The organism is Halobacterium wangiae (assembly GCF_021249345.1).
Lineage (GTDB): Archaea > Halobacteriota > Halobacteria > Halobacteriales > Halobacteriaceae > Halobacterium > Halobacterium wangiae.
In genome coordinates, this window is the sequence record NZ_CP089588.1 from 1138656 (window position 1) to 1250355 (window position 111700).

At 66.0% G+C, this 111700-nt stretch carries 118 protein-coding genes and 2 pseudogenes (2 of these 120 only partly in view); 62 read left to right on the plus strand and 58 right to left on the minus strand.

Annotated elements, in window-relative coordinates; translation table 11 throughout:
- A protein-coding gene (locus LT965_RS06285; RefSeq protein ID WP_232703165.1) for a hypothetical protein crosses the window boundary here: on the plus strand, positions 1-540 show its end. 663 nt of this gene lie to the left of the window's left edge; 540 of the gene's 1203 nt are visible here — the last part of the coding sequence; the start codon falls outside the window, past its left edge; it ends in the stop codon at positions 538-540.
- Here LT965_RS06285 and LT965_RS06290 read toward each other — a convergent pair.
- Together LT965_RS06290 and LT965_RS06295 are read right to left on the minus strand one after the other, a co-directional pair.
- The gene (locus LT965_RS06290) at positions 537-1286 is read right to left on the minus strand and encodes a hypothetical protein (protein ID WP_232703166.1); all 750 of its coding nucleotides are present in this window, start codon (positions 1284-1286) and stop codon (positions 537-539) included. The two genes, LT965_RS06285 and LT965_RS06290, sit on opposite strands and share 4 nt — an antisense overlap.
- A 3-nt stretch (positions 1287-1289) precedes the next feature.
- A complete protein-coding gene (locus LT965_RS06295; protein WP_232703167.1) occupies positions 1290-1613 on the minus strand; it encodes a DUF8156 family protein in 324 nt (107 codons plus the stop codon).
- A gap of 135 nt (positions 1614-1748) precedes the next feature.
- On the opposite strand from LT965_RS06295, the gene LT965_RS06300 reads away from it, so the two are divergent.
- Positions 1749-2864 carry a DUF6338 family protein gene (locus tag LT965_RS06300; protein ID WP_232703168.1) on the plus strand — a complete coding sequence of 372 codons (1116 nt, stop codon included), beginning with the start codon at positions 1749-1751 and terminating at the stop codon, positions 2862-2864.
- Between the two features lie 3 nt (positions 2865-2867).
- Here the strand turns inward: LT965_RS06300 and LT965_RS06305 are convergent, their stop codons facing one another.
- From LT965_RS06305 to LT965_RS16750, 3 genes are all read right to left on the minus strand, one after another.
- On the minus strand, positions 2868-3326 hold the full coding sequence (locus LT965_RS06305; protein ID WP_232703169.1) for a hypothetical protein: 459 nt from the start codon (positions 3324-3326) through the stop codon (positions 2868-2870).
- Positions 3327-3406: 80 nt separating this feature from the next.
- Positions 3407-3703, minus strand: a complete 297-nt coding sequence (locus tag LT965_RS06310) for a hypothetical protein (RefSeq protein ID WP_232703170.1) — start codon at positions 3701-3703, stop codon at positions 3407-3409.
- 6 nt (positions 3704-3709) lie between these two features.
- Positions 3710-3997: an ArsR family transcriptional regulator gene (locus LT965_RS16750; protein WP_489886066.1), complete on the minus strand. Its 288-nt coding sequence runs from the start codon at positions 3995-3997 to the stop codon at positions 3710-3712.
- 401 nt (positions 3998-4398) lie between these two features.
- Between LT965_RS16750 and LT965_RS06315 the strand changes: the two genes are divergently transcribed.
- From LT965_RS06315 to LT965_RS06325, 3 genes are all read left to right on the plus strand, one after another.
- On the plus strand, positions 4399-5253 hold the full coding sequence (locus LT965_RS06315) for a beta clamp domain-containing protein (RefSeq protein WP_232703171.1): 855 nt from the start codon (positions 4399-4401) through the stop codon (positions 5251-5253).
- 3 nt (positions 5254-5256) lie between these two features.
- Complete coding sequence (locus tag LT965_RS06320; protein WP_232703172.1) at positions 5257-5466, plus strand: hypothetical protein; 210 nt, start codon at positions 5257-5259, stop codon at positions 5464-5466.
- Between the two features lie 114 nt (positions 5467-5580).
- A complete protein-coding gene (locus LT965_RS06325; RefSeq protein ID WP_232703173.1) occupies positions 5581-6603 on the plus strand; it encodes a tyrosine-type recombinase/integrase in 1023 nt (340 codons plus the stop codon).
- 492 nt (positions 6604-7095) lie between these two features.
- On the opposite strand, the gene LT965_RS06330 is transcribed toward LT965_RS06325, so the two are convergent.
- Positions 7096-7413, minus strand: a complete 318-nt coding sequence (locus LT965_RS06330; RefSeq protein ID WP_232703174.1) for an RPA12/RPB9/RPC11 RNA polymerase family protein — start codon at positions 7411-7413, stop codon at positions 7096-7098.
- 255 nt (positions 7414-7668) lie between these two features.
- Here LT965_RS06330 and LT965_RS06335 point away from each other — a divergent pair, with 255 nt between their 5' ends.
- The 14 genes from LT965_RS06335 (at position 7669) to LT965_RS06400 (ending at position 18173) form a co-directional block, all read left to right on the plus strand.
- Positions 7669-8139, plus strand: a complete 471-nt coding sequence (locus LT965_RS06335; RefSeq protein ID WP_232703175.1) for a hypothetical protein — start codon at positions 7669-7671, stop codon at positions 8137-8139.
- Between the two features lie 254 nt (positions 8140-8393).
- Positions 8394-8810: a DUF7979 domain-containing protein gene (locus LT965_RS06340; RefSeq protein WP_232703176.1), complete on the plus strand. Its 417-nt coding sequence runs from the start codon at positions 8394-8396 to the stop codon at positions 8808-8810.
- A gap of 198 nt (positions 8811-9008) precedes the next feature.
- On the plus strand, positions 9009-9410 hold the full coding sequence (locus tag LT965_RS06345) for a (R)-mandelonitrile lyase (RefSeq protein ID WP_232703177.1): 402 nt from the start codon (positions 9009-9011) through the stop codon (positions 9408-9410).
- 224 nt (positions 9411-9634) lie between these two features.
- Positions 9635-10024, plus strand: coding sequence for a DUF7522 family protein (locus tag LT965_RS06350; RefSeq protein WP_232703178.1), 390 nt, complete (start codon positions 9635-9637; stop codon positions 10022-10024).
- 97 nt (positions 10025-10121) lie between these two features.
- Positions 10122-10268 (plus strand): hypothetical protein, encoded by a 147-nt coding sequence (locus LT965_RS06355; protein WP_232703179.1) that lies wholly within the window; start codon positions 10122-10124, stop codon positions 10266-10268.
- 144 nt (positions 10269-10412) lie between these two features.
- Complete coding sequence (locus tag LT965_RS06360; RefSeq protein WP_232703180.1) at positions 10413-10664, plus strand: DUF8599 family protein; 252 nt, start codon at positions 10413-10415, stop codon at positions 10662-10664.
- Between the two features lie 73 nt (positions 10665-10737).
- On the plus strand, positions 10738-12285 hold the full coding sequence (locus LT965_RS06365; protein ID WP_232703181.1) for an SLC13 family permease: 1548 nt from the start codon (positions 10738-10740) through the stop codon (positions 12283-12285).
- 137 nt (positions 12286-12422) lie between these two features.
- Complete coding sequence (locus LT965_RS06370) at positions 12423-13745, plus strand: ABC transporter substrate-binding protein (RefSeq protein WP_232703182.1); 1323 nt, start codon at positions 12423-12425, stop codon at positions 13743-13745.
- Between the two features lie 5 nt (positions 13746-13750).
- Entirely contained in the window at positions 13751-14638 is an 888-nt protein-coding gene (locus tag LT965_RS06375; protein ID WP_232703183.1) for a branched-chain amino acid ABC transporter permease, read from the plus strand.
- The gene (locus tag LT965_RS06380; protein ID WP_232703184.1) at positions 14635-15702 is read left to right on the plus strand and encodes a branched-chain amino acid ABC transporter permease; all 1068 of its coding nucleotides are present in this window, start codon (positions 14635-14637) and stop codon (positions 15700-15702) included. Before LT965_RS06375 ends, LT965_RS06380 begins: the two co-directional genes overlap by 4 nt.
- Positions 15695-16480 carry an ABC transporter ATP-binding protein gene (locus tag LT965_RS06385; RefSeq protein WP_232703185.1) on the plus strand — a complete coding sequence of 262 codons (786 nt, stop codon included), beginning with the start codon at positions 15695-15697 and terminating at the stop codon, positions 16478-16480. The genes LT965_RS06380 and LT965_RS06385 overlap by 8 nt, the downstream gene beginning before the upstream one ends.
- 56 nt (positions 16481-16536) lie before the next feature.
- Complete coding sequence (locus tag LT965_RS06390) at positions 16537-17232, plus strand: ABC transporter ATP-binding protein (protein WP_349292086.1); 696 nt, start codon at positions 16537-16539, stop codon at positions 17230-17232.
- 2 nt (positions 17233-17234) lie between these two features.
- Positions 17235-17648, plus strand: coding sequence for a universal stress protein (locus LT965_RS06395; RefSeq protein WP_232703187.1), 414 nt, complete (start codon positions 17235-17237; stop codon positions 17646-17648).
- 150 nt (positions 17649-17798) lie between these two features.
- A complete protein-coding gene (locus LT965_RS06400; RefSeq protein ID WP_232703188.1) occupies positions 17799-18173 on the plus strand; it encodes a hypothetical protein in 375 nt (124 codons plus the stop codon).
- A gap of 10 nt (positions 18174-18183) precedes the next feature.
- Here the strand turns inward: LT965_RS06400 and LT965_RS06405 are convergent, their stop codons facing one another.
- On the minus strand, positions 18184-18474 hold the full coding sequence (locus LT965_RS06405; RefSeq protein ID WP_232703189.1) for a DUF7526 family protein: 291 nt from the start codon (positions 18472-18474) through the stop codon (positions 18184-18186).
- Between the two features lie 124 nt (positions 18475-18598).
- On the opposite strand from LT965_RS06405, the gene LT965_RS06410 reads away from it, so the two are divergent.
- A complete protein-coding gene (locus LT965_RS06410) occupies positions 18599-20692 on the plus strand; it encodes a minichromosome maintenance protein MCM (RefSeq protein ID WP_232703190.1) in 2094 nt (697 codons plus the stop codon).
- Positions 20692-20898 carry a DUF7854 family protein gene (locus LT965_RS16755; protein WP_489886067.1) on the plus strand — a complete coding sequence of 69 codons (207 nt, stop codon included), beginning with the start codon at positions 20692-20694 and terminating at the stop codon, positions 20896-20898. Before LT965_RS06410 ends, LT965_RS16755 begins: the two co-directional genes overlap by 1 nt.
- On the opposite strand, the gene LT965_RS06420 is transcribed toward LT965_RS16755, so the two are convergent.
- The 6 genes from LT965_RS06420 to LT965_RS06445 are packed head-to-tail and all read right to left on the minus strand — an operon-like array spanning position 20895 to position 24719.
- Entirely contained in the window at positions 20895-22547 is a 1653-nt protein-coding gene (locus LT965_RS06420) for a sensor histidine kinase (RefSeq protein WP_232703192.1), read from the minus strand. The genes LT965_RS16755 and LT965_RS06420 overlap by 4 nt on opposite strands.
- A gap of 41 nt (positions 22548-22588) precedes the next feature.
- The gene (locus tag LT965_RS06425; RefSeq protein ID WP_232703193.1) at positions 22589-23017 is read right to left on the minus strand and encodes an HIT family protein; all 429 of its coding nucleotides are present in this window, start codon (positions 23015-23017) and stop codon (positions 22589-22591) included.
- Positions 23018-23047: 30 nt separating this feature from the next.
- On the minus strand, positions 23048-23503 hold the full coding sequence (locus LT965_RS06430; RefSeq protein ID WP_232703194.1) for a thioesterase family protein: 456 nt from the start codon (positions 23501-23503) through the stop codon (positions 23048-23050).
- Between the two features lie 31 nt (positions 23504-23534).
- Positions 23535-24167, minus strand: a complete 633-nt coding sequence (locus tag LT965_RS06435) for a uracil-DNA glycosylase (RefSeq protein WP_232703195.1) — start codon at positions 24165-24167, stop codon at positions 23535-23537.
- Between the two features lie 23 nt (positions 24168-24190).
- Positions 24191-24493 carry a hypothetical protein gene (locus tag LT965_RS06440; RefSeq protein ID WP_232703196.1) on the minus strand — a complete coding sequence of 101 codons (303 nt, stop codon included), beginning with the start codon at positions 24491-24493 and terminating at the stop codon, positions 24191-24193.
- A 7-nt stretch (positions 24494-24500) separates the two neighbouring features.
- Positions 24501-24719 (minus strand): DUF7860 family protein, encoded by a 219-nt coding sequence (locus tag LT965_RS06445; RefSeq protein WP_232703197.1) that lies wholly within the window; start codon positions 24717-24719, stop codon positions 24501-24503.
- A gap of 90 nt (positions 24720-24809) precedes the next feature.
- Here LT965_RS06445 and LT965_RS06450 point away from each other — a divergent pair, with 90 nt between their 5' ends.
- Both LT965_RS06450 and ileS read left to right on the plus strand, forming a co-directional pair.
- Positions 24810-25040: a DUF8151 family protein gene (locus LT965_RS06450; RefSeq protein WP_232703198.1), complete on the plus strand. Its 231-nt coding sequence runs from the start codon at positions 24810-24812 to the stop codon at positions 25038-25040.
- 47 nt (positions 25041-25087) lie between these two features.
- Positions 25088-28282: an isoleucine--tRNA ligase gene (gene ileS, locus LT965_RS06455; protein ID WP_232703199.1), complete on the plus strand. Its 3195-nt coding sequence runs from the start codon at positions 25088-25090 to the stop codon at positions 28280-28282.
- A gap of 27 nt (positions 28283-28309) precedes the next feature.
- Here the strand turns inward: ileS and LT965_RS06460 are convergent, their stop codons facing one another.
- From LT965_RS06460 to LT965_RS06470, 3 genes are read right to left on the minus strand one after another with little or no spacing between them, the layout of a single operon-like run.
- Positions 28310-28723, minus strand: a complete 414-nt coding sequence (locus LT965_RS06460; RefSeq protein ID WP_232703200.1) for a GNAT family N-acetyltransferase — start codon at positions 28721-28723, stop codon at positions 28310-28312.
- Positions 28724-28763: 40 nt separating this feature from the next.
- The gene (prs, locus tag LT965_RS06465; protein ID WP_232703201.1) at positions 28764-29606 is read right to left on the minus strand and encodes a ribose-phosphate diphosphokinase; all 843 of its coding nucleotides are present in this window, start codon (positions 29604-29606) and stop codon (positions 28764-28766) included.
- A gap of 25 nt (positions 29607-29631) precedes the next feature.
- Positions 29632-30453, minus strand: coding sequence for an HVO_0234 family beta-propeller protein (locus LT965_RS06470; RefSeq protein ID WP_232703202.1), 822 nt, complete (start codon positions 30451-30453; stop codon positions 29632-29634).
- 80 nt (positions 30454-30533) lie between these two features.
- On the opposite strand from LT965_RS06470, the gene LT965_RS06475 reads away from it, so the two are divergent.
- Positions 30534-30962, plus strand: coding sequence for a hypothetical protein (locus LT965_RS06475; RefSeq protein ID WP_232703203.1), 429 nt, complete (start codon positions 30534-30536; stop codon positions 30960-30962).
- Positions 30959-32323 carry a phosphoglucosamine mutase gene (glmM, locus tag LT965_RS06480; protein WP_232703204.1) on the plus strand — a complete coding sequence of 455 codons (1365 nt, stop codon included), beginning with the start codon at positions 30959-30961 and terminating at the stop codon, positions 32321-32323. Before LT965_RS06475 ends, glmM begins: the two co-directional genes overlap by 4 nt.
- A 16-nt stretch (positions 32324-32339) precedes the next feature.
- Here the strand turns inward: glmM and LT965_RS06485 are convergent, their stop codons facing one another.
- The 5 genes from LT965_RS06485 to fer all read right to left on the minus strand — a co-directional run bounded on the left by LT965_RS06485 (position 32340) and on the right by fer (position 36377).
- On the minus strand, positions 32340-33461 hold the full coding sequence (locus tag LT965_RS06485) for a DUF7118 family protein (protein ID WP_232703205.1): 1122 nt from the start codon (positions 33459-33461) through the stop codon (positions 32340-32342).
- Positions 33462-33716: 255 nt separating this feature from the next.
- Entirely contained in the window at positions 33717-34079 is a 363-nt protein-coding gene (hisI, locus tag LT965_RS06490; RefSeq protein ID WP_232703206.1) for a phosphoribosyl-AMP cyclohydrolase, read from the minus strand.
- A gap of 45 nt (positions 34080-34124) precedes the next feature.
- Entirely contained in the window at positions 34125-35057 is a 933-nt protein-coding gene (locus tag LT965_RS06495) for an A24 family peptidase (RefSeq protein WP_232703207.1), read from the minus strand.
- Between the two features lie 116 nt (positions 35058-35173).
- Positions 35174-35809 carry a phosphoribosyltransferase gene (locus tag LT965_RS06500; protein WP_232703208.1) on the minus strand — a complete coding sequence of 212 codons (636 nt, stop codon included), beginning with the start codon at positions 35807-35809 and terminating at the stop codon, positions 35174-35176.
- A 178-nt stretch (positions 35810-35987) separates the two neighbouring features.
- Positions 35988-36377 carry a ferredoxin Fer gene (fer, locus tag LT965_RS06505; protein WP_232703209.1) on the minus strand — a complete coding sequence of 130 codons (390 nt, stop codon included), beginning with the start codon at positions 36375-36377 and terminating at the stop codon, positions 35988-35990.
- Positions 36378-36520: 143 nt separating this feature from the next.
- Between fer and hisA the strand changes: the two genes are divergently transcribed.
- The gene (gene hisA, locus LT965_RS06510) at positions 36521-37246 is read left to right on the plus strand and encodes a 1-(5-phosphoribosyl)-5-[(5-phosphoribosylamino)methylideneamino]imidazole-4-carboxamide isomerase (RefSeq protein ID WP_232703210.1); all 726 of its coding nucleotides are present in this window, start codon (positions 36521-36523) and stop codon (positions 37244-37246) included.
- 10 nt (positions 37247-37256) lie between these two features.
- Here hisA and LT965_RS06515 read toward each other — a convergent pair whose 3' ends face one another.
- The gene (locus LT965_RS06515) at positions 37257-37571 is read right to left on the minus strand and encodes a DUF7344 domain-containing protein (protein ID WP_232703211.1); all 315 of its coding nucleotides are present in this window, start codon (positions 37569-37571) and stop codon (positions 37257-37259) included.
- 238 nt (positions 37572-37809) lie between these two features.
- Between LT965_RS06515 and hisB the strand changes: the two genes are divergently transcribed.
- Entirely contained in the window at positions 37810-38397 is a 588-nt protein-coding gene (gene hisB, locus LT965_RS06520; protein WP_232703212.1) for an imidazoleglycerol-phosphate dehydratase HisB, read from the plus strand.
- Here the strand turns inward: hisB and LT965_RS06525 are convergent.
- Positions 38394-38975, minus strand: coding sequence for a DUF8528 domain-containing protein (locus LT965_RS06525; RefSeq protein WP_232703213.1), 582 nt, complete (start codon positions 38973-38975; stop codon positions 38394-38396). The two genes, hisB and LT965_RS06525, sit on opposite strands and share 4 nt — an antisense overlap.
- 79 nt (positions 38976-39054) lie before the next feature.
- Here LT965_RS06525 and trpY point away from each other — a divergent pair, with 79 nt between their 5' ends.
- Positions 39055-39558: a TrpY family transcription regulator gene (gene trpY / locus LT965_RS06530; protein ID WP_232703214.1), complete on the plus strand. Its 504-nt coding sequence runs from the start codon at positions 39055-39057 to the stop codon at positions 39556-39558.
- Positions 39559-39574: 16 nt separating this feature from the next.
- Here the strand turns inward: trpY and LT965_RS06535 are convergent, their stop codons facing one another.
- On the minus strand, positions 39575-39865 hold the full coding sequence (locus LT965_RS06535; protein WP_232703215.1) for a hypothetical protein: 291 nt from the start codon (positions 39863-39865) through the stop codon (positions 39575-39577).
- 85 nt (positions 39866-39950) lie between these two features.
- Between LT965_RS06535 and LT965_RS06540 the strand changes: the two genes are divergently transcribed.
- The 3 genes from LT965_RS06540 (at position 39951) to LT965_RS06550 (ending at position 43673) form a co-directional block, all read left to right on the plus strand.
- The gene (locus tag LT965_RS06540; protein ID WP_232703216.1) at positions 39951-40571 is read left to right on the plus strand and encodes an IMPACT family protein; all 621 of its coding nucleotides are present in this window, start codon (positions 39951-39953) and stop codon (positions 40569-40571) included.
- Between the two features lie 68 nt (positions 40572-40639).
- Complete coding sequence (locus LT965_RS06545; protein ID WP_232703217.1) at positions 40640-41608, plus strand: phosphotransferase family protein; 969 nt, start codon at positions 40640-40642, stop codon at positions 41606-41608.
- A gap of 37 nt (positions 41609-41645) precedes the next feature.
- A complete protein-coding gene (locus tag LT965_RS06550; protein ID WP_232703218.1) occupies positions 41646-43673 on the plus strand; it encodes a S9 family peptidase in 2028 nt (675 codons plus the stop codon).
- 160 nt (positions 43674-43833) lie between these two features.
- On the opposite strand, the gene LT965_RS06555 is transcribed toward LT965_RS06550, so the two are convergent.
- Positions 43834-44070 (minus strand): DUF7569 family protein, encoded by a 237-nt coding sequence (locus tag LT965_RS06555; protein WP_232703219.1) that lies wholly within the window; start codon positions 44068-44070, stop codon positions 43834-43836.
- 107 nt (positions 44071-44177) lie between these two features.
- A complete protein-coding gene (gene upp / locus LT965_RS06560) occupies positions 44178-44858 on the minus strand; it encodes a uracil phosphoribosyltransferase (RefSeq protein ID WP_232703220.1) in 681 nt (226 codons plus the stop codon).
- A 117-nt stretch (positions 44859-44975) separates the two neighbouring features.
- On the opposite strand from upp, the gene LT965_RS06565 reads away from it, so the two are divergent.
- Both LT965_RS06565 and LT965_RS06570 read left to right on the plus strand, forming a co-directional pair.
- Positions 44976-45659 (plus strand): DUF5828 family protein, encoded by a 684-nt coding sequence (locus tag LT965_RS06565; protein WP_232703221.1) that lies wholly within the window; start codon positions 44976-44978, stop codon positions 45657-45659.
- Positions 45660-45744: 85 nt separating this feature from the next.
- On the plus strand, positions 45745-46920 hold the full coding sequence (locus LT965_RS06570; RefSeq protein ID WP_232703222.1) for an inorganic phosphate transporter: 1176 nt from the start codon (positions 45745-45747) through the stop codon (positions 46918-46920).
- 1 nt (position 46921) lies between these two features.
- Here the strand turns inward: LT965_RS06570 and LT965_RS06575 are convergent, their stop codons facing one another.
- The gene (locus LT965_RS06575; protein WP_232703223.1) at positions 46922-47515 is read right to left on the minus strand and encodes a sensor domain-containing protein; all 594 of its coding nucleotides are present in this window, start codon (positions 47513-47515) and stop codon (positions 46922-46924) included.
- A gap of 96 nt (positions 47516-47611) precedes the next feature.
- Positions 47612-48976, minus strand: a complete 1365-nt coding sequence (locus LT965_RS06580; protein ID WP_232703224.1) for a hemolysin family protein — start codon at positions 48974-48976, stop codon at positions 47612-47614.
- A gap of 107 nt (positions 48977-49083) precedes the next feature.
- Between LT965_RS06580 and LT965_RS06585 the strand changes: the two genes are divergently transcribed.
- From LT965_RS06585 to LT965_RS06595, 3 genes are read left to right on the plus strand one after another with little or no spacing between them, the layout of a single operon-like run.
- Positions 49084-49374 (plus strand): glutaredoxin family protein, encoded by a 291-nt coding sequence (locus LT965_RS06585; protein ID WP_232703225.1) that lies wholly within the window; start codon positions 49084-49086, stop codon positions 49372-49374.
- The gene (locus LT965_RS06590; RefSeq protein ID WP_232703226.1) at positions 49374-49892 is read left to right on the plus strand and encodes a redoxin domain-containing protein; all 519 of its coding nucleotides are present in this window, start codon (positions 49374-49376) and stop codon (positions 49890-49892) included. Before LT965_RS06585 ends, LT965_RS06590 begins: the two co-directional genes overlap by 1 nt.
- A gap of 30 nt (positions 49893-49922) precedes the next feature.
- Positions 49923-50519: an L-threonylcarbamoyladenylate synthase gene (locus tag LT965_RS06595; protein WP_232703227.1), complete on the plus strand. Its 597-nt coding sequence runs from the start codon at positions 49923-49925 to the stop codon at positions 50517-50519.
- On the opposite strand, the gene LT965_RS06600 is transcribed toward LT965_RS06595, so the two are convergent.
- From LT965_RS06600 to LT965_RS06615, 4 genes are all read right to left on the minus strand, one after another.
- A complete protein-coding gene (locus LT965_RS06600) occupies positions 50502-50966 on the minus strand; it encodes a hypothetical protein (protein WP_432419309.1) in 465 nt (154 codons plus the stop codon). The two genes, LT965_RS06595 and LT965_RS06600, sit on opposite strands and share 18 nt — an antisense overlap.
- A gap of 227 nt (positions 50967-51193) precedes the next feature.
- A complete protein-coding gene (locus LT965_RS06605) occupies positions 51194-51826 on the minus strand; it encodes a DUF2238 domain-containing protein (protein ID WP_232703228.1) in 633 nt (210 codons plus the stop codon).
- Positions 51826-52491 carry a hypothetical protein gene (locus tag LT965_RS06610; protein ID WP_232703229.1) on the minus strand — a complete coding sequence of 222 codons (666 nt, stop codon included), beginning with the start codon at positions 52489-52491 and terminating at the stop codon, positions 51826-51828. The genes LT965_RS06605 and LT965_RS06610 overlap by 1 nt, the downstream gene beginning before the upstream one ends.
- A gap of 78 nt (positions 52492-52569) precedes the next feature.
- Complete coding sequence (locus LT965_RS06615; protein ID WP_232703230.1) at positions 52570-53169, minus strand: conditioned medium-induced protein 4; 600 nt, start codon at positions 53167-53169, stop codon at positions 52570-52572.
- 106 nt (positions 53170-53275) lie between these two features.
- On the opposite strand from LT965_RS06615, the gene LT965_RS06620 reads away from it, so the two are divergent.
- The 4 genes from LT965_RS06620 to LT965_RS06635 all read left to right on the plus strand — a co-directional run bounded on the left by LT965_RS06620 (position 53276) and on the right by LT965_RS06635 (position 57521).
- The gene (locus LT965_RS06620; RefSeq protein ID WP_232703231.1) at positions 53276-53857 is read left to right on the plus strand and encodes a biotin transporter BioY; all 582 of its coding nucleotides are present in this window, start codon (positions 53276-53278) and stop codon (positions 53855-53857) included.
- Positions 53857-54612 carry an energy-coupling factor ABC transporter ATP-binding protein gene (locus LT965_RS06625; protein ID WP_232703232.1) on the plus strand — a complete coding sequence of 252 codons (756 nt, stop codon included), beginning with the start codon at positions 53857-53859 and terminating at the stop codon, positions 54610-54612. Before LT965_RS06620 ends, LT965_RS06625 begins: the two co-directional genes overlap by 1 nt.
- A complete protein-coding gene (locus LT965_RS06630; protein WP_232703233.1) occupies positions 54609-55316 on the plus strand; it encodes an energy-coupling factor transporter transmembrane component T family protein in 708 nt (235 codons plus the stop codon). The genes LT965_RS06625 and LT965_RS06630 overlap by 4 nt, the downstream gene beginning before the upstream one ends.
- A gap of 72 nt (positions 55317-55388) precedes the next feature.
- Positions 55389-57521, plus strand: coding sequence for a (Fe-S)-binding protein (locus tag LT965_RS06635; protein WP_232703234.1), 2133 nt, complete (start codon positions 55389-55391; stop codon positions 57519-57521).
- On the opposite strand, the gene LT965_RS06640 is transcribed toward LT965_RS06635, so the two are convergent.
- From LT965_RS06640 to LT965_RS06665, 6 genes are all read right to left on the minus strand, one after another.
- The gene (locus LT965_RS06640; protein WP_232703235.1) at positions 57518-57886 is read right to left on the minus strand and encodes a GerW family sporulation protein; all 369 of its coding nucleotides are present in this window, start codon (positions 57884-57886) and stop codon (positions 57518-57520) included. The genes LT965_RS06635 and LT965_RS06640 overlap by 4 nt on opposite strands.
- A gap of 58 nt (positions 57887-57944) precedes the next feature.
- Positions 57945-58496 carry a GNAT family N-acetyltransferase gene (locus LT965_RS06645; protein WP_232703236.1) on the minus strand — a complete coding sequence of 184 codons (552 nt, stop codon included), beginning with the start codon at positions 58494-58496 and terminating at the stop codon, positions 57945-57947.
- A gap of 67 nt (positions 58497-58563) precedes the next feature.
- Entirely contained in the window at positions 58564-59094 is a 531-nt protein-coding gene (locus tag LT965_RS06650; RefSeq protein WP_232703237.1) for a GNAT family N-acetyltransferase, read from the minus strand.
- A 62-nt stretch (positions 59095-59156) separates the two neighbouring features.
- Positions 59157-59699 (minus strand): GNAT family N-acetyltransferase, encoded by a 543-nt coding sequence (locus LT965_RS06655; protein WP_232703238.1) that lies wholly within the window; start codon positions 59697-59699, stop codon positions 59157-59159.
- Positions 59700-60233 (minus strand): GNAT family N-acetyltransferase, encoded by a 534-nt coding sequence (locus LT965_RS06660; protein ID WP_232703239.1) that lies wholly within the window; start codon positions 60231-60233, stop codon positions 59700-59702.
- 74 nt (positions 60234-60307) lie between these two features.
- A complete protein-coding gene (locus LT965_RS06665) occupies positions 60308-61552 on the minus strand; it encodes an MFS transporter (RefSeq protein ID WP_232703240.1) in 1245 nt (414 codons plus the stop codon).
- Positions 61553-61927: 375 nt separating this feature from the next.
- Here LT965_RS06665 and hemB point away from each other — a divergent pair, with 375 nt between their 5' ends.
- The 10 genes from hemB (at position 61928) to LT965_RS06715 (ending at position 72645) form a co-directional block, all read left to right on the plus strand.
- On the plus strand, positions 61928-62908 hold the full coding sequence (hemB, locus tag LT965_RS06670; RefSeq protein WP_232703241.1) for a porphobilinogen synthase: 981 nt from the start codon (positions 61928-61930) through the stop codon (positions 62906-62908).
- A 314-nt stretch (positions 62909-63222) separates the two neighbouring features.
- Positions 63223-65037: an ammonium transporter gene (locus LT965_RS06675; RefSeq protein ID WP_232703242.1), complete on the plus strand. Its 1815-nt coding sequence runs from the start codon at positions 63223-63225 to the stop codon at positions 65035-65037.
- A gap of 150 nt (positions 65038-65187) precedes the next feature.
- On the plus strand, positions 65188-66525 hold the full coding sequence (gene hemL, locus LT965_RS06680) for a glutamate-1-semialdehyde 2,1-aminomutase (RefSeq protein WP_232703243.1): 1338 nt from the start codon (positions 65188-65190) through the stop codon (positions 66523-66525).
- 55 nt (positions 66526-66580) lie between these two features.
- Positions 66581-67099 carry a hypothetical protein gene (locus LT965_RS06685; protein ID WP_232703244.1) on the plus strand — a complete coding sequence of 173 codons (519 nt, stop codon included), beginning with the start codon at positions 66581-66583 and terminating at the stop codon, positions 67097-67099.
- A 106-nt stretch (positions 67100-67205) separates the two neighbouring features.
- Positions 67206-68375 (plus strand): hydroxymethylbilane synthase, encoded by a 1170-nt coding sequence (gene hemC / locus LT965_RS06690; RefSeq protein WP_232703245.1) that lies wholly within the window; start codon positions 67206-67208, stop codon positions 68373-68375.
- A gap of 1 nt (position 68376) precedes the next feature.
- Entirely contained in the window at positions 68377-69117 is a 741-nt protein-coding gene (gene cobA / locus LT965_RS06695; protein WP_232703246.1) for a uroporphyrinogen-III C-methyltransferase, read from the plus strand.
- On the plus strand, positions 69114-69830 hold the full coding sequence (locus LT965_RS06700; RefSeq protein WP_232703247.1) for a uroporphyrinogen-III synthase: 717 nt from the start codon (positions 69114-69116) through the stop codon (positions 69828-69830). Before cobA ends, LT965_RS06700 begins: the two co-directional genes overlap by 4 nt.
- A 375-nt stretch (positions 69831-70205) precedes the next feature.
- Positions 70206-71612 (plus strand): RecJ family nuclease, encoded by a 1407-nt coding sequence (gene recJ, locus LT965_RS06705; RefSeq protein ID WP_232703616.1) that lies wholly within the window; start codon positions 70206-70208, stop codon positions 71610-71612.
- Positions 71613-71649: 37 nt separating this feature from the next.
- The gene (locus tag LT965_RS06710) at positions 71650-72111 is read left to right on the plus strand and encodes a DUF4442 domain-containing protein (RefSeq protein WP_232703248.1); all 462 of its coding nucleotides are present in this window, start codon (positions 71650-71652) and stop codon (positions 72109-72111) included.
- Between the two features lie 327 nt (positions 72112-72438).
- Positions 72439-72645 carry a hypothetical protein gene (locus tag LT965_RS06715; protein WP_232703249.1) on the plus strand — a complete coding sequence of 69 codons (207 nt, stop codon included), beginning with the start codon at positions 72439-72441 and terminating at the stop codon, positions 72643-72645.
- Between the two features lie 587 nt (positions 72646-73232).
- Here LT965_RS06715 and LT965_RS06720 read toward each other — a convergent pair.
- Positions 73233-74267: an iron transporter gene (locus LT965_RS06720; protein WP_232703250.1), complete on the minus strand. Its 1035-nt coding sequence runs from the start codon at positions 74265-74267 to the stop codon at positions 73233-73235.
- 161 nt (positions 74268-74428) lie between these two features.
- On the opposite strand from LT965_RS06720, the gene LT965_RS06725 reads away from it, so the two are divergent.
- Positions 74429-74776 carry a DUF5783 family protein gene (locus tag LT965_RS06725; RefSeq protein ID WP_232703251.1) on the plus strand — a complete coding sequence of 116 codons (348 nt, stop codon included), beginning with the start codon at positions 74429-74431 and terminating at the stop codon, positions 74774-74776.
- A 25-nt stretch (positions 74777-74801) separates the two neighbouring features.
- Complete coding sequence (locus LT965_RS06730) at positions 74802-75152, plus strand: NifU family protein (RefSeq protein ID WP_232703252.1); 351 nt, start codon at positions 74802-74804, stop codon at positions 75150-75152.
- Positions 75153-75156: 4 nt separating this feature from the next.
- Here LT965_RS06730 and LT965_RS06735 read toward each other — a convergent pair whose 3' ends face one another.
- Positions 75157-75450 carry a DUF7130 family rubredoxin-like protein gene (locus LT965_RS06735; protein WP_232703253.1) on the minus strand — a complete coding sequence of 98 codons (294 nt, stop codon included), beginning with the start codon at positions 75448-75450 and terminating at the stop codon, positions 75157-75159.
- A gap of 187 nt (positions 75451-75637) precedes the next feature.
- Between LT965_RS06735 and LT965_RS06740 the strand changes: the two genes are divergently transcribed.
- Entirely contained in the window at positions 75638-76750 is a 1113-nt protein-coding gene (locus LT965_RS06740) for a GNAT family N-acetyltransferase (RefSeq protein ID WP_232703617.1), read from the plus strand.
- A gap of 303 nt (positions 76751-77053) precedes the next feature.
- Here LT965_RS06740 and LT965_RS06745 read toward each other — a convergent pair whose 3' ends face one another.
- Positions 77054-77332: a DUF7344 domain-containing protein gene (locus tag LT965_RS06745; protein ID WP_232703254.1), complete on the minus strand. Its 279-nt coding sequence runs from the start codon at positions 77330-77332 to the stop codon at positions 77054-77056.
- A gap of 168 nt (positions 77333-77500) precedes the next feature.
- On the opposite strand from LT965_RS06745, the gene LT965_RS06750 reads away from it, so the two are divergent.
- A complete protein-coding gene (locus LT965_RS06750; RefSeq protein WP_232703255.1) occupies positions 77501-78151 on the plus strand; it encodes a helix-turn-helix domain-containing protein in 651 nt (216 codons plus the stop codon).
- A gap of 120 nt (positions 78152-78271) precedes the next feature.
- On the opposite strand, the gene LT965_RS06755 is transcribed toward LT965_RS06750, so the two are convergent.
- Genes LT965_RS06755 through LT965_RS06765 form a run of 3 tightly spaced genes read right to left on the minus strand, consistent with a single transcriptional unit; the run spans position 78272 to position 83897 of the window.
- Positions 78272-83266 (minus strand): DNA polymerase II large subunit, encoded by a 4995-nt coding sequence (locus tag LT965_RS06755; RefSeq protein WP_232703256.1) that lies wholly within the window; start codon positions 83264-83266, stop codon positions 78272-78274.
- The gene (locus LT965_RS06760) at positions 83267-83686 is read right to left on the minus strand and encodes a PPC domain-containing DNA-binding protein (protein ID WP_232703257.1); all 420 of its coding nucleotides are present in this window, start codon (positions 83684-83686) and stop codon (positions 83267-83269) included.
- 40 nt (positions 83687-83726) lie between these two features.
- Positions 83727-83897, minus strand: coding sequence for a DUF7556 family protein (locus LT965_RS06765; RefSeq protein ID WP_232703258.1), 171 nt, complete (start codon positions 83895-83897; stop codon positions 83727-83729).
- Positions 83898-84043: 146 nt separating this feature from the next.
- On the opposite strand from LT965_RS06765, the gene LT965_RS06770 reads away from it, so the two are divergent.
- Complete coding sequence (locus LT965_RS06770) at positions 84044-84595, plus strand: DUF7529 family protein (RefSeq protein ID WP_232703259.1); 552 nt, start codon at positions 84044-84046, stop codon at positions 84593-84595.
- A 61-nt stretch (positions 84596-84656) separates the two neighbouring features.
- Here the strand turns inward: LT965_RS06770 and LT965_RS06775 are convergent, their stop codons facing one another.
- From LT965_RS06775 to LT965_RS06805, 9 genes and pseudogenes are all read right to left on the minus strand, one after another.
- On the minus strand, positions 84657-84845 hold the full coding sequence (locus LT965_RS06775) for a hypothetical protein (RefSeq protein WP_232703260.1): 189 nt from the start codon (positions 84843-84845) through the stop codon (positions 84657-84659).
- Between the two features lie 59 nt (positions 84846-84904).
- Complete coding sequence (locus tag LT965_RS16685; RefSeq protein WP_432419310.1) at positions 84905-85309, minus strand: DUF7555 family protein; 405 nt, start codon at positions 85307-85309, stop codon at positions 84905-84907.
- 18 nt (positions 85310-85327) lie between these two features.
- Complete coding sequence (locus LT965_RS06780; RefSeq protein ID WP_232703261.1) at positions 85328-86665, minus strand: ABC transporter ATP-binding protein; 1338 nt, start codon at positions 86663-86665, stop codon at positions 85328-85330.
- On the minus strand, positions 86662-87756 hold the full coding sequence (locus LT965_RS06785) for an ABC transporter ATP-binding protein (protein WP_232703262.1): 1095 nt from the start codon (positions 87754-87756) through the stop codon (positions 86662-86664). Before LT965_RS06785 ends, LT965_RS06780 begins: the two co-directional genes overlap by 4 nt.
- The gene (locus tag LT965_RS06790; RefSeq protein WP_232703263.1) at positions 87757-89307 is read right to left on the minus strand and encodes an ABC transporter permease; all 1551 of its coding nucleotides are present in this window, start codon (positions 89305-89307) and stop codon (positions 87757-87759) included. It abuts the gene before it with no gap.
- Between the two features lie 14 nt (positions 89308-89321).
- Entirely contained in the window at positions 89322-90413 is a 1092-nt protein-coding gene (locus LT965_RS06795) for an ABC transporter permease (RefSeq protein ID WP_232703264.1), read from the minus strand.
- Positions 90414-90549: 136 nt separating this feature from the next.
- Entirely contained in the window at positions 90550-92433 is a 1884-nt protein-coding gene (locus LT965_RS06800) for an ABC transporter substrate-binding protein (RefSeq protein WP_232703265.1), read from the minus strand.
- A gap of 758 nt (positions 92434-93191) precedes the next feature.
- Positions 93192-93735, minus strand: a pseudogene (locus tag LT965_RS16630) (zinc ribbon domain-containing protein); the annotation flags it as partial.
- A gap of 1303 nt (positions 93736-95038) precedes the next feature.
- The gene (locus LT965_RS06805) at positions 95039-95500 is read right to left on the minus strand and encodes a DUF4352 domain-containing protein (protein ID WP_232703266.1); all 462 of its coding nucleotides are present in this window, start codon (positions 95498-95500) and stop codon (positions 95039-95041) included.
- A gap of 1063 nt (positions 95501-96563) precedes the next feature.
- On the opposite strand from LT965_RS06805, the gene LT965_RS06810 reads away from it, so the two are divergent.
- The 5 genes from LT965_RS06810 (at position 96564) to LT965_RS06830 (ending at position 103200) form a co-directional block, all read left to right on the plus strand.
- Positions 96564-97091 (plus strand): DUF7529 family protein, encoded by a 528-nt coding sequence (locus LT965_RS06810; RefSeq protein ID WP_232703267.1) that lies wholly within the window; start codon positions 96564-96566, stop codon positions 97089-97091.
- 464 nt (positions 97092-97555) lie between these two features.
- A complete protein-coding gene (locus LT965_RS06815; RefSeq protein WP_232703268.1) occupies positions 97556-98413 on the plus strand; it encodes a CBS domain-containing protein in 858 nt (285 codons plus the stop codon).
- Positions 98406-100133: a glycine--tRNA ligase gene (gene glyS / locus LT965_RS06820; RefSeq protein ID WP_232703269.1), complete on the plus strand. Its 1728-nt coding sequence runs from the start codon at positions 98406-98408 to the stop codon at positions 100131-100133. Before LT965_RS06815 ends, glyS begins: the two co-directional genes overlap by 8 nt.
- The gene (locus tag LT965_RS06825; RefSeq protein WP_232703270.1) at positions 100130-100690 is read left to right on the plus strand and encodes a diacylglycerol/polyprenol kinase family protein; all 561 of its coding nucleotides are present in this window, start codon (positions 100130-100132) and stop codon (positions 100688-100690) included. The genes glyS and LT965_RS06825 overlap by 4 nt, the downstream gene beginning before the upstream one ends.
- A 59-nt stretch (positions 100691-100749) precedes the next feature.
- On the plus strand, positions 100750-103200 hold the full coding sequence (locus tag LT965_RS06830; protein ID WP_232703271.1) for a DEAD/DEAH box helicase: 2451 nt from the start codon (positions 100750-100752) through the stop codon (positions 103198-103200).
- Here the strand turns inward: LT965_RS06830 and LT965_RS06835 are convergent.
- Together LT965_RS06835 and LT965_RS06840 are read right to left on the minus strand one after the other, a co-directional pair.
- Positions 103197-103589 (minus strand): universal stress protein, encoded by a 393-nt coding sequence (locus tag LT965_RS06835; protein WP_232703272.1) that lies wholly within the window; start codon positions 103587-103589, stop codon positions 103197-103199. The genes LT965_RS06830 and LT965_RS06835 overlap by 4 nt on opposite strands.
- Before the next feature lie 41 nt (positions 103590-103630).
- Complete coding sequence (locus LT965_RS06840; protein WP_232703273.1) at positions 103631-104275, minus strand: Sjogren's syndrome/scleroderma autoantigen 1 family protein; 645 nt, start codon at positions 104273-104275, stop codon at positions 103631-103633.
- A 163-nt stretch (positions 104276-104438) separates the two neighbouring features.
- Here LT965_RS06840 and mdh point away from each other — a divergent pair, with 163 nt between their 5' ends.
- Both mdh and LT965_RS06850 read left to right on the plus strand, forming a co-directional pair.
- Positions 104439-105353 carry a malate dehydrogenase gene (gene mdh, locus LT965_RS06845; protein WP_232703274.1) on the plus strand — a complete coding sequence of 305 codons (915 nt, stop codon included), beginning with the start codon at positions 104439-104441 and terminating at the stop codon, positions 105351-105353.
- Between the two features lie 100 nt (positions 105354-105453).
- Positions 105454-105579: pseudogene (locus LT965_RS06850) on the plus strand (RidA family protein); the annotation flags it as partial.
- Positions 105580-105785: 206 nt separating this feature from the next.
- Here the strand turns inward: LT965_RS06850 and LT965_RS06855 are convergent.
- The 3 genes in view from LT965_RS06855 to LT965_RS06865 are tightly spaced (at most 44 nt apart) and all read right to left on the minus strand, a layout consistent with a single transcriptional unit that may run on beyond the window.
- Positions 105786-105995 carry a YgaP family membrane protein gene (locus LT965_RS06855; RefSeq protein ID WP_232703275.1) on the minus strand — a complete coding sequence of 70 codons (210 nt, stop codon included), beginning with the start codon at positions 105993-105995 and terminating at the stop codon, positions 105786-105788.
- A gap of 42 nt (positions 105996-106037) precedes the next feature.
- The gene (locus LT965_RS06860; RefSeq protein ID WP_232703276.1) at positions 106038-106286 is read right to left on the minus strand and encodes a ferredoxin; all 249 of its coding nucleotides are present in this window, start codon (positions 106284-106286) and stop codon (positions 106038-106040) included.
- A 44-nt stretch (positions 106287-106330) separates the two neighbouring features.
- A protein-coding gene (locus LT965_RS06865; protein WP_232703277.1) for a cadherin-like domain-containing protein crosses the window boundary here: on the minus strand, positions 106331-111700 show its 3' portion. The gene runs 2034 nt beyond the window's last position; the window shows 5370 of its 7404 coding nt (coding positions 2035-7404); its start codon lies off the right edge, out of view — the gene reads right to left on this strand; it ends in the stop codon at positions 106331-106333.

Consider the following 111700-nt stretch of genomic DNA (forward strand, 5'->3'; position numbering starts at 1 on the left):
AGGGAGGTTGCTATGGAAGGCCTCCAAGAGGACATCTTCCTCTACAGTTTGAATGCAAACAGCGGTCGGAACTCGTCCGACTCTGATGGCGCTCCAGCAGCTGATTTCTTGACCTTCGGGTTCGGTTTCGATATTCTCGGGAATAAGCACATTGGGGGGAATCTTCCTCCTCATCTCTTTGATGAGATTTCGAACTCAGAGCCGAAGTTCCAGTTGTTCCATCCTTCGGACTATATTTACAAGAAGTACGAGTACGACCGTTTGCCAAGCCACCTACCTTCAAACAGCGGATTAGATTATGACCGGCTTCTAGCTCGAGACCAAGATTCAAGCCGCCTAAGCAAGCTCCTCAATAGCGAACAGCAGAGTTTAGAATCGCAGCGCCTCAGGCCTGCAATCGACGAGTACCGGGTTTTGGATCACATTGAGCACAAGCAGGGAGTTGAGGGTGGGAATCTCGAGAGCATGTTAGATGCGAAGTCCCAGTTTGAAGGGGACAAGCAGCAAACCAGCTTGGACGATTTGGACCACCTCTTCTAAGAATTAGAGGGTAACTCCTCACTTCGTATTGGCCTACCATGCTCCATTACATTAGAGAAACTCACAGATTCGTCGGTAGGAATTCGTCTTCCACGCGGATGGAGTTTCCCTTCCTCTTCTGCTAAATTCTCAAAGGAAATCTCGAATCCGACTTCTAAGCTGTCGACATCGCCATTTAACTCCTTCAACGTATTCTTCAGGGAAATTGGTCCATCACCAGAATCATATTCAAACTCCACTGGTGCCCGGAATTCTTCTGAATGGCCAGACTCGAGGACACCCCCCTTACTAATGCTGGATTTTGCTCCTCCTTCCTTCCTTGGCAGTGGGGATTTCTTCGGACGAATATCGACATCAGTTGCTTGACGGTCGTAATCGGGAATGAACTTGATGAAGATGTTCTGCGCTAGGCCTTCTCCTTTGTTGATTAGCGTAATAGAGTAAGCAGGAATCGTAATCTCGTGTCCCCGTTCGCTGTAGGTATCTGAGCCGCTTGAGTGGACCTCCTCGAGGATAGCAGTGTATCCGGCCTGCATCAAGGTCTCCTGTTGACTGGCAACTTTTACAGACATCAAGTAACCGACCACCAAAGCTGAGGAGAGAAATGCGTTCGCTACAACTCCCATCGCCTGAATTTCGTTTGTGGTGTATGTACTGTTAATTCTCTCAGCAACTGGAACCGTGATTATACTGAGAATGGCGAACACCACAGTACCAATAATCAGGTACTTCGCTGTGGTTCTCATGTCTTATTGGTTGCTCTCTGTGACTGGTTCATAATTCCTCGCTCCTGAAGCTTGGTCAGGCCTTTCTGTGGTCATCCTCGAGTTCTTCTTCACTTCGGCCCGAAGCCGAACGATTTGCTGTTGCTGTTCGACGAGCATCGAGAAGACGATCGGCCACTTCGCGTCGGCCTCGTTCTGGACGTGGCCGGGATACGGGCGTTCCAGAGCGGCGTCGACGAGCGCGTCCCAGTGGGCCTGCTCGGCGGGTTCGAGCAGACCGCGGAACGGCTGCCAGTCTTCGGCGAAGTCGGCGACCTGTTCGTGGTACAGCTGTGGGTCCTGCGCCATATCCGGTCGGAGATAGAGACGGCTGAAGAAGGTGTGGCGGGCAGAGTGGAAGTGGAAGTGGTCTCCAGTTGATGGTGTAACGGCCGAAAGTTGCGAGAATAAACATTTTATATGAGGGTATCGTGCCCAGGAATAGTGAATGCGGACACTCTACTGGGGATCAACCTCCTTTACATCATCCTCTTCATCGTTCCAGGCCTTCTTGGGGTGAAATTCTACCGGCGAGAAGCAGACGTTTTAGATGATGATAATAGGATTGACGCAATTGTTTACAGTATTTTTCTTAGCATTATCGCCTTTTATGCTCTCTATTCTCTCGACTGGCTTAGTTCAGGAACTGCTCTTACTGTAGAGGACTTAATCGGGTTGAAACTGAATGACTTCTATTGGGGATATTTAGCAGTCCTATCTACTGCCGTTCTTCTTGGCGCCTTTTATGGGAGATACAAATACCATCTAGTTAATAACCAATCATTCGGCAGCCGCCGGGAACCATTGACAAAGTCGCTTTCCATCATATTCCCAAACATCGGTGTGGTCAGAGCATGTCGATGGGTTCGGACAAAGCTGGCCGGGGCAAAAAGCCGGTTTATTGGCTTTATTGGGCTAGCGGGTATTGCGACTGAGCTTCGAGAAACGGTGTGGAGGCCTTTTTATGACGGTGACTCCTCAACAAGCACGGCCGTTTGGGACCAAGTTTTCGAGGAAACGGATGCTCACGTCCGAGTTACAACGACAAAGGGGGACGAAATTTCAGGGAAGATCCTAGATTCAGGCTCGTTCGCACAGACCCGGGACCTTCTTCTCTCCATCCATGACTACCCCACCGATGCTTCAGAACCCTGGAGGTGGGAAAACATGGACTACGTGTACATCCATAGCCAGGATATCTCTCACATCGGTCTTCAGGATGTGGATCTCGATCGAAAAGTCATCGAGGAGCTGAAAGCAGAAAGGGATGAAGGTAGTTCCTCAACCTTTAGAAAAACAGAGGTGCCGGACCAAGCAGAAATCTCGACAAATCAGGCAGGATCAGACCAAACGAATGAAGACAGGTCTTCAGAGGGGGACGAGTTGATGACTACACTTCTTGCAGAAATTGTGAAAAGTCATGGTATCAGCTCGGATGAGGTGGATACAGCCGAAATTGGTGACTATGAACTGTACTTCAATCAGCTGAAGGAAGAAATGGCTGTGGATGAGGAAGTCAAAGAACAGTTAGAAGCGGTCGGGGAACTGGAAGAGGACTAGCAGCTAATTGAGATTGAGCTTACTGTTGACTGCCATTTCGGGGTATTCGTCGTAGACTTCCTGGATGAATTCCAACAGTGGCACATCGTTGTACTGTTCCTTGAGCGCCTCAATCTCAGACAATTGTAAGCCCTCTTCGGCTTCTCGTCGGGTGTGAAGGAGAAACTCCAAAAACTGTTTCCCCTTCTCGTTAAGTTCGTACGTTTGTTTCACTCCACCTGATGGAGTCCTCGTAGTTTTACAACTAATGTAATCGTCAGCTGCTAGCTCGTCAATATCATCGTAGAGTTCCTTCGAGAAGGGGCCATAATCGTCTGGCCGGAACTCATAGTCCCCCACTTCCAGATCATCCAGTTTCCGTTGAGCCATGAACACGAGCTTCTGGAAGCGGGTTATACCCTCCACTGCGTCCTCGTCCTCGGCGTACAAGATCGCCAATGGGAGCAGCTTGGGGTTCTTCATACGCGTGTCTTAACAACTCCGGTATTTAGTTCTTGATGGCCAAACTGAAGTTCCATACTTAATATCAATTTACAGGGTTCCTAACCATTGAGTATGCGGCCTGAACGAGGTCGTCGTTGGTTTGCTGCATCAACTTCTCCACGCAGGTAGAGCTGTCCCCATGTCGTTATCTCGAAGAGGTCCTGGTGCTGTAGCGCAACAAGACCAGCGTCTGCGAGCATCTGACACCGCTCCCGAATCTGCCCCTTCGAGACCTCCATCTTCTCGAATCCAGGATGGTTCGCCATTAGTGAGGGCGTCGACCAGCCGCTCTCGTCGAGATGCTCGAGTATCCGTTCATCCAACTGCCGCATCCACGTCGCCGTCTTTCTCATCATTGGGGGCTACGAGTGCGCTTTCTCGCCGTTGTCGTCCGGGTCTTCGATCTCGTCGGCGTCCAGGTCGCCAGCGAGGTAGTCCTCACCGCGCTGGGTGATGACGTAGACACCGTTCCCGAGGTGTTGGAGCATCCCATATTCTGCGAGGCGCCGGAGACGTCGCGAGATTTGGGACTTTGAGACTCGAATGAATCCAGAGTCCTTGAGTTCGGCTGGAGAGCCTGATTCCTCCTCTTTGATGTACTCCAGAATCCGGTCGTCCCAAATCGTCATCCACGAGCCCGACTTTCTCATCAACAGCAGATTTGCAGTGCCACCCCCTAATCATCCGCAAAATAGTACCTCTGCTTTAGTCACCGCATACTTGCTTTCTCATGCGAGCATTTACTACACCGTTGCATTTATGCTACGGGCCTGAATTGAGGGTAGGTGCGAAGACCGCTGGCTGGACGAAGACGAGTCTGTTGGTCGTAGAAGACCGGGACGTGCTGCAACACGTCCCGAGAAGCGGTTTCGCGGACGGAAGATGTTCGCTGAAACCACCGCGGGCACGAACGCCCGCACGGCGATAGAAGCACCGCAACCCCAAGAATCCAGCGCGACTCCCTGCGCGGAGTGTCCACGCTCCGCGGATGGGATGAACGCTGACGGCCGCGCACTCTGCCGCTTCTGCGCGGCGTGGCGGGGTGGTCGCGATGAGTAAAGCGCAGCAGTCGCGCATCTTCGAGACGCCGTCAGAGGACTCGCTGTCCATCGAGACGGACGGGCGGACGATTCGGCCGGCGATGGCGCTGCTGACGCCGCTCGTCGCCGAGGGGAAACTCCACCTCACCGAGCACGGCATCAAGATGCGGTGTATCGACGCTGCGAGCGTCGGCGCCGCCAGCATCACCATCCATCCCGAGGCCTTCGACACCTACGACCTCGACGACGAGCTGGTCGTCGGCGCGAACGTCAGCCGCCTCAAGACGGCGCTGCGGGACGCGCGGATGGGCACGCGGACCAACGACGACGTCACACTCGAGCTCGACGAGAGCCGCACGCTCGTCTCTATCGAGCGCGAGTACGACCAGACCAGCGTCGAGATCACCGACGAACTCCTCGCGCTCGACCCGGACGCGCTTCGAGAAGAGCCGGGGCTGCCCGGTATCGACCAGCACGCCCAGTGGGCAACCACCGTGGACGTCGACGCACTCCACGACGTCGTCGACCACATCGGCGCCGACGATGTAGATATCCGCGAGCGCGACGGTGATCTGCTCCTCGGCGGCCGCGCCACTCTCGAGGAGTCCAACGACTACGAATCGGTCGCCGTCTTCGACAGCGACCTGGAGAAGCTGAACGGAGGGACCGAGGGCGTCAGCTCCCGGCTGTCGATGGCCTACCTGTGGGACGTCGTCAACGCCCTCAAGCAAGCGAAGGTCACGGAACTCACGCTCCGCTGGGGCGACAGTTGGCCCGCCGCGTTCGACTTCAAGCGCATCGAGGACGAGACGACGCTCTACGAGGGCCGGTTCGTCATCGCGCCCCGCATCCAGGAGGGGAACTGACCGATGCACGAACTGTTCCGCTACAGCGACAGCATCGGTCGGCTCGTTCGGGTCGGCTTCACCGACGACGCCGACGCCTGGATTCGCCAGGAACGGCGCCGTGGCAAGTGGTGCACGATGGAGAGCCACCCGATGGAGAGTCTCGAATCCGTGCAGGGCGAGCCACTGCCGGAGGACCACAACACGCCCGTGACGGTGAACACCGGCCCATGAGCGACGTGACCTGCGCCGGCTGCGGGCGGACGGTGACGACGGTCAACTACAACGAGGGCACCGGCCTGTGCGTGTTCTGCGACGGTGAGGCGGCCGCAATCGGGGGTAACTGAGATGCGGCCAGAAGACCTCTCGCCACGCGAAGCGTGGCAGCGATACGTCGACCGGCGCCGGCCGGAATCCACGGACCACACGGCGACGACGCTGCACTACCGACTGAAGCAGTTCGTCGAGTGGGCCGAGAAGCAGAACATCGAGGCGGTCAGCGACCTCACCGGCTGGACGTTCGAGAACTACGAGACGGCGCGCGCCGGCGACGACATCGCGCCCATCACGCTCCGCAACCAGATGAAGACGCTCCGCCAGTTCGTCCGCTACCTCGAGCGCATCGAGGCCGTCGACGACGGACTGAGCGAGAAGATCCACGTCCCGAAGATCGACGCCAGCGAGAAGAGCTCGGACACGAAGCTGGCGACCCCCCAGGCCCGCGCGCTGCTCCAGTACTACCGGGAGTTCGAGCACGGGTCGCGGCGCCACGCCCTGCTCGAAGTGCTTTGGAACGTCGGCTGTCGCCTCGGCGCCATCCGCGGGCTCGACGCCCGCGACTACCACTCCGGCGAGCAGTACCTGGAGTTCCGCCACCGCCCGGGGACGGGCACGCCGCTGAAGAAGAAGCGCAACGGCGAGCGCCCGGTCGCGCTCTCGGACCCGGTCACGGACGCTCTCGACGCCTATCTGACTCGTGGGGAGCGCTGGGACGTCCACGACGACCACGGCCGAAGGCCGCTGTTCGCCAGCCGCCTCGGTCGCCCGAGTCAGAACACGGTGCGCGTCTGGACGTACATGGCGACGCTCCCCTGCATCCACGGGGAGTGCCCGCACGACCGTAACCCGCAGCACTGCGAGTTCACCAAGCGGCAGGAGGCGAGCAAGTGCCCGTCGTCGCGGAGTCCCCATCAGGTCCGCACGGGCTCGATCACCTGGCAGCTCGACTCGGGCGTGCCGCCCGAGGTGGTCGCTGTCCGCGTGAACGCCTCGCCCGACACCATCAGCCAGCACTACGACAAGGCGACGCCCCGCGAGCGCATGGAGCACCGCCGCCGCAGCTACGTCGACCAACTCAGACTCCAACAATGACACTCGAAGAAACCTCGAACAGAAACCACGCGAGAGCCGCGCTAGAGCCGAAGAATTCCGGACCCGTTCATGCTCGGGCGGTCCCACTACGTACATAACGTTTTCCGGGGTTCTCTGATACGTAGCGGCGGTTCTCGGGGGTGGTCCGCGTCAGCCTCCGCGTCACCACGTACTCCCGTGGGCGCCGGTTCAACACGCTCACTCACTGCCCGCTCTGCGGCTACAACTTCAATCCCGAGGAGTCCGAACACCGCCCCGTCTTCGGTTCCGTTTCTGGAGAGAGAGCGGTCCAACGATTACCGCACCGATAATCGGGGGAATGAACATCCCAACGAAGGCGCTCGTGGCAGCGGTTGTTGTAGCCTCAAGAACGTTGTGGGAGTTGGTCTGGAGCCGATGTGTGGCTCCACTTGAGACCGAGTACCCCGGGCGTTGCGAGTCTGATGTGGCGGTCTGTGCGTATGTAAGCGGCGGGGTTCGCGAGATGCGCCGTCAGGACTCGCGCCACTTGTGGCCGCACTCGACGCAGGTGAACAGCCGAACCTCGTAGGAGCCCCCCGGCTTCGGCATCATCTCGTAGTAGGCCCGGTCGCTGTCGCAGTCGTCTGCCGGACAGGGTTCCTGCATCGTCTCGGTGGAGTTCTGAGTCGCGTCGGCCACGGCGGGTGCCCCGTCGTCCCGCTGTCCATCCTGGGTCGTCATCGCCGCTTCTGCTTGCGAGTCCCGTGGCTCCTCGTTCTCACAGGAGCGACACACCCACGTGTCGCCCTCTGTGCGCATCATCGAACCACACCCGTCACAGAATTGCATCGTTAGTCGGAAGACAAGATTGTCGGATATATGCATTAACTTCCGATCCGTCGTGGATTTCGGGCAACTGCTCAGGCCCCAGCAGGCGGAGATCGCTCGGCTCCGTGGGCGCCTCGAAGGACTCGAAGCTGACCTCAGAGAACGCCCGCAATCGCGATCTTAGGCGAACCTCGAAAATCGTATCTCGTGTATTGGCAGCAGCCGAGTACTGTTTTTACCTAGTGATTTAATATACAGCATTATACGGAATTTCGTATGGTCCCCACGACGCGACGACGACTCCTGGCCAGCGCAGCCGCGCTGACTGCCGTACTTGCGGGCTGTATCGAGGGTTCGACAACCGACACCGAATCGATCGAGACGACCACGACGACCAAGGAGGTGGAGACGACGACTATCACCGACGAGACGGTCAGCGTCGCGGCCGGCGAGTACGAGACCTGGGAGTTCTCGGGGCCCGGGAGCGTCGAGTACGAGTTCTCGGTCGCCGACGGACCTGCAGTGGACAGCTACGTGCTGTCCTCCCAAAACTTCGAGTACTTCCAGGACGGAGAAACCTTCCAGACCGAGGCCGAGAGCGAGGATTCATCGGACGGTGACGGGATGGCGGTGCTCGGGAGTGGTGACTTCGTGGTGCTGGTCGACAACACGGACGCGGGCGCCGCGAGCCCACCCGACGACGGCGCCACGGCCCAGGTCGAGGTGGAGGCGACGGTGACACGCTGAGAGACGACGTCCACTGGTCGTGTTCCGGGCAGATCGTTCGACTAGAGGAAAGAGTCGAGTCTGGAACGGAAAACTGCGGAGTCTGCGCTTCGTAGTCCGCCTGCACCTGCCGACACGAGTGCCGGACTGCTGGATCTTCGACAGGGGATTCCCAGAGATAGTTGGTGAGCAGGCGTGCGTAGGTATCGCCGACAACCCGAGCGGTCCATAGACGCAGTAGAAGATACTTACGTCCAGCCGACACGTTCGTCGGTATGCCCCAGTCCCGGCGTGCCATCCTCCGTCGTGGTCTCTTACTCGGGAGTGTCGGCCTCGCAGGGTGCGTGACCGAACAGGACGACGGGACTCCGACCACGACCGACGACGAGATGCCGACCGAAATTCGGTTCTGGCTCGAAGAGGTGACGCGTTCCGAGGCGGAACGGGACGCTACCGAACCGATCGTCTTCAGCGACCTTCCGAACGAGCAGAGAGAAATCGTGCGAACAGCACTCGAGGAGGGTGAATACACGTCGGAGATAGGAGCGGAGTCCGCTGCACTAGAGAATCTGCGACGAAGTGTATCGGCGCGGACTGATGGCGAGTTGGAAGCGTATCTCGAACGAGGTGATACCTGTTATCGTATCGGGTTCGTCTCCGGCGACCACATCATCGCCGATCCCGACTACTGAATCCGCTGTACGTACCGTCAGCGAATGCCAAAGAAGACCGGGATCTCCGACAGCCGCTCTCCGTCGACCCCGCGAATCGACTGTAGGTTGGGCGAGCTTCCAGGCGTTCCGTCGCAGCCCCTTGACGACAGCAGCAGGTAAACACGGTAACAGTTAGCACCGGAGCCAAGTGGTACGGGCTCGAGATGAGAACAGCACATGGAGATTACAGATGGCTGCTCGCGACCGTCCGAGGAAGGGCCTGAAGAGTACTTCACCGGAGACGTGCGAATCGAGCGCTTGTTCGACCCGGAAGACGAGGCCCGTGCGGCCGCGCTGAGCGTGACGTTCGAGCCTGGCGCGCGCACCGCGTGGCACACGCATCCACTGGGACAGCAACTCGTCGTCACGAGCGGCTGTGGGCTCGTCCAGCGCGAAGACGGCCCCATCGAACACGTCCGTGCGGGCGACGTCGTCTGGTTCCCGGCGGGAGAGAAACACTGGCACGGCGCACGACCGGAGAAGGCCATGACGCACATCGCTATCCAGGAGGAACTCGACGGGGAAGCCATCTCCTGGATGGAGCACGTCACCGACGACGAGTACGCGGACAGCGAGTGACTCCGGTGGACTGACGCTCCGTGAGTCGGCGCGAACGACTGGACTCGTGAGGTGTCCCAGGAGAGCGTACGACGTGCCGGGTTCCGCCGGCGGAAACGGGAGTCGCGTGCCGATACCCCAATCGTCACAGTAGGTGAGTCACCCGGGCTTATACCCCACTGCTCGTTTTCACGGCGTAGGGTGTTCGTCCCACTACTATCCATGTGGGTCCCAGTTGTAGGCGCATGGCTGCACAGATGGCGTCCCGGCTCGAAACGTTCTTCGAGCAGCGAACGGACGGCGCGCTCCGGAGCATCGTGAAGTACGATTACGAGGGCGTGGACGTCGTCTACCTCCGAGGCGACGTCGCCGACCAGTACTCCGAGGCGGAACTACTGGACGCAGTCGACGAGTCCCGCATGCAGTCGATTTCCGCCCCGCTGTACGAACGAGCGTTCTCCGAGAACCACGGCGACCTCGAGTGCGTGGTGACGTGCTTCGAGCACGTCGTCGAGATGAACTTCACACTCGAGGACGGCGTCGGCGCCGCAGTCGCCCTCGACGTCGAAGCACTCGACGACGGCCACGGGATCGTCTCCGAGGCCCGCGACATCGTCGTCGAAGAACGCACGTGACTGCGCCGTGACCCCGGCTGTGTCCGTACACCCCCCGGGTAATCGATTAGGCCCGGGGACTATTCTCGTGGACAGTGTATACCCCGTGGGCCGAGAGATGAGCGAACAGACCGACGACGAGGAGGGCGGCGACGAGGAGGGGTACGGGATCACGGACGCGGACAGGGTGCGAATCGAGCGCTACCTGCAGAAGGAGAAACACGAGCGGAGCGTCGACGACCTCCGTCCCGCTTCGAACAAGTAGCGCCCGCGGTGCTGGTTCTTCAGCGAACATCCCACAGATGACGCCGTAGACGCCGTCTCGGACCCGCTGGATCGCTCTCTGCCGTCGACTACCCGGGAGACGAACAGTTATGGTAGTCTGTACGATGCAACCAGTTAGCAACAAATGGAGGAGCGTGCGGTCGACGACGTCGATATCCGCGATATCTCGCCGGCGGCGTGGCGACTGCTCCGCGTCGCGGCCGGGTTCGGACAGCGCGACGTCGAGTCCGAAGTCGACGACATCATGCAGGCCCACGTTTCGATGCTCGAGAGCGACACGCGGATTCTCTCCGAGGACCGACTCGAGGACCTGTACGCACTGTACGAGGCGGAGTTGAACGAGACCCAGATCTGCGCGCTAGTGGAACACTTCTGACAATGACTACACCGACGATGGACCGACCGACACGGACGAACCAGGGGGAGGGACCGACTGGAGGGCAGACACCATGACCGGGGGGAGCGGGCTGGCGAACCCACGGACGGCCGCTGCGGTCGGCGTCGCGCTGGTCGTGACCACGGCCGTCGCCGCCGCGCCGACGCCGCCGGGACTCGACGCCCCCGCACAGTTCGCGCTGGCGACGATGGCCCTGGCGGCGATCCTCTGGGTGACCAAGGCGCTCCCCCTCCCGGTGACGGCGCTGCTGATCCCCGTAATGTTGACCGTCTTCGGCGTCTACGACCGGATGGAGCCGGCGTTGTCGGGCTTCGCCGACCCCCTCATCTTCCTGTTCATCGCGGGGTTCATGCTGGCCAAGACGCTCCAGGCCCACAGCATCGACCGGCGGCTGGCGCTCTACCTCATCAACCGGCTGGGACGGTCGCCGCGGCTGCTTATCCTCGCGATCATGCTCGCGACGGCGTTCCTCTCGATGTGGGTGTCGAACACCGCGACGACGGCGATGATGACGCCGGTCGCGCTCGGCGTGCTCGCGGAGGTCGTCGGCCGCGACACGCCCGAGGGCGAGGTCTCAAACATGCAGGTCGCCACGCTGCTCGGGACGGCCTACGCCGCCAGCGTCGGTGGCGTCGGGACGCTCATCGGGACGCCCCCGAACGTCGTCGCCGTGGCGTTCCTCGACCGCCTCGCCGGCGTCGAGATATCGTTCGCGGAGTGGCTCGTCGTCGGGTTCCCCATCGTCGTCGTGACGCTGCCACTGACGTGGTACGTCCTGACGTTCTGGCTCTACCCGCCCGAGGTCGACGACGTGACCGAGGCGCAGGCACGGGCTGGAGAGTACCTCGACGAGGAGGGGCCGTTCTCGCCGCGTGCCAGGCGAGCGACGTACATCGTCGCGGCGACCGCGATCCTGTGGATCGTGGGTGGCTTCGGCTTCCTCTTCGAGGGCGTCCTCCCGTCGGCGTGGCAGGTGACGCTGTTCGGCGGCGAGGGGACGAACGTGTTCGGCCTGGAGGGCCACCGGGGGATCCTCTACTACGTGGTGGTCGGCCTGCTGGCGATTCCGGCCATCCTGCTCGCCGACGCCGACGACTGGGAGAACCTCGTGGACATCGACTGGGGGACGATCATCCTGTTCGGTGGCGGGATCTCGCTGGCCGACGCGCTCGGCGACACGAACGCGATCGCGTGGCTCGCCGAGTCGCTGTTCGACACCGTCGTCGGTGCGCCGCTCGTGTTGATCGTGCTGGCCGTCGTCGTCTTCGCGGTGCTCGCGACCGAACTGACCTCCAACACGGCGACGACGACCATCCTGGCACCGATACTCATCGGCCTCGGGAGTGTGCTCGCGGGGTCGCTCGGTGTCGAGCCGATCCCCGCAGCCGTCGTCCTCACCGTCACCGGCGCCATCGCCTGTAGTTTCGCGTTCGCGCTGCCCGTGGCGACGCCCCCGAACGCCATCGTCTTCGGGAGCGGTCACCTCGAACAGCGCGACATGATACGGGCTGGCGTCACGCTGAACCTCCTCATGACGGTCGTGCTGACCGTCCTCGTCGTGGTGCTGTTCAGTTTCGTCTGGCCGGGCGTCCTCTGGTAACTGTCCGTCGCCGTCCGCTCGCTCGCCGGCGAGATCGCTTCAGAGCTCGCGAAAGTACCCACCACTAACATTTATTACCGTGTCTGTCAATGACTGTCACAGGACGTGTATCATTGATACGCGTTTGGAGACAACCTATGGCAGACAAACAGAGCCGACGGACGTTTCTGAAAGTGGCGGGGAGTACAGGAGCAGTTGGCCTCACGGGGCTCGCCGGCTGTAGCGACGACGGATCGGGAGACGGCGACGGGGGCAGCGGTGGAGACACCGGCGGTGGAGACACCGGCGGCGGCGCGACCACCGGTGACAGCGGCGGGGGGACCGAGACCATCAAGCTCGGCGGGTCGATGAGCCTCACCGGCGACAACGCCGACCTCGGTCAGCTGTATCAGGACGCCTACGAGCTGACGATCCAGACCATCAACGACAACGGCGGCGTGGAGGCGGGCGACGGCACCACCTACGAACTGGAGTTGATCCTCCGGGACGACGGGACGGACGCGTCCACCTCGCGGAGCATCTACCAGGAGCTCATCGACCAGGAGGGCGTCGACTACCTCCTCGGACCGTACGCGAGTTCGGTGACGCTCCCGGCCAGCGCCGTGGCCGCACAGAACGAGAAGCCGATGGTCGAGGGCGGCGGTGCCAGCCCGGAGATCTTCAACCAGGGCAACGAGTGGATCTTCGGCCTCCTGCCGACGGCCGACAAGTACCCCGGCTCGTTCATCGACATGTGCCTGGCCCAGGACTCCCCACCGGAGTCCATCGCCATCCTCGCCGAGGACGACACGTTCAGTCAGTCCACCGCGTCGGGCGCCCGCGACAAGATCGAGCAGACCGACATGGAACTGGTCGTCGACCAGACGTTCCCCTCGGACACGTCGGACCTCTCGACGAACCTCGGGCGCGTGCGAGACAACGACGCCGACATCCTGCTGCTGTGTGCCCATCAGCAGCACAACATCATCCTGGCCAACCAGATGGAGAGCCAGGACGTCAACGTCGACGCGGCGATGGGGACGGTCGGCAGCCTCAACGACTCGTTCAAAGGCGAGGTCGGCGACAACGGGAACTACATCTACGGTCCGACCTCCTGGGACATCAACGCGGACTTCGAGGACCCCGTGTTCGGCGGCACCCAGAACTTCGTCGACGCGATCAACGAGAACTACGACGCCTCGCCGGACTACCACAGCGCGGCGGGCGAGGCCGTCATCATCACGTTCAAGAACGCCTTCGAGAACGTCGACGAACTCAACCCGACGGCGGTCCGCGACCACATCCGGGAAGCCGAGTTCTCGACGGCCTACGGCACGGTCGCCTTCGACGACAGGGGTGTCATCGACAAGAACATGCTCGTCCGACAGTGGCAGCCCGACCCCGGACTCCAGACCGTCTGGCCGGAGAACGTCCAGCAGACCGCACCCATCTACCCGACCCCCGAGTGGGGTAATCGGTAACCCTGATGGCGATCACGCAGTTCGTCGTCAACGGCCTGCTCATCGGGGCGCTGTTCGCGGGGATAGCCGTCGGCTTCGCGCTCATCTGGGGGGTCGTCGACATCATCAATCTCGCCCACGGCGAGATGGTGATGCTCGGCGGCTACACCTCCTTCTGGCTGCTGAACTTCGCTACCGGGAACACGAACGCGTCGCCGACCGTGTTCCTGGCGACGATTCCGGTGGCTATCGCCGTCCTGTTCGTCGTCGGCTACGTACTCCAGCGGACGCTCGTCCAGCGCGTCATCGGGACGGACATCTTCCTCACGCTGCTGGTCACGTTCGGCATCAGCATCGCCATCCAGCAGCTGGCAATCCAGGCGTGGACGGCGAACCCGCGGTCGATCCAGACCTCGTTCGCCGACCCGTCGCTGTCCGTCTCGGGCATCGCCATCCCGAAGATGAAACTGCTCGCGTTCTTCGGGGCCCTCGTGTTGACCGTCGCGCTCTACGTGTTCCTCCAGCGCACGCGTACCGGACGCGCCATCCGGGGGGTCGCACAGAATCCCGAGGCCGCCGCACTCGTCGGCATCGACGTCGAGCACACCCGCGCGGTGACGTTCGGCATCTCGTCGGGCATCGCGGGCGGGGTCGGCGCGTTCATCGCGACCATCCTCACCATCGACCCGCAGATGGGGCTCATCTACACGCTGAAGAGCTTCGTCATCGTCGTGTTCGGTGGTGTCGGCTCCATCCCGGGGGCGCTCGTCGGCGGACTGATGCTCGGGTCGGTTGAGGAACTGACCGCGGGGCTCGTCTCCTCGCGGTGGACGCTCGCGGTGAGTTTCAGCCTGCTCATCGTCCTGCTCGTCGTCAAACCGAACGGGCTGTTCGGTGAGGGGGCCGACCAGTGAGCACGAGCGAATCCGAGGACGGGAGCGGGCTGTTACGCACCGTCCTCCCCCCGAACCAGGTCGACCGGCTGTTCGACTTCTGTGGCGCCCACGCCTGGAAGCTACTGCTGATCGGCGCGGTGATCGGTGCGCTCCCACCGCTGGTGGGCCTCGAAGGCGGCTACTACATGACCGTCATCTCCGAGATGTACCTGTTCGCGATCCTCGCGCTCTCCTGGGACATCATCGGCGGCCAGACCGGCTACCCGAGTTTCGGGAACATGGCGTTCTTCGGAATCGGCGCCTACACGACGGCGATCCTGGTCAAGGACTTCGCCGTCGGGTTCCCCACGGCGATGGTCGCCGCGGGGCTGCTCGCGGTCGCGTTCGCGACCGTCATCGGCGTCGTCGTGCTCCGACTCCGCGGGCACTACTTCGCCATCGCGACGCTCGGCGTCCTGCTGGCGGCCCAGCAGGTCTCCCGGAACCTCGACATCACCGGCGGTGCGAGCGGGAAGATCCTCTTCGACGTGCCGGAGGCGACGGTGTTCTACTACCTGTTCTTCGGCGTGCTCGTCGCCGAGGTGGCGCTCGTCTACTACCTCTCGAACACGCGGTTCGGCTTCGTCCTGAACGCCATCCGCGACGACGAGGAGAAGGCGACCGCGATGGGGTTCAACACCACCTACTACAAGACGGTCGCGTGGATGCTGTCCGCGCTGTTCACAGGACTCGCGGGCGGTGCGTTCAGCCTGTTCAACACGTTCCTCAACCCGCAGACGGCCTACAACGGCGCGTGGAACGTCGAACTCATCGCGATGGCCCTGCTCGGCGGCTCCGGCACCGTCGCCGGACCGGTCATCGGGGCGTTCGGTCTCCACACCATCATCGAACTCGTCGAGCGGGCGTTCGTCGGCTGGCAGCTCGTCATCCTCGGCGTCGCCATCATCGTGACCGTCGTCTCGTTCCCGGCGGGCGTGGTCGGTACGCTCCGGGAGTACGCCAGCGAGATGGCGTACTACGAGCGCGGCGGGATGGCCGCCACGAACACCGAGGACGACGCGGAGGTGGCCGGCGATGAGTGAGGCCACCGACGCGACCGCCCGCGACACCGACCCCGACCGTGCGGTGCTCCGCACCGACGGCGTCACCAAGCGCTTCGGCGGTCTCACGGCCGTCGACCAGGTCGACGTGGAGGTGCACGAGGGCGAGATCGTCGGCCTCATCGGCCCGAACGGTGCGGGCAAGTCCACCCTGTTCAACTGCATCACCGGGACGCTCCACGCCGACGAGGGGCGCGTCTACCTGCAGGGGGAGGACGTCACCGACTGGCCCGAGTACAAGATCGCGCGGGCCGGCCTCGGACGGATGTTCCAGGAGACGCGGGTCTTCGGCAACATGACCGTCCGCAAGAACCTGCTGCTGGCCGCACAGGAGGGCGGTGCCGACGTCGGCAGTCTCCTGCGGCGGCCCGACGACTCGCTGCTCGAACGGACGAACGAACTGCTGGAGTACGTCGACCTCGCCGGCCTCGCCGACGTGCAGGCCGGCCGGCTGAGCTTCGGCCAGCAGAAGCTCATCGAGTTCTCGATGGCGCTGATGGCCGAACCGGAACTGCTGTTGATGGACGAACCGGCCGGCGGGATCAACCCCGCGATGCTCGAGAACCTCATCGGCTACATCCGGACGGCCAACGAGGACGAGGAGGCGACCATCTTCCTCATCGAACACAACATGGACTTCGTCATGGAAATCGCAGACCGCATCTACGTCCTGGCCCACGGCGAGCGCATCGCCGCAGGGACCCCGGAGGAGATACAGAACGACCAGCGCGTCCTCGACGCGTACCTCGGGAGGGAGTGATCACGGTGAGTACACCTGACAGCGAGACGGTCGGCGTCGGCGACACCATCATCGAGATGGAGAACGTCACCGCCGGCTACGGCAACACGACCGTCCTCCACGACGTCAGTATCGCCGTCGAGGAGGGGGAGATCGCCTGCCTCATCGGTCCGAACGGGTCGGGGAAGTCGACGCTGATGAAGAGCATCTACGGCTTCGCCGACGTGAAACGCGGCACCGTCAGGCTTCGCGGCGAGGAGATCACCGGTCGCTCGCCACAGGAGAACCTCGCCAACGGGGTGAGCTACGTCCTGCAGGACTCGAGTGTGTTCCCGCGGATGAGCGTCCACGAGAACATGCTCATGGGCGGGTACGTCTTCGACGACGACGATCGCGCCGGCCGGCGCGCCGAGGAACTGTACGACGAGTTCCCCATCCTGGGGGACATCCGGGACCAGCGGGCCGGCACGCTCTCCGGCGGTCAGCGCCGCCTGCTCGAACTGGCGCGCGCGCTGATGGTCGAACCGGACGTGATGTTGCTGGACGAGCCCTCCATCGGGCTCGAACCCCGCTTCATCGACGACGTCTTCGAGCGAATCGAACAGCTCAACGACCTCGGGACGACCATCCTGCTGGTCGAGCAGAACGCCCAGAAGGGGCTCTCGGTCGCCGACCGCGGGTTCGTGCTCGCCAGCGGCGAGATCAAGTTCACCGGCACCGGCACCGAACTCCTCGAGGACGAGGAGGTCGGCCGGCTCTACCTGGGGGGCTGACCGTGTACCGGATACTGCTCCCCGTCGACAACGACGCGGACCGCGCACGTGGCCAGGCGGCGTTCGTCGCCGACCTCCCCGCGACGGCCGACGACGTGACGGCAGTCGTGACGCACACGCTGACCAGCGAGGAGGCCGACGCACCCGACGCCCAGCAGCACGTCGAACGGGTCGTCACGGTCAAACTCGTCCGGGACTACCTGGCAGAGCGCGGTATCGGCGTGGAACTCGCGGAAGCGCGACAGCCGCCGGCCGACGGCATCCTCGAGATCGCCGCGGAGTTCGACGTCGACCACATCGCGATGGGGTCGCGCAAGCGTTCTCCCACCGGGAAGGTCGTCTTCGGGAGCGTCGCCCAGCAGGTGTTGCTGGAGGCCGACGTCCCCGTCACCGTGGTCGGTGCCCACGAGGCGTGAGAACGAACCGGAGTCGGGCGGAGCCGACCGCTGCGTAACGGTGGGCTACCGCCGACACGGGCGACTGAAACCAGTCGTTTCCCGTCGGTAACGACCCCGTTCTCCCGTAGGGAGCCTATTACATTGCGATCAGTGAACGAACACGAGCGCATGGCGACGCGAACGACGACAGACAGCGAGGATGCGGAGTCGGTGCTCGTCGAGCGGCGATTCCCGAGAGTCCTCCTGTACACGGTTCTCACGGTAGGAGTCTACGGGTTCTACTGGCTATACTCGGTGAACACGCAGCTCAAACTCGCCTACGACGAAGAGTACAGCCCGCTGTGGCGCACGCTGGGGTTACTCGTTCCGGTGTACGACCTGCTCGTCCTTTGGCGCATCTCCGACACCGCCACCGAGCACGTCGTCGAGGACCAGACCGGCCCGGTCCTCTTCCTGCTGTGGGTCGTGTTCTTCCCCGCGGCGATGTACCTCATCCAGGACGGCATCAACAGGAAGGTGGCGGAGAGCGCAGCCAGCGCCTGACAGCGCCGCCTCACTCGAAGCGCCGAACGTCGTACACGCCGGCCACCTCGGTCTCCTCGACAGTCGCCGTCAGTTCCGCGCCCTCCTCGAACGAACGGTCGGCGACGAGCGTGATGGCCTCGATGGGGCGGCGCAGCAGGAACGACTTCACGCGCTCGAACCACGAGGGGACGCCGCCGTTCCGGCAGACGAGGACGTACCGGGAGGCGGCGAGGTCCTGCATCCGCTGGGTGAGTTCGTGGTCGCCCAGTTCGTCGGGCGGGACGACGTAGACGACCTCGGCGTGGACCGTCTCGGTCATACGGGGTGGAGGGGAGCGACGGAGATGAGTCTTGCCCGCGCTCGGGGCGGCGGGACCCGGCGGGCGTTCACTTCCACCCCGGTTTGCGAACCTTCTTAGGCGAGCGCGCGCTACCTTACCCAGAATGGCCCAGGCCGCAAACCAGGAGCTCGTCGACAGGTTCGAGGAGTTCTACCGCCGCTACTACAGCGACGACGTCGCGGAGCTCGCGCGGCAGTACCCCCGCGAGTCGAAGTCGCTGGACCTGGACTGGCGGGACCTCTACCAGATGGACCCGGACCTGGCCGACGACTACATCAACCACCCCGACCAGCTCGGCGAGGCCGCCGAGGAGGCCCTCCGGCTGTACGACCTCCCGGTCGACGTCAGCCTCGGGCAGGCCCACGTCCGCGTCTTCGGCCTCGAGGAGACCACGGAGATCCGGGACATCCGCGCCGAACACCTGAACACGCTCATCGGCGTCCAGGGGATGGTGCGGAAGGCGACGGACGTGATGCCGAAAATCCAGTCCGCGGTGTTCGTCTGCCAGCGCTGTGGCGCCGAGACGGAGGTCCCCCAGAGCGACGCCGGCTTCCAGGAGCCCTACCAGTGCGAGAGCTGCGAGCGACAGGGACCGTTCAAGCTCGATCCCGAGCGCTCTGAGTTCGTCGACGCCCAGAAGCTCCGCATCCAGGAGTCCCCCGAGGGGCTCTCCGGCGGCGAGACGCCACAGAGCATCGACATCCACATCGAGGACGACATCACGGGCGAGGTCACGCCCGGCGACCACATCACCGCCACCGGCGTCCTCCGCCTCGACCAGGGCGACGAGTCCACCGACTCACCCATCTTCGACCTCTACATGGAGGGCTCCTCGGTCGTCGTCGAGGACGAGGAGTTCGAGGAGATGGACATCACCGAGGAGGACAAACAGCAGATCATCGAGATCAGCGAGCGCGAGGACATCTACGAGCAGATGGTCGACTCGATGGCACCCGCCATCTACGGCCACCGCGAGGCGAAACTCGCGATGATGCTCCAGCTGTTCGCGGGCGTCACGAAGGAGCTCCCTGACGGCTCGCGCATCCGTGGCGACCTCCACATGCTGCTGATAGGGGACCCCGGTACGGGTAAATCGCAGATGATTTCCTACGTCCAGAACATCGCGCCGCGTTCCGTCTACACCTCCGGGAAGGGGTCGTCCGCGGCCGGTCTGACGGCGGCGGCGGTCCGGGACGACTTCGGCGACGGCCAGCAGTGGTCCCTGGAGGCGGGTGCACTCGTGCTCGCCGACCAGGGCGTGGCCGCGGTGGACGAACTGGACAAGATGGCCGACGACGACCGGTCGGCGATGCACGAGGCCCTCGAACAGCAGAAGATCTCCATCTCGAAGGCGGGCATCAACGCGACGCTGAAGGCGCGGTGTTCGCTGCTCGGGGCTGCGAACCCGAAGTACGGGCGCTTCGACCAGTACGAGCCCATCGGCGAGCAGATCGACCTCGAACCCGCGCTCATCTCGCGGTTCGACCTCATCTTCACGGTGACGGACAAACCCGACCCCGAGGAGGACGCGAAGCTCGCCCGGCACATCATCCAGACGAACTACGCGGGCGAGCTGAACACGCAGAACGACAACATCGCGAACGCGAACCACTCCGCCGAGGAGATCGACTCCCAGACGGAGAACGTCGCGCCCGCCATCGAGGCGGACCTCCTGCGGAAGTACATCGCGTACGCCCGCCGGAACTGCTACCCGACGATGACCGACGAGGCCAAGGAGGCCATCGAGGAGTTCTACGTCGACCTGCGCTCGAAGGGCCAGGACGAGGACGCGCCCGTCCCCGTGACCGCCCGCCAGCTCGAGGCGCTCGTCCGGCTCGCGGAGGCCTCCGCGCGGTTGCGGCTCTCCGACCGCGTCGAAGCCGAGGACGCCGACCGCGTCATCTCCATCGTGCGGTCGTGCCTGCAGGACATCGGCGTCGACCCCGAGACCGGCGAGTTCGACGCGGACGTCGTCGAGACGGGGACGTCGAAGACCCAGCGGGACCGCATCAAGAACATCAAGGGCCTCATCAAGGAGATCGAACAGGACTTCGACGAGGGGGCGCCGATCGAGGAGGTGCTCGACCGCGCCGAGGAGATCGGCATGGACGCCGACCGCGCCGAACACGAGATAGAGAAGCTCAAGGAGAAAGGCGAGCTCTACCAGCCGAACAAGGACCACCTGCGCTCGATCTGATGGACCGAATCTCCGCGCTCCGGAACGTCAAGGACGCGCTCGCGGAGTTCGAGGACGGCGACGCCACTCTCGGGGACGTCGCGGGCGAGTACGGCGGCAGTCTCGACGCCGAGGCGTGTCGCGCCCGCGCCGCCGGCGACGGCGGCGAGCGCGGCAGTGCGTGGCTGCATACGGTAGGTTCGGTTCGTTCTGCTACTAAAATTTAGGCGTTCTGCGGTGCTCCGATGGCGGCCTGGACGCCGGTGACCTCGAAGCGGGCGCCGCCGGCCTCGCGCTCGACGGCCGCGACCCGCCAGCCGTGCGCGTCGGCGATCTCCGCGACGATCGCGAGCCCGAAGCCGGTGCCGTGGTCCGTCGTGGTGTGTCCCGGTTCGAACACGGACTCGCGGTCGGCCGCGGGGATGCCGGGGCCGTCGTCCTCGACGTAAAACCCGCGGTCGTCGTCGAGCGCGCCGACCGTCACCGTGACGTCGTCGCCCGCGTGTTCGATCGCGTTGCGGAACAGGTTCTCCAGCAGCTGGACGGTGCGGTCGGGGTCGGCATCGAGACGGAGGTCGGACGCGACGGCGAGCGTGGCGTCGACCGTCTCGACGTTCCGCCAGCTCGTCTCGGCGAGGTCGCGGAGGTCACAGGACTCGGTCTCGCCGATGGTGTCGCCCTGGCGAGCGAGCGCGAGCACGTCCTCGATGAGCGCCTCCATGCGCTCGTGGGCGTTCGCCACGGTGTCGAGGTGCTCGCTGGCGCACTCCTCGCGGGCGAGTTCGACGTGGCCCGCCGCCACGTTCAGCGGGTTGCGGAGGTCGTGGGAGATGATACCCGCGAACTGGCCGAGGCGCTCGTTCTGGCGCTCCAGTTCGCGGCGGTGGCGCTCGCTGCGGGTGACGTCCGAGAACAGCACCATCTCCCCGAAACGCCGGGGGCCGACGGTGAACGGGTTGGCGGCGACGAGGAAGTAGCGGCGTTCGCCGGCCACGTCGAGTTCGAGAACGGCTTCGTCTGTGTCGATGGCGGCCGCCACGCGGGGCAGCACCGCGGACAGCGGCGCGCCGGTCACATCACCCTCCAGTGCCGGGAACAGCTCCTCCGCCTTCCGGTTGTGGTCCTTGACGTGGCCCTCGTCGTCGACGAAGACGACCGGGTCGTCGACGGACCCCGTGAGCCGGATCGTCTGGAACCGTTCGGCGAACACGTAGAGGACGCCGACCGCGAACGCCGCGACGCCGATCGGTTCGTAGGTCATGTCCACGAGCCACGGGGTCGCGTAGCCGACGACGTTGAACCCGACGGGGAGCGCGGTGAGGGCCGCGAGCGCGGTGAGTGGTCGCGTGTCGAGGCTCGTCCGGTCGAACAGCTCCAGGAGCATGAAGTAGCCGACGGCGGCCAGCGAGTACGACAGGCCCATCACGACCCAGTGGGGGGTCTGGCTGTGGACGACGACGTGGGGGAACGGCGTCGTGGCGAACGTGGTGGTGAAGTACGCCTGGTGGAACGGGTTCGTCACCTTCACCAGCGTGACGACGGCGAAGACGGCGACTGCGGCCGCCCGGTACCGGGGGTCGCGGTGCAACGTCCGGCCGCTGTACGCCGAGCAGAAGTACAGCCAGGCGCCGACGGTGCTGAACCCGACGACGAGGCCGACGACGTGGAACGCCTCCTTGAGTTCGGCGCCGGGCGCCAGCAGGAAGCCGACCTGTACGGCCGCCCAGCCGCCGCTCGTGGCGAGCAGCGCGGCGAACCCGCGGCGCGTGTCCGGCGTGTCGATGCGCGAGACGCGGCGCAGACTCACCGCGCAGACGACCGCTGCGGTCGCGAAGACGGCGACGTAGACGGCCAGCTGGGGGTCGACGCTCGCCATCGGTCAGGCGCCCCCCGCCACGACCGGCCGCGGGTTCCCGGTCAATTCGTGGCCGCCGAGATGTCGTCGGCGATGTCGTCGAGTTCGTCCTCGGAGAGGTCGGGGCGGCTGCCCGCCACGGCGTGGATGGGGTTGCCGCCGTCGTCCTCGAAGCGCGGGATGACGTGGCCGTGGACGTGCGGGACCTCCTGGCCGGCGGCCGCGCCGTTGTTGAACGCGACGTTGCTACCGTCGGCGTCCACGCTCTCCTCGACGACCGGCGTGAGGTCGTGGAGCGCCGCGAACACGCGTTCGGCCTGGTCGGTCGGCATGTCGCCGAGCGTCTCGTAGTGGTCCTTCGGGATGACGAGCGTGTGGCCGGGCGCGAGCGGGTTGGCGTCGAGGAACGCCAGGACGTCGTCGTCCTCGTAGACGACCCGCGCGGGGATCTCCCCGTCGACGATGCGACAGAAGATGCAGTCCTCGGTCATGACTGACCCGAGGACCGCCGCCACCAAAAATCACCCGCGTCGAGCCACCGAGTTCCGGAACTGCTCGCGGTCGACGACGCGGAACGTCAGATCGCCGGTGGCGACGGCGGTGCCGTCGGTGCTCTCGGCGCGACAGGCGAAGGATAGGTCCGGGCGGTCGACGGCGACCAGCGTCGTGGCCACCTCGACGTCGCCGCCGACGCCGACGGGCGCGAGGTGGGAGACGGAGGCGCCGCGCTCGACGACCCCGCTGCCGTCCGGGAGGAAGCCCCGCAGCGACTCGCGGGCGACGACCTCGAAGCGCGCGAGCAGGTGAGCGGTGCCGAGCACCTGGGCCGACTCCTCCGGTGTGGCGTCGGTCGCCGCGGGTTCGCCGGGCGGGTCGCGCTGGGAACCGAACACCGGGATGGCGTGGTCGTCGTCGAGCGTGAACGTGGCCTCGCCGTGGACGTCGGCGTCGGCGAGCGCCTCGAACGCGTCGGTCATGGGTGAGCGCACGGCGTAGTGGCTGGTATAGCTATCGGCGCGCCGAGGCGAGTGCGTCCCGGAGGCCGGCGACGTACGCCTCGCGCGTGAGGTCGAGACGAGCGAGCCAGACGTTCTCGTAGGAGGGGTGGAGCGCGGGCACGAGTGCGGCGTCGACGCCCGGCCAGTCCAGTGGCCGGCCCTCACGCACGCAGTCTGCGACGCTGTCGACGAACCTGTCGAGTGAGCGGTCGGCCATCTCTAGTAGGCTCGCGGTGGCGTGGCTCCCGGTGGCAAGGACGGCGTGTGGCTGGATTTCTGCGAGTTCGGTCTCGAGGCGGAGAGAGCAGTTCTCGCGCTCGGTCTCGGTGGGGTCGCGATTCTGCGGCGGGTGGCACTTCACGGCGTTCGTGAAGTAGGCGTCCGGGAAGCCGAGGTCGGCGACGAGTTCGCGGACGCGGCGGCCGGAGTGGCGGGTCGTGTACGCCATCCCCGTGTGGTTGCCGCCGCGCCACGTCTCCGCGTCGGCGTCGCCGGCGCCCGGTGCTTCGCCGACGACGACGAGGTCCGCGTCCGTGTCGCCCTGCCCCCACGAGATGCAGTTCCGGGACTCGACGAGCGCGGGACACTCGCGGCAGTCGGGAACGAGGACGTTCCGCGTGGCGGGGTCCGGAAAGTCGGGCACACGGGAGCGTCCGGGAGGCGTCGTCAATAGCCTTGCGCGCGGGCCGCCGCGACGAACGCGAGCGAAGTCACGACGAGCGCGGTGACGAGCACCGTCCACTCGGGCAGTCGCCAGTAGTACTGCGCGCCGGCGAACCCGACCATGAACGCGCCGGCCAGCGCGACGACGGTCCCGGCGTGGACGGCGGCGTACTCCGGGTCGGCGGTCCCGTCGTAGTTCGCCAGCAGGTCCGCTCGCCGACGGACTCGAATGTACACGCCGAGGGCAGCGACGAGGACGCCGACCCCGGCGAACGTCAGTGCGGCGACGGTGGCGTCGTCGGCCATCGCTCCGTCACTCCGTCAGCGGCATGAAGACGCCGAAGACGAACGGGCAGACCACCATGCCGAGGACGCCCAGGACCTCCACGTCGAAGAGGAGCGCCAGCTCCCAGCCCGGCAGCCGACCGGCACCGAGACTGGTCCCGACGGCACCGAGGAGGACGCAAGCGAGACTGGCGAGCGTACCGAACTTCGTGAGTTTCGGGTAGTCGAGGTTGCCGTAACGGCCCATGGCTGGCGGTTCCCCACCGCCGCTCGTAAATCTTCTGTGTGGTAGTGTGGACAGCAGAAGGACTATGAACGGTGGCGGGCTACGGCGGGTATGCTCGACAACGCGGCTGAACTGTTCGACCTGCTCGTCACCCTCGGCTACGCGGTCCTGGGGGCTGGCCTGGTCGGTACCGGACTGCTCGCCGAACTCAGGAGTCTCTCGACGTTCGGTGGCGGTCAGTTCATCTTCGGCGTGTGGCTCGCCGTTCTGGGCGGCGTCGCCATCGCCGCCGGTGTGATGATGTACACCGACAAGGTGCAGTCGCGACTCGGCGGCGCGTAGGCTGTACAACCGATTACCCTTTTAGGTGCGAGCGAGTCGGCTGGCACATGAACCGATTCGGCGACGCGCCGGACCAGTACGAGCCCGCGGACGTCGAGGACCGGGTGTTCGACTACTGGGCGGACGTCGACGCCTACGAGCAGACGAAGGACCACCGAGCCGACGGCGAGGACTTCTTCTTCGTCGACGGGCCGCCGTACACGTCGGGCGCCGCCCACATGGGCCACGCCTGGAACAAGAGCCTGAAGGACGCCTACATCCGGTACAAGCGGATGCAGGGCTACGACGTGACCGACCGGCCGGGCTACGACATGCACGGCCTCCCCATCGAGACGAAAGTCGAGGAGGAGATGGACTTCGCGAACAAGAAGGACATCGAGGCGTACGGCGTCGAGAACTTCCTCGACACCTGCCGGGAGTTCGCCGAGGACAGCCTCGCGCAGCTCCAGTCGGACTTCCAGAGCTTCGGCGTCTGGATGGACTGGGAGAACCCGTACAAGACGGTCGACCCGTCGTACATGGAGTCGGCGTGGTGGGCGTTCGACCAGGTCCACGAACACGGCCTCGTCGAGCGCGGGAAGCGCTCGATCAGCCAGTGCCCGCGCTGCGAGACCGCCATCGCCAACAACGAGGTGGAGTACGAGGACGTCGAGGACCCCTCCATCTACGTCACCTTCGACCTCGACGACCGCGAGGGGAGTCTCGTCGTCTGGACGACGACGCCGTGGACCATCCCAGCCAACGAGTTCGTCGCCGTCGACGAGGAGACGACCTACCAGAAGGTCCGCGCCACCAGGGACGGCGAGGAGCACGTACTCTACCTCGCCGAGGAGTGCGTCGAGGACGTGCTCTCGGTCGGGCAGTACGACGACTACGAGGTCGAGGCGTCCCTCCAGGGCAGCGAGCTGCTCGGCTGGTCGTACACGCCGCCCCTCGTCGAGGAGGTGCCCGCGAACCCCGCGGACGCGGAGGGCGTCCACGAGGTGTACCACGGCGACTGGGTGGAGGTCGACCGCACCGGCCTCGTCCACTCCGCACCCGGCCACGGTGAGGAGGACTTCGTGCGCGGCGAGGAACTCGGCCTCCCCGTCTTCTGCCCGGTCGGCGAGGACGGCGTCTACACCGACGAGGGCGGGAAGTACGCCGGGCAGTTCGTGCGCGACGCCAACGACGACATCGTCGCGGACCTCGAGGCGAAGGGCGCGATGCTCGCCCACGAGACCGTCTCCCACTCCTACGGCCACTGCTGGCGCTGCGACACCGGTATCGTCCAGATCGTCACCGACCAGTGGTTCATCACCATCACCGACGTGAAGGAGGACCTCCTCGAGAACATGGAGGACGCGGACTGGTACCCGCAGTGGGCCCGCGACAACCGCTTCCGCGACTTCGTGGAGAACGCGCCGGACTGGAACGTCAGCCGGCAGCGCTACTGGGGCATCCCCATCCCCATCTGGACGCCCGAGGACTGGAGCGGCGACATGGACGACGTACTCGTCGTCGGCACCCGCGAGGAACTCGCGGAACTCGCCGACCAGGACGTCGACCCCGCGTCCGTGGACCTCCACAAGGACACCGTCGACGACCTCACTATCACGCAGGACGGGACGACGTACAGCCGCGTCCCGGACGTCTTCGACGTCTGGCTCGACTCCTCGGTGGCGTCGTGGGGGACGCTGAACTTCCCCTCGGAGACGGAGGACTACGAGGAGCTGTGGCCCGCCGACCTCATCATCGAGGCCCACGACCAGACCCGCGGCTGGTTCTGGTCGCAACTCGGCATGGGCACCGCCGCCGTCGGCGAGGTTCCCTACAAGAACGTCGTGATGCACGGCCACGCGCTGATGCCCGACGGCCGCGCGATGTCGAAGTCCCGGGACATCCGCATCGACCCCCAGGAACTCATCGACGAGTACGGCGCTGACCCGATGCGGATGTTCGTGCTCTCGGTCTCCCCGCGAGGCGACGACATGCGGGTGTCCCACGACGAGGTGGGGAACCTGCAGAGCGACCTCAACATCCTCTGGAACGTCTTCCGGTTCCCGCGGCCGTACATGGCACTGGACGACTTCGACGCCAACGTCCCGGCCGGCTTCGGCGGCGACGGCTCCGGCGTCTCCGTCGAGGACGTCGAACTGGAGACGGTCGACGAGTGGCTCCTCTCGACGCTCCAGCGCGTGAAGGCCGACGCCACCGAACACTGGGAGAACTACGAGCAGCACCGCGCGCTCGAGGAAGTGCTCTCGTTCGTCACCGAGGACCTCTCGCGGTACTACGTGCAGGTCGTCCGCGAGCGCATGTGGGAGGCCGATGACTCCCCGTCGAAGACCGCGGCGTACGCGACGATGCAGCGGGTCCTCCTCGAGGTGACCGCGCTGCTCGCGCCGTACGCGCCGCTGGTCACCGAGGAGCTCTACCAGCACCTCTCGGGCGACGAGGGCTACGACACGGTCCACATGTGTGACTGGCCCGCGGTCGACGAGTCCTACCGCCACCCCGACCTGGAGGGCGCCGTCGACGTGCTGCGCGACGTCGAGGAGGCGGGCAGCCACGCCCGCCAGCAGGCCGGTCGGAAGCTCCGCTGGCCCGTCACGCGCATCGTCGTCGACGCGGAGAGCGAGGGCATCGTGGACGCCGTCGAGGCCCACGGCGACCTGCTCCGCGACCGCCTCAACGCCCGCGCCATCGAGGTCGTCGCGCCCGGCGAGAGCTGGGACGAACTCGCGTTCAGCGCGCGCGCCGATATGAGCAAACTCGGCCCCGCGTTCGGCGACGACGCGGGCCGTGTGATGAACGCGCTCAACGACGCCCACGTCGAGAGCGCGGACCTCGACGCACTCTCGGCACAGGTCAGTGAGGCGCTCGGCGAGGACGTCGAACTCGACGACGAGATGGTGGAGTTCGTCGAGGAGACGCCCGAGGGCGTCGCCGGCGCCGACTTCGAGAGCGGGACTGTCTACGTGGACACCGAGTTGACGGAGGACGTCGAGAGCGAGGGGTACGCCCGCGAGGTCATCCGGCGCGTCCAGGAGATGCGCAAGGACCTCGACCTGGAGATGGACGCCAAGATCCGCCTCGACGTCGCGGTGTTCGACGAGCGCGTCGGTCGCCTCGTCGCCGAGCACGAGGCCCTCATCAAGGAGGAGACCCGTGCCCGCGAACTCGGGGAGGTCGAGGACGGCTACCGCGAGGAGTGGGACGTCGAGGGCGTGAAACTCGCACTCGAAGTCGAGGAGCTGTAGGGCGTCTGCCGTTCGCCGGCTGCCCCCTCAGAGGTCCGTCTCGACGACGTACCCCCACTGCTCGTAGTTCTGGTCGTCGTAGAACTCGTGCACTCCGTCCTTGCCGAGTGGCGACGCGAGCGCGACGTACTCGCAGTCACGCTCGCCGGCCCACGACTCCACGAACGCGAGCATTTCGGCGCCGTGGCCCTCGCCGCGTCGGGGGTCGTCCACCACGAGGTCGAGTAGCCACGCGCCCCGGCGGTGGTGGAGCAGGGACTGCACCTGCACGCCCGCGACGGCCACGAGTTCGTCGTCGACGTAGCGGCCGAACAGTCGGTACTCGTCGTCGCCGGTCCACCCGAGGACGTCCTCGGGGTCGCGGTCGGTCCACAGCTGGCGGAGGAGCGGGACGGCGTCGCGGCGGTCGGCCTCGTCGGTTAGTTCGCGCGTCGTCGCCATACAGGGGCCGCGGGCGCCGGCGAGAAGAGTGTAGCGGCGTCTACTCCAGCGCGTCGGCGACGGCGGGCGCTGCGCTCACTCTCGAGACGGCGCGTTCGAGCGTGTCCGTCCCGTAGACGGCCTCCGCGCCGGCGTTCGCGAGTTTGAGTCGTGCGTTGCCGGCGAGCAACGGGTGGACGCAGGCGACGTAGACGCGGTTCGGGTCGTCGAGCGCGGCGATGGCCTCGCTCATCGTGGAGCCGGTGGCGACGATGTCGTCGGTGACGACCACGTCGCGGTCGGAGACGTCGATGTCGCTAGGCGTGACCGTGACGTCGCTGCCGGAGTGGCGGACCTTCTCGAAGTGGTCCGTGTCGCCGCGGCCGTAGCCGTCTCGGACCGACGCCGCGAGGTCGGTCGCGCCGGCGTCCGGGGCGAGGAAGACAGGGTCGACGAGGTCGTCGGGGAGCGGGTCGGCGAGGCGTGGTGCGGCGTCGACCGCTTCGGCCGGGACGTCGAAGAAGTCGAGGACACCCGCCTCGTGGGGGTTGACGGTGAGCACGCGGTCCGCGCCCGTCGAGATGGCGCGCGCGACGGCGCGGGCGGACACCGGCTGCCCGGCCTCGAACGCCTCGTCCTGTCGGGCGTAGCCCATGTACGGGAGGACGGTGACGACCTCGCTGGCGCCGGCCTCGCGGGCGGCGTCCTGCAACTGGAGCAGTTCCACGTGCGCATCGCTCGAGTCCGTCGACGCGACGACGATCGCCCGGTCCTCGACGGGCGGTACGCGGACGATGCGCTCGCCGTCGGGGAACGTCTCGTACTCGACGCGGCCGAGGTCCACGCCGAGTTCCGCGGCGAGCGCGGCCGCGAGTTGCTGGGTCGAGGACCCGCTCAGTATCATGTGCGAGACGAGTCGAGCCGTCGGCTTACGCGTTTCCCTCGGCGACGACGGCGAGCGCGCGGGCGCCCCGGAGTCCGAGGCTGCGGTGGCGGAAGCCCTCGCCGGCGTCGACCGCGAGCGTCCCCGGTTGCGTGAGGACGATGGGCGCCTCGGCGGCGTACGCGACGTCCGCGACCGGCTCCTCGACCGGGAGAGAGACTGCGTCCCAGTCGCCGTCGTCGTGGGCGTAGAGCGTGTCGGCAGTGGCGGCGTGGGCGCGGCCGAGTTCGCCCGCGCTCGCGGTCACGGGGTCGCTCGCGACGACCCGGAAGTCCCCCGCTTCGGCGTCCATCCAGCCGTTCCCGAGGTAGTAGAGGCCGCTCGGTGTCGCGGCGTGCGGGACGCCCGCGGCGGCGACGTCCCGCACGTCGTCGAGGCCAGCGGGCGCGATGCCGTCGTCGGTGAGGCGGTGGACGCCGTCCGCGGCCGCGAGGAGGTCGGCGTCGAGTGCGCGCACGTCCGCGTCCACGCTCCCGATGGTCGACCAGTCGCCGTCGTAGCGGGCGACGCGGCCGTCCTCGCCGGCGGCGAGCACGCCGTCGTCGTAGCTCGAAACCGCGACCGCCGGGCCGAAGCCGGTCGCCTCGAGGCCGTCCGCGTCGCCGACCAGCACGTCCTCGTCGGTGGCGGCGGCGACGCCGCGGGCAGTCGTCGCCACGTCGCGGGCCGCACACTGCTCGACGAGGCTGAACTCGCCGACCTTGTCACCGGAGACGCGAGCGACGACGACGCCGAGGTCGGCGGCGACGTACGCCTCGACGGTGTCGGACTGGGCAACGTAGACGCGTAACTCTCGGACAGTCGCCATAGGTGAAGGCGGTCGGGCGGTCGGCGAAAGCGTTGCGGTTCTCTCGAAAACACTTTGGGGTGGAAGTCGTAGCCCGACGTATGCGACGACGGACGGTGCTCGCTGCTGTGGGTGTGTTCGCCCTCGGCAGCGGCTGTTCGTGGGTCCTCGCCGACGACGCGGTGCGGGTGCGTGTGATGCGTGCCCCCGAGGACCGCGTCGAGGACGCAGACGCACACTGCGGCCTCGGGGAGTCGTTCGTCGTGGACCACCCCGTGCTCGAACGCGTCCTCACCTCCGCGAAGACGGCGCCGGCCGGCGAGTGGGTGACGACCGGCACGAACCGCAAGACTGGCGAGCTCATCGTCTCGGACCTCCGGGAGCACTGCGACGGTGGCGGGGACGTCTACCACTACGACGGCGACACGTTCGTGGTGAGCGTCGAGCGCAACGGCGAGTCGATGTTCCCTGACAGGAGTTCGCCCAGTTCGGAAGCGATTAGGGCAGCGCTCCCCCACAGTTCCCCATGAAGGTGTTCGGGTCGAGTGGGACGCGGGGCGTGGCCAACGAGGAGCTGACACCCGGGTTCGTCCAGCGCGTCGCCAAAGCCGCGGGGTCGGTGTGGCGCGCCGACCGCGTCGCCGTCGCCCGCGACACGCGGACGACCGGCCGGATGCTCGAGAACGCCGCGGCCAGCGGGCTCCAGAGCGTCGGCGCGAACGTCGACCGACTCGGCGTCGTGCCGACGCCGGCCGCACAGGCGTATGGCGAGGCCGAGGCCGTCCCGGTCGTGATGGTGACCGCGAGTCACAACCCCGCGGAGTACAACGGCGTGAAACTCGTCGGTTCGGACGGCGTCGAACTCGCCGTGGCTGACCTCGAACGCATCGAGCGGAAGTTCACCACCGAGCAGTTCGACGACGCGTCCTGGGACGAGGTCGGCGGCGACGTGCGCGTCGAGTCGGCGAAGCGCCGGTACGTCGACCAGCTCCTCGACGCGGTGGACCGCGAGACCATCGCGGCCGCCGACCTGACCGTCGCGCTCGACCCCGGCCACGGCGCGGGCTCGCTCACCAGCCCCGAGTTCTATCGGAAGCTCGGCTGCTCCGTGGTCACCGTCAACGGCCAGCCCGACGGCCACTTCCCCGGCCGGGACCCCGAGCCGGTCCGCGAGAACCTCTCGGACCTCGGGCGCCTCGTCCGGGCGACCGACGCGGATGTCGGCATCGCCCACGACGGCGACGCCGACCGCGCCATCTTCTACGACGAACGCGGCGAGTACGTGGAGGGCGACGCGACGCTCGCCGCGCTCGCGGAGGCCGAACTCGGCGAGGGCGACACCACCGTCTCCGCGGTGAACGTGAGCCAGCGCCTCGTCGACGTCTGCGACCGCACCGGCGCGGACCTCGACCTGACGCCTATCGGCAGCACCCAGATCATGACCCGTATCCAGGAGCTCCAGGCCGAGGGCGAGTCCGTCCCCGTGGCGGGCGAGGGCAACGGCGGCATCATCTTCCCGAACTACCGCCTGACCCGCGACGGCGCGTACACCGGCGCGCGGTTCCTCGAACTGCTCGCCGACCGACCGGCCAGCGAGGTCGTCGCGCCGTACGACGACTACGCCAACGTCCGCATCAACGTCCACTACGAGGACGACGCCCAGCGCGAGGCGCTGCTCGACGCCGCCGAGCAGACCGCCCTGGGCGCCGACGCCGACCGCACCACCATCGACGGCTACCGCCTCGACTACGGCGACTCGTGGGTGCTCGTGCGGCCCTCGGGCACGGAGCCGGTGGTACGCATCTACGCGGAGGCTGGCAGCGAGGAGCGCGCCGACGAACTGGCCAGCGAGTTCGCGACCGCGCTCCGCGCCGCGAAAGCTGGCCTCTGAGCGCCGCTCCGCTCAGTCAGTACGTCTCGAGGGCCTCGCGGAGTTCCCGCTCGGCCTCGCGTGCGGCTTCGAGGTCGTCCTCGACGCCCGCGGCGATCTCCTCCTTCTCGGCTGGCGTGAGTTCGTGTTCGGCGACCGCGGCGGTCCGCAGGCGCTCGTAGTCGTCGTCGCGGACCCGGGCGCGGACCGCGTGGAGCGCGGCGACGACGTCCTCGTCGGCGATCCGCGCGACGACCGACACGAGTTCGTCGAGGCGGTAGCGGAGTTCGTCGGCGGGCGCGGGCGGCCAGCCGACGGTCAGCGGCTCCGCGGAGAGGCGGTCGAGGTACGTCCGGTTGCCGCCGACGACGCGCTTCAGTTCCCGTGGCTGGGCGACGTAGTGGTCGAGTTTCGACGGCGAGTAGTCGGCGTACTCCAGCAACTGCGAGAGCGGTTCGGCGCCCGCCTCGCGGTCCGCGACGAACGCGGCGAGGTCCTCGGGCACCGGCTCGAAGTCGACGAGCGAGTACGAGGCCGCCGTCGCGACGAAGTCGAGGACGTTTCGAGCGGGCGCCTCGGCACGGAGTTCGCGGAACGCCTCGCGGACCGCCTCGTCGTACGTCTCGATCGGGTCCCGGAGCTCCTCGACCGGCGCGTCGAGGTCCGCCGCCCCGAGTCGCTCGAGGCGTTCGAGTCGCTCGACCTCCGTGGCGTGCTCGTCGGCGCGCTCCGCGACCGCCTTGCGGGCCTTCGCGTACCGGTCCCGGGCGTCCGCGAGGTGGTCGAGGCGGCCGACGAGGTCGCGGGCGTCCGCGAGTCGCTCCCGGGCCTCCGCGAAGTCGGCCTCGGAGAGGCGCTTCTTCTTGAACAGTTCGAGGAGTGACTCGAAGACGTCGTACTCCGGGAGGTCCTCGTCCAGTTCCTCGACGTAGTCGACGACGTCCTCCTGGAAGGCGAGGTAGGACTGGAAGTCTCCGGTGCCCGTCGCCGACTCCTCGTACTGGTCGAACAGGCGGTCGAGTTCGTCGAGCGCCGCGCGGAGGGCCTTCAGGCGGGACTCGCGGACGTCCGCGACCGCCTCGGCGGCGTCCTCGCGGGACTGGCGCGCGCGACGGAGGTCGGCGACGAGGCCGTCGGGTGCGGCCTGCGCGTCTGGCATACCTGGAACGTGTGCGCTCTCGCAGATAGGCTTTCTGTCGCCGGGGTTTGGATGGTGGGATGGGTCCGTAACTGGCCCTCACTCCGGGAACACCCAGAAAGCCCCAGTCAGCTACGGGAAGCACGGCGCTGCTAGCACCGCAGGGAGCGGAGCGAGTGCAGCGCGCAGCGAGCCGTGGGAGTGCAGCCACCTGGGGCTTTCTGGGCGTCAGCGAAAGCGGAGACGGATCCCTCTACACCAGGAACAACAGAGAATTCAGTACACGTCGTCGGGGTCGAACACCTTCTCGCCCACGACGTCGCCGTCGAGCGTGCGGTAGAAACACGACTCGTACCCAGTGTGGCAGGCGCCAACGGACTGCTCGACGACGTACAGCAGTGCGTCGCCGTCGCAGTCCACGCGGATCTCCTGGATCTCCTGGGTGTTGCCGCTGGTCGCGCCCTTCTCCCACAGTTCCTCGCGGGAGCGCGAGTAGTAGTGCGCCCGGCCGGTCTCGGCGGTGCGCTCGACGGCCTCGCGGTCGGCGTACGCGAGCATCACCACCTCGCCGTCGGTGTCCTGGGCGACGACGGGGACGAGGCCGTCGTCGCCAAAGTCGAGTTCGACGTCGAAGTCCATACCGGAGGAGCGGGCCGCGAGCGGTTAGTCGTTGCGCGTCGCGGGTCAGACGAAGCCGGTCGCCTCCAGCGCGTACTGGAGGACGTCGCCGCCCGTCAGCGCGACCAGCAGGCCGACGAACAGCGGCACGATGAACGGCACACCCGGGGTGACCCAGACGTCGTCCTGCTCGGTGACGATGTCGAGGCCCTCGCGGAGCTGGGCGGGCGTGGTGCCGTACGCGCTACTGTCGATGTCCTCGAGGAAGGCCGCCGCACCCCAGGGGTCGCCGCTGCCGTCCGTCGCAACGGCGCCGTCCGTCGGGTCGTTGGCCTCCGCGGGGAGCGTGTCGGGGTCACGGAGCGCGGTGTCCGCGCGGAGCTCGTCGAGGGTGACGCCGCGCCACCGGAGGTACATCCGGAGGGCGTCGAGGTCGAGGCCCGAGCGGGTGAACCCGGACTCGCCCTCGAGGAGACTGCCGTGGGTGTCGGTCAGTCGCCCGACGGGGAGGCGGCGACCGACGAACATCACGTAGGAGAACTCGCCGGCGAGCGCGTTCCGAGCACCGAGGAACACCGGGTACGTCAGCCCGATGAGCACCGCGTTCGTGAGCACTGTCATCGAGAACACGCCGAGCACCGTCTGGACGGCCGGGAGTGCGTGGCCCGCCACCTCGTAGTGTGGGTAGGTCGGCATGAGGACGGCCAGCACCATGAGCGCGCGAGCGTCGGCGCCACCGAACCCGCCGACGTACCAGAACGCGTACGCCAGCGGGACGATGAACAGCAGGCTGAACGCGACCTGGACCGCGAACCACCGGAAGCCGTTGGGCGTGCCGAGCGCCACCAGGCCCTCCCAGAGCAGGAGCACGGCGCCGAGCACGACGAACGGGGGCCAGAGGTCGTTCGTGACGCGGCGCGTGTGCCAGTCGCGAATCGCCGCCCAGCCGAGTGCGGGCACGACGAGTAGCCGCAGCAGGTCGGGTATCGAGGCGTCCACTACCGGGTGTCGGGGACGCCGTTCGCTTAGGTGTTACCCTTGAGACTCAGTGCCAGGGGCGCGTCGCGTCGCTCCCGGCGCGTGGGCGCCACCCGGGACGTCTGCGCGGGCCGCCGTTACTCGTCGCCGGACCGCTCGTCGTCGAGGTACGTCATCGCCTCCTCGTCGGAGACCTGTCCGAAGTCCTCGTAGAACTGCCCGACCGCACTGAAGTGGGGCGGGCTCTCGACGGCCACGACCTCGTCTGCGACGACCCAGAGGTCCTCGAGGATGGACGGCGAGCCGACGGGTACAGCCAGCGTCACGCGTTCTGCGCCCATGTCGGCGACCTGCTGGAGGCAGGCTCTGACGGTCGCGCCGGTGGCGATCCCGTCGTCGACGATGACGACTCGCTTCTCCGCGAGGTCCGGTGGTCCCCGGCCGCCCCGGTACTTCTCGACCTTCTCGCGGGCGTTCTCGATCTCGCGCTCGCGGTCGACGTACTCCGACGGGACGCCCAGTCGCTCGATAACGTCCTCGTTCAGCCAGCTACTGCCGTCGCCGGTGGCGGCGCCGATCGCCAGCTCCGGGTTGTCCGGGGCGCCGATCTTCGACGCGACGACGACGTCAAGGCGCGCACCGAGGTAGTCCGCAACTGGGCGTGCGACGGGGAGGCCACCGCGGGGAATCGCGAGGACGACGTCGCCCTCCACGTCCTCCCGGTCGAGGAGGTCGACGAGCTGTCGGCCGGCGTCCGCTCGGTCTCTGAACACGGTGTGAACACCGCCCGAGGGTACGCGTCCCAGTCACTAGGCGTTGGCGCCAAATCGGGGACGACGAAGGAGAGAGCGACAGCCCCGGAACGGCAGCGGGCGTTCGACAGCCCGGTTGACTGCGGGAGTGCAGCCGTCTCGTCGAACCGGGGCGATTCGGTAGCTGGGTGTGCGTCGTTCAGATGACGCGGTTCTGGAGGTAATCGAGGTGCTTGGCGTTGTAGACGATCTTGACCTCGTCGGTCTGCGCCGAGCCGATGCAGGTGAGGCGGACGTTCTTCTCCTCGACCTCCTCGTCGGAGAGGATCTGCTGCATGTCCATGTCGATCTCGCCGTCGAAGACGATGGCCGCGCAGTTCGCACACGCGCCGGCGCGGCACGAGAAGGGCCAGTCGTAGCCCTGCGCCTCGGCGGCCTCGAGGATGTACTCGCCCTCTGCGACGTCGAGGGAGCCGTAGTCCTCGTCGTCGAGGCCCGCGTCGGCAGCCTTCTCGAAGAGGTCGTCGTCGTCCATGTCCCAGCCCTGGTCGTCCAGCGTCTCGTAGTTCAGGTATTCAACCGTCGGCATCGTCCGTGGGTTCGAGGCCCGCAGTCATAGTAGTTTTCGTTCGAAGCGACGGGTTGGTGCGGCGCTACGGCACGTTCGTGGCCGCGAGCGGGGTTCAACGCCGGGCCGCGAGGCTTTTGGTCGGGAAGGCGAAAGCGGGCCCCATGACCTTCGACGCCTTCGAGGTGGTGCCGGCGGTAGACGTCCAGGACGGGGAAGTCGTCCAGCTCGTAGCCGGCGAACGCGGGACCGGCCGGCAGTACGGCGACCCGGTCGAGGCCGCCACGCGGTGGGTCGAGGCGGGCGCCGAGACGCTCCACCTCGTCGACCTCGACGGCGCCTTCGAGGGCGCACGAGCGAACGCCGACGCTATCGGGCGCATCCTCGACGCGACCGACGTCGGCGTGCAGGTCGGCGGCGGCATCCGTACCGTCGAGGACGCCACGGACCTCCTGGAGCGCGGCGTCGACCGCGTCATCCTCGGCACCGCCGCCGTCGAGACCCCCGAGATCGTCGGCGAGATCAGCGCCGAGCACCCGGGCAGCGTGGTGGTGAGTCTCGACGCGAAGGACGGCGAGGTGGTCGTCGAGGGGTGGACGGAGGGCACGGGCCTCGACCCCGTCGAAGCGGCGGGTCGCTACGCCGACCTCGGCGCGGGCGCCATCCTGTTCACGAACGTCGACGTCGAGGGCCAGCAGACGGGCGTCCGGACCGAACCCGTCCGCGAACTCGCAGCGAGCGTCGACATTCCTATCATCGCCAGCGGCGGCGTCGCGGACGTCGAGGACGTCGTCGAACTCAGAGACGCGGGCGCCGCGGCTGTCGTCGTCGGTACCGCGCTGTACGAGGGGAACTTCACGCTCGAAGAAGCGCAGCAGGCAGTGGCGTGAGACCGAGCAGTTAACAGTCCGCGACCGCGTCGATTATCGCCTCGAGTTCCTCGCCGCCCAGGTACTGGACCGTGTTCTCCCGCGCGTCGTAGTCGACCACGCCGGCCGCGTCGAGTCGCGGGAGCGCCGAGTGGTGGAGGTGGACTCGAACGTCGTCCTCGTCGTTCGGGCACTGCTGGCGGACCCGTTTCGAGAGTTCCCGCAGTGACGCCTCGTCGCCGGGCGACGCCCGCAGGTAGGACAGCACCGTGCGCCGGCGGTAGTCGGCGAGGAGTGTGAGCAGTTCGTCTTTCGTCTCGGGGTCGTGGGGGCGTTGTTGTTCCAATGTCGTGATAGAATCGATGGGTTGCTCGTCTTCCCTTGCGTGCCCTGTCCGCACCGGTAACGTATCGTCTGACTGCTGTCAGACACTTAAAAATACTCCCTGATACAACGTGTCGGTGCCCGCCGGCCGGCCGCGACCCATGAGCTATGGCGGCCCGGTGGTCCGAGCGGGCGGCGACGGGCGGCATGGGTTGTACAGCTAGCGGAACGACCTTGTGGGAGCACGAGAACAACGAGTCATGACCGACCGAACGGCGGCCGTGACGCGGGAGACGGCCGAGACGGACATCGAGGTGACCCTCGACGTGGACGGCGACGGCGACAGCACGGTGGAGACGGGAATCGGCTTCTTCGACCACATGCTGACGTCGTTCGCGAAACACGGCCTCTTCGACCTGACCGTGCGCTGTGACGGCGACCTCGAGATCGACGACCACCACACCGTCGAGGACGTCGGCATCGCCGTCGGGCAGGCGTTCGACGAGGCGCTCGGGGACAAGCGCGGCATCGAGCGGTTCGCGGACCGCCGCGTGCCGCTGGACGAAGCGGTGGCGAGCGTCGTCGTCGACGTCTCCGGGCGGCCGCTGTACGAGTTCGACGGCGAGTTCAGCCAGGCGCGCGTCGGCGAGTTCACGAGCGTGATGGCGCGGCACTTCTTCCGGTCGCTGTCGACGCACGCGGGCCTCACGCTCCACTGCGGGGTCGACGGCGAGAACGCACACCACGAGATAGAGGCGCTGTTCAAGGGCGCGGCGCGCGCACTCGACGACGCTACCCGGATCGACGGCCGGCGCTCGGACACGCCCTCGACGAAGGGCGAACTCTAGGCCGTCCGCAGCCCGCCGTTCGTCTCCTCGACGTCGCCGTTCTCGACGGCCGCCTCGACGGCGTCCTCGAACGTGCGTTCGCGGAGGTCGTAGGCGTTCGTCGCGAGCGCTCGCAGGTCGTCTCGGGGCATCGCGCCCTCGCGGTTCTGGAGCAGGCGGATCACCTGCGCGTAGCCGTCCGGTCGCCGCTGTTCGGAACTCGTCGCCGAGCCGCCGGACTGGATAGTGATTCCCTCGCTGTCCGCGTCGCGCTCGCTGGCGCTCTCGCGGGCGGCGTCCGTCTCCGCGGCGGGTTCGGCGTCCGGGACGGCGTCGGCCTCCCTGGCGGAGTCCTGGGTGTCGTTCGCACCGCGTGGGTCCGGGTCCTCGTCTGGCGAGTCGGCCGCGCCCGGGTCGTCGCTGGACGCGGCGGTCCGGTTCGCGTCGTCGAGCAACGGGTCGACAACCGACTGGAGCGTCTCCCGGCAGGCCGAGCAGAGCGCGAGGCGGCGAGCCCCGCCCGCGGCCGACCCGGGGACGACCTCGAAGACGCCCTCTGGCCGCTCGCCACAGAAGTCACAGCTGTCGAGTTGGCGCATACGAGCCACGACGGAGCGGGGGGCCAAAAGTCTGCTCGCCACCCACACCGTTTTCACGGCACGCCGTCTCGGTTCGCGCATGTTCGAGGACATCATGCAGAAGTTCGAGGGGAGCCCCGGCCAGCAGGCCGTCATCCGCCTCCTCCTCGAGCGCGGGTTCTCCGTGAACGACGACGGCCGGGTAGTCTCCGGCGACATCGAGATTCCGTACACGCAGGTCGCCCAGGAGGCGGGCGTCGACCGCCGCGTCGTCGACTCCACGACGGAGGCCATCCTGGCCGACGACGAACTCCGGCGCATCTTCCAGAACATCAGCCAGATCCCGAGCCTGATGGACCTCGCGCCCGTCCTCGACCTCCACGTCGTCACCGTCGAGGTCGCCGACGCCGACGAACCCGGCATCGTCGCGCAGGTCACCGGGTTGCTCGCCGAGCGCGACATCAGTATCCGGCAGACCATCAGCGAGGACCCCGAGTTCACGGACGAACCGCGGCTCTACCTCGTGACCGACGCGGCGCTCCCGGGCGACGTGGTGACCGAACTGATGGCACTGCCGTTCGTGCGGTCTGTCGAACTCTCCTGACGCGGACGCCGGCGTCTCAGTCGCGACGGACGACGCTGGCGATGATGAACAGGTAGCCGACGGTCGTGATGGCGTAGTTGACCGTCAGCAGGAGGACGGCGTCCGCGAAGTCCTGGCGGAACGCGGAGACCGTCGTGGCGATCGCGGCCGCGACGACGATACAGAACCCGATAGAGAGGGTGAGCATCTCGCGGCGCTCCGTCTCCAGGTAGGCGTCGGCGGCGATCGCCACCATCGCCAGCCCCGAGAGCGAGAGCGCGATGCTCGACGCGATGTAGAGGAGGTCCGGCGTCGTCAGCTCGGCCATCTCCCTCCAGATAACGAGAGCGCGGGCATAACCCTTGTGGGCGAAAACCGCAAGCGGCAACTCTCTCGGACCCCGACGCGACAGTGTGACCGACGCGTACCGAACACTCGCGGGCCGCGGCGAGGCCGACTTCGAAGTGCAGGGCTCGGAGTTCCTCGGGTACGCGTCCCCGGCGGCGACCGTCGAGGAGGCCGAGGCGTTCGTCGCCGACGTCGAACAGCGCCACCCGGACGCGACCCACAACGTCCCCTGCTACCGGGTGCGCGTGGAGTCGGGCGGCCCGGGAGGGGGCCACCTCCTGCGGGAGTACCAGTCCGACGACGGCGAGCCGACCGGCTCCTCGGGGAAACCCGCGCTGAACGTCCTCCAGCAGCGCGACGTCGAGAACGCCGTGGTGGTCGTCACCCGGTACTACGGCGGGACGAACCTCGGCGTGGGCGGCCTCGCTCGCGCCTACTCGCGAGCCGTCAAGGAGGCCGTCGACGACGCCGACGTCGTCGAGCAGCGCCCGCAGGAACGCTTCGGCGTCAGCGTAGTGTACGACGACTCTGGAACTGTTCGCGGCATCCTGGAGAGCGCGGACTGCGAGTTCGACGCCGACTACGGCGAGCGCGCGTCCTTCGACGTGACCGTCGCCCGCGACGACGCCGACGCGCTGCGCGAACGCATCCAGGACGCCGTCAGCGGGCGGGCGGACGTGGAGTAGCGTCCGCGAACGAATCACGGACACTGAACGAGGCGTACTTTCTTGCCGCGGCGACCAGTGCTGGGCGTATGAGCGACCCGCTGCAGGCCGCCCTCCACGCCGCGTTCCCGGATAGGCCCGTCGAGTCCGTCGAGGAACGCGACACGCGGCCAGGCAACCGGACGGCGCGCGTCGCGTTCGCGGACGGCGACGTCGTCTACCTGAAGACCGCCACGGACGGCACCCGCCGACTCGTCCGTGAGGCTGCGGCGACCCGGTGTGCCGACGCACGCTGCCCCATCGAGACGCCAGCCGTGGTCGCCGCGGACCCCGACGGCGACCCGCCGTACCTCGCCATGGAGCCGATTCCCGGGATTCCACTTCAGGACCCCTGGTCGAGCGCCGACACCGCGGAACGCGCCAGACTGCTCCGGGAAGTCGGAGAGACGGTCGCGGCGGTTCACGAAGCGGCGTTCGAGCAGCCGGGTCGCATCCTCGGCGGGGACGAGGGTGGCCTTGATCTAGCGGCCGAGAGCTGGTCGGAGACGCTGGCCGCGGACGTCGAGGAGCGGACCGAAGACCTGTTCGCCGCCCGCTTCCGGGAACTCCCGGGTCGGCTCGCGGCCGTCCTCAGGGACGCCGCCCCACTGCTGGACGACGCGCCCGCAGCGCTGCTCCACTGCGACCTCAACCGGTCGAACTGCCGGCTCGACCCGCGCGGGCTGCTCGACTGGGAGCGCGCGCTCGTCGGCGACCCCGGGCTGGACCTGGCGGACGCCGAGAGCCACCTCGTGGAACTTCCGGACGCGGACGAGGCCGAGCGAAGCGTCCTTCGAAACGGCCTCCGCGAGGGGTACCGAGCGTACGCCGACGCCCTCCCAGACGGCTTCGAGCACCGAGAGCCGGTCTACCGTGCCGTCGCGTTCCTGCTGACCCCCCAAACGTTCGAACTGTGGGCGCCGGCGGCAGACCAGCCGACCGAGGAACTCGCCGACTGGGTGCGCGGAGAGTTCGACGAGCGCCTGGACGCCGCCCGCGAGGCCGCGCACTCCGCGTAGCACAAACCATTTCGTCGGGCCGCCCGACCCTCGGGCCATGAACCGCGTCGAGGCCAGCGACTACCACGAGTTCTCGCGGCTCTCCCACCCCGCCGTGTCGCCCGACGGCGACCGTGTCGCCTACGTGCAGCAGACGCCCGACTCCGACACCGACTACGAGGCGACCGTCTACGTCGCGTCCGTCGGCGGCGACGAGTCCCGGCGGTTCACCGTCGCGGAGGGCGTCGACAGCGAACCCACGTGGAGTCCGTCGGGAGACCGCCTGGCGTTCGTCTCGACGCGCGGCGCGGACGACGACCGCCCCCAGATCTGGGTGCTCCCCGTCGACGGCGGCGAGGCCGAGCAGGTCACGGACGTGGTCGGCGGCGTCTCCAGCATCGCGTGGGGGCCCGAGGGCGACCGCATCGCGTTCGTGCAGTCCGTCCGCCCCGAAGAACGCGACGACGACCTCGACCTGGATACCGACGAGGAGTACGAACGGGAGGCGCCCGACCCCCGGGTCATCGACCGCCACGTCTACCGCGCCCACGAGTCGTACGCCGACGGCGCGCGCTCGCACGTCTACCTCGTCGACCTCGGGGACCGAGCGGTCTCCCGCGTCACCGAGGGCGTCGCGGACTGCCTCGGGCCGGCGTGGGGTGCGGACGCGCTCTACTACCCGATCCGTCGCGGGGTGGACGGCGACGGCCGACTGGCGTGGGAGCTGGCGGCGTTCGACCCCGCCTCCGGCGAGGAGACGGTGCTGCGGGACATCGAGGGGTGGGGGCCGACGCTAGCGGTACACGCCGGAGACGGAGGCGATAGTATCGCGTACACGACGACGCCGGCCGACGACCCGACGCTCGCGCAGACCGAGGTCGAGGTGTACGACCGGGCAACAGACCAGGTGGACCAGCTCACCGCTGGCCTCGACCGCACGCTCGAACTGTGGAACGCGAGCCACGCGCCCGAGTGGGGACCCGACGGCGACTACCTCTACGTCTGCACGCCCGACGAGGGTGGCTACGCACTGCGGCGCATCGGCGACGACGGCGTGACGGTCGTGCTGGGCGGCGACCGACACGTCCACGGCTTCTCCGTCGCGCGGGACACCGTCGGGGTCGTCCAGTCGGAGTGGGACCACACGGGCGACGTCGTGGCGGCGACGCCGGGCGGCGCCGAGGAGAACCGTCTCACGCGCGTCAACGCGGCGTACCTCGACGACCGGGCGGTCCGCCAGCCCGAGGAACTGTGGTTCGAGGGGCCGGACGGCGAGGAGGTGCAGGGCTGGGTGCTGACGCCGCCGGATTTCGACCCCGGGGAAACGTACCCGTTGGTCGTGGAGATCCACGGCGGTCCCCACCGGATGTGGTCGACGTCGGGGTCGATGTGGCACGAGTTCCAGACGCTCGCCGCCCGCGGCTACGTCGTCTTCTGGTGCAACCCACGGGGCTCGGCGGGCTACGGAGCGGCGTTCATGCGCGCCATCGAGCGCGACTGGGGCGACGTGACCCTCCAGGACGTGCTGGCGGGCGCACGGCAGGTCGCCGACCGCGACTACGTCGGTGACGACGCGTTCGTCACCGGCGGGAGCTTCGGCGGGTTCATGACCGCGTGGGCGGTCGGCCACACGGACTTCTTCGACGCGGCGGTCGCCCAGCGCGGCGTCTACGACCTCACCGGGTTCTACGGCTCCTCGGACGTCTACAAGCTCGTCGAGGGCGACTTCCGCGCGGTCCCCTGGGCGGACTACGAGTTCCTCGCCGAGCAGTCCCCGGCGACGTACGCCGACCTCGTGGACACGCCGACGCTCGTCGTCCACGCCGAGGACGACTACCGGACGCCCGCGAACACTGCCGAACTGTTCTACCGCGCGCTGCGACAGCAGGGCGTCGACACGCGGCTGGTCCGCTACCCCCGCGAGGGCCACGAACTCTCGCGCTCGGGGGAACCCGGGCACGTCGTGGACCGCATCGAGCGCATCGCGCGCTGGTTCGACGGCTACTCTAGCCACCACGACGCGCCGCGGGCGCTCGACAGGGAGCGCGGCGACGGCCTCTCCGCTGGCGAAGAGGACGAGAAGTGAGGAACACTCGGTAGTTCTCGGGAGCGCTACTGGGGTACGTTTCCACGGGAGTTCTGAGCCGGGAAACCGCGGTACGGGGCGGTGGGGCGGAGGTGAAGCGAAGGGGTTCGAACGGGGCGGCCGGGCGGCGTTTTCTCGACCCGAAATCGTCCTTCGTCGCTCAGTCGACGATGATGTCGGTTCCCTCGCTGGCCGGCTGGGGGCCGGTGTCCGTCTCGGGTTCCTCGGGGCGCATCTTCTCCTCGTAGCGGTCGATCCAGTTCGCGAAACACTCCGGGCAGAGCTGCTGGCTGTCTATCTGGGAGCGGTCGACGGTCACGCGGACGGTCCGCGACAGCGGGTTCGCCACCTCGTCCCCGCACCAGTCACACGGCTCCGTGTCGGTGTCGTCACTCATGGCGTGGACGTGGACGGGTGGCATCTTCAAGTTGCGGGTCACCGGTCGCGGCCCGGAGGCGACCGTGTGCACCGACTGGAGCCACGGCTCTCGCGGAGCGACCGCGGTTACGTCGTGCGGAACGCGCGGTCGCCGGCGTCGCCGAGGCCGGGGACGATGAAGCCGTCGTCGTCGAGGTGGTCGTCGATGGCGACGGTGAGGAGGTCGGCCGCGGGGAACTGCTCGCTGACGCGGAGCAACCCGTCGGGAGCGCTCACGGCCGACAGCACGAACAGGTGTTCGACGTCGTCGGGCGCCTCGTCGGTGACGTAGTCGAGGACGGTGCACATCGTCGACCCCGTGGCGAGCATCGGGTCGGCGACGATGACGGTGTCGTCCGAGGAGATCTCGGGGAGTTTCACGTAGTCGATGGTGATGGGGAACTCGCCGTCCTCGTTCATGCCCGCTTCCTCGTCGCGGCCCGCGCTGATGACGCCCTGCTTCGCGCGCGGAAACGCCTTCAGCAGTCCCTCGACGAACGGCGTGGCGGCCCGCAGTACGTTGATGATGACGACGTCGTCGAGGCCCTTCACGCGCTCGCCGGTGGTCTCGGTCAGCGGCGTCTCGATGGAGACGAACTCCGTGTCCATCGCGCCGTCGATGATCTCGTAGCCGGAGATGCGGCCGAGTTTCACGAGGCCCTTGCGGAAGCCGACCTGCTCGGTCTCGACGTCGCGGAGTCTGGAGAGTGTGTCTTTGGCCAGCGCGTGCGTGATGACGTGGGCGTCGCCGCGGTCTTCGATGGGCATACCTAGTGGCGGACTCCGCGACTGCATAAAACCCGCTATGGCTCGCGAGCAGCGTGCGACGTGCCCACACGAGGCCGACAAGGGATTTAACCCTCGACACACTAGGACCGGACAACCATGGAGGAGAGTGTCGCCGGGTTCAAGCGGCGCGGCGACTGGGGAGACATCGTCGAACACGGTGAACGCGTCACGCACGCGCTCCGGGAGGCCGGCGCCGAGGACGCGTACGCCGAGGCGTTCGACGAGTGGGACGAGTGGCGACCGAAGTCCCACGAGCGCATCGAGGACGAGGTCAACGAGAAGACCGCCGACCAGGCGAGCGTCGACGAGGGCGAGGGCGAGAAGGCCGGGAAGGCGCCCAACGAGGACCTCCAGACCGCGGGCGAACAGCTCACGGAGTCCTACGAGCGACTCGGCGACGGCGAGGAAGAGGAGGCCGTCGACAAGTGGCAGGACTCCCTCGGGCACGTCAAGCGCGCGGCGGACACCGCCGGCCGGAAGGTGCTCCGGAAGGTCGAGAACGCCGTCTACCAGAACGTGATGACGCAGGTCGCGCCGTACTACTTCGACAACGACCTCGTGAGCGCGAACATCCAGCGCGTACGCAGCCAGGAGGAGTTCACCTTCGAGGTGAACGTCAACGACGACGAGCTGAAGGACGCGGTCCGCGAGTACCTCCACTCCTTCGAGGACATCGAGCGCTGGCACGTCGACACCGAACGCGAGACAGACACCGCCGAGGCCGCCGAGGGCGTCGAACCACCCGAACAGAACGGCGACGCGAAGTCGACGACGAACTGAGTTATCCCCTCGCCGTGCCCCGAGAAGCAGCGAGGGACCGCTGTGTCGGTACTCTCTTGGTCGGGGCACCCTGAGGTGGGGGTCAATGAGTGGAACGGCCCTGGCGACGCTCGTCGTCGCAGCGCTCGCGAGTCTGTTCATGGCGTGGGCCATCGGCGCCGGCTCCTCGGGGTCGACGCCGTTCGCCCCGGCGGTCGGCGCGAACGCCATCACTGTGATGCGCGCGGGGTTCGTCGTCGGGATTCTCGGGCTCGCCGGCGCGGTCTTCCAGGGCGCGAACGTCTCCGAGGCCGTCGGACGGGAGCTCATCGTCGGCGTCACCCTCTCACCGGTGGCGGCGACGACGGCGCTGTTGACCGCCGCGGGCCTCGTCGCCATCGGCGTGTTCGCAGGCTACCCGATAGCGACCGCGTTCACCGTCACGGGCGCCGTCGTCGGCACGGGGCTGGCGATGGGCGGTGGCGCGGCGTGGGCGAAGTACCAGCAGATCGCGGCGCTGTGGGTGCTGACGCCGTTCGTCGGCGGCGGTATCGCCTACGGCATGGCGAGCGGACTCCGCTCGCTCGACGTCGACCGCGTCACCGTCCCCGTGCTCGCGGCCGTCGTCGGCGCCATCGTCGCCAACGTCCAGTTCGTCTTCCTCGGCCCGCAGGGCGTGAGCCGGTCGCTCGCGCGGGCGACGGCCGTCGCCGTCGGCGAGTACGAACTCGCCGTCCACCTCGCCACGACGGTCGCGTTCGCGGCGGTCGTCGCCGTCCTGCTGCGCCGCGACATGGACCGGGACGCGGAGCGCGGACAGCGCCACTTCCTGCTCGCGCTCGGCGGCCTCGTGGCGTTCTCCGCGGGGGGCAGCCAGGTCGGTCTCGCGGTCGGCCCGCTGCTCCCGCTGGTCGGCGAGGACGTGTCGCTGACGTACGTCCTCCTCGGAGGTGGCATCGGCCTGCTCGCCGGGTCGTGGACGGGCGCCCCCCGGATGATCAAGGCGCTCGCCCAGGACTACTCCTCGCTGGGCCCGCGGCGCTCGATCGCCGCGCTCATCCCGAGTTTCGCCATCGCCCAGACGGCCGTCTTCTTCGGCATCCCGGTCTCGTTCAACGAGATCATCGTCAGCGCCATCATCGGGTCGGGCTACGCGGCCTCCACCGGCGGCGGCGTCAGCAGCACCAAGATGGCCTACACGGCGCTCGCGTGGGTCGCGTCGCTCGCGCTCGCGCTCGGCGTCAGCTACGGCGCGTTCGTCGCCGTCGACGCGGTCCTCTGAGTCACTCCGCCGACGGGAACTCGAGGACGAAGGCGGTGGTCCGAGCGGCCGTCCGCCCGATGCCGCCGACGACGACCGCCCCGACGACGGCGACGACCACGCCTGCGGCGGCGAAGAGGAGCGCTACACCGAGCGTCTCGACCTCCCCCACGCCGGTGACGCCGACGGTCACGTCCGGGTGGTCGTAGTAGAACGGGGTCCCCAGGAGAGTCCCCGACAGCGTGAGCCACGTGACGACGACGGTGAACCCCGCGACGCCCACGACGAACCGGGCCAGCAAGTAGAACACCGCGCGGTAGCCCGACGGGTGGGTGAGTTCTGCGAGCGCCAGTGCGAGCATGCCGCCGTCGCTGTCGGGGCCGTCGAGGCGCGCCACGGGAGTACCGAACAGTTTCGCGCCGAGCGCCGCGTCCGCGACGGCGACGCGGCGCGCGAGGGGGGCCGCCCCGGCCAGGACGAACACGCCGACGACGAACACCAGCAGTGCGGCGCCCGCGGAGAGGGCCGCGACGACGAACGTGAAGTAGGCGATGCCGAGCGGGAACGACAGGAGGAGGTAGGCTGTCGAGCGGGGGACGTCACCGGGGAGGGCCATCGATAGGACGGACTCCAGGCCGACTCATCAAAGTTCTTACGAGAACGAGTGTGTCGTGGCTGTGTTCGCCCCGTCGACTCGCTGGAGGGCGTTCGCCTAGCGCTCGCCGTCGGCAGCGAGCGACTCGTGGTCGACGTCCTCGGCTTCCTCGGGCGGGAGTCGTGCGACGCGGGCCTTCATGATGCGCGTGTTCTCGACGTGTTCGACGGTGAGTTCGACGTTCTCGAAGCGGAACGACTCGCCCTCCTCGACGAGACGGCCGGCGCGGTTGAAGATGAACCCCGCGATGGTCTCGAACTCCTCGCCCTCCGGCAGTTCGATCTCGAGAGCCTCGTTGACCTCCTCGATGTTCACCTCGCCGCGCACGCGCACGGTTTCCTCGTCGACGAAGTCGAGGGGGAGTTCCTCCTCGCCCTCGAGTATCTCGCCGACGATCTCCTCGGTGATGTCCTCGGTCGTGAGCAGCCCCTCGGTGGTCCCGAACTCGTCGATGACGACGACGAGCTGGACGCGCTCGTCCTGCATCTCCTGGAGCAGTTCGTCGACGTTCTTCGACTCGGGCACGTGGAGCGTCGGCTCGATGAGGTCCTCGAGGTCGACGTTCTCGCTCTCCCCGTAGAGGTACTCGCGGACGAGGTCCTCGAGGCTGACGACGCCGATGACGTTGTCGAGTTCGCCGTCGTAGACGGGGACGCGCTCGTGGCCGGCCTGCGTGCACGTCTGGATGGCCTCCTCGATGGTGGCGTCCTTCGAGACGGCGGTCATGTCGAGACGCGGTGTCATCACCTCCTTGGCGATGGTGTTGTTGAACCGGAAGATGCGCTGGAGCATCTCCCGTTCCTCCTCGTCGATGACGCCCTCGCGCTCCCCCGTCTTGATCATGTCCTGGATCTCCGAGCGCGTGACGTAGGACGTCTCAATGGCGGCCCGGCCGCCGGTCACCTGGTTGACGACCCGGGTCAGGTAGTCGAAGGTGACGACCAGCGGGTAGAGGAAGCGCTCGGACCACTGCAGCGGCCCGGCGATGGTGAGCGCCCACGACTCCGTGTTCTCGACGGCGTATGACTTCGGCGCGCTCTCACCGAAGAGGAGGACGAGCGCGGTGACGCCGAACGTCGCCGCGAGCACCGCCTGCCCCTGGGAGAGATAGTAGCCGAGCAGGCCGGTGGCGATAGAGGACATCGCGATGTTCACGAGGTTGTTGCCGACGAGGATCGTGACGAGCAGCCGGTGGGGATCTTCCTTCAACTCCGCGACCGCCTCCGCACCGGGCCGCGCCTCCTCGCGGAGCACGTCGATGCGGTGGCGGGCCAGCGAGAACATGGCGATCTCCGAGGAGGAGAAGAACCCCGAGAGCACCATCAGGACGATCATCGTGACGATACCGCCGCCGACGATCACGTTCTGCGTGAGTTCGACGCCGAACAGCGCTACCGCCAGCGGAGACAACAGTGAGCCCATTCCGTAGAGGCTGTTTTCTGCCGGGCGAATTAATACTTTGCTCAACGAAGCCGCGGCGACCGCCGCGGGCGAAGCGTTTACCCGGGAATCGGGCGAAGAAGACGGACATGAGCGCGCGAGAGACACCACCACGACCGGCCCACAGCGACGCCCACCTCACGCTGTACAGACTGCAGGCGTGTCCGTTCTGCGAGCGCGTCGTGCGCAAACTCGACGAACTCGAGATCGACTACCACTCGCGGTTCGTGGAGCCGCTGCACTCCGAGCGGAACGCCGTCCAGCGGATCGTCGGCGTGCGCACGGTCCCCGCCATCGTCGACGACGAGACGGGCGTGGCGATGGCCGAGAGCGCGAACATCGTGGAGTACCTCGACCGGACGTACGGAGGGGGTGCGTGATGGACCTGGAGTTCGACGTCGTCGACCTCCCCGAGGCCGACCACGTCGAGGTCGGCGACGAGGCCCCCGAGTTCACTCGCCCGCTCGTGAACGCCGAGTACTGGGAGGACGTGGCGCTGTCGGACCTGCTCCCCGACGGACCGGTGTTGCTCGTGTTCACGACGATGGACGGCGCGTTCCCCGCGACGTACGTCTGGAACGAACTCCGCGACAGGGGCGTCGAGGAGTACGGCGCGCAGGTCGTCGGGGTCTCCGTCTCCTCGCCGTACGAACACAAGACCACCATCGAGGAGCGCGGCATCGAGCAGTTCACGGGCCTGTTCAGCGACCCCCAGAACGGCGTCGCGGAGGCGTTCGGCGTCGAGAACGACCTCGACGGGATGGCGGGCGTCAGCGAACCGCGGCCCGCGGTGTTCCTCGTCGAACCGGACCGCACGGTGTCGTACGCGTGGGTCGCCGAGGAGTGGCCGGAGTTCCCGGACTACGACGCCGTCGAGGCGGCGCTCGCGGACCTGTAACCCTTTTACTGGGCGGCCCGACGCACGACTATGCGCGTGTCCGACGACGAACTGGCGGCCGCCGCCGACGCGATTCGGGAGGGTGGCCTCGTGGTCTACCCGACGGAGACGGTGTACGGGCTGGCAGCGGACGCGCTCGACCCGGAGGCTGTCGCGTCGGTGTTCGACGCGAAGGGGCGGTCCCGGGACGAGCCGCTGTCGTTCGCGTTCCCCGACTGGGAGGACGCACTGGCGTACGTCCGCGTGGGTGAGACCGAGCGGGCGTTCATGGCGGAGTTCCTGCCCGGCCCGGTCACCGTCGTCTGTGCGAAACGCGAGCGCGTCCCCGACGTGCTCACGGGCGGACGGGACAGAGTGGGAGTGCGCGTCCCCGACCACGAGGTGGCGCTGGCGCTGCTGGAGCGGGTCGCCCCCGTCACGGCGACGAGCGCGAACCGCAGCGGCCAGCCGAGCGTCACCGACCCCGCCGACCTCGACCCGGCGTTCCGCGAGCGCGTGGGCGTCGTGCTGGACGGCGGCGAGACGCCGGGCACCGAGAGCACCGTCGTCGACGTCGCACGGGCCGAGATTCTCCGCCGGGGCGCGAACGCCGACGCCGTCGCTGCCTGGCTACAGCAGCGAGCGTAGCGTCCTCGTCTCGACGCCACACTCCTCGCGGTAGTCGCAAGCTCCACACTTCGCGTCGTCGTGGAGTCGCGGCGGCGGCCCGTCGAGAGACTGGGCCGCGCGGAGCGCACGACGGTAGGCGGCCTTCCGCCGGGTCGTCACGTCGAGTTTCCGGACGACGCCGTGTCTGGAGTACTCGACGTAGGCGCACTCGACCGGCATCTCCTCGCGCCAGGACAGCGCCTTCGCGGCGGCGACGGCCCGCACCGACTGGGGTTCCCAGACCCCCTGTTCGGGTGGACGGCCGGGCGTGACCACGGAGACCGCCAGCGGACCCGTGTGGACTTTCGCCGCACGGCCGTGTGCGTCCTTCCCGCGGAGGAACGCGTCGCTTTCCGCGGGCCGGGCGACCCGGGGGTGGCGGTCGAGGCTGGCGCCCAGGTTCGACCGGAACTCGGGGGGTGGCACGGCGAGGTCGAACGTCTCGAGGGCGGCCTCCGAGGCGACCGCGAGTTCGTCGTACCGCCTCGCGGCCTCGCGGGCGCGCTCCTACTCCGCGGGCGGGTCGCTCGCTTCGCGACGAGCGTAGTAGAGCTGGCGCGCGCAGTATGCGGCGCGAGCGATGTCGCCGAACGCGACTGAGTCGGACACGCGCCAGGTTGGTCCCGCCCTCGTACTTGAACGTTCGCGTGCGATTACTGGCTGCGCGCCAGCCACCAGGTCGCGACGCCCTCGGCGACGCCGACGAGGTGCGCCTGCCCGAAGACCGCGACGACGAGCGCTCCCAGCGAGTTGTACATGAGGTCGTTGACGGTGTCGTCGAGACCGTGCTGGGCGAGCGGCATCTGGAGGCCGGTCTGGGTGGCGACGATGTCGAGGCCGAACTCGAAGAGCTCCCAGACGACGCCGAACGAGAGGACGACGACGAAGATGTAGACGAACGCGACCTCCCGGGGGATGTTGATGTCCTCGTGGTGGAGGTCGATCGCCCGGGCGGTCGTGTAGCCAACGCCGGCGACCAGCGACGCCGACAGCGCGTGCGTGACGTGGTCCCACCACTCGATGTGGGAGTACAGCCCCGAGGAGCCCAGCGAGTGGAGCAGCACGGCGGTCGTGACCCAGAGCGCGAGCCACGGGTCCAGCGGGAGGCCGAAGTTGCGCTCCAGCATGGCCGGCACGAACGTGATGAGCAGTGTGACACTGCCGTTCATCACGGCCTTCGGGTTCCCGGTGAGGAACCCGTACGTGATCATCCCCACGAGGACGAGCTGCATCGCCCGCGTGATGCGGCGCTGGTTCGGGACCGACGGACGCGGGAGCAGTGTCATTACGGCATCACCCGTCCGAACGCCCGGCGGAGCCAGCGGTCGCGGCGCCGGAAGTACGCGTCGAAGAGGAGGCCAGCGGCGAACCCGGCGAGTGTCACCCAGACGAACTCCACCATGAGCGCCTCGTTCGTCGAGAGGTACGACGTCCCGAGGTAGTGGTCGGCGTTCCACCGGACGACCGCCCACACCGCCCCGGACGCGAGGGTCGCCATCACGACGAGCACGATGGCGAACCAGTGTGTGACCTCCAGGGACGTGAACAGGTGGAGTTCGACGACCACGACGAGCGCGACCGCCGCGAGCGCGAAGTAGACGGCGAACGTGCCGACCGTCCCGCCGAACAGCCCACGCACCAGTATCGGGAGCAACGCCAGCGCGAGCAGCTCCCACGGTAGCATGGCTCGCCACGACTTGAGCGCCGCGGGCGGGACAAGCACGACGACGGCGGCGGCACCGACGAACACCATCCACTGGCGGTCGAAGTCCAGAACACTCTCCACGAGCACGAGCGCGAGCACGGCCACGAACACCCACGCGATGAGGGCGTTCGCCAGGCTGTCCCGGAACAGTCGTGCGAAGATGTCCTCACCGGACTCGATGGCGAGGAGCTCGTCGACGGACTCGGCGTCGGTGTACTCGTGGTCCGAGCTGCCTCCGTCGTTCATTCGTTCACCCTGTGTCCCGTCGAGGGTATAAATCCGCCGACGGAGGGGTGCGAATCGGTCGCCCGTGACCTCGGAATCCTAGAAGTCGATGTCGGTCTCCTGACCCTCGGTGGCCTCGTCGAGGCCGTCCTCGTGGACGGTACTGGTGAGTCGCTCGGACAGTTCGCGGTCGCGGAGCGCGTTCTCGAACTCCGCGCGGTAGCGGTCGTTGACGCTCCGGATCTCGGCTCTCGTGTCGAGTGCGCGGGCGCAGCGGTGGACCACGTCGCGGCTGGCGCCCAGTTCCTCGGCCAGTTCGCCCGGCGTCGCGTCGGTCTCTCGGAGCTCTCTGAGCCGGTCGACGTCGAAGGGGACGTCGGTGTCCGCCTCCCGGAGGAGGTGGAGGTCGAAGCGGGTGCGAGCGACCGCGTCGGCGTCCAGGTCGTCGAAGCGCTCGGCGATCTCCGCGTCGCTCTCGCCCGCGTAGAACTGCTTGACGACGGCCGCCAGTTCGTCGTCGTCGAGGTCGGTGTCAAACTCGAGGCGGTCGCGCATGTCTGCTACGGCGTCGTGGAGGCGCTCGTCGACCTCGGTCTCCGAGCTGAGGGACCCGTGGGTGTCTGCCTGGGACTCCGTGACCGTCTCGTCGTCGGCGACGTCGATGAAGATGTCCCGGAGTTCCTCTGTCTTCTCGTCCATGCAGTACCTCGTTACTGTGTCCGTCCGCGGCTAAATGCCTGTTGCCTAACTTCCGAGCCTCCCGTAAACCGAGTGATTGAAACAGGTTGACGAGCGTCGTTCGAGCATGAGCGTCGGAACCGAGTCCGTCGACCTCGTCGGCGACAGCGCCGTCGAGAACGTCGCCCGTGCCGCGCTCTTCGCGGCGCTCACGGGCGCGTTCGCCTACGTATCGTTCCCGAACCCCGTCTCCCCGGTCCCGGTGACCCTGCAGGTGCTCGGCGTCTTCCTCGCGGGCATCTACCTCGGGCCGCTGTGGGGCGGCGTCTCCCTCTCGCTGTACCTCGTCGCCGGCGCCGTCGGCGCCCCCGTCTACGCCGGCGGGAGCGCCGGTCTCGGCGTCCTCCTCGGCCCGTACGGTGGCTACGTCTGGTCGTACCCCGTCGCCGCCGCGCTCGTCGGCCTCGTCGCCCACGGCACGGGCGACCTCTCCCTCCCGCGGGACGTCTCGATACCCCGCCTCCTCGCCGGGATGGTCGCGGGCACCGTCGTCGTCTACGCCGGCGGCACGGTCGGCTACGCCGTCGTCGAACAGATCGGACTCTATCGCGCGTTCGTCGTCGCCGCGGCGGCGTTCGTCCCCGCGGAGGCCATCAAGATCGCCGCCGCGGTCGGCGTCACCCGCAGCGAGGAACTCGGCGCGGCCTGATGCTGTCCGTCCGCGACCTCACGCACCGCTACGGCGACCGCGCCGCCCTCGACGGCGTCAGCCTCGACGTCGCCGACGGCGAGTGCGTCGTCCTCGCGGGGGCCAACGGCTCCGGGAAGACGACGCTCGTCCGCCACCTCAACGGCCTCCTGGTTCCCGACGACGGCGACGTGCTCGTCGACGGTACCCCCGTCCAGGACGACCTCGTCGCCGCGCGCACGAGCGTCGGGATGGTGTTTCAGGACCCCCGCGACGGCTTCGTCGGCGCGACGGTCGGCGCAGACGTGGCGTTCGGCCCGGAGAACCTCGGCCTCCCCCGTGAGGACGTCGAGGCCCGCGTGGCCGACGCCCTCGACGCCGTCGGCATGACGGGGCGGGGAGACGAACGCATCGACGAACTCTCCGGCGGCGAGCAGGCTCGGGTCGCCATCGCCGGCGCGCTCGCCATGCGACCCGCCCACCTCGTCCTCGACGAACCGTTCGCCGGCCTCGACTGGCCCGCTCGCCGGACCGTCCTCGAGCGCCTGCGCGCGCTCCACGCCGGGGTTCCCGCGAGTAGAGCGAGCGGGAGCTCGTCGGAGGAGCAACGCGAGTCCGACGGCGGCACCAGCCTCGTCGTCGTCACCCACGACCTGCGCGACGTCTGGGACCTCGCCGACCGCGTCGTCGTGCTGGCCGACGGCGAGGTCGCTGTAGCGGGGGCGCCCGAGGACGTCCGTGACGAACTACCCGACCTCGGGGTGCGGGCGCCGTGACCCTCGCCTACCGCCCGGGCGGGACCGTCCTCCACGGCCTCGACCCGCGAGCGAAGCTGGCGCTCCAGACGGGGTTCGCCGTCGCGGCATTCGCGCACACGACCCCGCTCGGGCTCGCGCTGCTGACGCCGCTGGCGGTGCTCGCTCCCCGGCTGGCGGGCGCGTCGGTGCGCGAGGCGCTCTCCGAGTTCGTCGTCGTACTCCCGTTCCTCCTCCTCGGACCTGTCGTCGCCGGCGTCGCGCTCGGACCGCCGTGGGTTCGTCCGGACGCCGCGTTCCACGCCGCGCTCGCGTCGTACCGCGTGGTGCTCGTGTTGCTGGTCGCCAGCGCGTACGTCTACAGCACGCCCGTCAGGGACTCGCGGGCAGCGGTCCGGTGGCTGCTCCCGGGTCGCGTGGGGCAGGCGGCCGGCGTTGGGGTCGGTCTCGTGTTCCGATTTCTGCCCGTGTTGCAGGCGGACCTCGCGGGCCGCCGGGACGCCGTCGACGCTCGGCTCGGGACCGAGCGACCGCTCCGGGAGCGGGTTCGCCTCGTCGCCGTCGGCGGGCTGAAGCGCGCGTTCGAGCGCGCAGACCGGCTCTCGGTCGCCCTCCGGGCGCGCTGCTTCGCGTGGAACCCGACGCCACCGCCGCTGCGCTTCGGGCGTGCCGACTGGCTCGCGACGGTGGGAGCAGTGGCGCTGGTCGCCGTCGCGGTCGCCTGACCCGTTCGAACTCCGGAAACGTTGGTCCGATTGTTGGCAAGGTTTAAGCGCGTCGTAGCCTGCCGTTCTGGTATGAATTCGTTCGCGCTGGCGCAGGCGGGGGCCGAAACGCGCCCCACGTTCTGGCGCATCGGTCACGTCGGCGAGGCACTGTTCTACTACCTCGCCTTCGTCGCCGTCGCAATCTTCCTGTTCGGCGTCTACCGCCGGTTCGCGACGTACGCGAAGGGGAGCGAGGACCCCGTCGACCGGCTCTCGGAGCTCCCGTCGCGGGTCGTCGCGGCGGCGAAACTCGTCGCCACGAACGAGAAACAGTTCGACCGCGACCTCACCGCGGGCCTCATGCACACGTTCATCATGTGGGGGTTCCTGACGCTGCTCATCGGGACCACCATCCTGATGATCGACATGGACATCTGGACGCTGTTCGCCGGCCAGCCGTCCTTCTTCGTCGGTGACTTCTACCTCGCGTACTCGTTCGTGCTGGACGCCATGGGGTTCCTCTTCGTCGTCGGCGTCGGGATGGCGCTGTACAAGCGCTACTGGACCCGCAACGACCGGCTCTGGGGGAAACACACCAGCCCCGAGGACGGGCTGTTCGTCTGGACGCTGTTCCTGCTCGGCGTCGGCGGCTACGTCACCGAGGGGTTCCGCATCCTCGGGACGAGCGCCACCCGGGACGTCTCCTTCGAGACGGTGAGCTTCGTCGGCTGGTTCGTCGCCGACGTCCTCCAGGTCGTGGGCTTCGGCCCCGAAGCGGCGGCGGCAGCCTACCCCGCGGTCTGGTGGAGTCACTCGCTGCTCGCGCTGGCGTTCGTCGCCACCGTGCCGTACGCCAAGCCGTTCCACATGATTTCGAGTTACGCGAACCTCGTCACCCGCGACGAGGACGCGGGCCGGCGGCTCCCCCGGGTGCCCGCGGACGCCGCCCCAGAGGACATCGGCCCCTCGGAGATCGAGGACTTCTCCTGGAAGCAGCTGCTCGACCACGACGCCTGCACGAAGTGCGGACGCTGCTCGTCGGTCTGCCCGGCGAAGGCCGCGGGCCGCCCGCTGGACCCCCGTGACGTCATCCTTGACCTGAAGAACTACCGCGAGGACCTGCAGGCGGGCCGCACCGACGAGGTGGACATCGTCGCCGACGGGGGCACCTCCGTCATCGACGCGGAGACGATGGACTCCTGTATGTCCTGCATGGCGTGCATGGACGCCTGCCCCGTCGACATCGAGCACGTCACGCAGTTCACGGAGATGAACCGCCGCCTCACGGAGTCGGGCCAGATGAACAAGAACGTCGAGGACGCCGTAATGAACGTCTTTCAGAAGGGGAACACGTTCGGCGACCCCGACCGCAAGCGCCCCGAGTGGACCGAGGAACTCGACTTCGAGGTGCCCGACGCCCGCGAGGAGGCCGTCGAGTACCTCTGGTACGTCGGCGACTACCCCTCCTACGACGGTCGCAACCAGCACGTCGCCCGCTCGCTCGCCCGCGTCTTCGAGGCCGCCGACGTCTCCTACGGCATCCTCTACGAGGACGAGCAGAACGACGGCAACGACATCCGCCGCGTCGGCGAGGAGGGCCTCTTCGAGATGGTCGCCGAGGAGAACATCGAGGCGTTCGAGTCCTGCGACTACGAGAAGGTCGTCTGCACGGACCCCCACTCCTACAACACGTTCACCAACGAGTACGACCAGTTCGGCTTCGAGGACGCCGACTCGGTCTACCACTACACGCAGGTCGTCGAGAACCTCGTGAACGCGGGTGCTCTCGGCCTCTCCGGCACGGAGCTCGACGACACCGTCACGTACCACGACCCCTGCCACCTCGGCCGCTACAACGGCGAGTTCGAGGCGCCCCGCGAGGTCATCCGCGCCACGGGCGTCACCCTCGACGAGATGCCCCGCAACCGCGCGGACTCGTTCTGCTGTGGAGGCGGTGGCGGCGGGCTCTGGATGGACTTCGAAGAGGAGCCCAAGCCAAGCGAGGAGCGCATCCGCGAAGCCCTCGAGGACACGGACGCCGGCCCCGCCGTCGACCGGTTCGTCGTCGCGTGCCCGATGTGCATGACGATGTACGAGGACGGTCGGAAGACCGGCGGCTTCGAGGACGACATCGAGGTCACGGACATCACCGAACTACTCGTCGAGGCCCTGGACGCGAACCGAGGCGGCGAGACGGGCGCCACGTCCGCCGCGGCGGACTAGCGCCGACCGAGCAGGACGCCCACGAAGAACGCCAGCACCGCGAATCCGAGCAGTCGCTTCCTGTCGCCGTAGCGCACGAACCGCGTCCCCTCCTCGCCGATCTCGAGTGCGCCGACCGGCGACGCTCTGACGCCGCCGCCCATCCCGTAACCCTCGTCACCGCCGGCCTCGCCCGCTTCCTCGTCGTCGCCCTCCTCGGCGGCGCTCGTCCCGGCGCCACCACCGAACCCCCACGCGACGCGCGCGACGGGAATCACGGTCCGGTCCTCGCGCTCGACGGGGTCGCCGTAGACGGTGCCGACGTCGCCCGCGTCCGCGAGCCGGTCGACGAGCGGCGCCAACATGCTGTCGATGTCTGTGGACATACGTTCCAGTACGTCGACCAACTGTATGGACCTTCGGCCGTCAGCCGGTCGCGGTGTGTCAGTGCAGCCACTCGTCGGCGAGGACGGCGTAGCGGTACTGGTCCAGCCACTCGCCGTCGCTGAACACCTCGCGCCGCAGCGTACCCTCGCGGACGAACCCCATGGACTCCAGCACCGCCGCCGACGCGTCGTTCGTCTCGTGGACGTACGCGGCGACCTTGTGGAAGCCACACTCCCGGAACACGTAGTCCAGCAGCAGCTCTGTGGCCTCGGTGACGTAGCCGTTGCGCTGGTACTCGGGTGCTATCCAGTACATCAGGAACGCGGATTTCGACTCCTCGAACACCCAGGGGAGGGCGACCACCCCCACGGGCTCCGGGTCGCCTTCCGCGTCTTCGGTGGGGCCGCTGCGCTCGTCCACGCAGACGAGGAACCGGTACTCCTCGTCCTCGACCAACTCCGCGATGTCGGCGCGTGAGCGGATGGTCGTCGACCCCAGCGGCCGTCGTACGTCGGCATGGTTGTGGCCGTACTGGAGGAACTCGTAGTCTTCTTCTGCTATCGGGTGGAGGGAGACGCTGTCGCCGGTTGCGAACGCGGGTCCTGGCATATCTCGACAACCGGGAACCGGTAGAATAGGTCTTCCCCCGGTGTGCGTGAGAGTGATTCGCTCGCCGTCAGTGCAGCCACTCGTCGGCGAGCAGGCCGTACGTGAACATGTCCTCGCGCTCGCCGTCGACGACGCTCTCCTTGCGGCGACGTCCCTCCTGAACGAACCCGAGCGACTCGAGGACCGCCGCAGACGGCTCGTTCGAGACGTTGACGCGGGCGGTCACCTTGTGGAACCCGCACTCCCGGAAGGCGTAGTCGAGGAACAGTTCGGTCGCCTCGGTGACGTAGCCGTTGCCCTGGTGTTCGGGCGCCACCCAGTACATCAGGCTGCCGCGGTCGGCGTGGCCACTGACGTAGCCGAACGCGACGACGCCGACCGGTTCTGGGTCCTCGTCCTCCGAATTCGAGCAGATCACGAAGTGGTACTCCTCGTCCTCGAGCATCTCCTCGACGTCGCTCAGCGTGCGGATCGTCGTGTCGGTGAGGGGAACGCGGACGTCGGGGTCGTTGCGGCCGCGCTGGACGAACTCGTGGTCCTCCGGTTCGATGGGGTGGAGGGAGACAGTGTCACCCGTCGTGAACGCTGGTCCTGGCATACGTGACCGTTGGCCCGCGGGGAGTTATGAGTTCGCTGAAGTGACTTTCACCTCGCCCGCTGTCAGGAGTCGAGCCACTCGTCGGCGAGGATGCCGTAGCGGTAGCTGTCGAGCCGTTCGCCGTCCACGAACGTCTCCTTCCGGTGGACGCCCTCGCGCTGGAAGCCGAGTTTCTCCAGGACGCGCTGGGAGCCGACGTTCGTCTCGACGACGAGCGCGTACACCTTCGCCAGGCGGCGCTCCTCGAACGCGAAGTCCAGGATCAGCTCCGTCGCCTCGGTGACGTAGCCGTTGGCCCAGTGCTCGGGCAGCACCCAGTACATCAGCATCCCCGACCCGTGTTTCGTCCGAATCCAGGGGACGTGGACGGCGCCGACGGGCTCTCCATCCTCGGACCGACAGATGAGGAATCCGAACCCGTCGCCGTCGTCGGAGACGCTGTTCTCGAAGTACTCCCGGATCTGCTCGCCGTTGCGCGGGTCGACGTCCGTCAGCGGGCGGCGGATCTCGGGGTGATTGCGGCCGCGCTGGAGGAACTCCAGATCCTCCTCCTCGATGGTGTGGAGGGCCACGCTGTCGCCCTCGGCGAAGACGGGGCCCGGCACTCAGACCCCCTCCCACTCGTCGGCCAGCAGGCCGAAGCGGTGGACGTCGACGTGCTCGCCGCGGACGAACTTCTCGTCGCGGAGCAGCCCCTCGCGCTGGAAGCCGAGTTTCTCCAGGACGCGCTGGGAGCCGTCGTTGGGTTCGACGACCTCCGCGCGGAGTTTGTGCAGGCGGCGCTCGGCGAACGCGTACTCGACCAGCAGGCCGACCGCCTCGGTGGCGTAGCCGTTCCCCCAGAACTCGGGGTCGAGCCAGTAGGCGATGGTGGCGGTGCCGGTGACGTCGTCCTCGCTGAACAGCGCCACCATCCCCATCGGCTCCTCCTCGCGGCAGACGAGGAGGGCCGCGCCGTCCTCGCTAGAGATGGCGTTTTCGAAGAACGCCTCGATCTGTTCGGCGTTCGCCGGGCGGTTCAGCGTCAGCGGCTGGCGCACCGCGGGGTCGTTGCGGACTCGCTGGACGAACTCGAGGTCCGCCTCCTCGACCGTCCGGAGGGTGACCTCGTTGCCGTCCGCGAACATGGGACCGGGCATGGCTAGGAGGCTACACTACGGGCAGTTAGCTGTTCGCTGAACGGAGTTTCACTAAGCGCCTCGACAGTTCGTCGTCACCACTCGGTGAGCGCGTCGCGGCCGTGGGAGTGAGTCAGCACGCCGAGGAACGTCGCGACGCCCGTGAGCGCGAACGCGCCGCCGACGTAGAACGCCCACTCCATACCGAACTGCGACATGAGCGCGCCGCCGAGCATCGGCGCGAGCACGCTCCCCGGCCGCCAGACGAGTTCCCGGACGCCGAACGAGGAGGCGACGCCGACGCCGTCGCTGCCCTCGTCGGCGAACAGCGCCATGCTCGCCGGCTCCCTGAAGGAGTCCGCGACGCCGAGCAGGCCGTTCACGACGAGCAGCGGGAGGAACGCGGGCGACAGCGACCCGAGCAGGGGGAACGACGTGGGTGCGCCGAGGGCGGCGCCGACGGCGGGCGTGAACGGCACGGTGAGCGCGACGAGGCCGTACGCCGTGCCGCCGACGGCGACGAACAACGAGCGCCCGTAGCGGTCCGAGAGGCTGCCCGTGTACGGCTGGCAGAGCATGTTCGTGAACTTCTCCGCGCCGAGCACGACGGCCACCACGGCGCCGCTGTAGGCCAGGCCACCCTCCGCGACGGTGAGGCCGGCGAAGACGGACACCCACGAGCGCACGAGCGTCACCGCGACGGCGTACTGCGAGCGGAAACTCGTCAGCGTGAGGATGCGGCGGTTCACCGCGAGGTCGCTGAACGGGAACCCACGGATGCGGGTGTCGTCAGCGTCGAGGAACAGCCACACCGCGGCGAACGCGACGACGAACTGCGCGCCGAGGAGGTAGAACACGGGTTCGAAGCCGTAGAGGTCGTAGAGGCCGCCGGCGGCGGCGAACCCGAGCAGGGAGGCCGCGAACCGCCACGAGTTCGCCTTCCCGATGTGGTTCGCGCGCGTCTCCTTCGTCGCGAGTTCGCCGACGAGCGCCAGGCTCAACAGCCCCATGCCGGTAGCGAGGATGCCCTGCCCGCCCCGTACGGCGACGAGTTCCCACGACGAGTCGACGACGACGAACGCCCCGGAGACGACGACGCCGAACCCCAGCAGGCCGAGGAGCACGTCGCGCTTGTCGTAGCGGTCGCCCGCCCACGCCAGCGGCACGACGGCGACGGCCTGCGTCGCCGTGAACCCCGTGAAGAACAACCCGAGCATCAGCCCCGAGGCGCCCAGTTCGTTGGCGTACTTCGGGAGCAGCAACGCGAGCGCGCTGAAGCCGAACCCGCCCGCGAACCGCGTGACGTACAGCGCGTAGAACTGGAGTCGGTCCCGGTTCACAGTCGCGGGTGGCGGAGAGCCGCCAAGACTGTTGTGAAACCGGGTGGCGACGATGGGTTCCTGACGCTGCCACAGCCGGTGGATTCAGCCAGCACGACAACCGGTCGCCTGGCGGATGGAAGGGCGAGGACGGCTGCGGGAACCCCGACGACGGTGAGCCGAGCGAAGCGAGGCGAACGACGGGAGAGCTTGCTCTCCCGGAACAAGCACTGGAGTGAGCGGAGCGAACGAAGCGCGCAGCGAGTCGCGGGGCCGCAGCCGTCCGAGGGCTTTCTGGCGTGAGTGACTCCTTGGTCGATCGTTACTTCTCTCCTGTACTTCGCTCCTGCCGCCGCTTCCGCGAATCCTTTTGTCCCTGGGCCCGGAGTGCCGGCTATGGACCTCACGGACCGACCGCGTCGCCTGCGCCGGGACGGCGTCCGCGACCTCGTCTCGGAGACGACGCTCTCTCCCTCGGACTTCGTGGCGCCGGTGTTCGTCGACGCCACCGCCGACGAGCGCCGCCCCATCGAGTCGATGCCGGGCCAGGAACGCGTCCCCCTCGACGACGCCGTCGAGCGCGTCGAGGAAGTGCTCGCGACGGGCGTCGAGGCCGTCATGCTGTTCGGCATCCCCGAGTCGAAGGACGAGCGCGGCACCCGCGCGTACGCCGCGGACGGCGTCGTCCAGGAGGCCACGCGCCGCGTCACCAGCGAGACGGACGCCTACGTCGTCACGGACGTCTGCCTCTGCGAGTACACGAGTCACGGCCACTGCGGAGTCGTCGAACACGACGCCGCCGAGAATCCGACGCTCACGGTGGAGAACGACGAGACGCTGGAGTTGCTCGCGAAGACGGCCGTCTCCCACGCCGAGGCGGGCGCGGAGATGGTCGCGCCGTCGTCGATGACCGACGGGATGGTCGGCGCCATCCGCGAAGCGCTGGACGACGCGGGGTTCGTGGACGTCCCGATCATGTCCTACGCCGCGAAGTACGAGTCGGCGTTCTACGGGCCGTTCCGGGACGCCGCGGACGGCGCGCCCGCGTTCGGCGACCGGCGGCACTACCAGATGGACCCGGCGAACCGCCGGGAGGCGAGCCGAGAGGTCGCCCTCGACGTCGAGCAGGGCGCGGACGTACTGATGGTCAAGCCCGCGCTCCCGTACCTCGATATCGTCTCGGACGTGCGGGAGCACTTCGACCGGCCGGTCGCGGCGTACAACGTCTCCGGGGAGTACGCGATGCTCCACGCGGCGGGCGAGCAGGGGTGGCTGGACGTCGAGGCGACCGCTCGGGAGAGCCTGCTGTCCATCAAGCGCGCGGGGGCGGACCTGATCGTGACGTACTTCGCCGAGGACGTGGCGGCGACGCTGTGAGCGCGAGCAGCGGCTACCCGAGGCATCCCCCGTAGCCGGAGCGCGCACGCCCGAACCGCCGCGGTTCCGGCAACATTCTCGACAACGTTCGTCCACTCCCGCTGGACGAGCGTCCCGTCTTCTGGACGAAATACAACCTTATATCCACCCAATCCGCTTGTAGTTCGGTCGAACGTCCACATACCATCAGTAGAATTGTGCAATTGTCGAGCAAACCTTTAGGTGGGAAGGCGTTGTGCCACTGTTCTGTTCATGTACGAAACGAACACGCTAGATTCGCCCGATAATCGCAACGAACGTCCAGTGGAGGAGAGATGGTAGACGCCGCAGTCGCGGACAGCATCAACAGCGTCTGGGTGCTGGTCGTCACGTTCCTCATCTTCTTCATGCAGCCCGGGTTCGCGCTGCTAGAGGCCGGACAGGTCCGCGCGAAGAACGTCGGCAACGTGCTGACGAAGAACATGACCGACTGGGCGATGGGCGTGCTGGTGTACTTCGTCGTCGGCGCGGGCGTCGCCGGCGTCGTCGGGATGCTGACCTCCGGCGCCGCGTTCGACCTGGCGGCGGCGTTCTCCTACGTCGGCGCGCCCGGGTCGACCGGCTGGATCGACTGGGTGTTCGGCGCCGTCTTCGCGATGACGGCGGCGACCATCGTCTCCGGCGCGGTCGCCGAGCGGATGGACTTCCGGTCGTACGTGCTGTTCGCGGCCACGCTGACCGGCCTCATCTACCCCGTCGTCCAGGGGCTGACCTGGAGCGGCGGTCTGCTGGCCCTGGCCGACAACCCCGCCAACAACGGGTTCGTCGCCGACCTCCTCGGCGTCGGCTACCTCGACTTCGCGGGCGCGACGGTCGTCCACATGTGCGGCGGTCTCGCGGGGCTCGTCGCCGCGAAGATGGTCGGCCCCCGCCGCGGCCGCTTCGACGCGAACGGCGACAGCCAGCCCATCCCCGGCCACTCGATGCTGCTCGCCGTGCTCGGGACGCTCGTCCTCGCGTTCGGCTGGTACGGCTTCAACGTCGGCACGCAGGCGACGGTGCTCTCGGTCGCCGACGACGGGAGCGTCTCGTTCATGGGTGCCGCGCTCGGTCGCGTCGTCCTCGTGACGACCCTCGGCATGGGCGCCGGCGCCGTCGCCGCCATGCTGGTGTCGACGCTCCGCCAGGGCAAGCCGGACCCGCTCTGGATGGCCAACGGCCTGCTCGCCGGCCTGGTGGCCGTGACGGGCGCGGTCCCGCACGTCACCTGGTGGGGCGGCCTCGTCATCGGCGCCATCGGCGGCACGCTCGTGCTGCCGACGTACCGCTGGGTCGTCGACTCCCTGAAGATCGACGACGTCTGTGGCGTCTTCGCGGTCCACGGCGCCGCGGGCGCGGTGGGGACCGTCCTCATCCCCGTGTTCGCGGCTGACTCGGCCGGGACCGCGGTCCTGGGCGACGCGTGGGCCTTCGGCGGCCTCGACCAGTTGGCGATGCAGGTCGTCGGCGTCGCGGTCATCGCCGGCTGGACTGTCGTGGCGTCCGCAGTGGTGCTCACCGTCGCGGACGTGCTGTTCGGTCTCCGGGTCAGCGACGAGGAGGAGGACCTCGGGCTGGACCGCGGCGAACACGGCGTCACCGTCTACCCCGAGTTCGTCGGCGACTCCGCCTCGGACGGGAGTCCGACCGCCGTCGACGGCGGCGAGGTCCGTACCGACGGCGGTGACGACCTCGACGGCGAGCTCCGTACGGACGGCGGTGAGCGGCACTCCGAATCAAGGTCTTCGTCTGAGCAGAGCTCAGGCGGCGACATCAAGATGGTCGTGGGCGTCGTCCGCCCGGACCGCCTCCGGGAGGTGAAGACCGCGCTCGCGCAGGTCGGCGCGCCGAGCATCACGGTGACGAACGTCTCCGGGCGCGGGAGCCAGCCCGCGAAGACCGGGCAATGGCGCGGCGAGGAGTACACGGTCGACCTCCACCAGAAGGTGAAAGTGGAGTGCGTGGTCGCCGACATCCCCGCCGAGGAGGTGGTCGCGGCCATCCGCGAGGCCGCGGACACCGGCGAACCCGGCGACGGGAAGATATTCGTCCTCCCCGTCGAGAACGCGGTCCAGGTCCGGACCGGCATCGAGGGGCCGGACGCGGTCTGAGTCGGCGACCGCGCGGTCACCGGACCTCCCGATTTCGGCCGCCTGCCGTGCCTCGGGCGGCCGTCGTCTCCGACACGCAGCGCCGCAGTTCACCCGGTGGCGAACACCGGACCCGACACCTATTTTCCGCGACCCTCCCAACCCCCGTCCATGAACCGGGAGAACTCGCGGGAGAGCTACGACCGCGCGCTCGACGTACTCGTCGGTGGCGTGAACTCCGCCGTGCGCGCCGCCCCCCAGCCGTACCCGACGTTCGTGCGGAAGGGCGACGGCGGCCACGTCGTCGACGTCGACGGGAACCGCTACGTGGACTGGGTGATGGGGCTCGGGCCGCTGCTGCTGGGCCACGACCTCCCGGACCCCGTGCAGGCGGCCGTCCAGCGCCGCACGAGCGAGGGGCCGATGTACGGGATGCCGACCGAACTCGAGGTCGACCACGCCGAGTTCGTCGCCCGCCATGTACCGAGCGTGGAGATGGTGCGGTTCGTGAACTCCGGGACGGAAGCGACCACCTCCGCGGTCCGGCTGGCTCGCGGCTACACCGGCCGCGACAAGATCGTCGTGATGCAGAGCGGCTACCACGGCGCCCAGGAGAGCACGTTGGTCGAGGGCGACGCGGACCACCACGCGCCGTCGAGCGCCGGCATCCCGGCGTCGTTCGCCGAACACACCATCCCCGTGCCGTTCAACGACGCCGACGAGGCGACCCGCGTCTTCGAGGAGTACGGCGACGACGTCGCCTGCGTGCTCGTCGAACCGCTGCTCGCGAACAAGGGTATCGTCGAACCAGTCGACGGGTTCCACGAGACACTGCGGGACCTCACGCGGGACCACGGCGCGCTGCTCGTCTGGGACGAGGTCATCACGGGTTTCCGCGTCGGCGGTCTCGGTTGCGCGCAGTCGAAGTACGGCGTCACGCCCGACCTCACGACGTTCGGGAAGATCGTCGGCGGCGGTTTCCCGGTGGGCGCCATCGGCGGCCGCTCGGACCTGATGGAGGAGTTCACGCCGGTCGGCGACGTCTTCCAGGCGGGGACGTTCTCCGGCCACCCGGTGACGATGGCGGCGGGCCACGAGACGCTGCGCTACGCCGCCGAGAACGACGTCTACGAGCACGTCAACGACATCGGCCGACAGCTCCGCGAGGGCCTCCAGGAGATCGTCGCCGAGCAGGCGCCCCAGTACACCGTTGTCGGCACCGACAGCCTGTTCAAGGTCGTGTTCACCCGCGGCGGCGAGGCCCAGTCCGGTCCCTGCGAGGACGGCTGCCGGCAGGACCCCGACTGCGAGCGCTTCGACGCCTGCCCGAAGAACGGCGCGGACGTCGGCCGCGGCGCCGTCGAGCGCTGGAACCGCGTGTTCCGCCCGCAGATGCTCGACCGGGGCATCATGCTCTCGCAGAACCAGTTCGAGTCGCAGTTCGTCGCCTACGGCCACACCGAGGAGGACGTCGAGCGGACACTCGACGCCTACCGCGAGGCACTGTAGGAGCTCCCGCCCGCGGATACTACGTTTTCAAGAGGCGGGAGTTCCAACCACGACTGTGAGCGAACTCCGCGTCGACTCCCGCTGGTGGTACTGGGTCGCGGTCGTCCCGGTGATCACCACGTTCTGGCTGCTGAGCGCCGTCTGGGTCGCCGTCGTCGTACTCGTGGTGCCGGAGGCCTCCACGCCGACGACGAGTTCGGCGGTCGTCTCGATCCCCGCGGTGGCCCTCGGCGTCCCCGCGCTGGTCGCGTTCCTCGTGCTCCCGCTCGCGCTCATCCAGGACTCGCGGGCGGTCGAGGAAGCGGGCGGTCGCTGGTCGGGGCTCGCCGAGTGGGCCGCCCAGCTGGCCGTCGGCGTGGACCTCGCGCTGCTCGCGGGCATCTACCTCTTCTTCGAGGGCGACGCGAGCGTCGTCGACCCGGACCCGCTGGGCACGCTGCTCATCGGCATCGCCGTCCTCGCCGGGACGTGGCTCTGCGTGCGCTACCTCCGCGAGCGCGCCAGCGTCGTCGCGATGCCGACGTCGCTGCGGGAGTGGCGCTCGGAGCTCCGGGGCGACGCGACGCGGCGGTAGCCGCGCCGGGCAGGACCCAGTACTCTGGGAGTCCCGCCGACGAGACTGGTGTGGCTCCCGCGCCGCGAACGCAGGGGGTTTCAATGGCGCGTGCCGAGGAGTGAATATGAGCAACGAACCGATACGCCTCGCGTCCCGTGGGTCGGAGCTGGCGCTCCGGCAGGCCGGCGAGGTCAAGACGACGCTCGCCGACCGACGCCACGAGGTAGAGGTCGTCGAGGTCGAGACGAAGGGCGACCGGGTGACCGACGCCCTCATCAGCGAGCTCGGGAAGACGGGCGCGTTCGTCCACGCGCTCGACCAGGAGGTGCTGGAAGGCAACGTCGACGCCGCCGTCCACTCGATGAAGGACGTGCCGACCGAGATGGCCGACGACCTGCTGGTCGCGGCCGTCCCGCGACGGGGTAACCCGGCTGACGTGCTGGTGACACCCGACGGCGCGACACTCGACGAACTCCCCGCGGGGAGCGTCGTCGGCACCGCGAGCCTGCGCCGGGGCGCACAGGTGCAGGCCCGCCGACCGGACCTGACGGTCGAACCCATCCGCGGGAACGTCGACACCCGCGTCGAGAAACTGCTCGCGCCCGCCCTGCAGGCCGAACACGAGGCCCGCACGGAGGCCGAGAAGGAACGGAAGGCCGAGAACGGCCGCGAGCAGCGCAGCACCGACAATGAGACCATCCGCGGCGGCATCCAGAACATCGAGGAGAACCGGGACGACGAGGACGACTCCCGGGAGAACGCGGAGTACGACCAGACGGTCGAGGAGTGGTTCGAGTCGCTGTCGCCGCTCCAGCAGTCCGCGATGGGCCGGGAGGTCGACACCGAGTACGACGCCGTCGTGCTCGCTCGCATCGGCCTCGAGCGCACCGGCCTGATCCACCACGTCGGAATCGCCGAGTTGCCCAAGGAGAGCCACGTGCCCTCGGCCGGCCAGGGCGCGCTCTGCATCACAACGCACCGCGACAGCGACGTCGCCGACGACCTGCGGGAGGCGCTCGACCACGTGCGCTCGCGGGTGGAGACGACCGTCGAACGCGTCGTCCTCGAGGAACTCGGCGGTGGTTGCATCGCGCCCATCGGCATCTACGCGCTACTGAAGGGCGAGATCGTGCGGACGTCCGTGCAGGTGTTCAGTCGGGACGGTACCGAGCGGGTCGCGGAGACCCGGGACCTCGACGCCGAGAACTACGCCAGCGAGGCCCGCGAGTTCGCGGCCGACCTCCGGGAGCGCGGCGCCGCAGAGCTCATCGAGGCGGCCCGGCGGGAGGCCTGAGATGCCCGGGACGGTGTACCTCGTCGGCAGCGGCCCGGGCGACCCCGAACTGCTGACGGTGAAGGCGAAGCGACTGCTCGACGAGTCAGACGTCGTGCTCCACGACAAGCTGCCGGGCCCCGCCATCCTCGAGGAGATTCCCGAGAGCAAACGAGAGGACGTCGGGAAGCGCGCGGGCGGCGAGCGCACCTCCCAGTCGGAGATCAACGAGCGCATGGTCGAACTCGCCGAGGACGGCAACGACGTCGTGCGCCTGAAGGGCGGCGACCCGTTCGTCTTCGGCCGCGGCGGCGAGGAGATGCAGTACCTCGCCGCACACGGCGTCCCCTTCGAGGTTGTGCCGGGCGTCACGTCCGCGGTGGCAGCGCCCGCCGCGGCGGACATCCCGGTGACGCACCGCGACCACGCCTCCAGCGTCTCGTTCGTCACGGGCCACGAGGACCCGACGAAACCCGAGTCCGCGGTGGACTGGGAGGCGCTCGCCGACACCGGCGGCACCATCGTCGTGCTGATGGGCGTCGGCAGACTCCCCGACTACACCCGGGAACTCCGGGACGCGGGGGTGGACCCCGAGACGCCCGTCGCGCTCGTCGAGAAGGGGACTCGCCCCGGCCAGAGAGTCGCCACGGGCACGCTCGACACTATCGTGGACGTGCGCGACGAGGCGGGCATCGAACCGCCAGCGGTGACCGTCGTCGGCGGCGTCGCGGGGCTCTGGGAGGACGTGGAGGCCGGGCGATGAACGTCGCCGTCTTCCGCCCGGACGACGAGCGCCTCGCCGAGGCCGTCGCCCTGCTCGAATCGCTGGGCGCGACTCCCGTCCCGGACCCGATGCTCGCCGTCGAACCCACTGGCGCAGCGCCCCGCAGTGACGCCGACTTCACGCTCCTCACGAGCAAGACCGGCGTCGAACTCGCCGCCAGCGAGGGGTGGGCGCCCGGCGACACCGTGCTCTGCGCCATCGGCGAGGCTACCGCCGAAGCCTGCCGCGACGCCGGCTGGACGGTGGACCGCGTCCCCGAGGAGTACACGAGTTCGGGGCTCGTCGCCGCGCTCAGCGAGGACGTGGCCGGCGCGCGCGTCGAAGTGGCGCGCTCGGACCACGGCTCCGCGGAACTCACCGACGGCCTGAACGACGCGGGCGCGTTCGTACACGAGACAGTGCTATACGAACTCGTTCGACCCGCCGGTGCGGGAGAGTCCGCCGAACTCGCCGCGGACGGCGACCTCGACGCCGCACTGTTCTCGTCGTCGCTCACCGTCGAACACTGGCTCGACGCCGCCCGCGAACACGGCATCGAGGCGGCCGCGAGGGACGGACTCCGGAGTGCGGTGATCGGCTGTATCGGTCCGCCGACCCGCGAGACGGCCGAATCCCACGGAATCGACGTCGACGTGGTTCCCAAGGACGCCGACTTCGAGCAGCTTGCACGGGCGGCCGTCGAAGAGCGCTGAGGCCTCGATTTCTGCGACCAGCGTTCCCGAGCGGCGGCTTCTGCCGTGAATCGACCACTCTCCTCGGTGCGACCCCCTCCATCGGGCAGAAGTCCGGTTTCCCGCACCTGTAGAGCGCTACGCTCCCGTTTTCTGTGTGCCAGTGTCAGTGGTAGAGCGACACCAGCTAGAATCGATAAATCGTATTCTGCGATATAGAATTGCCAGGGTGGCGCACGAGAACGAGCCAGACGAAGCCCCGCAGATCGACGGCTGAGCGGCCAGGAGCGCGAAATCCCGAGTTATGACCGCCTTACTGGCCGTCTCGGGGCGTTCGAGCAGTTGTCCGGGGTCGAGGCCCGCAGTTTATACCCGATGGCGCGCAACACTCTCTCGATGGACGCACCGGTCCCGGAACTCGAAGCGCGGGCGGACGCCTGCGCAGACGCCCTCCGCGACGCCGACAGCGTGTTACTGGCGTCGCACATCGACGCCGACGGCCTGACGAGCGCTGGCATCGCGTCGACGGCGCTCGAACGCGCCGGCATCACGCACGACGTGGTGTTCTCGAAACAGCTCGACGACGAGGAGATCGCGGGCATCGCGGCCCACGACCACGACACCGTGCTGTTCACGGACTTCGGGAGCGGGCAACTGGATAGCATCGCCGAACACGAGGAACGGGGCGACTTCACACCCGTCATCGCGGACCACCACCAGCCCGCCGAGGCGGACACCCAGTTCCACCTGAACCCCCTGCTGGAGGGCGTGGACGGCGGGAAAGAACTCTCGGGCGCTGGCGCCAGCTACGTCCTCGCGCGGGCACTACTCAGCGACGAAGCGACGGACCTCGCGGCACTCGCGGTGGTCGGCGCCGTCGGCGACATGCAGACGGTGAACGGCGAACTCGTCGGCGCGAACGTCGCTATCGCCGAGGAGGGCGTCGCGGCGGGCGTGCTGGACACCGCGAAGGACCTCGCGCTGTACGGCACGCAGACGCGGCCGCTGCCGAAACTGCTGGAGTACGCCAGCGAGGTGTACGTCCCCGGCATCACGAACGACCAGAACGGCGCGATGCGGTTCCTCGACGGCCTCGACGTCGACCTCCACGACGGCGGCGACTGGCGGACGTGGGCGAGCCTCGACCACGACGAGCGCCAGACCGTCGTGAGCGCGCTCGTCAAGCGCGCGGTGCGCAACGGCGTCTCCGGCGACAAGGTGACGGACCTCGTTGGGACGACGTACACGTTGCTCGAGGAGGAAGCTGGCACGGAGCTCCGGGACGCGAGCGAGTTCTCCACCCTGCTGAACGCGACGGCTCGCTACGAGCGCGGCGACGTGGGTCTCGCGGTCTGTCTGGGGGAACGAGGCGAACCGCTGGACTCCGCCAGGGAACTCCTGCGGACCCACCGCCGGAACCTCTCGGAGGGGCTGTCCTGGGTGAAAGACGAGGGCGTCACCGTCGAGGACGACCTCCAGTGGTTCCACGCGGAGGACCGCATCAGGGAGACCATCGTCGGCATCGTCGCCGGGATGGCGCTGGGCGCTGAGGACGTCGAGAGCGACCGCCCCATCGTCGGTTTCGGGGAGAAGAACGACGAGGAGGTGAAGGTGTCCGCGCGTGGCACCCCGGCGCTCGTCAACCGTGGACTCGACCTCTCCGTCGTGATGCGGGAGGCCTCCCAGTCCGTCGGCGGCGACGGCGGCGGCCACACGGTCGCCGCGGGCGCGACCGTACCGAAGGGCGAGGAGCGCGCGTTCCTCGACGCCGCGGCCGACGAGATCGCCGCCCAGATCGAGTGACGGAACGCCTAACTGAGGGCGGATCGAACGGTTCTGCGTGCTCCCGAGCCTCGACGCACTGCGAGCGCGGATCTACCGCCTCGGGTTCTCCTACTTCCCCGCGTACTGGACGACGGGCGCGAAACTCGTCGACCTGGCGCCGGACTTCTCGTCCGCTCGCGTGGCGCTCCCCCTGAACTGGCGCACGCGGAACGTCGTCGGCACCACGTTCGGCGGCAGCATCTACGGCGCCGTCGACCCGGTGTACATGGTGCTGTTGCGGAGCCGCCTCGGCGACGCGTTCACTGTCTGGGACCGGGCGGCGAGCATCGAGTACCACGAACCCGGCAGGGGGACGCTGTACGCCGACTTCGAGGTGCCCGACGCGGACGTCCGAGAGCTCCGCTCGCTGGCCCCCGGCGAGTCGACCGAGCGCGTCTACGAGGTGGCGGTCGTCGACGCCGACAGCGAGGTCCACGCCGAGGTGGAGAAGACCCTGTACGTGCGTCGCGACGAGTGACTACCAGGTCGCTTCGCAGACACGCAGCCAGTTCTCGAACGCTATCCTCCGCACGTCCGACGCCGGGTAGCCGGCGTCGTACCCGGGTCGTCTGCCGGTTAGCCCACCGTAGCTGCGCCACAGATTGTGGGCGGGAGAGGAGTGTACTTTCGGCCACCCCCAATTTTATATATCGCAGCATGGAGTTTATCGTGTGCGGGGAGAGGTCCACGAGAGGGCTGGACGAAACGCCCAGAGACAGCCACTCGAGTGGTGAGAGCCGGGATTCCACTCCCACGGGCGCGCGAGAGGACACGACACAGGAGGAGAACACAGAAGGACCACAGGGTGAGCCTCGACCAGCACCTGGAGGCCTGGTGTGGAACGACCATCGAGCTCCGCCCGGGAACGGAACCGGCCGTCGAAACCGAGGTGCCGACCAACGACGACCTGCCGACGGCCCCGGCGATCGAGACGAGTCGAGAGTCGCGGGCCACAGGACGAGAGCCACCGACAGACCCGGAACGTGAGCACATCGGGAGCGGTGAACGGTGATACGGCGAGCGGCGGAAAGTCTCGTCACGGCGAGGCAACCAGACGTCCCACAGTCGCCGAAGAGAACGGAGGGTAGGAGACCAGCGTTCAGTCGAAATCAGGACTCCGGCCCTGCGAGGGACCCCCGAGCATCTCGAAGACTGTCGATTCGCGAGGCCTGAGAGGAGGGAGACGAGAGACACCGAGGGCAAATTACCGGATAGAGACGGGGAGAGAACCTGCGACCACGTCCAGCGAGGCTAGCTGCAGACCGCTAGAATCCACGAAGGCCGATACCAGCCCTCGAGTGCCAGCCAGGAGGCGACTCCTCGCAACGCAGTCCAGGCGGCGGGCTCCGACGTGGCTGGCCACCAGTTCAACGTCGCCGCGGGCCCAGCGCACGGGACCACCGGTTTACCCCGGACGAGCAACCCCACAGACCGTCGCGATCGCCGTTCTAACCACGCGAAGACCCGAGCTGCGAGGAGTTCTGTGTGTGGAACGAGCCGACCAGTGGCGATTCGATATCGCGATATAGGATTTATGGAGAGATCGTCGCGACCTTTCCGGGAACTGCGCGAAGCGCCACAGAAGAGGGTTTCAACGCCTCAGGCCGTGAATTCGACGGGGCGTGTGCCCATGAACGCGGTCTCGTAGCCCTCGTGGCGAGCGACCTGGGGAGGAGCACCGACGCCAAGCACGAGTTCGTCGCCGGTCTCGACTGACGGCGCGCGAGCGGCGTAGTGGTAGCCCAGCGCCGGATCCAGCGACGGCGCGAGAGTAGCGTCGAACAGCACGTCCTCGCCGCGGCGGAGTGTGGCGAACAGCGTCATGAACGGGAGCGGCGTCGACGACGGGGTGTGCGGCGAGACGGCGAGGTAGGCGTCACCGCCGTCGAAAGCGTCGGAGACCACGGTGACGGCGAACGTGGTGTCACCGACCGCCTGGACGCCGACGCTGTCACCCGGGAGGGCGTCGACGGTTGGCGTGCTCGCGACCGGGACGCCGTCGAGTGGCCGTGGCTCCAGGGACCCCTTCCGTGAAGCGCGTTCCGGTGTATCGAATGCGACGTCCGGGGTGTCGTTCGCGAGCGTCATCGAGAACTGGAACGCCGCTACAGGGTCCAGCCCCTCCAGTTCTCGCGTGTACTGTGTGTCCGACGGCGCGGTCTGGACACGGACGTCGTAGGTACCGGGTCCGCCGAGTTCGACGTTGTCACCGTAGTGGAAGCCGAGTCGCTGGGAGAGCATCGGCCAGCCGGCGGCGTCGTAGAACTGCTCGTCCCCGCGTGAGACCGTGAGCCGGGGTTCGGCGCCGCAGAGCACGCGCCCGGTCTCGTCGTCCCACACCACTGCGAGCAAGTGGACGTCGCCGTCGGCCTCGACCGGGCTCGTGCGTTCGCCCGTGACGGCCCAGAACCGGAGCGGGTGGGTGAGACGGAGCGCACAGCGGAGCCGGCCGGACTCGGCGATCTCGACGACCCGGAGTGCAGCGGCGTGCGTGGGGACGTAGACGCCCTCGGGCCGGCCGTCGGCGGTCGGCGGCGGCGTCGGCGACTGCGACGAGCGACCCGAACAGCCGGCGAACCCAGCGAGGCCCGCCAGAAACGCTCTCCGGCCGATTTCCGGCGATTTCGGGTACACGACCGGCTATCCGAGCGGCAGAAACAAGGCCGTTACGCAACGGCCGATAAATCGTATTTCGCGATATAGAATCGAGTGGGTGGCGACGAACTCAACGAGCCCCTCGCACCCCGAGACCGCTAACCGACGGGCACTTGGCGCGTCCAGTCCAACGTTCGGCAATGAGCGAGTTGACGCCCGAGGAGTTCGAGGAACAGAAGTACGTCGACTACTTCCCGAAGCTCCAGACCGCGTACAAGCGCGCGTTCAACGAGATGAACGAGAACTACGACTCCGACATCGTCCACGGCATCGACCAGACGGTTCTCGCGGAAGCCGAACCCCACTACGAGGGCGACGGCGAGTTCTCCCTCGACCTGCCCGAGGACCCGGCGTCGCAACTCGATGGCGTGCTGGCCAGCGACGAGAAGGTCGAGCGCGTGCTGGAGCTGTACCTCGAGGAGCTCCAGCGACAGCTCCAGAAGATGTTCGGGGTCGGCGAGGCCGCACCGGGCGACGAAAAGGCCTAAGCCCCGCGGGCCCCAACTCCGGTCCATGAGCACCGAGACTCAGGACGGGGACGACCTGGAGGAGCGCGTCAACAACTTCCTCCGCCGGAACTTCCCACAGATCCAGATGCACGGCGGCACCGCGGCCATCCAGAACATCGACCGCGAGGAGGGCGTCGTCGACCTCCAGCTCGGCGGCGCGTGTTCGGGCTGCGGTATCTCCCCGATGACGATCCAGGCGATCAAGTCCCGCATGACCAAGGAGATCCCCGAGATCGACACGGTCCACGCCGACACCGGCATGGGCGGGGACAGCGGGATGAGCCCGTCGTTCCCCGGCGAGGACACCGACAGCGAGGACCGCGAAGAAGACGAAGGCCCCCAGGCCCCGTTCTAGACGGTCAGTCCTCCGTCCAGTAGTAGATCTCTTCCTTCTCGGCGCCGCAGTTCGGGCACTCCTCCGGGAACGAGTCCTGGAGGTCGCCCATCTCGCCACACTGCGAGCAGCGCCACATGAGTTCGGCCTCCCCGAAGTCGTGGCCGGAGCGCTCGTGTTCGATGGAGAGCGCGTCGATTCCCTCACGCGTAGTGACGAAGAAGCCGTCCTCGTCGAATCCGCGAACGGTGCCGAGTTCCTCGCCGTCCTCGGTGTACACTGTCGCGCCGAGTCCGAGACGCGGTGGGTCGTCGCTCATACAGACACGTTCGTCACGATACTGCATAAACCCAGGCGCCGGAACCGACGCCACCACTGTTCTGGGCCGCCCAGCCGCTGGCAGTCCCGCCTGGCGACGACCCGACTGGCACCGGGGTAGCAGGTAAGTCGTTTCTACCCAACGTACGGTGGCCTTACTAATGGCGGGTGGAGCCCAGTGAGTGACTATGGCCCAGGAAGGGGCGGTCGCGGCCGAGGACTACACTATCCGGCTCGCCCAGGCAGGAGACAGAGAACCGTTCCTCTCGCTGTACGAGGACGTCTGGGGGCGCTCGAAGAGCGAGGAGTGGTTCGAGTGGCGGTTCGAACGCAACCCCTACGCCACGGAGGTCGAGATGGTCGTCGCCGAACGGGGGGAGACGCTCGTCGGCGCGGAACCGCTGCTCCCGATGCCGCTGGCCGTCGGCGCCGACCGCATCGTCTCCCGCCAGCCCGTCGACTGGATCGTCCACCCCGACCACCGCCGGCGCGGCGTCTTCACCCGGATGACCGAGCGGCTGCTGTCCACGTTCGAGGACCGCACCACCCTGCTGTTCAACTTCCCGAGCGACGCGCTCCGCCCCGGTCTCGAGAAGTTCGATTGGACGACGGTCTCGGAGGTGACCACGCGGTACCGCATCCACGACGTCGAGCGCATCGCCGCCGGCGAGAAGCACGCGGACTCTACCACCGTCGGTCTGCTCAAGCACTTCGCCGCTCCCGCGCTCAGCATCGGTCTCGGCGCCTCTCGACGGCTCACGACAGCACCCAGCGACGTCACCGTCGAGCGCGTCGACGGCGTGGCGACCGACGCGATCCGCGGCGTCTACACCGAAACCACTCCCGAGGCGATCCACGTCCCCCGGGAGGAGGCCTACCTCGAGTGGCGGTTCGCCAACCCGCTGTGGGAGACCGCGACGTACGTCGCGCGCCGCGGCGGCGACCCCGTCGCGACGGTCGTCGTCGCCACCGAGTCGCTGCCCGACAGCACCACCGCGTACGTGCTCGACACCCAGCCGATGGCCACCAATTCCGAGCGCGCACCGGCGTTCGCGGCCGCGCTCGACGCGGCGCTCGACGACCTCGACACCGACATCGTGAAGGCCCCGACGGACCCCTTCCCGTCCGTGCTGCGGCGACGGGGCTTCCTCCGGGACGACAACGCTCTCCTCTCCCGGTTCTCCACGTTGACGAGCCACGCCGTCAGACCACTCCCCATCGCCAGCGCCATCGAGTTCGACCGCGACGTCCTCGACGACGAGGAGTGGCTGCTGATGCTCGGCGACTGGGACATCGAGTGAGAGCGGTTCGCGGGCGGGTCTCGACCAGAAACCGCTACATGAAGTCCGCGATACCGCTCTGCTTGTTCTTGTCGACAAAGCAACCCTGGCCCTCAATTGCTAAGTACAGAGGATATAATCAGCCCGAGGGTTACCGTCCGAATCGACCACGGACGGTCTACTCGTCCGTTCGGATGATCGTCCCCGAATCGTTGTGTTTGAACTCCACCCCACCACAGTGCGGACACTCGTCTCGCAAGGGAGCGATATCCTCATCCTCCGTTTTCGCCCGGACGAACTCCCCGCAGCCCCGGCACATCACCATCACCGCTCCTGCACCTCCTCGCGCTCCCGCTCGGCGTCACCGTCCAGGTGCTTGCTCAGGAGGGGATGGCCGTAGCACCGGACGGTTTCTGTCCGCGAGTCGTAGTCGAGGAGGCCGAGGTCAGCTAGCTTCGGGAGGGTCCTGTGGTGGAGTCCAAGCGCAGTTCGTTCCCGGTCGTCACAGTGGTCCAGGGAATCGACGAGTTCGTCAATCGAGGCGACGTCGTCCCCCGACGACTGGAAATACTCGAGTACCCATCGGCGGTCTTCGGTTGCCAAGACGGAAAACAGCCGATGCACTCGGGTCCTTCGCTCAGGTGATTCAGGTAGGTGATTCCCCATCATCATCGTCTCGGAGACAGGCAGCGGTGAACCTAACCCCGGAGTTTTCCCGGTGTTTATTAGCTCTGCCCACATTATCACACATAGGAGTGGAGTCATAGACCCGTGATAATCGCCGAGTACACGCTCGATCACCCGTTCCTCAGGGAGACACTCCAACGCGTCCCCGGCATCGAAGTGACGTGGGAGGACTCCTACACTGACCCGGACGGTCAGATGTGGACGATTGCTTGGATCGACTGTGCGGATTTAGACGTGTTGGACTTGGCGATTGCCGATGACCCCACGGTGGCGCGACCCACGGTTTTGACCGAGGCGGGTGGTCGTCGCCTGTATCGCTTTACGCTCGTCGGCGAGGGTGCCGAAGCCAGCATCATGCCGCTGGTAGTTGAAGCCGGGGGTGTTCAATTGGAGATCACCGCTTCCGGCGAGGGGTGGCGAAACCGAACCCGGTTTCCGTCTCGGGAGGCCTTCGAGCAGGTCTATCGGTTCTGTCTTGAACACGAAGTTGACTTTGAGTTTCACCGAATCTACGAGCGGTCAGAGATACTAGATCACGACCTGCCTGCGCTGTCCGATGCCCAGCGGGCAACGCTGACCGAGGCGGTGGACAGCGGCTATCTCGATATTCCCCGCCAATCGTCGCTCGATGAACTCGGTGAACGGCTCGGTATCTCCGAGAGTGCTGCCTCCGAGCGATTCCGAAGAGGGGTGAAAAATCTCACCGAGCAAACCATCTATCCGGACACCGATTGAGAGACGCGGTAGATACGCAGATCTATTTCACAGCTGATTCACGACGACGGTGTTGGAATAATCCCCTGGGCACAGCTAACGAGGGACGGTGGAAAGATTAGAGAAGGATGGAGGTCGTAATCACATGAAATCCCCAATGGTCGATGGCCTATTCTTGTCGTTCTCGAAGACGGACTCCAGTTTCCGGTCGAGGAGCGCGAGACGCTGTTTCGTGTACTCCCTGCAGTCGTAGTCCTCGGCGACCTGGATGGCGGTGTCCATGTACTTGTTCACGGAGCCCTCGTGGACCGTGAGGTTCACGCGCCCGCCACACTCCCGGCAGTCCCCGGTGAGCGGCATCCGGCGGTACTTCTCCCCGCAGTCTAGACAGCGCGTCTCCTGGCGACTGAACGCCCGGAGGTTGCCGATGAGGTCGGGCAGGAAGTGGTACTCGATGACGCGCTCGGCGACGTCCGTCTCGTCGACGGCGCGGAGCTTCCGTGCGAGCTCCAGCTGGGCGTCCATCTTGTCCATCATCGAGCCGAGAGTCTTGTACGCCGATAGCTCCGGCCCGAGGTGGATGGTCGTCGTGTCGTGGGTGTGGCCGAACCCGGTGTACTCGTGGTCGGTACCCAGCGTCGACTCCGCGATCTGGACGAGGTCCTCGACGTCCTCGGGGTCCGCGAGTTCGCGGGTCGCCTCGAAGAACTCCTTCGGGTACTCCGTCGCGATGTCGATGTTGTGGGCCTCGTCGTCGATCTCGCTGGGGTCGATGCGCGAGGACATCACCAGCGGCGCGTCCATCTGGCCCCCGCGTTTGTCCGGCAGGAACGACTTCGAGAAGTTCAGCAGGCCGTCCAGCAGGAGCATCACGCAGTCCTCGTCTCCGTCGCACTGGCCCGCGTAGACGTCGTTCGCCACGAGTGTATGTGTCTCTTCGACGGTCACGCAGTACGTGTGCTCGACGTCTGATTCGACTATCTCGACTGACTGAACCTCGTCCAGCCAGACGTCGCCACCATCACCGAAGAGGCGCTGGGGCCGGGTGTCGATGCGGTCGAGGGCGCTGACGAGCGTCTCTGCCTTGCGGTCGAGGTGGAACCCGATTCGGTCTGCGAACCGGACTGCGTTCTCGGAGGTGATTTTCAGTATCCACGTCTCGAAGGATGGGGCGTCGCCGTCGTAGAACTCGGCGACCGCGCCCGTTTCCGGTGTGCGTTCTTCCCGGTAGACCTTGGTAGCGATGCCGAACCGTTTGAACGCAGACACGAGGTCCGACTGGAGCGTATCGCTCACGGTGTGAGCGCGAATTTCGACACGGTCACTGGACGTGCTTCCGTCACCGGAGAGGTAGGCAGCGAGGAACGTCCGGAGCACGGGCTTCGGACCCGCCAGGACGCAGTCCGGGATTCGTTTCGTCTCTGCTCGGCTGCCAGCATCGAGGACGTCAGCGAAAAGCGTCGCGACGAGTCGGCTCGAGACTGTGAGTTTCCACTCGTTCTCCTCGAACGCCTCGACGTTCAGTTCCCGTTCGAAGGACTCGGTGAGCTGTTCGCGTACATCTTCGTCGGGGATGCAGATTGTCGTCTGGTAGAACGACCCTGCTTCTCGGCGCGTGAACCCCTCCGCTGCGTAGTAGCCGAGCAGTGTCCCGACCGTTTCGTCGACTTCGAAGTGGCGGGATACGGCGGCCGTGTCGCGACGAATCCCGAGCGTGACGTCGTCTGGAACCCTGCGAACTACGACGTCGCGATCGAAGAGGTCTACCAATACGCTCGCCGGGATGCTGTCCCGGGACACCCAGTTGTACACGGTCGACTGACTCAGGTCGAGGCGGTCTGCAGCGCCTTTCAAGTATCCCCCGGCATCAGTCGCTTCGTCGAGCAGGGCCTTGAGACCCGGTTCGCCGATACCGCGAACCATGAGGTCCTCGTTCGGTATCGCTTCGGCCTCGAGGAACTCGGCAAGGAGGTCGAACGTCTGCGTCTCTCCCTCGGCCGGAATCTGCTTCGGCGCGGGAAGCGAATCGCCGGCAGACAGTTCCGTCGCGTCGACTCGTTCCAAACCGTCGCCAGTCCACCGCCGCATCGAGTGGTCCGGCGTCACTTTGAGTTCTTGGCCGCTACTCGTTTCGACGCGGACGAGGTGGTCTGGCGCGGGGTGCTTCGAGACTGCCTCGACTGGCTGGAGCGTATCTTCGCCGTTCTCGTCGACAGACGGAACGAACACGCTTTCATCCAGTTCCTGCACGAGCGTCCCGAAGTTGTCCTCGTCGGCCGTCTCGGGGTCGAGACGTTCCTCGACCAGTGTCTCGATGGCGTCGTTGTGCCATTCGCCGGCCTCGTCCTCGTACCAGACCTTCGTTTCGGGGTGGAAGCAGTTCCGACGTTTGGAGGCGTGGAAGTACGGGTGTGCGTAACCGACGGCCGCCGAGGTGAACCCGACGACGCGGCCGACGACGGCGGCAGAGGTGTGGGGCGCCATCCCGAAGACGAGTTCGCCGACGAGGTCGTCGCGTTCCTCGAACTCGTAGAAGGCGTTAAGGCCGTAGTACTGGGTCAGGAGGTCGTCGACGAAGTCCGCGGTCTTCAGCATGTGTTCGGCGGCGCCGTCCGAGAGGACGACGTCCTGCACGCGGAGTTCGACCAGCTGGTCGTCGTGTTCGAGCGGGTCGCCGTGGATGTCGACGTCGTAGCCGAGGTCCCGGAAGTGTTCGACGGTGACGTCGAGTTCGCTCGGGCGCACGGCGGTGACCGGGAGGTCGGTCATGTCGTAGCGGACGGTGCCGTCCTTGAACGCGGAGACGTCGTGTTTCGCGCGGAGGACGCCCTTCTCCATCGGTTCGGGGACCTTCTCCGAGGACATCAACCCCTGGACGCCTTTCAGCACGTCGAAGGCGTTCTCGCGCTCGCCGACGTTCTGGAGGGCGCTGCGGTACTCGTCCTGGATATCGACGGTCTGGGTCTCGACGTTGTCGACGTCGCGCTCGCAGCGCGGGCACTCGACGCGGCCGGACTCGTCGGGTTCGGCGACGGCGCCGCAGTCCCGGCACTCGTAGTGGGGGTCGGTCCAGGTGCCGCAGTCCGAGCAGCGCGCCTCGTAGGTGTGGTCGTCGCAGTCCGGGCAGACGCGCTCGCCGAGTCGGACGTCGACCTCGCCGGGCGTGTCGCTCATGTCGGGGGCGTGGCGGGCGGCCTCACCGACGTCGCGCTGGGGGCCGCCGGCTTCGCCGATGGGGAACAGCGTGTGGACCGCCGGCGAGAGGTCGCGGGACTCGGACTTCTCGGGTCGGCCCATCCGGTTGCCGATGCGGGTCGGGGCGCGTTCGCGGACCTCGAAGGGAGCGACCTCGTTGACCGCCTTCATGGCGTTCGGCCACTCGCGGGCCTCGTCACTGAGGTCGTCCCACTCGCGGTCAAGGTCCTCGGTAACTCCGAGCGTCCGCGCGAGCGGCACCCAGTCCGCGACGTGAACCTCCTCGTCGCCCTGGTGGTGTTCGACGATGAGCGCTTCCAGGGTCTCGCGGGCTGCCTCGGTGTTCCGGAGGACGAGGTCGTCGCCTTCGACGCGGCCGTCGGCGAGGGCGGCCGCGAGGTCCTCGAACTGCTCGACCGTGACGTCGTGCCAGAGGTAGTTGTACGCGGGGTGCAGGGGCGCGTCGTACTCGATCGCCCACTCGATGGCCTGGTCGGCGTCCGGGGCTTCGAGGTCGACGTACGGTGAGTCCCGGAGCGCCTGGACGTCCGCGCCTGCGGCCTCGAACTCCTGTATCCACCACTCGGGCGCGTAGGAGGCGGGTGCGAGTTCGTGGTTGTTTTCGACGAACTCGCCGTAGTTCACGAGGTACTCGCCGACGTCGAGGATCTCCACGACGCCGTTGCGCACCTCCAGGGCCTCGTCGATGTCGTCGATGCGACGCACGTCGCCGTTCGCGAGTTTCACCGTCGGGCCCTCGATGGAGTCGACGGGGACGACGCCCGCCGCCTTCCCCGGGAGTTCCGTCTTGATCTGGGTGCCCGTCGCGAGGAAGTCGTCGAGGAGGTGCATCGTCGCCGGGTGGACGCCCGCCGTCGCGTTGCCGTGATTGCGGGCGCGGCCGTAGCGGAGGCGGAACCCGCCTTCCTTGGAGGGGTGGCCGAAGACGGGGCGACCGGCGATGAGGTCCCGGAGGAACTTCTCGGAGCCGTCGACCCGGGGTGGGCCGGCGGGGTCGTCGTCGGCGTCCGTTTCGGCGTCGTCGCTCGCGGCGGTCTGCTCGGCATCGTCCGTCTCGTCGTCCTCGCTGGCGTCGTCTTCGCCGATGGTGCCGTCGATGAGGTCCTGGAGCCACGGCCAATCGACCTCGTCGAGGTTCCGGGTGTAGCGCTGGATCTTCGGGGCCTTCAGCGCGATTCCCTCCGCGAGCACGAGACACATCCCGCCGCGGGCGGAGTTCGTCTCGATGCGTTCGAGGTCGCGGAAGCCGTCGACCTCCTCGTTGCCGGTCGCCTCGCCGTCGAGCATCACGGGGCAGTTCCGGGCGATGAACTTCGTCTCCTTGGCCTTCGGCGAGTACTGGAGGCCGGTCTCGGAGTCGTACAGCGAGATCTCCTCGGCGTAGCGCTCGACCTCGTCGTCTCGCGGTTTGAACTCGTCGATGTCCAGGAGGGAGCGTGCGTAGTCCGCGACTAGCACGGACAGCGCCTGGGCGGTCCCGCCGGCCGAGCGGATCGGGCCGGCGTAGTAGACGGCGACGTACTCCGTGCCGTCGTCGTTGGTGTTCACTTCGACGCGGTCGATGCCCTCGATGGGGGCGGCGACCACGCCCTCGGTAAGGAGGGCGACGGCCGTCCGGACCGCGCCCTCGACCTTCCCGGCGTTCGTCTCGTAGTCGCCGACGGTGCCCTCGACGAAGTCCTCGACGAGTTCGAGGGCGGCCTCCTCCCTGCTCATCTGGCCCTCGAGTTCGCGGACCCGGTCGGCGACGCCGTCGATGCCGAGGATGTTCTCGACGCGGTCGGCCATGTCCTTCGCGACCGGGATCTCCACCTCGGGTTTCGGGTCCTCCCCGCGCTCTTTGGCGCGCTCGGCGACGTCGAACGCCTCGTCGAGGCGGGACTCCAGTGACTCGAAGTAGGCTTCGTCTTCTGGCCGCATCTACAGCCAGAGGTCGAGGTCGGTCGCGTCGTCGTGTTCGCGCACCAGCTCGGTGTCGAACTCGCGGACGTACACCTCGCCGGCGAAGACGGTGGCGCGGTCGAGGTGGCCGGCCAGTGCCTGCCCCGAGCGTCTGGACAGTGTTGCGTGCGTGTGCGCGAACGGTTGCCCGTCTAACTCCGAGAGGTTGCCGACGCAGGCGGCGACTTCGAGGGGTTCGTCGAAGCGCGCTGCCTTGTACTCGAAGTCGTCCTGGTCGTAGTACCAGAGTTCGGCGTCCTGGACGGCACCCATACCGAAGAACCACGCGGCCGCCAGGTCCTCCTCGGCGGCCAGCGACTCGAGTTCCTCGCGCCAGTCGGCACCGTGGTCGAGACGAGCGACGAACTCTCGGCCGCCGGCGACTTCGCGGACGTTCATGGGAGCGTCAACGACGCGGGTGAGCAAAAGTCCTGCCGTCTCAGCGCCACGCCGCGAGCGGTGTCGCTGCGGCGGCCGTCATCGATACCCAGGCCTCGTCCTGGGAGATATCCGCGATGACGAGTCGGGAGTGTGGGCCCTCGTCGTCCAGTGAGGCCATCACGTCGGTCCCGGGAGCGTCGGACGTCGACTGAGCGGCGTCGGTCGGCATGACATATGGTACAACGCCACACCCGTTACTTAAGCGCATCGGACTGACACACGCAAACAGGTAATAGACATATAGTGAGGAATATCCCGCGGGATTGCACAGTTGGCCGTGGCAAGGCATTTGACCATGGCCGAGTATGCCTTGATATGGTTAACCAGACGCCAGGCGGAGGCAGGCCCTCCGAGGCTGATCGGCTAGCGCAGACAAGTGAATCCGTGAAAAGTAGCTGGGAGCGGACAGTACATGATATGAAAGCAATGGCTGCTGATCGCGAGGAGAAGGGGTTCTCGACATTTACAGCGGCTGCAGGAGATACAGCGCCCGTATCACCGCAGATGGGTGAATCGGACGAGTTCGGCCTAACGTTCATTATTTCGGGTAGCGAAGTTCCTGACTTTGAGGATAGTTACATAGGAAACGATTTTACTGAAACAGGAGTTTACCAGTCCAATCTAGAGGGGCACGTATACATTGTGACGGAGTATATCGATATGGAGGCCAAGGAAATTATATTCCTCGCAGGCGCCTATCAGATGCGGAACGCGCCTGGTCTCGTTCGAGCAGCAATCGATCGTGGAGAGATGTACAGTCGAGTTAAGACGATTGACCACACCGAGGTTGGGACATTCAAACACGATGACGTCTCAGCATTCTTCCCGAACCCCGACGAGTTCTACGCATACGAATTTCGTCGATAGCGGGCCCCCTGCACTATTATAGATTAACGAGAGGTGGGATGACCAATTGGCTTAGTTCATCTCACCAATTGACGAGCAGGTAGATGCCGGAGATACCTAGAAGGAGGTACAGGAGTGTTCCAAGGATACTGTCTGCTTGTATGGATTGAAATACGCTCCCTACTGCCACGTAAACAACGAACAGCCCCACTAGCTTCCGAGAAATCCATTTGAGTGTGGCGAACCGGGGAAGTATTGTTTGCGTGGACATGCTTTATGCAATCCTGACCGAGGACATAAAGCTATACGAATTCGAGGCAACTTCTCAGACTAAACAGTACTGACAGCAATCCCCAGTCTGAATTCTAAGAACGCAGAGACCCCTAAAACCACTAAACTAGTTACGAGGATTTTCCAACTTCGACCAACTCGATCAGCGAATCGCAGTGGGGTGGTGTTTAGTGGAGGCAGACTCTGTAGCCAGGATTCAAAACGAGTCTGTGAGCTCCCCTCAAGGGACATTGATTTGCTCTTATGGGGGGCTGCTGGTGCGGGGCGGACACCAATTGTACCGACCCCAAAGAGCAGTACTCCAATTACAAACAATACCACCTTTACTGTCACTAGAGTACCGCCAGTTGCCAGTGCAATGGCGCCAGCTACCGCAATGACGCTCAAAGATGCACCGAGAACCCAATACAAGAATTCGACTAGCTGAAGCGTTCGCTGGTTCATTTCGTTGATGAAAGCCTGTTAATCACCCGACCGGCGGTTAATTATCGTTTCAACGTCTTTGTATTCGCTCTGGTGGCGATGACAGTAGCTCAGACGGCCAGAATCACTGACTTTGTACAGATCTGGCTTTTCAGTGTCACAGACACCTCCAAACTCTTCCTTCAGTTCCTCACGGGCCTTTTCAGGATACCCAGCCTTAATGTGCTCAATTGCTACTTCGACCGATTCTTTAACCTCCGATGGAGGTTCGATGTTTTCGAAGATATCGTCTGCGGCTTCTTCAATATCGTCGTATTTTGAGAAGATGCCTAGCTGTCGTTTCACTTGATTCTGAATTCCAAGGGAGATACGGGTTCGCTCGCGAACGACCTCACGGAATTGTTCGATTGCATCCCATGTGTCGTTATTGAGATCCTTGTGTTCTTCAGGCCTAATTTTCGCTGGACAGCGCGTACTAAACTGGCAGCCTTCCGGTGGATCACGTGGGCTAGGTGGAGTGCCTGGTAGCGTGATTCGCGTTCGGTCGCTCGTCGGGTCTGGACGGGGAATTGCCGACAGCAGTGAGTTGGTATATGGGTTCTGAGCGTCCGTATAGAGTTCCTCAGTATCTCCAATCTCCATGATTTTCCCAAGATACATCACAGCCACGCGGTCACAGATGTGGCGGACGACCGAGAGGTCGTGGGCAATAAATAGATACGTGAGATTGAACTCGTCTTGGAGGTCTCCTAATAGGTTGAGGATTTTCGCTTGGACTGATGCGTCAAGAGCGCTAACCGGTTCGTCCAGGACGAGGAAATCCGGTTCAAGGGCTAGTGCTCGTGCTATCCCGATTCTCTGACGCTGTCCGCCAGAGAATTGGTGGGGGTATCGATAGTAGTGATCTTCCTGTAGCCCAACGGAAGACAGTAAATCTCGGACTTTTTCGCGACGCTCAGCGGGCGATTTCCAGCTGTGTGCATCAAGCGGCTCTCGGATGATTTCCCCGATTGTCATCCGATCGTTGAGACTGGATTCGGGGTCCTGAAAGACAATTTGTGCGTTCTTCCGCCACTCCTTGAGTGCTTTTCCACTCAATTCGGTGATATCCCGCCCAGAGAATGAGATGCTACCCTCTGTGGCGGTCTCAAGTTGGATAAGTGTCCGGCCGAGCGTCGTCTTACCAGACCCAGATTCACCGACGAGGCCGAGGGTCTCGCCCTTGTTAATGTTGAAGCTCACGCCATCAACTGCTTTAACAGGGGGACCGCTGAATCGGCCACCTTCACCGTAGTACTTTTTCAGGCCCTCCACTTCGACAAGAGTTCGACGACCCTGCGCCATGGTTGACTTCATCTGCTCAGTATTTTTGCTCATTTGTCTGCACCTCCCTCTGTCTGGTCATTTTCCTGACTTCGCGAGACGTGGTACTTCACTGCCTCGTCCTGAGTGCGGTCGTCCGGGTACAGCAGACAGGCCGCAGTATGGTCCTTATCCTCAGAAACGGGGACGTGGATAGGGTGGACTTCAGTACAATCCTCGAACGCTTTTGGACATCGTGGCGCGAACCGGCAGTTGGAAGCTGGCTGATTAGGAGTGGGAACGTCACCTTCGATAGTGTTCAGCCGCTCTTGTTCCGCGTGCGTTCCAGGAATAGCATTCAGAAGGCCTTCTGTGTAGGGGTGTTTTGGATTCTTGAACAGTTCCTTGACCGGCGCTTTCTCGAGGAACTCACCGGCGTACATAACGTTCACCCGGTCACTGATTTCCGCTATCACACCCATATCGTGGGTGATAAAGAGAATCGCGAGATCTCGCTCCTCTTGGAGGTCTTGGAGGAGTTCAATGATTTGTGCTTGAATAGTCACGTCAAGCGCCGTTGTCGGCTCGTCACAGATGAGGAGTTCAGGGTCACACGCAAGCATCATTGCGATGACTGCTCGCTGGCGCATCCCGCCAGAGAATTCGTGAGGGTACTCCCCAAGCCGACGTACTGGGTCAGGAATTGCGACGTCCTCAAGCAACTCAACCGCTTTGTTCGTGGCTTCTTGACCAGTGATGCCACGATTAATTTTGAGGGCCTCCTTGATTTGATTCCCGACGGTGTAAACCGGGTTTAGTGACTTCAGTGGGTCCTGAAAGACCATCCCGATGCCGCTTCCGCGGATTTGCTGATACTCCGAATTGGTGTACTCTGTGAGTTCCTCCCCGTTAAATTTGATCGATGATCCTGGGAGAATCTCCCCTGGAGAATCTATTAGGCCCATGATAGAGCGGGCGGTGACACTCTTCCCTGAACCGGATTCACCGACGATCCCGAGGGTCTCTCCGGTGTGAATGTCGAAGCTGATGCCATCCACAGCGTGGATTTGTTCGCGGTCTGTTCGGAAGACAGTCTGAAGATTGCGTACGGACAGTACTGCCTCTTTTCCGGTGTGATCGTTATGTTCGTCGATCATTGAGCTCATTTAGGCACCACCTCCTGCTGCCGCGGCTTCTTCTTCGGAACCACCCTCACTTTCGGGATCGATTGCGTCACGAATCCCGTCACCCAACGCATTTGCGCCCGTGACGAGGATGACAATCATGATTCCCGGAATAAGGGAGATATGCCAGGATTGAGTCGACACGTAGGGCTGTCCGAGCGAAATAGCACGACCCCAAGCAGGCGTCGGGGGGCTGATTCCAAGCCCGTTACCTAGGAATGACAGCGAGGCCATCGCAATGACGATTCCGCCAACGGACATGGACGCATAGATCAGTAAATACCCGAGGACGTAGGGGAACATGTGCTTTCGCATCGTTGTGGTCGGCCGTTGGCCGAAGCTTTTTGCAGCGTCAACCCACTCCTCTTGGGCTACCTGCAGCGCTGGCCCGCGGAGAGACCGCCACAGGAACGGCCAAGTCGTGAGGCCGAATATCAGAGCTAGTAGCAGCCCGCCATTAAGAACACTTGCAAGCCAGTGGTTCTGGAAGACGACACTAACGAGGATTAACAATAGCAGTTGCGGGATTGATACCACACCATCGGCTATGGTCAGCACAGAGAGGTCCACAATGCCAGTGTAATACGACGATACGAGGGCAAGTAAAGCCGCGATAAGACTGGCTAGTCCAATTGAGATGCCAGCAACCATTAGTGTGATTTGGGCCCCACCCATCATGTAGGTGAACAAGTCACGACCATTTGTAAGCGTACCAAACGGATGGAAGCGATCGTACTCGTCGTAGGACATGACACCCACGTTTTGATCACCTGCACCCTTCGATTTCGAATTGAAGTTGGCCTGTCCAGAAGTAATCGTTTCAACTTGTCCAGTTTCCTCTGAGTAGTACTGGAACTCATGCCCGTATGACGAGGTGATATTCTGACTAACCGTTGAAGGAGCCATCGTCGTTCCGAACAGAGACATCGTCAAGAATAGCACCAAAACAACCACACCAAACTTCCCCCAGCTGTGGTTCCGGAGGCGGTTAACCATGTCATCCTTGGGAGTCCAGTCAGCTTTTCGATAGTGTCGCCGGAACGTGAGCCAGCCCCTGTACAACCAATAGAAGCTGAATAGTGAGTAAACGAGTACTAGAGACAATCGAAGTGCCCATGCGATAGCAGGGGAGAGACCCATAAACGGCCCTATCCAGGACCCATCAGGAGTCTTATACCCCTGGTTGGGGATTACGTCTCGGCTGAGGAGCGTCGGCATTTCGTGGGCCGAGGCACGAAGCCCCTCGATGAACCCACTGAGAGCAAGTTGGACGTCTACAACCATCCCTGCGAGGGCGGGAGAAAACACGCCAAGAACGACATCAAAGAACGCCGTAACACCCATGACGGTCGCGTCGAGGATAGTGAGAACTCCACCAAGGAAGGCACCGAGTTCAACAAGGAGGAGCACTGCTGCTACTATACCCCAGCGGACAGCGGGTTCTGGGTTGTTTGCTAGTCGGGACCACAGGCCACTGGAACCACTGGTTGTGGTTCCAGGCGCATCATCCGGTTGAGTGACGTTTGCACACATTGTTGAATAGTAGTTTACTCGGAGTTGTCTGAGAGCGCAATTCGAGGGTCAATATACGTGTACAGGAGGTCCTGTGTCGTATTGAACAGGATTTGGATGACGATGAAGATGAACGTCAAGGACATCAAGACCGGGATGTCTGCAGCGAATGCAGCCCGGAGGAACAGGTTCCCAAGTCCGTTGATGCTGAAGACGCTCTCAACGAGAACGGAGCCGCCTATCAGAAGATAGAATTCCCCCATAATAACGGGGAGGAGGGGAATAACCGCGTTCCGTCCAACGTGTTTCGTGATTATCTTGCGCGTAGATACGCCTTTGGCTTTTGCAGTATCAATGTACTCCGAATTCAGACTCTCTAAGACAGCTGTTCGCCCGATACGAACCTCATTCCCCATGGATGCGGATCCGAGGACGAGGGCAGCTGGAAGAATCCATTTTAGCGCGGCGGCCATTGGCATTAAGTTCGGAATTGGAATCCAGAAGAATTCGAGAATTGGGATTCCAGTGAACGGCGTGATTCCCGAGAAAAGGTGGCCGAGGGCATCAGAAGTCCCAATAACGTCTGTCTTGATGAGGAAGTCCCGATAACCAGAGAGAAGCCCGCCAGCGGAGAGGGTGCCGGCAAGCATAACTGCGAGCCAGAAGTTCGGCATCGCTCGCCAAACAATACCGCCGAAGGATGCCGTGTAATCACCCCACGAGTTGGAATTTAACCCGGCGTAGAGGCCGATAGGGACTCCGAGTCCTAGTGCAATTACAACCGACCAGAAGCCGAGCCAGAGGGTGGCGGGTAATCGACCGATGATCAGGTCCATTACAGGCTGATTGCGAGCAACCCCCCAGGAGTCCCCGAAGTTGAACGTGAGCATGTCGACGAGGAAATTCTTGTACTGAACCCAGAGGGGGATTGGGTTGCCATTCGGGTATCGCAATCCAAGAGCGATTTCGAGCTGGCGGGCGGCTGTCGGATTAGCGTCTCGGCCAAGGATGGCGAGTACAGGATCGATTGGCCCCAGGTACAGTACGAGGAACGTGACAGTAAGGCCAAAGAGGAGGACCGGGACACCAAGGATCAGTCGCTTGGCGATGTATACTAGTCGATTCATGTGTTATCACCGGGGAGTGCAGTTTCGAAGGGGTGCCTGATTATGCAACATGGATGGGTTAGGGCAATTGTGGGTATGCCTGTTGGAATGAAGTATGAGTGCAAAAATGATTCGGTTCAGCTACCGGGCAGCGCCGTTAGCCCTGGTAATGCTGGTCGTAGCTTTCCTGTCCGCCTGGGAAGACCTGCGACGGCTGGAGGTGGTATGCACCAGCGCCGCGCCCCTTGAAGACGTCCGAGACGAACTGCTCGCGGTTGACAACGTGTGCCATCGCTTGCCGAACAGCCTGCGGGACCTTCTGCAGGTTGAATCCGACGTAGAACGTGTTAATAGTTGGAACCCCAGAGTAATTGACCGTCTTGTCGTTCTCCAGAGGGCCGTAACTCCCAACCTGACGGCCTCCCTCAAGGGTTTCCTCAACGGAGACAAGATTTGGATCGTACTGGGAGGTCGGAATCCCAGAAATGTCCGCGTTCTCGTTAAGGAAGTAGTTGTACGATGCCGTTGGGTCAGTGATGATTGCACTGTCCGTACCGTCGAAGGACGCCACGTCGCCGTGGTAGTCCTCGAAGGTGTCTGCAGAGAACTCTCCACCGTTGCCGGACTCCCAATTCACGAACTCGAATGGGCCAGTCCCAATGGGGTTCGAGGACGAGAACTCCTCGTATGCCATTTCTCCGTCGTAGCCCTCGATGTCCCCAACAATGCCCTCGGGGACAACCGAGAAGGCGCTGTAGGCAAGCACGGACAGACCGTACGGGAAGGGGCTCTCGAGCGTGATGCGGAAGGTGTAGTCATCAACTGCCTCGACACCGGTTGCACGCGTGATGTTTCCGTCGTCGTCCGTCTCGTGTTCGATTCCCAGCACCTTCACTGGGAAGTACTGGTTCGTGGAGTTCGTCGACTCCATCAGACGCCGGAACGAGTAGACGACGTCGTCCGCCGTCATCTCGCCATAATCATCGTGGAACTGAACGCCCTCCTTCAGCGTGAAGGTGTACTCGGTGAAGTCATCATTGATGTTGTAGTCCTGAATCAGCAGGTTCTCGACTTCGGCCGTTCCGTTCCGGTAGTTCGTCGGGGCATCGAACATGTTCATGATCTTTGCCCCGCTAGCAGTGTTCCCCGACGCAACCGGGTCTAGGGAGTTGAACGTAGCAGACGAACCACTCAGGCGGTTCTTCCCCTCAATGGCCGACACTGCATTGTTGGACTTCTGGCGGGAGCTCCCCATACCGCCGAACGGATTGTAATCGACGTGGTCGTACCAGAAGACCTCGTCGAACCGGTGGTAGATCGGGATGAGAGCAGCGGATTCCCAGAGACCCTCCTCCATATTGACAGCTGCTTCACTGCGGGCCTGGACTGCCTCATCAGACTGCCCCGGATTGTCCAAGATCTGCTGGTACTGCTCGTTCATGAACTGCCGGACTTCGGGGGAAGCGTTTGCGTCCTCCGACCAGAAGAGGCGGGCCCCGTTGGCGCCGCTTTCCCCATAGAGGGTGTTGTCGGGCGAAATCAGCTGCAGGAAGTTCCGAGGCTGAGGGTAGTCAGCAATCCACCCGAGCGTGTAGGCCTGGTGGTCTCCCTTCTCAGTGGTGTTGAGAAGTGCCCCGAAGTCCGCCTGGCTGATGTTCATGTCGATGTGGGCCTGTTCTAGACGGGCACGGATCGTGTTCGCCATCTCCTCCCAGGCTGGACTCTGGTACTGGAGCCAGTCTAGCTCGAACCGGTTGTTTGGGCCATAACCGGCTTCTTCCATGACCTGACGAGCCTGTTCAACCTGGGTCTCGTTGACCCCGTATGGGTATCCCTCGAAGTTGGGAGTGTAGCCCTCGTTATTATCACCGCTCGTGGTAGTGCCTGTCGAACTGTCAGTAGTAGTCGTTTCGTCAGTGTTATCGTTGCCTTCATCGTCGTCGCCAGAGGTACATCCGGCAACCGTCGCAGTTAGGGCGGCGGCACCGGTCGCTTTGAGGAACCTTCGGCGGCTCGTATCTGTCTTGCCTTTGCGTGGCATACTCCCCTTTTCTCAAGTCATTATACTTAATCCCTTCGGCAATGATTGACACTCAACCCCTTGTTTTGGGTATTTAGTGTGTTCGCCATATCTGTCTGGAGCAGTGGTTTAGCGCGTGACGTGCCCGTTCAAAGATTTTGTGCAAGCCCTTTATGTGTCAGAGATCTCTAACTATTCAGTACCATGTGGATAAAGGGTGCAGTCAGTGGACTAGTTTCGCGGTTCTAATTTTTGGGGTGCCCTACCGATGGCGACGCGTACCACACACTTCCCGCATCTCATTACCGGACACTCGAGGATTGCCTCGGACTTTGCTTGCTCGATGAACCGACGACAGTCTATGTCTCCAACTGGTTAAGACAGGAGTAGTGGTATTGGCGAAAGCCCAATATCAAAGAACGCTGGGACCGAGGCGACCTGCATGATGTACTGTACCTAGTCTACGTAGAACATAACCCTCTTCCCAGAACCTTTGTTCGTTCGCAGACGTCGCAGATGGGCAACTGCATCACCAGCGCGAAACTAGATTTCGCATTTCACTCTCCCTGCGTGTATATCTTGGCGTGGTCGAGGCTGATGGCTTCCTTGTCACGGATACCGGGATTTGAAGGCGATCTTAGATAGAATTTGCCTCCAACTTGCTCAAGAAAATGTAGCGGATTATGGCGTACCGGTGTAACTTCGTGAACTAACGACTCTACGTGCCACGGTTGATGCCGTTCGCTCCTTTAGAGCGGGCTTCCTGCTTCAACGACGGGCTATGCAGATGCGGACGTATCCACAGGAATCGTAGTCTCCACAGGCGTTATTTCGGACTACCCCCCTCTTTCATCTTGAAGACCGCGGCAAAGGATGTTCCAAGTTGCGATCACGTCCCTGTCCGCTTCAAATCCACAAGCGTGATAGGAGTGTTCATGGACCCAGAACGGCTTCTCCGTCAAGATTCCGCACGGCACGCGCTCCCTGATCGCTCCTCGGGAGTCCAGAACGGCAAAGCTGCGCCCCTCACGCTTGCACTCGTATTCAAGTGACGAGAGGAACGCTCGCCACGCAGCAGAGGCGGTAATACGGCTGGTGGATGGCGATTCAAGCATTTCTTTAGCGTTCAGGTTTTCTACCGCCACTAAATCATACTCTCGGGCGTTGTAAGGTCGGCATGACACTTCGCGACTCGCCGCCGTTGGCTCTAGTAGTTTTTTCGATCCGTATTGCTTCCGCAAGGGCTGGGGTTGCTTGTGCTCCAGAATGCTCGTGGTCGTCTGTGAGGTTGAGCGATTCAATCGCTATTCCGTCGGTGTCGTGGGGCGTACATGAAAATCATAGGGGTGCACGCGTTCAGTGGCGATACAGTCCCCACATCTCCTCGTTGACACCCGGCTGTCGAATATCGATTCGCCGCGCCTGTGCCCGAAGTTACAACGTCGGTTGGCGGAATGAATACATATCAAATTGGAGTGCTTAGGACAACGGGAATACGAATGCGACTTCTATTCTTAAGTGAATAAGTTTTGGAGGGGCTTCCCCGTCATCCCAGCGATGAATGAGGTCGGTTCACTTCGCTGCCGCTTTGATTCTCACCCGTCCACCACCGACTCCACAACATAAACCACCATATAGCCAACATAACCCACTGGTCAATAGCGTTACTCAAGCATTGAATCCTCATAATCACCCTGAAGCCCCGCAAACACACAATTAACCAAGGAATCAACACGCTACTAGGTACGAACACCCCCACGGACTAAAAGGACTGCCGGCGGAACAACCCAGAAGCAGTTATAGACACCGCACAGGCTAGTATCGATTGCCCCCATCCCCAGTCGCGTGAATTGGAATCACTAGACGGAAGCCTATTATGGCGAGCTGAAGCACCGAAGAGCGTCAGAACAAAAGTACAAATCAAGGAAAGATAGCGAGCCACACCCAAATGGCGAATCAAAGTTGACTTTACGTCTCACACCACCCACGCAGAAAGAGTAGTGGGACAATGAGGCTCAGTACCCACAGTCTCCAGAACGATTACTGCTGAAGACATGTGCCACCGGATAGAACCCACCAATACCCCTCAGGGGGACGAGTACAGCCACCAACCCACTCCACTCATACACGGAAACCCACCGTACAGCTCTCAAGCCCCACAGATCATCTAAACCCTATCCTCCGAACGTCCTAATTCGCCAACCATCCTAGATCACCCCCATGAACCCCCTCGAAGCGTACTCTTGCGGATGGTAGGGCGATTATGAAGGCATCCAGGCGTATTTCGTGCTATAGGCTAACAGATTCCCAGCATGATGGCTGAGATGAGTTGGATGGAATAGTTGGTGACTGAGTGGAAGTGTATTGTGGTTGGTAATGACCGAATCAGTCGTCCAATTCTGCTCAGCATTCAAATCTGGCTAATATTGAGGGGGTGACAAAGAGGGCGCTAATGGAGATGTAGGTGATGAAGACGGTTATGTCCCCCGTGCAATCAATGGTGCCCGTGGACTACCCCGGAACCGCTCCTTGCTTGACTCGCAAAGCCCGTGGTTGACATTGGTGTTGGCTACAGTGACACTACTGGAGGGAGGTACTCGCGGGAAATGAGGCGATTGGTCTCGGACTACAGGTCAACAATGATGAGCGTGACGCCTCCGAACAACGCCTCATCAACGTCGAATAAGAGTTTGAGGCCACTAGCGGTTACCGGGAGTTCGAAGGGGATAGAAGCGCGTACGACCGACCCCGGCCCAAGTTGGTCTTCAGAGAAGTAGGAATCGTTATTGTCGGCGATTAGCGGTTCGTACGTGTAGTACTCATCATCCCGAAGTCGCGTCAAGAAGTGGGGGCCACTGATCGGATCCTCAGTCGACATGTTTTGCAGCATGATGGAGGCGAGAGCGAACTCCTGTCCAGAGTCTGGTTCCGAGAACCCCTCAAGGTCAACGTCACGCTGGAACTCCTCAAGGACGAATTGTAGTTTATCATTCCCGACAGTGTCCCCAGTAGAAACGGTAGCGGCCCTCGGAGCCGATGCGGTCGTCGTCGAATGCTCCGTTGTCGTGGCCACCGTCTCGGTGGACATGGTTGTGGGTCCGGTAGCGTCCTCGTTAGTAGTGGTAGCCGGTCCCCGGGATGTCCCAGTACTGGCACATCCCGCAAGACCGGAAATGATGGCTGTCCCAGTGAGCGAGAGGTACTGACGTCGAGTTGGCATATAGCGGTAGACACGGAGCAGCCCCTAAACTATGGGATGGATAACTTACAGTACCCGAAAGAGGAGTGAAACGCCTACTGTGATGCGAATCCATGGAGATATACGACTACTAACGCCCAAAACACCGTCGCCCTCTCATGAGAGTTCCCGTCTAATCGCCAACCCGGGTGAGACAAACGCCTCATGCAGCCCTCTAGGACAGTCTGGTCCGCAACCACTGTCTGGCAAGCAGAGCAGCGAGCGTCCTGGCCGTATACGCCGGCCGTGTCCAGTAGGTAAGATTCGGGTAGCCAGACTTTATGAGGAAGATCAGGAGATATCGATAACCTGCAGCCAGGGGCTCAACGTTGGCGTGCGCGAACACATATAGGTGACTAGGCAAAGCATTTCTTGGCTGTCAAAGATTGCGACCAACGAACATTGATCCACGTGAGTCAATACTTAAAAGAGAGCTACCTCCCATTACATCTGTGCCGGTGAGATTCCGGCGTATTCATAGTGTGGGGCTATTGTTAGTACTGAAGATTCACGGTACAGGTGTTGGGGATATGAATACTACAGCGCTGGGCGAATCGATGAGTACACACGTAGCCCAGCCGAACTAGGTCAGAGAGTCTTCTCCTAGCCGCTTCCCCCTATCATCCCTTCACTTTGTCGCTGCTGACGTCTATAGAATATCTTACAGAGGAGACGGTGGGTGTCTAACTACAAAGCACGTGAATGATAGCGCAATCGGCGTGCGCTCAGATGGCTACAGCGGGGGACTAGCCAATCAATTGTTGGCAGTGAGCGCCAATACACTGTCGGAACTCTTCGATCCAGAAGAGCCGCCACAGCCCACAGCAGTGCGGTGGTGAACACACCCCGGCACTAATCATGCTGCGTTGCAACGGGCGAATGATTAAACCGGCCCGCAATCATTGCCAGAGATATGCAACACCCATCGTCGTGGCCTTCCAACGAGGGTGAGTCAACTATCTGTGATGGAGCGCCTAAAGGCGCGTTAAGGGAGTTGTGTGATACGGTGGCGGCTCTTGAAAGAGGGATGCAGCAGGATGGGTGGAAGACAGTCGCCACTACCCCGCATAACGAGGTGATCATTCGAGACAATGCAACACAGATCTGGATTGTCCACAAGATATCTCTTAATCAGGAGACTGCAGTGGCCCAAGCAGTAAAGACGGAAGGTGTGGTTTCCGACTGTAGATACATAGACGTCTGCGCAGGCTGGCTATTCGAACTTATTCTCCTTCTTAATCCCGGCGTGGATCAAGGCATTCTACTGCCTACGATAGTCAACAACGCGCAGGTGGACGCCATAACCTCGCGGCCAACCGACAGTCAACATATATATTCTCTGTTGACATGCCCGGGAGGGAGACATCTAGGCGTCGTGAAACACAACAACCCAGAATCCTTCCTCCCTGACCCAGTACCCGATTCCAACAAAGACTGTTGAGGGCTAGCAACAAATAGAGTTACGAAGTGTGCAGTCTTTTTACCATCCAAAACTTATTAAACAATATAACATAGCCATTGCTGCTACCCGCCTCCGACCTGACAGCCCACTAGTTGGCTTACAGCAATAGAAGGGGGGCCGTCGCCACAATGCGTTCACATTTAATGTCTTGGAGGGCATCAGACAACGCATAGTTGGCGGCGTTTCCGCATTTCCATACTAGACGCTTACAACACGACCTTCATTTAGCCACACTGAACCCTCTCAGACCGACAGCAACAGGTCGTTCTAGCCGTCAGAATTACAGGCGCATAAGTCAGTTAGGGAGAGATCCAGTCCTGGCCAGCTTTTGGAGTGCGGGAACAAGTTCACCGCTGATAAACATAATTGCTGGAGGAATAGCCGTGTGTAGCGGTAACGCGGTGTCGTAGCCTACAAATGCGTGGGGAGAGAATGTCGGCTACATGAACGTCGCTGACGCGATGACGCCCCGCGCAGACGTAGTGACGGTCGAACTGCCGGGGACGCGGGACGACATTCTCGAGTATCTCCAGGAGCGCGCCTTCTCCTCAGTGCCTGTCGTGAAGCCGGCCGACGACGGTGAACAGTACCGCGGACTCATCTCCCGGGACGACCTCATCGAACGCCCCGAGGAGGACCAGCTCGCGATGCTGATGCGGGACGCCCCGACCACGACGACGGACACCAGCGTTCGCGAGGTCGCGGCGCTGATGCTCCGGGAGGACGCGCGCCGCGTCCCCGTCGTCGAGGACGGCCGGTTGGAGGGGATCGTGACGGTGACCGACGTCGTGCGCGCCATCGCGGACGGCGAGGAGGACGGCGACACCGAGGTCGGTGGCCTCGCGCGCCGGGACGTGAACACGACGTACGCGGGTACGCCGCTGACGGTGACCGAGCGCGAGATCTCGTACGCGAACGTTCCGTACTCGGTCGTGTTGGGCGACACCGGCGAGATGGTCGGCATCGTCACGGAGGTGGACATCATCGAGGTGGCCCGGGTCGTCGAGGGCGAGGCGAACACCGGCGACTCCATCGCGGACGACGACGAGAACTGGAAGTGGGAGTCGATCAAGGCGACCGGGAGTCGCTACCTGCCGACGCGGAACGTCGAGATCCCCGCCGAACCCGTCGAGTCGTTCATGACGACCGACGTGCTGACGGTGTCGAAGCGCCGCACGGCCCGCGAGGTGGCACAGACGATGCTGACCAACGACGTCGAGCAGGTGCCACTGATGTCCGGCGACGAACTCGTCGGCATGGTGCGCGACGTCGACCTCCTCTCGGGGCTGGCCGATGAGTGAGCTAGACGAACTCGCGCGCCGTCGCGGGTTCTTCTTCCAGGCGAACGAGGCGTACGGCGGCGTCTCCGGGTTCTACACGTACGGTCCGGAGGGCGCTGCGCTGAAGCGCAACGTCGAGGAGACGTGGCGCGACCGCTTCGTCACCCGCGAGGGGAACATGGAGATCGACGCCCCGACGGTGACCCCGGAAGCGGTCTTCGAGGCGTCGGGCCACCTCGACGACTTCGACGACATGCTCGTCGAGTGTCCGGAGTGCGGTGTGAGCCACCGCGCCGACCACGTCGTCGAGGACAACACCGACGTCGAGGACGCCGAGTCCGTGCCGACCGAGGAAGTCGAGGCGCTCATCGCCGAGCACGACCTCGTCTGTCCGGACTGCGGGGCGTCGCTGGTCGGCCAGCCCGTCGAGGGGTTCAACCTGATGTTCGAGACGTCCATCGGGCCGGGGTCGGGCCAGCCCGGCTACCTCCGCCCGGAGACGGCACAGGGGATGTTCACGGAGTTCCCGCGCCTCAAGGAGTACGCCCGCAACCAGTTGCCGTTCGGCGTCGCGCAGGTCGGCACGGGCTACCGCAACGAGATCAGCCCGCGGAACGCACTGCTGCGCGCCCGCGAGTTCACGATGGCGGAACTGGAGTTCTTCGTCGACCCCGAGGGCGAGGGGCCGGACCTCTCGCGGGTCGCGGACGTCGAGTTGCCGCTGTACCCCGTGGCGGCCCAGCAGGCCGAGGGCGAGGAGTACCTGGACCTCACGCCACAGGAGGCTCTCGACGAGGGCGTCGTGCAGGGCGAGTGGGTGGCGTACTTCCTCGCGCGGTCGAAGCAGTGGTTCGACCGCGTCGGCGTGGACATGGAGCGCTTCCGGTTCCGCCAGCACCTCCCCGGCGAACTCGCCCACTACGCCTCGGACTGCTGGGACGCCGAGGGCGAGGTCGGCGGCGACTGGGTGGAACTGGAGGGGATCGCCTCCCGGACCGACTACGACCTCTCGAAGCACGCCGAGCACGCCGACGACAACTTCACCGTCTTCCAGCAGTACGACGAGCCGAAGACCGTCGAGCGCGCGACCGTCGACCCCGACATGTCCGCGCTCGGCCCGCAGTTCGGCGGCGACGCCGGCGCCGTCGCGGACGCCCTCGAAGCGCTCGCCGAGCGCGACCGCTCGGCGTTCGAGGGCGAGGAGGTGACCGTCGAGGTCGACGGCGAGGCGTACACCGTCCCGACCGAGCAGACCGGCTTCGCGGTCGAGGAACAGACCGAGTCGGGGCGCCACATCGTCCCGCACGTCGTCGAACCCGCGTTCGGTGTCGGGCGCGCGGTGTACACGGTGCTCGCGCACAACTACGACGAGGACGAGGTCGAGGGCGAGGACCGCAGCGTGCTCCGCCTGCCCGCCGAGGTCGCGCCGACAACCGTCGGCGTGTTCCCGCTGATGGACAAGGACGGCCTGGGTGAGACGGCCCGCGACCTCGCCGCGGACCTCCGCGAGGCCGGCGTCGCGGTGACCTACGACGACTCCGGCAACATCGGTCGCCGGTACCGCCGGCAGGACGAGGTCGGCACGCCGTACTGTGTCACCGTCGACTACGAGAGCCTCGAGGACGGCACGGTGACGCTCCGCGACCGTGACTCGACCGAGCAGACGCGCGTCGAACTGGCCGAACTCCCGGCGTTACTGCCGGCGCTACGCGACGGGGAAGTCACCTTCGACGAGCTGTGAGCGAACTCGACCGGCGGCTAGTCCACGCGAGCGGCGCGGCCGTACCGGTCGCGTACCTCCTCGGCGTGCTCTCCTGGGAGGCGTTCCGCTGGCTGCTGGTCGCGGGGTCGGTGGTGGTCGTCGTCCTCGAAGCGCTGCGGCTGTCGGGCTACGTCTCGTGGTGGATCTACGACCGACTCACCCGCGAGTACGAACAGGACAACCCGGGCGGGTACGCGCTGTACGTGCTGTCGTCGACGGCGACCGCGTGGCTGTTCGAGCCGGCCATCGCGGTGCCCGCCATCTTGATGCTCGCGCTCGCCGACCCCGCCAGCGGACTGCTCTCGCGCGGGGAACTCGGCGTCAAGGAGGGGTGGGTGTTGCTGTCGACGTTCGCTATCTGTCTGGCCATCGCGAGCCTGCTCGACGTCCCGCTCCTGGCGGCGGCGGCGGGTTCGCTCGCGGCGACGCTCGCGGACGGCGCGACGCCCGTCGTCCGGGGCTACGTCATCGACGACAACGCGACGATCCCGCTGGGCGCGGGCGCGGCGATGTGGGCGGTGCTGGCGCTCGCCTGACTCTACTTTCACCCTGCTACGCGAAGCCTTAACCCCGAGAGCGCCGTACCCCGTTGCGAATGCCGGAGCCCGCGTACGTCGACCACCCGATGCTGGAGCCGGACGTCATCGAAGCCCGCCAGTACCAGCTCCAGCTCGCGGCCGCAGCGCGCCAGGACCACACCCTCGTCTGCCTCCCGACGGGCCTCGGGAAGACGACGGTGAGCCTGCTCGTGACGGCCTACCGCCTCGCCGACGACATCGGGGCGAAGTCGCTGTTGCTCGCGCCGACGAAGCCGCTGGTCGAGCAGCACGCCGCGTTCTACCGCGAGGCGCTGACGATTCCCGACGACGAGATCGTCGTGTTCACGGGCGAGACGCGACCCGACGACCGCGAGGAGGAGTGGACCAGCGCTCGCGTCGTCGTCGCGACGCCCCAGGTCGTCGAGAACGACCTCGTGGGCGGGCGCATCAGCCTGCGGGACGTCGTCCACTGCACGTTCGACGAGTGCCACCGCGCGACCGGCGACTACGCGTACACGTACATCGCCGAGCGCTACCACGCCGACGCCGCGGACCCGCTCGTCACGGGAATGAGCGCCTCCCCGGGCGGCAACGAGGAGGACATCCGGACGGTCTGTGAGAACCTCGGCGTCGCGAACGTCGAGGTGATGACCGAGGACGACGCCGACGTCGGCGAACACACCTACGACACGGACGTCCAGTGGGAACGCATCGAACTCCCCGACGAGGTCCTGGAGGTGCGTGACGCCGTCAACGAGGTCATCGAGGACCGCCTGGAGAAACTACGCGAACTGGGCGTCACGCGGGCGTCCAGCCCGGACGTCTCCCAGAAGGACCTGAACAAGATTCGCGCACGCCTCCAGGAACTCATCGACAACGACGACAGCGAGGGCTACCAGGGGATGAGCGTCCACGCGGAGGTGATGAAGCTCCGCCGGGCAGTCGAACTCGTGGAGACCCAGAGCGTCGAGTCCGTGCGGAGGTACTTCGAGCGCCAGCGCAACGCCGCCCGCTCGTCGGGCGCGTCGAAGGCGAGCCAGCGCCTCGTAAGCGAACCCAAAGTGAAGGAGGCGATGCGGAAGGCCGACGAGTTCGACGGCCTCCACCCGAAGTTCCGGCGCGCCAGAATACTGCTCGCGGAGACGCTGGGCATCGAGGAGGGCGAGCGCGTCATCGTGTTCACGGAGTCGCGGGACACCGCCGAGGCCCTCACCGAGTTCCTCGGCCAGCACTTCGACACCCGCCGGTTCGTCGGCCAGGGCGACGCCGACGGCTCCGACGGGATGACCCAGACGGAGCAACGCGAGACACTCGACGAGTTCCGGAGCGGCGAGTTCGAGGTGCTCGTCTCGACGTCCGTCGCCGAGGAGGGCCTGGACGTCCCAGAGGTCGACCTCGTGCTGTTCTTCGAACCGGTGCCGACCGCCATCCGCTCCGTCCAGCGAAAGGGCCGGACCGGCCGCCAGACGGAGGGACGCGTCGTCGTGTTGATGGCCGAGGACACCCGCGACGAGGCGTACTTCTGGATCTCCCGGCGCCGCGAGCAGGAGATGGAGGACGAACTGCGCTCGCTGAAGGGCGTCGCCGACGAACTGGCCGGCGACCTCGGCGACGACCAGCGGGCGCTCGACGACTACGAGAACAGCGAGACCGACCAGGCGGACGCGTCGGAGAACGCAGCGGAGAACGCTGACGCGAGCGCCACCGCCGACGGCGGCGAGAGCACCGAGACGAGCGACGACCAGCAGGCCGGTCTCGCGGACTTCGAGGCGCCCGCCCCCGAGGACGTCGAGGGCGGCGACGAACCCGAGGAGGGTGTCACCGCCCGTGCGTCGAGCGAGGACGGCGAGACGGTCGAGGTGGTCGTCGACCAGCGCGAACTCGACTCGAACATCGCCCGCGACCTCTCGAAGCGCGAGACCGTCGAGACGCGTCTGGAGACGCTCTCCGTGGGCGACTACGTGCTCTCGGACCGCGTGGCCGTCGAGCGGAAGTCACACGCGGACTTCATGGACACGTTGCTGGGCGGCGACCGCTCGCTGTTCGAGCAGGCCAAGGACCTGACGCGCCACTACACGCGACCCGTGCTCCTGCTGGAGGGCGACGGCGACCTCTACGCCGAGCGCAACGTCCACCCGAACGCCATCCGCGCGGCGCTGTCCTCGCTGGCGGTGGACTGGGGCGTCAGCGTCGTCCACACGCGCGGCGAGGACGACACCACGGAGATGATTCGGACCATCGCGGAGCGCGAGCAGGTCGACAACGACCGGGAGGTGAGCGCGCACGGCGAGAAGGCCGCGAAGACGCTCGGCGAGCATCAGGAGTACGTCGTCTCCGCCATCGCGGACATCGGTCCGGTCACGGCGCGCTCGCTGCTCGACGAGTTCGGGAGCGTGGAGGCCGTGATGACCGCCGGCGAGGACGACCTGCTGGACGCGGCGGGCGTCGGGCAGGTGACCGCCGAACGCATCCGCGAAGTGGTGGCGAGCGACTACCGGCCCGACTAGGGGATCACGGTGATGGGGACGCGCTCGGAGCGCAGCACCGTCTCCGCAGCGCTCCCGAGGATGGCGCGTTCGATGGTGCCGGAGCCGTGGTGGCCCATGACGACGTGGTCGTAGCCGTAGTCCGTGACGAGTTCGAGGATGTCGTCGCCGACCTTGTCCCCCGGCCGGAACTCGAGGTCGACGTCCGTGGTGACCTCGGGGACGGCGTCGACGCCCTGGGCGTCGAGGACGTTCTGCGCGCGGTTCACGATTTCGTCCGTCGCGTCCGTCTCGGCGTCCGAGAAGTGGACGACGTGGAGGTCCGCCTCGTAGCGGCGCGCCATGTCCGCGGCGAACTCCAGGGCGCGGAAGCTACAGTCCGACCCGTCGACGGGGACGAGGATGTCCATGTGCGAACGTGGACCGCCCCCGGCAAATCAGTTCTGCCCGGCTACCGGAGCGCGGCGAGCGCTTCGGCGGCCTCCCGGGCGGCCTCCAGGTACTCGCGTGCGGTGCGCGGGTCGTCGGCGGCCGCGGCGCGGCGTGCGAGCGCCGCGATAGACGATTCGAGCGCGTCGGCGGCCTCGCCGGACGGCGCCGCTCCGCCGGAGCGTTCGGGGAGGGACTGGGGCGCCTGCGTCCGCTCGGCGACGGCGTCCCGCGAGCGCTGCTGGTCGCGGGATCCGGGTGCGTGCGGGCCGCCGGACTTCGACGGCGGGGCGCGCCGGCCGCCGGTCTGGGCCGCGGCCGGCGGGTCCGGCTGGGACTCCGTGGCCGTCTCGTCGGCGGTTCCCGCGTCTGCGGTCTGGGTGTCGGCTGGCTGCTCCGTGCGCGCGTTCTGCTTGGGACTGTCAGCCGCCTCCCGAGCCTGGGCCTGTTCGGCCTCGTGCTGGCAGTTCGGGCAGAACGACTCGCCGTCGTAGCGGAAGATGGGCGAGCCACAGCGGTCGCAGTGCTCGCTGGTCATCGTCGCGCCCTGCAGGAGGAGTTCGCTCATCCGGGCGGTCGCCTCCCGGTCCTCGCGTTCGTCCTCGTACTTCTCGCGGAGTTCCTCCCGCACGGCCTCCTCGTCGAAGCCGCCGTCCGTGTCGCTCATGGGCGAGGAATGGGGCGCGGCGGCGAAAAGCCTGCGGGAAGACGTGTTCGTCGTGCGTCGAATCGCCGTTCGGCGCCTGTCGGCACGCAGAGCGGCCGCGTACGGGCCGTCCATTGGCGTTACCGAAGCGCTTAACGGCCTGCCCGGTGGCAGTTTACGTGATATGACGAAAGTCAGCATCGTGGGGGCCGCCGGCACCGTCGGCGCCGCCGCAGGCTACAATCTCGCGCTCCGCAACGTCGCCGACGAGCTCGTGTTCGTGGACATCCCCGACAAGGAAGACGAGACCGTCGGGCAGGCCGCGGACGCGAACCACGGCGTCGCCTACGACTCGAACACCGAGGTGTACCAGGGTGACTACGAGGACACCGCGGGCTCGGACGTCGTCGTCATCACGGCGGGCATCCCGCGCCAGCCCGGCCAGACCCGCATCGACCTCGCGGGCGACAACGCGCCGATCATGGAGGACATCGGCTCCTCGATTGCCGAGCACAACGACGACTTCGTCACCGTCACGACATCGAACCCCGTCGACCTGCTCAACCGCCACCTCTACGAGACGGGCGACCGCGACCGCAACAAGGTCGTCGGCTTCGGCGGCCGCCTCGACTCCGCGCGGTTCCGCTACGTGCTCGGCCAGCGCTTCGACGCGCCCGTCCAGAACGTCGAGGCGACCATCCTCGGCGAGCACGGCGACGCCCAGGTCCCGGTGTTCTCGAAGGTCCGCGTGAACGGCACGGACCCCGACTTCGGCGACGACGAGAAGGACGAGATCCTCGGCGAACTGAAGACGTCCGCGATGAACGTCATCGAGAAGAAGGGCGCGACCCAGTGGGGTCCCGCGACGGGCGTCGCCCACATGGTCGAGGCCATCCTCCGGGACACCGGCGAGGTGCTCCCCGGCTCGGTCGTCCTCGACGGCGAGTTCGGCCTCGACGACGTCGGTCTCGGCGTCCCCGTGAAACTCGGGAGCAACGGCGTCGAGGAGGTCGTCGAGTGGGACCTCACGGAGTACGAGCGCGACCAGCTCGGCGAGGCCGCCGAGAAGCTCTCCGAGCAGTACGACAAGATCTCGTAGCGCGCGTCGTCCGAGCGGAGCGAGGACGACGGAACGAGCGAGCGGTGAACGGAGTGAACCGCGAGTGCAGGTTTTTCTTCCCGGTCGACGACACGCGAGTATGCGACAACGCGTCAGCTCCGGCACTGACTGGGAGGATCGCGTCGGCTACTCGCGAGCGGTCCGCACGGGCGACGAGGTCCACGTCTCGGGCACGACCGCCGTGGAGGACGGCGAGGTGGTCGCTCTCTGCGAGTAATCAGGGCAGCGGCGGCGTTCGAGCGACTACGACGGCGATACTTCCCGCTGGAGTTCGGCCGTCTCGTCGGCCTCGGCCTCCTCGTCGTCGGTCTCCGCCCAGACCGGTACTTCCTCCCAGGGATGACACATGCTACCAATGAATACGGTAGGCTACAGTAAGAAGGTTCGGGGCAACTCGGCGTCTCGACGGCGCTACCGGGCGGTGTCGATGCCCGCGACGCGGTTCACCGGGCACTTCCGGGTCGTCCCCGTCAGGACGAGGATGGCTCCCGCGAGGAACAGCGTCAGTCCGACGACGACGCCGGCCCAGACGCCGGCGAACGCCGCGGCGCTCGCGAGCACGAGCACGACGCCGACCACGAGGCGAGCGGTGCGGTCGAAGCCGCCGACGTTTCGGTCCATGCACGCCGGGCTACGGACTCTCGCTCGAAAAACGTGACGCGGTCAGGGGATGAGCTGTTCGCCGTCGTCGTCGTACACCGTGATGGCGTCGACGGGGCACGCCCGCGCCGCGAACTTCGCGTCCAGTTCCGCGTCCTCGGGCACCTCCCGCGAGAAGACGTCCTCCTCGGTCTCCTCACCATCGACGAGAACCGCTTTCCCAGCGTCCATGTCCTTCTCGAAGCCCTCCTCCCACTCCGCGACGCACTGGAACATTCCGATGCAGGTGTCCCGGTCGTACTCGATTCGCATAGCTGACTGTCGGAACGGGAGGGGGAAAGCGTTGGCGGGGCGGCTCAGTCGCGACAGCCGAGGTAGACGGCGGCGGCCGCGAGCGCGAGGAGCGCGAGCACGGCGAGTGCGACGGCGTCCTGACCGGCGCCGACGTCCGCCGAGGGTTCGGTCGTCGCCGCTGTCGTCGTACCGGGCGACTGTGCGGTGGTGGTCGTTCCAGCGGTGGTCGTCGGTCCCACGGTGGTCGTGCCCTGGGTCGTCGGAGCGGCGCGGGTCGCGACGACGAACACGGAGAGACCCGGTGCGGTCGCCTCGTAGACGACGCTGTCGGCGGTCTCGTCCACGACGCGCGTGTCGATAGCGCCCCACGCCCCGTCGTGGTGGCGGTAGAGCGTCACGTCGTCGGGCTGGACGCCGCGGTCGGCGAGCGAGTCGCGCGCGACGGTGAAGCGGAAGGTGGCTCCCGTGATGCGGTCGTCGGGCACGGACGGGTGGGCGACGTCGATGTACGCGACTGAACGCTGGCCGGCGACGGCGAACGTCGCGCCGCCCGCGGGCGGTGAGTCGGACGCGGACACGCTGAGTGCGACGTCGCCGTCGGTGGTGGGCGTGACCGCGAGCGAGTCGAGGGAGACGCCGGCTGCGCCGAGTTCGCCAGCGGGGAACCCGATGGTCGCGGGCTGGTCGGCGCGGGCGTCGGTGACGGTGGCGTCGAAGCCGGCGTCGCCGAGCGACGTGACCGTCACGGCGGGTGCGGGTGCCGCAGGTCCGCTGCCGCCTGAGCCTGTCGATGGTGAGTCGCCGTCGGAGCCACCCGCCGGACCGCCTGACGACGGGCTGCCGCCGCTGTTCGCCGGTGCTGCGACGGTGAACGAGACGACCTCTGTGACGCTGTTCCCGAGTTCGTCCACGACGGTCACCTCGAGCTGGTGGCTGGAGCCGTCGGCGAGCCCGGTGGCGGCGTACTCGACCGAGCTGCTCGTGATCGTGGTCGCGCCGTCGGTGGTGACGTCGGTGCCGTCGAAGAGGACGGCGGTCCGGTCGGCGTCCACGCCGGCAGGCGCGTCCGCGAAGTCGACCCGGAGCGTCGTTGCCGTGGTGCCGGCGGCGAACTCGTGGCCGTCGACGGGGGTCGACGAGGTGATGGTGGGCGGGGTGGTGTCGGTGACGACCGCGCCGTACGTCGAGAAGTGCGTGACGGTGGCGACCCAGTACCGGCCGGTCGTGCCGTTCAGCGTGACGTTCTCGATGGTCGTCGGGACCCGCGTCCACTGACCTCTCGTCTCGTTGAAGTACCGGAATCGTACGTCGTCTCCGTCGGCGCCCTGCGGGAGCAGCGACGGATCGACGGGGATGCCGATGACGGCGTAGCTGAGGTTCCCGGTGAGTCGCTTGTCGAGTGCAGCGTCGAGGAACTGCAGGCCGGCCTGCCCGCGGACGAGCGGCGCGACCGGTACCTTGCTCTCCGTCATGGTGACGAACGTGTCGTTGACGGAGCGGTTCGTGTTGAAGCGGACGAACAGCCCGGAGGGCTCCATCTGGACCGTGATGGTGTTGTTCGTCGTGTTCGCGGTGGTGAGCCGGGTGGTCGCGGTGTCGCTGCCGCGGTTCCCGGCGAGGTCGAGTGCGGTCACCGAGAGCCCGTACTGGCCGTCCGCGGGGGTGGCGAAGGTCCCGTTCCAGTGGTCGCCCTCGTCGGTCATCGTGACCGTCACGACGTTGCCGTCGGGCCGCTCGACGTCGACCGAGAGCGTTCCGTTCAGGAGGGGTTCGCTCGACCTGACCGTGACGTTCGCGTTGCTCGCATCGAGCCGGGTGACGGACGCCGCGAGCGGTGGCGGCGTCCGGTCGACCACGACGCTGTCGTTCACCGTGACGGTTCGCCAGTTACCCCGGCTGTCGGACGCCAGCACGGTCACGTCGTACTCGTCCTCGGCGAGGGCGGAGACGTCCACGGTGGTCGTCCAGTTGCCAGTGGTCCCGTTCTCGCTCGCGAACGCCGAGGCGGTGTCGCCCGCCGTCCGGGCGTTCAGGGTGACCCGGACGTCCTGGACCGTCCCGTGCGCGTCGGTGGCGTCGACCTCGAACGCGACCGTCTCGTTCTCGTAGACGACGGAGCCGTTCGGGTTCGAGTCGTCCGCGTACGAGCCGGTCACGTTCACCGCGTGGATGGTCGGGTCGGCACCGTCGTAGCTCGTCCCGGCGAGCGTGACGTTCACGGCCTCCTCGCCCGGGCTGTCGCTGTGGACCGTCAGCGTCGCCTCTGACGCGCCGAGTCCCGTCGGTGCGTACTCGACGACGAACGCGTTGGTGCCGCCGTAGCCGAGGACGTCGGTCGCGTTCCCACCGACGACAGCGAAGTCGGTCGCGTTCGGCCCGGAGAGCGTCGCGCCGGAGACCGTGAGGTTCAGGTCACCGACGTTGGCGACGGTGAGCGTCTCCCGGGCAGTCGTGCCGGCCGGGACGGTGCCGAAGTCGACCTCGTCTCTGGCGATGGCGACGTCGGCGGTACCGGTGGTGGACGCGTCGACGACGGTGATGGTCACCGTCCCGCCGGCGGCCTGCTCGCCGTGTTCGTCCTCGACCCAGTACGTGAAGCTGTCGACGCCGACGAAGTCCGGGTCCGGCGTGTACTCGAACCCGCCAGTCACGGAGAACCGATTGAGGTCGCCGTGGCTCGGATTCCCGTGGTACTTCGTGACCACGCCGTCGCCGTCGAGGTCGTAGTCGTTCGCGAGCACGCCCGGCGCGCTCACGTCTAGCGTCTCGCCCTGGAGGACGACGTAGTCGTCCGGGACGGGTTCGGGCGCGCGGTTCGGGTCCGGGAGCACCGTGACGGTGACGACCCCGCCAGCGGCCGTCGCACCGTGTTCGTCCTCGACCCAGTAGGCGAAGCTGTCGGTCCCCGTGAAGCCCGGGTCGGGGCGGTACTCGAACCCGCCAGTCACGGAGAACCGGTTGAGGGTGCCGTGGCTCGGGTTGCCGTGGTACTTCGTGTCCACGCCGTCGCCGTCCGGGTCGCGGTCGTTCACCAGCACGCCCGGCGCGCTCACGTTCAGCCACTCGCCCTCCGTGACGGTGTACGTGTCCGCGACAGCGGTCGGCGCGCGGTTCCCGGTCGCGTCGGGGTCCGGCACGACCTCGATGGTGACGACCCCGCCGGCGGTCTGCTCGCCGTGTTCGTCCTCGACCCAGTACGTGAACGAATCCGTCCCCGTGAAGCCCAGGTCCGGCGTGTACTCGAAGCCCCCGTTCACCGAGAACCGGTGGAGGGTCCCGTCGTCCGGGTTACCGTGGTACTTCGTGTCCACGTCGTCGCCATCCGGGTCGTAGTCGTTGGCGAGCACGCCCGGCGCAGAGACGTTCAGCCACTCGCCCTCCGTGACGGTGTACGTGTCCGCGACAGCGGTCGGCGCGCGGTTCCCGGTGGTGTCCGGGTCCGGGAGCACCTCGACAGTGACGGTGGCGGCCGTCAGGGACTCGTTCCCGTTCGCATCGTCGATCACGTAGGTGAACGTGTCGGCCCCGGTGAACCCCTCGTCGGGGCGGTACTCGAAGCCGCCGGTCACGGAGAACGTCTGGAGGTCACCGTGGCCCGGGTTCCCGTGGTACTTCGTGGTTATCGAGTGGTTTCGCGGGTCGACGTCGTTCGCGAGTACGCCCGGCGCGCTCACGTTCAGCCACTCGCCCTCGTAGACGGTGTAGTGGTCGTCGACTGCGACGGGGTTCGTCGCGTTCGGGTCGACCACCTCGACGGTGACGGTCCCGATGCCGGCCTCCGCACCACGCTCGTCCTCGACCCAGTACGTGAACGAGTCAGTCCCCGTGAAGCCCTCGTCGGAGAGGTACTCGAAGCCGCCCGGCCCGTAGAACCGGTGGAGGGTGCCGTCGTCCGGGTCACCGTGGTACTTCGTGTCGACGCCGTCGCCGTCGAGATCGTAGTCGTTGGCGAGCACGCCCGGCGCAGAGACGTTCAGCCACTCGCCCTCGAGGACGGCGTAGTGGTCGTCGAGGGGCGTCGGCTGCCAGTTCTCCTGGACGACGACGGTGACGGTCGTGTAGCTGGTCTCGCCGTCCTCGTCCTCGACCCAGTAGACGAAGCTGTCGGTCCCCGTGAAGCCCTCGTCGGAGAGGTACTCGAAGCCCCCGTTCACCGAGAACCGGTTGAGGGTGCCGTGGCTCGGGTTGCCGTGGTACTTCGTGTCCACGTCGTCCCCGTCCTGGTCCCAGTCGTTCGCGAGTACGCCCGGCGCGCTCACGTTCAGCCACTCGCCCGGCGCGACGGTGTACGTGTCCGCGACAGCGGTCGGCTCGCGGTTCTGCGGCGGGAGCACCTCGATGGTGACGGTGGCGTACGCGGTCTCGCCGTCCTCGTCCTCCATCCAGTAGCCGAACGTCTCGGTGCCGGTCTGCCACGAGTCGGCCCGGTACTCGAAGCCGCCCGTCACCGAGAACCGGTGGAGGTCGCCGTTCTCCGGGTCGCTGTGATACTTCGTGTCGAGGTCGTCCCCGTCCGGGTCGCGGTCGTTCACCAGCACGCCCGGCGCGCTCACGTTCAGCCACTCGCCCGCGTGCACCGAGTAGTGGTCGTCGGTCGCGTCCGGCCCGCGGTTCGAGTCCGGCAGCACCTCGATGACGACCCGACCCAGGGTCGAGGAGCCGGCCGCCTCGTCCTCGGCCCGGTACGTGAACGAGTCCGTCCCCGTGAAGCCCGGGTCGGCCGTGTAGTTGAAGCCGCCACTGGCGCGGAACGACGCGAGCGTGCCGTTGCCCGGCTGGACGTAGCTGGGTGCGTCGATGGTGTCGTCGTCCGGGTCGAGGTCGTTCGCTAGCACGCCCGGCGCGCTCACGTTCAGCCACTCGCCCTCGTAGACGACGTAGTAGTCGGTCGCCGTGACCGGTGCACGGTTCTGCTCGGCCCCGTTGCCCCGGATCGAGACGGAGACGTACGTGTCGTTGGTCGAAATCGGCAGCGACGTGGCGGCGGGCCCCTGCCTGAGCGGAGCGAACCGGACCGTGACGTTGTGCGTCTCACCGGGCGCGACGACCGTCGAACCACCGCCGGAGACGACGCTGAACGTCAGGAACGACGTCTCGAACGACGCGCCGTGGACAGCGAGCGGAGCATCGCCGTCGTTCCCGATGGTGACGTTGGCCGTGGCGGCCGACCCCACCGACACGTTCCCGAAGTCGAGCGAGGACGGCGTCACGGTGACGCTCGGGGTGGGCACGCCCGTTCCCGACACGGAGACGCCGACCGACGGCGCCTCGGGGTCGTCGGTGAGCACGTTCAGGTTCGTGCCGAGCGAACTCTCGGTCTCCGGCGCGAACGAGACCGTGAACTCGTGGGAGTCGCCGACGGCCAGAACCCGCGACTCGTTCCCGGCGGTGACCTCGAACGCCGAGTGACCCGAGTTCGTCACGCCGTCGTA

Bases quoted from the DNA above. Each gene is read 5' to 3' on its own strand.
- LT965_RS06815 (WP_232703268.1), top strand. From the start codon at position 97,556: ATGAACGTCGCTGACGCGATGACGCCCCGCGCAGACGTAGTGACGGTC.
- LT965_RS06700 (WP_232703247.1), top strand. From the start codon at position 69,114: ATGAACGTCGCCGTCTTCCGCCCGGACGACGAGCGCCTCGCCGAGGCC.
- hemC (WP_232703245.1), top strand. From the start codon at position 67,206: ATGAGCAACGAACCGATACGCCTCGCGTCCCGTGGGTCGGAGCTGGCG.
- LT965_RS06780 (WP_232703261.1), bottom strand. From the start codon at position 86,665: ATGAGCAAAAATACTGAGCAGATGAAGTCAACCATGGCGCAGGGTCGT.
- glyS (WP_232703269.1), top strand. From the start codon at position 98,406: ATGAGTGAGCTAGACGAACTCGCGCGCCGTCGCGGGTTCTTCTTCCAG.
- ileS (WP_232703199.1), top strand. From the start codon at position 25,088: ATGAACCGATTCGGCGACGCGCCGGACCAGTACGAGCCCGCGGACGTC.
- LT965_RS06585 (WP_232703225.1), top strand. From the start codon at position 49,084: ATGAGCGCGCGAGAGACACCACCACGACCGGCCCACAGCGACGCCCAC.
- LT965_RS06315 (WP_232703171.1), top strand. From the start codon at position 4,399: ATGAGTAAAGCGCAGCAGTCGCGCATCTTCGAGACGCCGTCAGAGGAC.
- cobA (WP_232703246.1), top strand. From the start codon at position 68,377: ATGCCCGGGACGGTGTACCTCGTCGGCAGCGGCCCGGGCGACCCCGAA.
- LT965_RS06605 (WP_232703228.1), bottom strand. From the start codon at position 51,826: ATGACACTGCTCCCGCGTCCGTCGGTCCCGAACCAGCGCCGCATCACG.
- hisI (WP_232703206.1), bottom strand. From the start codon at position 34,079: ATGGACTTCGACGTCGAACTCGACTTTGGCGACGACGGCCTCGTCCCC.
- LT965_RS06320 (WP_232703172.1), top strand. From the start codon at position 5,257: ATGCACGAACTGTTCCGCTACAGCGACAGCATCGGTCGGCTCGTTCGG.
- LT965_RS06575 (WP_232703223.1), bottom strand. From the start codon at position 47,515: ATGGCCCTCCCCGGTGACGTCCCCCGCTCGACAGCCTACCTCCTCCTG.
- LT965_RS06365 (WP_232703181.1), top strand. From the start codon at position 10,738: ATGACCGGGGGGAGCGGGCTGGCGAACCCACGGACGGCCGCTGCGGTC.
- LT965_RS06860 (WP_232703276.1), bottom strand. From the start codon at position 106,286: ATGCGAATCGAGTACGACCGGGACACCTGCATCGGAATGTTCCAGTGC.
- LT965_RS06840 (WP_232703273.1), bottom strand. From the start codon at position 104,275: ATGAGCGACACGGACGGCGGCTTCGACGAGGAGGCCGTGCGGGAGGAA.
- LT965_RS06800 (WP_232703265.1), bottom strand. From the start codon at position 92,433: ATGCCACGCAAAGGCAAGACAGATACGAGCCGCCGAAGGTTCCTCAAA.
- LT965_RS06805 (WP_232703266.1), bottom strand. From the start codon at position 95,500: ATGTCCACCGAGACGGTGGCCACGACAACGGAGCATTCGACGACGACC.
- LT965_RS06635 (WP_232703234.1), top strand. From the start codon at position 55,389: ATGAATTCGTTCGCGCTGGCGCAGGCGGGGGCCGAAACGCGCCCCACG.
- LT965_RS06360 (WP_232703180.1), top strand. From the start codon at position 10,413: ATGGAGGAGCGTGCGGTCGACGACGTCGATATCCGCGATATCTCGCCG.
- hisB (WP_232703212.1), top strand. From the start codon at position 37,810: ATGACCGACCGAACGGCGGCCGTGACGCGGGAGACGGCCGAGACGGAC.
- LT965_RS06340 (WP_232703176.1), top strand. From the start codon at position 8,394: ATGCCCCAGTCCCGGCGTGCCATCCTCCGTCGTGGTCTCTTACTCGGG.
- LT965_RS06640 (WP_232703235.1), bottom strand. From the start codon at position 57,886: ATGTCCACAGACATCGACAGCATGTTGGCGCCGCTCGTCGACCGGCTC.
- LT965_RS06385 (WP_232703185.1), top strand. From the start codon at position 15,695: ATGAGTGAGGCCACCGACGCGACCGCCCGCGACACCGACCCCGACCGT.
- LT965_RS06625 (WP_232703232.1), top strand. From the start codon at position 53,857: ATGCTGTCCGTCCGCGACCTCACGCACCGCTACGGCGACCGCGCCGCC.
- LT965_RS06595 (WP_232703227.1), top strand. From the start codon at position 49,923: ATGCGCGTGTCCGACGACGAACTGGCGGCCGCCGCCGACGCGATTCGG.
- LT965_RS06355 (WP_232703179.1), top strand. From the start codon at position 10,122: ATGAGCGAACAGACCGACGACGAGGAGGGCGGCGACGAGGAGGGGTAC.
- prs (WP_232703201.1), bottom strand. From the start codon at position 29,606: ATGATACTGAGCGGGTCCTCGACCCAGCAACTCGCGGCCGCGCTCGCC.
- LT965_RS06830 (WP_232703271.1), top strand. From the start codon at position 100,750: ATGCCGGAGCCCGCGTACGTCGACCACCCGATGCTGGAGCCGGACGTC.
- LT965_RS06565 (WP_232703221.1), top strand. From the start codon at position 44,976: ATGGAGGAGAGTGTCGCCGGGTTCAAGCGGCGCGGCGACTGGGGAGAC.
- LT965_RS06460 (WP_232703200.1), bottom strand. From the start codon at position 28,723: ATGGCGACGACGCGCGAACTAACCGACGAGGCCGACCGCCGCGACGCC.
- trpY (WP_232703214.1), top strand. From the start codon at position 39,055: ATGTTCGAGGACATCATGCAGAAGTTCGAGGGGAGCCCCGGCCAGCAG.
- LT965_RS06590 (WP_232703226.1), top strand. From the start codon at position 49,374: ATGGACCTGGAGTTCGACGTCGTCGACCTCCCCGAGGCCGACCACGTC.
- LT965_RS06650 (WP_232703237.1), bottom strand. From the start codon at position 59,094: ATGCCAGGACCAGCGTTCACGACGGGTGACACTGTCTCCCTCCACCCC.
- LT965_RS06730 (WP_232703252.1), top strand. From the start codon at position 74,802: ATGAGCACCGAGACTCAGGACGGGGACGACCTGGAGGAGCGCGTCAAC.
- LT965_RS06525 (WP_232703213.1), bottom strand. From the start codon at position 38,975: ATGCGCCAACTCGACAGCTGTGACTTCTGTGGCGAGCGGCCAGAGGGC.
- LT965_RS06425 (WP_232703193.1), bottom strand. From the start codon at position 23,017: ATGACCGAGGACTGCATCTTCTGTCGCATCGTCGACGGGGAGATCCCC.
- LT965_RS06375 (WP_232703183.1), top strand. From the start codon at position 13,751: ATGGCGATCACGCAGTTCGTCGTCAACGGCCTGCTCATCGGGGCGCTG.
- LT965_RS06755 (WP_232703256.1), bottom strand. From the start codon at position 83,266: ATGCGGCCAGAAGACGAAGCCTACTTCGAGTCACTGGAGTCCCGCCTC.
- LT965_RS06430 (WP_232703194.1), bottom strand. From the start codon at position 23,503: ATGACCGACGCGTTCGAGGCGCTCGCCGACGCCGACGTCCACGGCGAG.
- fer (WP_232703209.1), bottom strand. From the start codon at position 36,377: ATGCCGACGGTTGAATACCTGAACTACGAGACGCTGGACGACCAGGGC.
- LT965_RS16755 (WP_489886067.1), top strand. From the start codon at position 20,692: ATGGACCGAATCTCCGCGCTCCGGAACGTCAAGGACGCGCTCGCGGAG.
- mdh (WP_232703274.1), top strand. From the start codon at position 104,439: ATGACGAAAGTCAGCATCGTGGGGGCCGCCGGCACCGTCGGCGCCGCC.
- LT965_RS06550 (WP_232703218.1), top strand. From the start codon at position 41,646: ATGAACCGCGTCGAGGCCAGCGACTACCACGAGTTCTCGCGGCTCTCC.
- LT965_RS06775 (WP_232703260.1), bottom strand. From the start codon at position 84,845: ATGTCCACGCAAACAATACTTCCCCGGTTCGCCACACTCAAATGGATT.
- LT965_RS06400 (WP_232703188.1), top strand. From the start codon at position 17,799: ATGGCGACGCGAACGACGACAGACAGCGAGGATGCGGAGTCGGTGCTC.
- hisA (WP_232703210.1), top strand. From the start codon at position 36,521: ATGACCTTCGACGCCTTCGAGGTGGTGCCGGCGGTAGACGTCCAGGAC.
- LT965_RS06390 (WP_349292086.1), top strand. From the start codon at position 16,537: ATGGAGAACGTCACCGCCGGCTACGGCAACACGACCGTCCTCCACGAC.
- LT965_RS06835 (WP_232703272.1), bottom strand. From the start codon at position 103,589: ATGGACATCCTCGTCCCCGTCGACGGGTCGGACTGTAGCTTCCGCGCC.
- LT965_RS16685 (WP_432419310.1), bottom strand. From the start codon at position 85,309: ATGAACCAGCGAACGCTTCAGCTAGTCGAATTCTTGTATTGGGTTCTC.
- LT965_RS06445 (WP_232703197.1), bottom strand. From the start codon at position 24,719: ATGGGCCGTTACGGCAACCTCGACTACCCGAAACTCACGAAGTTCGGT.
- LT965_RS06795 (WP_232703264.1), bottom strand. From the start codon at position 90,413: ATGAATCGACTAGTATACATCGCCAAGCGACTGATCCTTGGTGTCCCG.
- hemB (WP_232703241.1), top strand. From the start codon at position 61,928: ATGGACCTCACGGACCGACCGCGTCGCCTGCGCCGGGACGGCGTCCGC.
- LT965_RS16750 (WP_489886066.1), bottom strand. From the start codon at position 3,997: ATGAGAAAGTCGGGCTCGTGGATGACGATTTGGGACGACCGGATTCTG.
- LT965_RS06330 (WP_232703174.1), bottom strand. From the start codon at position 7,413: ATGCAATTCTGTGACGGGTGTGGTTCGATGATGCGCACAGAGGGCGAC.
- LT965_RS06760 (WP_232703257.1), bottom strand. From the start codon at position 83,686: ATGAACGTCCGCGAAGTCGCCGGCGGCCGAGAGTTCGTCGCTCGTCTC.
- LT965_RS06790 (WP_232703263.1), bottom strand. From the start codon at position 89,307: ATGTGTGCAAACGTCACTCAACCGGATGATGCGCCTGGAACCACAACC.
- LT965_RS06855 (WP_232703275.1), bottom strand. From the start codon at position 105,995: ATGGACCGAAACGTCGGCGGCTTCGACCGCACCGCTCGCCTCGTGGTC.
- LT965_RS06810 (WP_232703267.1), top strand. From the start codon at position 96,564: ATGCAACACCCATCGTCGTGGCCTTCCAACGAGGGTGAGTCAACTATC.
- LT965_RS06615 (WP_232703230.1), bottom strand. From the start codon at position 53,169: ATGGACGAGAAGACAGAGGAACTCCGGGACATCTTCATCGACGTCGCC.
- LT965_RS06610 (WP_232703229.1), bottom strand. From the start codon at position 52,491: ATGAACGACGGAGGCAGCTCGGACCACGAGTACACCGACGCCGAGTCC.
- LT965_RS06545 (WP_232703217.1), top strand. From the start codon at position 40,640: ATGAGCGACCCGCTGCAGGCCGCCCTCCACGCCGCGTTCCCGGATAGG.
- LT965_RS06660 (WP_232703239.1), bottom strand. From the start codon at position 60,233: ATGCCCGGTCCCATGTTCGCGGACGGCAACGAGGTCACCCTCCGGACG.
- LT965_RS06410 (WP_232703190.1), top strand. From the start codon at position 18,599: ATGGCCCAGGCCGCAAACCAGGAGCTCGTCGACAGGTTCGAGGAGTTC.
- LT965_RS06405 (WP_232703189.1), bottom strand. From the start codon at position 18,474: ATGACCGAGACGGTCCACGCCGAGGTCGTCTACGTCGTCCCGCCCGAC.
- LT965_RS06295 (WP_232703167.1), bottom strand. From the start codon at position 1,613: ATGGCGCAGGACCCACAGCTGTACCACGAACAGGTCGCCGACTTCGCC.
- LT965_RS06765 (WP_232703258.1), bottom strand. From the start codon at position 83,897: ATGCCGACCGACGCCGCTCAGTCGACGTCCGACGCTCCCGGGACCGAC.
- LT965_RS06345 (WP_232703177.1), top strand. From the start codon at position 9,009: ATGGAGATTACAGATGGCTGCTCGCGACCGTCCGAGGAAGGGCCTGAA.
- LT965_RS06450 (WP_232703198.1), top strand. From the start codon at position 24,810: ATGCTCGACAACGCGGCTGAACTGTTCGACCTGCTCGTCACCCTCGGC.
- LT965_RS06305 (WP_232703169.1), bottom strand. From the start codon at position 3,326: ATGAAGAACCCCAAGCTGCTCCCATTGGCGATCTTGTACGCCGAGGAC.
- LT965_RS06580 (WP_232703224.1), bottom strand. From the start codon at position 48,976: ATGGGCTCACTGTTGTCTCCGCTGGCGGTAGCGCTGTTCGGCGTCGAA.
- LT965_RS06555 (WP_232703219.1), bottom strand. From the start codon at position 44,070: ATGAGTGACGACACCGACACGGAGCCGTGTGACTGGTGCGGGGACGAG.
- LT965_RS06485 (WP_232703205.1), bottom strand. From the start codon at position 33,461: ATGCCAGACGCGCAGGCCGCACCCGACGGCCTCGTCGCCGACCTCCGT.
- LT965_RS06570 (WP_232703222.1), top strand. From the start codon at position 45,745: ATGAGTGGAACGGCCCTGGCGACGCTCGTCGTCGCAGCGCTCGCGAGT.
- LT965_RS06675 (WP_232703242.1), top strand. From the start codon at position 63,223: ATGGTAGACGCCGCAGTCGCGGACAGCATCAACAGCGTCTGGGTGCTG.
- LT965_RS06735 (WP_232703253.1), bottom strand. From the start codon at position 75,450: ATGAGCGACGACCCACCGCGTCTCGGACTCGGCGCGACAGTGTACACC.
- LT965_RS06725 (WP_232703251.1), top strand. From the start codon at position 74,429: ATGAGCGAGTTGACGCCCGAGGAGTTCGAGGAACAGAAGTACGTCGAC.
- LT965_RS06770 (WP_232703259.1), top strand. From the start codon at position 84,044: ATGGTTAACCAGACGCCAGGCGGAGGCAGGCCCTCCGAGGCTGATCGG.
- LT965_RS06440 (WP_232703196.1), bottom strand. From the start codon at position 24,493: ATGGCCGACGACGCCACCGTCGCCGCACTGACGTTCGCCGGGGTCGGC.
- LT965_RS06785 (WP_232703262.1), bottom strand. From the start codon at position 87,756: ATGAGCTCAATGATCGACGAACATAACGATCACACCGGAAAAGAGGCA.
- recJ (WP_232703616.1), top strand. From the start codon at position 70,206: ATGGACGCACCGGTCCCGGAACTCGAAGCGCGGGCGGACGCCTGCGCA.
- LT965_RS06370 (WP_232703182.1), top strand. From the start codon at position 12,423: ATGGCAGACAAACAGAGCCGACGGACGTTTCTGAAAGTGGCGGGGAGT.
- LT965_RS06475 (WP_232703203.1), top strand. From the start codon at position 30,534: ATGCGACGACGGACGGTGCTCGCTGCTGTGGGTGTGTTCGCCCTCGGC.
- hemL (WP_232703243.1), top strand. From the start codon at position 65,188: ATGAACCGGGAGAACTCGCGGGAGAGCTACGACCGCGCGCTCGACGTA.
- LT965_RS06470 (WP_232703202.1), bottom strand. From the start codon at position 30,453: ATGGCGACTGTCCGAGAGTTACGCGTCTACGTTGCCCAGTCCGACACC.
- LT965_RS06620 (WP_232703231.1), top strand. From the start codon at position 53,276: ATGAGCGTCGGAACCGAGTCCGTCGACCTCGTCGGCGACAGCGCCGTC.
- glmM (WP_232703204.1), top strand. From the start codon at position 30,959: ATGAAGGTGTTCGGGTCGAGTGGGACGCGGGGCGTGGCCAACGAGGAG.
- upp (WP_232703220.1), bottom strand. From the start codon at position 44,858: ATGCCCATCGAAGACCGCGGCGACGCCCACGTCATCACGCACGCGCTG.
- LT965_RS06535 (WP_232703215.1), bottom strand. From the start codon at position 39,865: ATGGCCGAGCTGACGACGCCGGACCTCCTCTACATCGCGTCGAGCATC.
- LT965_RS06645 (WP_232703236.1), bottom strand. From the start codon at position 58,496: ATGCCAGGACCCGCGTTCGCAACCGGCGACAGCGTCTCCCTCCACCCG.
- LT965_RS06335 (WP_232703175.1), top strand. From the start codon at position 7,669: ATGGTCCCCACGACGCGACGACGACTCCTGGCCAGCGCAGCCGCGCTG.
- LT965_RS06740 (WP_232703617.1), top strand. From the start codon at position 75,638: ATGGCCCAGGAAGGGGCGGTCGCGGCCGAGGACTACACTATCCGGCTC.
- LT965_RS06325 (WP_232703173.1), top strand. From the start codon at position 5,581: ATGCGGCCAGAAGACCTCTCGCCACGCGAAGCGTGGCAGCGATACGTC.
- LT965_RS06420 (WP_232703192.1), bottom strand. From the start codon at position 22,547: ATGGCGAGCGTCGACCCCCAGCTGGCCGTCTACGTCGCCGTCTTCGCG.
- LT965_RS06290 (WP_232703166.1), bottom strand. From the start codon at position 1,286: ATGAGAACCACAGCGAAGTACCTGATTATTGGTACTGTGGTGTTCGCC.
- LT965_RS06350 (WP_232703178.1), top strand. From the start codon at position 9,635: ATGGCTGCACAGATGGCGTCCCGGCTCGAAACGTTCTTCGAGCAGCGA.
- LT965_RS06310 (WP_232703170.1), bottom strand. From the start codon at position 3,703: ATGATGAGAAAGACGGCGACGTGGATGCGGCAGTTGGATGAACGGATA.